We start from the raw sequence: 100,894 nt of genomic DNA on the forward strand, positions 1-100,894 counted from the left end.
GCGAGCAAAGACCGGCGGGACGAGATACATCCGCTGGCGGCTCTCCTTGACTGAGGACTGTAAAAGGTCAAAAAAACCGCGCATGGTTTGCAGCAGCACCACGTTGTGCGACGCTTCGGCGATCGCCAGATGGAAGCGGACATCGGCCTGCGAGGCCAGGTCAGGGTCTTCGCTTTGGGTGGCTTCAAAGCAGAGGCGGATTTTCTCTTTTTCGGCATCGGTTGCCCGCATCGCCGCATGCCAGGCGGTACTGGCTTCGATGGCGTGACGGGCTTCGAGGATATCAAAGCTGTAATCGGGGTCGTCGGAGAGCAGCGTCTTCAGCGGTTGAACGATGTTTTGCTCCGACCACGCTTCGTGCTGCCAGCGCACGAAGGTGCCGCCGCCGCGACGGCTGAGCAGCACCCCTTCGTTGACCAGCATCGCCAGCGCTTCGCGCAGCGAATTGCGCGATACGCCCAGCTGCGCCGCCAGCTGGCGTTCGGCGGGCAATCGCATGCCCGCCTCCAGCTGTTGTTCTTCAATCAGCGCCCGCACGCGACGGGCGACGTCGTCGGCAAGGCGTTTTGGCATCACTATCACGGGATCATCCAGGTTAAGACATACGCCTGCAGCGTGGTGATAACGCCGACCATACAGGTGAAAATCAGGCTGTGTTTGACGGTAAAACGGAACAGATCGGACTCCTTACCTACCAGGCCGACCGCCGCACAGGCGATGGCGATAGACTGCGGAGAGATCATTTTCCCGGTTACGCCGCCGGTGGTGTTCGCTGCGACCAGCAGGATATCGGAGACGCCAATCTGCTGGGCCGCCGTGGCCTGCAGCGCGGCAAACAGCGCGTTAGACGAGGTATCCGAACCGGTCAGAAATACCCCCAGCCAGCCGAGGAACGGCGAGAAGAAGGTAAATGCATGACCGGTGTGTGCCAGCGCAAGCGCCAGCGTTGAGGATAGACCGGAATAGTTGGAAATAAAGGCGAACGCCAGCACCATGCCGATGGAGTAAATCGGCAGCGCCAGCTCTTTCAGCGTGCTGCCAAAGGTCGAGATCGCGTCTTTCGGCTTCATGCGTAGCCAGACGATGGAAAGCAGCGCGGCGAACAGGATGGCGGTGCCGGTGGCGGAGAGCCAGTCAAACTTATAGACCGCAGCGTACGGCGTGGCTTCGCTAACCACCGGCGGCATGCGGGCCACCATTTTGTCGAGGAACGGCACGGAAATATTAATCACAAAATCGTACATCGCGCCGCCGGGGGCGAAGAGCGCTTTGAACGGCGGCACGCTCCACAGGGTCACCGTCGCGGTCAGAAACAGGAACGGCGACCAGGCGCGAATCACCTGTCCCGGCGTGTAATGCGTGCGGGCCAGGTTCATATCGACCTGCGATGCGCCCATATCGCCGAAGCGGAAGATGCGTACCGGCTGCCAGCGTTTGAGGAACAGCGTCAGACAGACCAGCGATACCAGCGAAGAGATAATGTCCGGCAGCTCCGGGCCGAGGAAGTTAGAGCTGAGGTACTGAGCGATAGCAAAGGAGCCGCCGGCGACCATGACCGCAGGCCAGGTCTCTTTAATGCCGCGCCAGCCGTCCATAATCCCCATGATCCAGAACAGGACGATGATGGTCAGGAACGGCAGCTGACGGCCAACCATCTGGCCGATTTCGAAGCTGTCGAGGCCCGTCACCTGTCCGGCGACCAGAATCGGAATGCCCATCGCGCCAAATGCGACCGGCGCGGTGTTAACGATCAGACACAGGCCCGCCGCATACAGCGGGTTAAAGCCGAGCCCCACCAGCAGCGCTGCGGTGATGGCGACCGGCGCGCCAAAACCGGCGGCCCCTTCGAGGAACGCGCCGAAGGAGAAACCGACAATCAGCATTTGCAGACGCTGATCCGGGGTAATCGACAAAATTGATGAGCGGATAATGTCGAACTGCCCGGTTTTCACCGAGATTTTATAGACGAAGACCGCGGCGATAATAATCCACGCGATTGGCCACAGGCCGTAGAAGAAGCCGTAGATGACGGAGGCCAGCGCGTGGTCAACCGGCATTTTGTAGAACAGCAGAGCGACCGAGAGCGCAATGAGCACGGTCCAGGTCGCGGCAACGTACCCTTTCAGCTTGAGCTTTATCAGGGCAAAAAAGAAAAACAGAATCGGTAGCGATGCGATAAGACTCGATAGCCAGATGTTGCCGGCCGGATCGTAATTTTGTTGCCAGAGGTTCATGCAGGTCTCCATCGGGCCGTTATGATGCCGTGCTGAGTCTTGCGCTCTTAGCAGGTCACATCATTTGTAAAACTGGCCCAGCCAAATTGCGATTGTAGGATTAACGACAACGAATGGTTAATCAAATGTTATTGATGAGCAATATGTCTGTGACGAAAAATGATGGATATGTGAACCATTGGACGATTTAAGAAAACATTGGTAGGGCCAATTAGTGGGGAATGACGTTTGAAACAGAGCCTGTCCCGGAGGCGATGCTGCGCATCTGTCCGGGCTACCGGTCCGCAGACGGCGGTGAACCCGTAGCCCGGCTAAGCGTAGCGCGAGCCGGGAGATTCACGGGATGAAGATATCAGAACGCGGTTTTGGCGAAGCCGGTCATCTCTTTGAGGCCCATTTCGCGGCCCAGCGCGGTCATCGGGTGGACAACAACCAGACCGCGTACGCTTTTCTTGAGCTTACCCATATCGGCCTGCTCTTTTTTGGTGATGGCGCGGCGATGCGGCATGCTCATCAGCTTTTGCGCTTCTTTGCTCAGCTTCTGGCCCTGAACCTCACGCAGGCGAACGAGTTCCGTCTCAATGGTGGCTTTCTCTTTTTCCAGCTCGGCGTATTTTTCTGCGGCGTCGACCAGGGACAGGTCGGCCTGCTGGTGGTGGATAGCGTCGAGACGATCGCTCAGACGTTTAATTTCGTTTTTTTCGACTTCTTTCATGGTGGCTTAATCTATTAAGAAAGGGGCGTTATCAGACTATAGTATGTGCTGTCGCTTGGGTTGTGGGTAGTTATTTATCAAAACGTCGCCGTTTTTTGCTCATAACAACCGCAGCGGCATATTATAACTTATTGAACATAAAAATCATTTTAACCCAGAGTTGGCGAATATTCATTTCTGTGAAGCCTGACGGCCATTCAGCACGTTTTCCTCATCTGAAACCCTGTTTTTGGCTAATCCTTAATAGGATCATTCCCCCAAAAGAGGAGAGCGTGATGGCGAAAATAGGCGACAGCGTACCGCGCATTATTGATAAAGCCGTAGATTTTATGGCTTCAAGTCAGGCTTTTATGGAATATCTAAAAAAATCTCCGCGTTTGCAGCATATACCGCCGGATATCCCGGCAGATAAAGAAGCGCTATTTCTGCGGCGTCTTGAGTATTATCGTCAGCTTTATCGGCCGACGTGCGACCAGCAAGAGCCAGAATCAGAGCGTTGATTTTTGAAAGGCTTTTTTTAAGCTGATTTTAGAAATCAGCTCGGTCAGAGATAGCATCATTGTGGAACGTACGACCTGCTGGTAGCGCAGCTTTTGCATTGCCAGCAGTTCAGCATCGCTCTCATCAAATTGCGGCGTGGGCGGCAGGGCGGCGACGCAGTGCAGCTCGCCAAACGGTCCGAGGATCTCATCGTCGGTAAAGCTATACTCATTACCGTCGTGATTCAGCTCTTCGCGCAGGGCCATCAGCAGTTCAGCGTCTTCATATTCGGCGCGGCTAATCACCCCAAGGCCGTAAATCAGCTTCAGGCGTACAGAAAGGTCGCCAAGCGGCCCGTCGCCGTCCAGCAACGGCTCCACTGCGTATTTCACCGCGTAGTCGTCTTTACGGAATACCTGAAGCACCAGAATATTGACCGCTTCCGTCAGCAGTTCAACGGTGGCGATCAGGAAGCTTCTTACGGTTTTGCCAGCATTCAGACGTTCAAGCACACGGTTTTCAAATGCCTGTGTTTCTTCCATTATTGCCTGCATATCTGACATGAGTAATGGGCGCGGTTCGGACCGCGCCAGGTCTTGCCTCATTTGGTGGCGTTATAGTCGTTAACGGCTTCCGCCACCACCTCGCTTGCTGCGTCCAGACCCGAAATCTGCGCCAGCGCGGCCTGTGGGCCTTTCTCGGCAATCAGCGCCGCCAGTTCCTGCGCCTGCGGGTCTTCTTCGCTGCGGAAGTGCATGGCAGCGGCGATCCCTTTCACCAGATTGCGGTGCGGCAGGCCGTATTCCAGCGTACCGAGCAGCGGCTTAATTAAGCGGTCGCCCGCGCTCAGTTTGCGCAGCGGCTGGCGGCCAACGCGCTCAACGTCATCCTTCAGATACGGGTTCTCAAAACGACCGATAATTTTCTGGATGTAAGCGGCGTGCTTTTGCGCATCAAAGGCATAGCGTTTGATCAGCACCGCGCCGCTTTCTTCCATGGCGCCTTTGACCACGGCGCGAATGTGCTCATCAAGAATCGCGTCGCGAATCGTCTGATGACCCGCCAGTTTTCCGAGGTAGGCGGTTATAGCATGTCCGGTGTTTAAGGTGAATAGCTTACGTTCGACAAATGCCATCAGGTTATCGGTTAATTCCATACCTGGGATGTTCGGCAGTTCGCCTTTGAACTGGGTCTTATCGACAATCCACTCGCTGAAGGTTTCCACGGTGACTTCCAGCGGATCGTGAGTGGCGGAAGCCGACGGCGGAACGATGCGGTCAACGGCGGAATCAACGAAGCCGACGTTGGCTTCAACCCAGGCTTTGTCTTCTTCGGCGAGGGCGTTAAAAACGTGACCCTTCAGCTGGGTGGTGCCGCGGACCATGTTCTCGCAGGCGATGATATTCAGCGGGGCGGTAATCCCCTGCGCCTTACGTTTGGCCAGGCCTTTGGCAATCGCCGGGGCGATGCGTTCCAGCACGACCGGGCCGACGGCGGTGGTCACCAGATCCACGCTGGCAATCAGCTCTACAACTTCGTCGCCGATGCTGCTGACGGCGTCAACGCCGGAAACGGTATCGACCTGCTCATTCTCGCCGACCACATGAACCTGGTAGCTATGACGGGCATTCAGGGCATCGAGCACGACCTGATTTACATCCGCAAACGTCAGCTGTATCCCCGCGTCCGCCAGCAGTTTGCCGATAAAGCCACGACCGATATTACCTGCGCCAAAATGTAATGCTTTCATAGTATTAACCTTCAATTAATGTTTTTACCTGAGAGGGCTGGGGTCAGGCGTTTCCCTCACCCCAACCCTCTCCCCACGCGTAAGGAGAGAGGGGGGCGTTGCCCGGCGTACCGCCGGGTGACGGATTACGCTTTCAGCAGCGTCAGAACTTCTTCAACGCTGGTGGTTTTTGCCAGACGCTCAATGACCGATTCATCGTCCAGCGCGTTGGTCAGGCTGGTAATCACCTGGATATGCTCGTTATTACGCGCGGCAATACCGATAACCAGGCGAGCCACCTCGTCCTCTTCTTCGCCGAAGCGTACGCCTTCCGGGTACTGGCAGAAGACGATGCCGGTTTTCAGAACGCGATCTTTGGCTTCGATAGTGCCGTGCGGGACCGCGATGGACTCACCCAGATAGGTGGAGGTCAGCTTTTCACGATCCAGCATCGCCTGGACGTATTCCGGCTCAACGTAGCCGCCTTTCACCAGCTGCTCGCCGGCAAACAGAATCGCTTCTTCTTTGGTCGCCGCTTTACGGCCGAGGAAGATGTTCTCCGCGCCGAGTTTGAACAGATTGGTGTCAGACGCGTCGAAGCTGTCTTTCAGGCTGTCGCGGACTTTCTCTTCGTTATCCGTGTGGCGCTGCGCCGAAACCAGACGTTCGGTCAGGCTGGTGTACAGGCCGCTGTCGAGGAAGTTGGTCAGCGAAATATGCTGCGCCTGCGGCACCTGACGCATCGCACGCTCGGTCAGGTCGCGGTGGGTGATGACCAGGTCAACATCCGGCGGCAGGTTGTTGATCGCACTGTTAGTCACGGAGATGTTGCTCAGCCCGGCATCCTGCACTTTTTTACGCAGCACGCCTGCGCCCATCGCGCTGGAGCCCATACCGGCGTCGCAGGCGACGATGATTTTACGCACGTGGCTCAGGTCGTTCGCGACATCGCCAGCGGCCAGCGGCGTGGCGCCGCCTTTGGACTGCGCTTTCATATCCTGCATGCGACGGGTCGCGGCTTCGATATCATCTTCTTCTTTAACTTTGCTGGTTTTCAGCAGCACGGCTGCGACCACAAAGGAGACGGCCATCGCCGCAATAATCGCCGCGATGTTAGCAAAGTAAGCGCCTTTCGGCGTCATCGCCAGCACGGCGAGGATAGAACCCGGAGAAGCCGGAGAGACCAGCCCGCCGTTGAGGATAGTCAGGGTGAATACGCCGGTCATCCCACCGAGGATAACGGCCAGAATCAGACGCGGGTTCATCAGCACGTACGGGAAGTAAATCTCGTGAATACCGCCGAGGAAGTGGATGATTGCCGCACCGCCTGCAGACTGTTTCGCGCTGCCGCGGCCGAAGAACATATACGCCAGCAGGACGCCCATCCCCGGACCCGGGTTAGCTTCAATCAGGAAGAAGATGGATTTGCCCAGCTCGTGGGATTGCTGAATACCCAGCGGCGAGAAAATGCCGTGGTTAATGGCGTTGTTGAGGAACAGGATTTTCGCCGGTTCAACAAAGATAGAGGCCAGCGGCAGCATCTCGTGCGCCACCATGAAGTTAACGCCTGCGGCCAGAATTTTCGACAGGACTTCAACCGCCGGGCCAATGCCGAGGAACGCCAGAATGGCGAGGATCATACCGATGATGCCCGCGGAGAAGTTATTCACCAGCATCTCAAAACCGGATTTGATCTTACCGTCTACCCAGACGTCGAATTTTTTAATTGCCCAGCCGCCCAGCGGACCGGCGATCATGGAGCCGAGGAACATCGGCATATCCGCGCCGACGATAACGCCCATGGTGGTAATCGCGCCGACCACGCCGCCGCGCTCGCCGCCAACCAGCTTACCGCCGGTATAACCGATCAGCAGCGGCAGCAGATAGGTGATCATCGGACCAACCAGCTTCGCCAGCGTTTCGTTCGGTAACCATCCTGTCGGAATGAATAGAGCGGTGATAATACCCCACGCGATAAACGCGCCGATATTTGGCATCACCATATTGCTGAGGAAACGACCAAAGCTTTGCACTTTGATCTTGATATCGGATGACATAAAACACCCCTTCTTCTGTTTTTGCTATCGGCAGGCTGAAAGCCCGAGGCTTGTTGTTAATAAGGCGGCAGAGGTAGCCGGGCCCTGAGTGATAGTGCGAAATCTGGCACTGAATCGTTAAGCTGTCCAGTCGGTGGATTTTTATGTGATTTGGATCACATGAATATAGGGCGATGATGGTCTTTTGTAGTGATCTCCATCACAAAATGGATGTGTAAAAAAACAACAGACCGGGTTTTAAGGGGGGATAATGCATTTTTATGTGATGAAAATCACAAATTTACTTTGACGTTTTGTTATTTGTTTGTGATGTTCGTCACAAAATATTTTCACCAGGATTTAGCCCGGTGTGATCTCGCGCAGGTTATGCCGCGTTCCGCTTGCTGATACGTCACTCAGCAACGCAATCGCTTAAAGAACATTTTAGTCGTCAATGGCGAAAATGATACGGGTGAATTATGCTCATTTTGTCGGCCCTTTTTTGATCCGGCCCGGCACACATCCTGAAAATAATTAGCGTAAATCCGAGGAAATTATGTTTCTCAATTATTTTGCGCTCGGCGTTCTGATCTTTGTATTTCTGGTGATTTTTTATGGAATCATCATTCTCCATGATATTCCTTACCTGATCGCGAAGAAACGTAATCACCCGCATGCCGATGCGATTCACGTCGCGGGCTGGGTGAGCCTTTTTACGCTGCACGTCATTTGGCCGTTTTTATGGATTTGGGCCACGCTTTACCGGCCAGAACGCGGCTGGGGCATGCAGCATCGGCGGGACGAGACGCCGTCTGAGGCGGCGGAAGAGGGGGACGACATCAGCGAACTGCGCCAGCGGGTTATCGCGCTCGAGCAGCAAATAACCGGTCTCAGACCGTCAGCTCAACCTCCTTCGGTGGAGAAATAACTCATGGATCTGCTGATTATTTTGACCTATGTGGCGATTGCCTGGTCGATATTTAAAATATTTAAGATCCCGGTAAATAAATGGACGGTTCCCACCGCGGCGCTGGGCGGCGTATTTATTGTTAGCGCGCTTATCTTATTAATGAACTACAACCATCCGTATACCTTTACCGCGCAAAAAGCGGTTATTTCTATTCCTATTACGCCGCAGGTTACCGGGGTGGTCAGCAGCGTCACGGATAAAGCAAATCAACGAGTTAAAAAGGGCGAGGTGCTGTTTACCATCGATCCGGTGCGTTATCAGGCGCGGGTGGACCGGCTACAGGCCGACCTTGTTACCGCGCTGCACAGTATCAATACCCTTAAAGCCCAGCTTTCTGAGGCTCAGGCCAACACCACGCGCGTTTCGGCGGAGCGCGACCGTCTGTATAAGGATTATCAGCGCTACCTGAAAGGAAGCCAGGCGCGGGTCAATCCGTTTTCGGAAAGCGATATCGATAATGCCCGGCAAAACTACCTCGCCCAGGATGCGATGGTGAAAGGATCGGTGGCGGAGCAGGCGCAAATTCAGAGCCAGCTCGACAGCATGATAAACGGCGAACAGTCGCAGGTGGTAAGCCTGCGCGCGCAGCTGGCGGAGGCGAAATATAACCTCGAGCAGACGACCGTACGCGCGCCCAGCGACGGGTATATCACCCAGGTGTTAATTCGTCCTGGGACCTATGCCGCCTCGCTGCCGCTGCGTCCGGTGATGGTCTTTATCCCCCAGCAAAAACGGCTGATTGTGGCGCAGTTCCGGCAAAATTCGCTGCTCAGGCTGGAGAAGGGCGACGATGCTGAAGCGGTGTTCAACGCGCTGCCGGGACAGGTCTTTCGCGGCAAGCTGGTGAGCATCCTGCCAGTCGTACCGGGGGGAACATACCAGGCGCAGGGCACGCTGCAGGCGCTGACGGTGACGCCGGGCACCGACGGCGTGCTGGCGACCATTGAGCTGGAGCCCGATGCCGCCGTAGACGCCCTGCCTGACGGCATTTACGCCCAGGTGGCGGTCTACTCCGATCATTTCACCCACGTTTCGGTGATGCGCAAGGTGCTGCTGCGGATGACCAGCTGGATGCACTATCTCTATCTGGACCATTAGCGGGGTCAGTCCGGCATGAGGTGATTTCTCTCTCTGCTATTTGCCTGCGCCTGCGCCATACTTACTACTTTGTTGGCGAAAGGAGCAGGCAATGAAACTGATCGGCAGCTACACCAGTCCCTTTGTGCGCAAAATTTCCGTCATACTGCTGGAAAAAGCGATTCCCTTCGAGTTCGTCAACGAATTCCCTTACCACGAGACCAACGGCGTGGCGCACTACAATCCGCTGGGAAAAGTCCCCGCGCTTGTCACCGACGACGGTGAATGCTGGTACGACTCGCCCATTATTGCGCAATATCTGGAGCTGCTCGGCATCGCGCCGGATATGCTGCCTGCGGCGCCGAAGGCTGCGCTGAAATTGCGTCAAATTGAAGCGCTGGCTGATGGCGTGATGGAGGCTGCGCAAACGCTGGTACGGGAGAAAACGCGCCCGGCGGCCCAGCAGTCGGAAAGCGAACTGCTGCGCCAGCGTGAAAAAATTGCGCGCGGGCTTGATGCGCTGGAAGGGTATGCCAGTGACGGGACATTACGTCCTGATGAGGTTAATCTGGCAACCATTTCCGCAGCCTGCGCCATTGCTTATCTCAATTTCCGCCGCGTCGCTCCGGGCTGGTGCGCCACCCGACCGAAGCTGGTGCGCCTGGTGGATTCCCTCTTTCAGCGCGCCAGCTTTGCGCGCACTGAACCGCCGGTGAGTTGACCCAGACAGGTAACAGTTTTTGCGCGGAGGCATTACAATTGCTGCTCATTTGTTGACTCCCTCTCCCGTCGGGAGGGGGGAAAATAGGTTCATTCATGACTAGCGAAATTCGTGCGCTTTATACCCGGCTTCCGGCCATCGACCGTTTACTCCGCGACCCCGCATTTTCACCGCTGTTGATGCAATACGGTCACGCCCAGACGGTAGCGCAGCTGCGTCAGATGCTGGACGAGGCGCGGGAATACATCCGTCTGAACCAGACGCTGCCGGACTGGTGCGAAGCATGGCTAATGGAGACCTCGCGTCGTTTGACGCAGCGACAGCAGAGCGCGCTGCGCCCGGTGTTCAACCTGACCGGTACCGTGCTGCACACCAACCTTGGGCGGGCGATTCAGGCGGAAGCGGCGGTAGAGGCGGTGACCCAGGCGATGCGCGCGCCGGTGACGCTGGAATACGATCTTGACGATGCCGGACGCGGCCACCGCGATCGCGCGCTGGCCGACCTGCTTTGCCAGATCACCGGCGCGGAAGACGCCTGTATCGTCAACAATAACGCGGCGGCGGTGCTGCTGATGCTGGCGGCAACCGCCGGCGGCCGTGAGGTGGTGGTGTCGCGCGGCGAGCTGGTGGAGATCGGCGGCGCGTTTCGTATTCCCGACGTGATGCGCCAGGCGGGCTGCGTTCTGCATGAAGTCGGGACCACTAACCGCACCCACGCGAAAGATTATCGTCAGGCGGTGAATGACAATACCGGCCTGCTGATGAAGGTGCACACCAGCAACTACAGTATTGAGGGCTTTACTAAAGCGGTCGATGAAGCGGCGCTGGCGGAGATTGGCCGCGAACTCAATATCCCGGTGGTGGCCGATCTCGGCAGCGGCTCGCTGGTGGATTTAAGCCAGTACGGCCTGCCGAAAGAGCCGATGCCGCAGGAGATGATTGCCGCCGGCGTCAGCCTGGTAAGCTTCTCCGGCGATAAACTGCTGGGCGGCCCGCAGGCGGGAATTATCGTCGGTAAAAAAGCGCTGATCGCGCGTTTGCAGAGCCATCCGCTTAAGCGCGCCCTGCGGGCGGATAAAATGACCCTCGCGGCGCTGGAGGCCACGCTGCGCCTCTATCTGCATCCGGAAAAGCTGGCCGCTGAACTGCCGACCCTGCGTCTGCTGACTCGCCAGGCGGACGAGATCCGCCTGCAGGGCGAGCGCATGCGGGCCGCGCTGGCTGCACATTATGCTGATTTTGACCTGCGGGTCGAGCCATGCCTGTCGCAGATCGGCAGCGGCTCGCTGCCGGTGGACCGCTTGCCCAGCGCGGCGTTGACGTTGACTCCGCGCGATGGGCGCGGCAGTCGGCTGGAAGCTCTGGCGGCACGCTGGCGTCAGTTGCCCGTGCCGGTTATTGGCAGGATCTACGATGGCCGCCTGTGGCTGGACCTGCGCTGTCTTGAGGATGAATCCCGGTTTATGGAGATGTTATTGAGATGATTATTGCCACCGCCGGACACGTTGACCACGGCAAAACCACGCTGCTGCAGGCGATTACCGGTATCAACGCCGATCGCCTGCCGGAAGAGAAAGCGCGCGGGATGACTATCGACCTCGGCTACGCCTACTGGCCGCAGCCCGATGGGCGGGTGCTGGGTTTTATCGACGTTCCCGGCCACGAAAAGTTTTTGTCCAATATGCTGGCCGGCGTCGGCGGTATCGATCACGCGCTGCTGGTGGTGGCCTGCGATGATGGCGTGATGGCGCAAACCCGCGAACATCTGGCGATCCTCCAGCTTACCGGGCAGCCAACGCTAACCGTGGCGCTGACCAAAGCGGACCGCGTAGAAGCGGCGCGGATTGAGGAGGTGGAGGCGGAAATCGACGCGGTGCTGGCGGAGTTCGGCTTTACCGGCGCGACCCTGTTTGCCGTCGCGGCGACGGAAGGACGGGGCATCGCCGAGCTGCGCGAGCATCTCCTGCAGCTCTCCGCGCGCCCGCGCCCGCAGCATCAGCGCTTTCGCCTGGCCATCGACCGGGCATTTACCGTCAAAGGCGCGGGGCTGGTGGTTACCGGGACCGCGTTATCCGGCGAGGTCAACGTTGGCGATACGCTGTGGCTGACCGGCGTGGATAAACCGATGCGCGTGCGCGGTTTGCACGCGCAGAATCAGCCGGTTGAGCAGGCCTGGGCCGGCCAGCGCATTGCCCTGAATATTGCCGGCGATGCGCAAAAAGAGGAGCTCAACCGCGGCGACTGGCTGCTGGCGGTACCGCCGCCGGAAGCCTCTGAGCGGGTCATCGTTGAACTGCAGTGCCATACGCCGCTTAGCCAGTGGCAGCCGCTGCATATCCACCACGCCGCCAGCCATATTACCGGCCGCGTGTCGCTGCTCGAAGGCGCGCTGGCGGAGCTGGTTCTCGATACGCCGCTGCGGCTGGCGGATAACGACCGTCTGGTGCTGCGCGATATTTCCGCGCGCCTGACGCTGGCCGGTGCGCGAGTGGTGACCCTCAATCCGCCGCGCCGGGGCAAGCGTAAGCCGGAGTATTTACAGTGGCTGCACGCGCTGGCCGCCGCGCAGGGCGATGACGTCCAGGCGCTGGATATTCACCTTCAGCGCGATGCGGTGCGCCTCGATGATTTCGCCTGGGCGCGTCAGCTCAGCCGCGATGGCCTCAACGCGCTGATTCACCGCCCTGACTATCTGCAGGCGGGAAATAGCCTGCTGAGCGCCCCGCTCGCCGCGCGCTGGCAGCGGAAGCTGCTCGATGCCCTGGCGCGCTATCACGATCAGCATCGCGATGAGCCAGGACCGGGCCGCGAACGTCTGCGGCGTATTGCGCTGCCGATGGAAGATGAAGCGCTGGTGCTGCTGTTGATTGAGCAGATGCGCGAAAGCGGCATTGTTCACAGCCACCACGGCTGGCTGCATCTGCCGGAGCATAAAGCGGGCTTTACCGACGAGCAGCAGGCCATCTGGCAGCGGGTTGCCGGGCTGTTTGCCGATGAGCCATGGTGGGTACGCGATCTGGCGCGTGAAGCCAACGTAGAAGAGTCGTTAATGCGGGCGGTATTACGCCAGGCGGCGCAGCAGGGGATGATTACCGCGATCGTGAAAGATCGCTACTATCGCAACGATCGGATTGTGGCGTTTGCCAAAATGATCCGCGATCTGGATCTGGAAAGGGGCTCAACCTGCGCGGCGGATTTCCGCGATACGCTGAACGTCGGGCGCAAGCTGGCGATTCAGATCCTCGAATATTTCGACCGCATCGGTTTTACCCGCCGTCGCGGCAACGATCATATTCTGCGCGATAAGGCATTGTTCCTTTAGCATAAGCAGGTAGTCCCGGGTCGCGGCGTGAACGCCTTACCCGGGCTACGATAACCGTTACCCATGTATCCGGTCTAAAGTGTTACCCATGTTTCCGGTTCATACCGCAGCGCCACCGGGGAATGCTCACACTCACATTTACGCTTCCGCTTCGTTCACCCAGATGCGCATCTCGCCTTCGCCGCGGTTGGCCCAGCTAAACCACGGAATAAAGGTTAATACTTGCGGCTGACGGGAGGACGGCGCGCGGTCATAGTGCCATAGGGCCTGGTTTTCGGCATCTTCCGCCGTTTGCTTATAGCCCGGCGCCTGGAGAAGTATCTTGCGGGCAAAAATCCCTTTGCCTTCGACAGTGCTAAACCGGGCGTCGCGCGGCAGCTGCAGGTTATGCAATTGCTCGCCGTTATCCGCCTGCTCCAGGCAGTAAACCAGCGGACCGCGCTGGACGGCGACCTGGCCTGCCTGGTGGCGCACCAGCGGGTTACCGTAAATGCGGCGCACCGGCATCGGCAGGGTTAACTGTAGCGTGTCGCCCTCCTGCCAGAGATGGCTGATGTGCAGATACCCTTTGCGCACGTCCTGCGTAACCGGCGCGCCGTTGAGCGTGACCTGCGACTTATCGCACCAGTCCGGCAGACGCAGCGCCAGGGTATGACTAACCGGTGAAGATGAATCGATGACTATCTTCACCTGTTCCTGCCACGGATAGTTGCCGCTGATGCGCAGGCGTAGCGCCTCATTGCCCACCGGGATCTCCACGCTGTTGCCGACATACAGGTTGATGTACAGGACGTCGCCGTGCGGCGTGTAGATATAGTGCCCCAGCGAGGTGAGCACCCGTGCGATATTCGGCGGGCAGCAGGCGCAGCCGAACCAGCGCTGACGGACGGGCTTAACGTGATCGTAAATATGGTTGAATTTTAAGGATTTTGGATGCACTTCCAGCGGATTGACGTAGAAGAAGTGCTTGCCGTCGAGCGCTATTCCACCCAGCACGGTGTTATACAGCGCGCGCTCCATCACATCGGCATATTGGCTGTCGGCTTCCATCTCCAGCATCCGGCGGGCAAACATCATCAGGCCAATGGAAGCACAGCTTTCGGCATAGACCGTGTCGTTTGGCAGGTCATAGTCGCTGCTGAAGGCCTCCCCGCTGCTCTGCGAACCGATTCCGCCGGTGATATACAGCTGACGCCGGGCCATATTTTTCCACAGGCGCAGGCAATCCCGGCGCTTGCCCTCGTCCTGACTTAAACGGGCGAGGTGGGCAACGCCGGTCATCAGATAGACGAAACGCACCGCGTGGCCGATGGCGACCGGCTGTTCGGAAATCGGCTGATGCGCCTGGCTGTAGGGTTTATCCATCACCATCCACGCCGGACCGTAGGTGTTCCAGTAAGAGGTTTTGCCGCGCTTCTCATATTCGATATCGTAAAAATGCGGCTGCGTTCCGCGCGCCTCAACGAAGTACTTCACCAGCGCGATATAGCGCGGCTCCTGAGTGACGTCATACAGGCGCATTAACGCCAGCTCGATTTCCGGATGGCCAGGGTAGCCGTGCAGCTGGTTATCTCCGGGGCCAAACACGCTATCGATGTGGTCGGCGAGGCGGCAGACGACATCCAGCAGACGACGTTTGCCGGTGGCCTGGAAGAAGGCGACACCCGCTTCAATCATGTGCCCGGCGCAGTACAGTTCGTGGCATTCGGCGAGGTTGGTCCAGCGCTCCTCTGGCGCTTTGACCGTGAAATATGTATTCAGATAGCCATCTTCACACTGGGCGGCCGCGACCAGTTCAATCACCTCATCGGCGGTTTTTTCCAGCCCGGCGTCCGGCTTCTGACACAGCGACCAGGCCACCGCCTCCAGCCATTTCGCCACGTCGCTGTCCTGAAAGACCATGCCGTAGAATTCGCCCTCCTGTCGCCCGGCGGCGATGCGGAAGTTCTCTATCGCATGGCTCGGGTCCGCCTCCTCGATACGGTCGTTAAGCGCATCCCACTGATAAGGGATCACCACATCGCGCACCAGCTGCTGGTACTGGCCGAGGAACGGGTCGTTGATTTTCAGTTTGTGCAGATCGACTTCCATAACAGACATGGCGGACTCCTTAAGGCTGAACATGACGCGTACGCAGATCGCTGGCGATGCGCGCCATCATCGGATTGTTGAGCTTGCAGGCGCGAATGGAAAAGGCCAGCAGCAGATGGAACAGGGCGGGCAGCAGGGTCTCCATGGAGGCGATACCCGCCAGTGATGATGCCGTTTGGTTTTCCACGCCCGGCTGATAGGCCACGTAGATAAACACGAGGCTGATAATGCCGGCGCTGGAGGCCCACGCCAGCTTGATAAAGAACAGGTTAAAGGCGAAGTTCATCCCGGAAGAACGCACGCCGGTTTTCCATTCGCCGTAGTCGTCGGAGAAGGCCATCAGCGAAAAGTGCAGCGGCAGGGTAAAGCCGAGAATAATGCCGTTGCCGAGGATGACGACCAGCCACAGGGTCTGGTACGCCTGCCCGGTTGGCAAAAACCACATCGCCACGGCCAGCGCGGCCAGCACCAGGTTGGTGTAGTAGTAAAGTTTGACGGTATCAAAGCGGCGCGAGAGCAGGTTGATGATGACGGAGCCCGCAATCGAGGCGAAGGTTACCATGGTGAAGAATAGCGAGGTGTAGCCGGTGGAGCCGCCCAGCACGTAGGTGATGAAGTACATGTAGCCGCCGCCGCGGATATTGAAGACGTTGATGAGCAGAAATGACATCACCAGCATCAGCAGCAGCTGGTCGTTTTTACGCAGCCCGGCGATGTGCTCGCGCAGGGTAAATTTCCCCATGACATCCAGCGAGACGCGTTCGCGAACCCAGAAGAAGCAGCACAGGAACATCGCCACCGCGATGGCGCAGAGTACGCCGACACCGTACTGATACCCCTGTGCGGTATCGCCCTGGCCGAGCGCTTTTACCATCCACGGCAGCCCAACGGAGACTAAGAATCCCGCCACGCCGCACAGGACAAAGCGCCATGCCTGGCACGAGATAACCTCGCTATGACGCGTAGTCATCGTGTTGATCAGCGCGCAGTAGGGGACGTTTATCGCGGTGTAGCTCACCGACAGCAGCAGATAGGTGCCGAACGCCCAGGCGATTTTTACCCCCATGCTGGCGTCGGGCACGGTAAACGTCAGGACGCCGATAACGCCGATCGGCACGGCAATCCACAGCTGCCAGGGACGAAAGCGTCCCCAGCGGCTCTGGGTACGGTCGGCCAGCACGCCCATAATCGGGTCGGAAACGGCGTCGAAAACGCGCAGGGCCAGAAACAGGGTCCCGACCAGCGCGGGCGTCAGGCCGAAGACATCGGTATAGAAAAAAGTTAAAAAGTTCATGATCAGGCAGGTAATCACCGTCCCGCCCGCGTCGCCCAATCCGTAGCCTATTTTTTCCCGAAGGGATAATTTGTCGTCCTGGGCACGCTGTGCCAAATCAGTTGTGGTAATCGGAGCCGAAGTCATAAATAACTCCCGGAGATGATGTGCGAATAATATCCCGCTGAAGTGCGGGCTTTAATTGTGTTATTTGCAAATTACGTTATTTATTCTGCACTAAATGTTGGGGGCAACAAGGGAAGGAAAAAGTATAAAAAGAGGACGATTCCGACCTGATGGTAAAAATGTGATTTTGATCCAGCAGACGGCTATTTTATCGTGAATAATCAAAGGTAACAGGAGTTATTAATGCTATTAAAAGCGGAATATTGAATGTCTATGCTTGAATTGTCCATGTCACTTCCGATTAAGGTGCAAAATGGTGGATTGTTTATTTCCCGAGGCATCGGCAGCCATCCGGCTCGTCAGCTTCACTCCTGGGAAATAATCTTTGTGGAAAAAGGAACATTAACGATCCGCGAAAACAACGAGATTTTTAGCGTCAACGCCGGGGAAAGTTTATTGCTCTGGCCGCGGCGTTTACACGTCGGAATCGGGCAATTTCCGGCAGATTTAAAATTCTACTGGCTGCATTTTGAAGTGACCTCAGGTGAAAACGTTTCGCTGCCTGAGGCGCTGCTGTCGATTCCGCAGCACACGCGCGTCAGCGAGCCGCAGTATATTATTTCGTTGTTCCGCCAATTCTTACGCGAGCAGGAAAATATTCATCGTAGCGTGGCGCTGGAGCTGATCCTGCTGCTGATTCTGCAGCAAGTTTCGGCGGCAGCGGGCGAACAGCCCGCCGACAGCCCCGGCAACGCGCTGGCGTGGAGAGCGCAGCAAATCATTCGTACCCGGTTTCATTTGCCCCTTTCCGCATCCACGCTGGCGCAGGAGCTGCACTGCAACGCCGATTATCTGGGGCGGATTTATCGCCATGTTTTCCGGCTGACCTTAACCGAAGCGCTGCACCGTCAGCGGGTGAGGGCGGCGGAAAAGCTGCTTATCAGCGATTCCCTGTCGCTCACCGAGGTGGCGATGAAATGCGGATTTAACGATGTTGGCTATTTTCGCAAGATTTTCCGTAAGCATACCAGCCTGACGCCCGCGGCGTGGAAGCGTCGTTACTGCAAGGAACATATTAATTCGGCGTAGGGTTGATGGGTTTTCCCGCCGGGGACGAGCAGCCCGGACAGATGCGCAGCATCGCCTCCGGGAAAATTCTGCAACATCCTGCACGCTTCCCCCGGGGGCGGCGCAAAGCGCCTGCCCGGGCTACGGGACCGCAGACCGCCGGGGATGCGCAGCATCGCCCCCGGGAAAATTCTGCAACATCCTGCACGCTTCCCCCGAGGGCGGCGCAAAGCGCCTGCCCGGGCTACGGGACCGCAGACCGCCGGTAGCCCGGATAAGGCGTTAGCCGCCATCCGGGAGTCCCGCGGTGTTAGTTTTGCCCGTAATAGGCATTCGCGCCGTGTTTACGCAGGTAGTGTTTATCGAGCAGTTCAGACTGCATATCCGGCAGCTGTGGCGCCAGCTGGCGCGAGAACAGGCCCATATAGGCGCACTCTTCAAGTACCACGGCGTTATGTACGGCGTCGGCCGCATCTTTACCCCAGGCAAACGGGCCGTGCGAATGGACTAATACCGCCGGGATTTGCGCCGGATCCAGACCGCGCTGTTCAAAGGTTTTGATAATCACTTCGCCGGTCTGATACTCATACTCCCCGTTAATCTCCTCAACGGTCATCGGCCGGGTGCAGGGGATGGCGCCATAAAAATAGTCGGCGTGGGTGGTGCCCCAGGCAGGGAGATCGAGACCGGCCTGCGACCAGATCGTCGCATGGCGGGAGTGGGTATGCACGATCCCGCCGATCTGCGGATAGCGACGATAAAGGGCCAGATGCGTTGGCGTATCCGAAGAGGGTTTTTTAGCGCCTTCAACGATCTTACCGCTGGCGATCTCTACGACCACCATATCGTCGGCGGTCATCACCTCATATTCGACGCCGGAGGGCTTAATGACCATCAGACGGCGCGTTTCATCCACCGCGCTGACGTTGCCCCAGGTAAAGGTGACCAGCCGGTGCGCCGGGAGCGCCAGGTTTGCCGCCAGCACCTCGGCTTTCAGTTGCTCTAACATGTGAAACCTCCTTCCTGCATCCGTGATTCAATCCAGCGCCGGGCCTGGATAATCTCCAGCACCGGTTCGCTGGCCTTCTCCGTCCACATCTCAATCAGAAACGAACCGCGGTAGTTCAGCTCATGCAGCGTCTTAAAGATGCCGACAAAATCAACGCATCCTTCGCCGAACGGCACGTCGCGGAACTGGCCCGGGCTATCGTCGGTGACGGGCAGCGTGTCTTTCAGGTGGATGGCGGCGATACGATCGATACCCAGTTTCAGCTCGGCGGTGACGTCGTTCCCCCAGGCGCTGAGGTTGCCGACGTCCGGATAGACGGTAAACCACGGTGACGAAAGCCTCTCGTCCCACTTTTTCCATTTGCTGATGGAGTTCATAAAGGCGGTGTCCATGATCTCCACCGCCAGCATCACCTGCGCGGCGGCGGCCTGTTCTACCGCCCAGGCCAGTCCTTCGGCAAAACGCTGCCGGGTGCCTTCATCGTGCTCTTCGTAATAGACGTCGTAACCCGCCAGCTGAATAGTACGAATCCCCAGATCGCGCGCCAGGCGGATGGCTTTGGTCATAATCTCCCGCGCCCGCTTGCGTACCGCCTCGTCGCGGCTGCCAAAGGGGAAACGGCGATGGGCGGACAGGCACATTGAGGGAATAGCGACGCCGGTTTCCAGCATCGCGCTCACCAGCGATGCCCGCTGGGCCGATGTCCACTCCAGGCGCGAAAGGCGTTCGTCGGTCTCGTCCACCGACATTTCGACAAAATCAAAACCGCAGCTTTTGGCCAGCACCAGCCGCTCAGGCCAGCTGAGATCCTTCGCCAGCGCTTTTTCATAAATACCTAACGGGTGGTTACGCATGCTGTTCTCCCCAGATAGCGTCGATTTGCGCGTGGAATTCGGCGGCAACCCGTGCCGGATGGGCAGCGCCTGCCAGCGCGCGCCCGGCAATAAACGCTTTGACGTTGATATCCTTGAACAGCGGCAGATCGGCCGGGGTAATCCCGCCGGTGATCGATAGCTCAAGGCCAATGTCGGAGAGCGCTTTCATGCGCGCCAGATCCGCCTCCCCCCACTGCTGCCCGCTGGCCTGGGCATCGCGCCCGTGATGGTAAATTGCCTGATGGACGCCGGTACGGTACCAGGCGCGGGCGTCATCCAGCGTCCAGTTGCCGAACAGCTCCATCTGAATTTCACCGCCGCAGGCCTGGGCCACGGCGTGGCCTTTCTCGACCGTGGCGAGCGGCGCGGCGCAGATGATGGTCATCCAGTTGGCGCCAGCGCCAAAGGCCTGCTGCGCCAGGGTTTCACCGGCGTCGGCGACTTTCCAGTCGGCGACGATGATCTTCTGCGGACACTGGGCGCGCAGGGCTGTAACTGCGTTAAGCCCCTCGGTCAAACAGAGGATGGTCCCCGCCTCCACGATATCAACGTGATCCTGTAGCAGGGCGACATCGCGCTGCGCAGCCTGAAGGCTGGTGTGGTCGAGCGCCAGCTGCAGTAATGGTCGGCTCATAATGCGTGCTCCTTAATACGGGCGTGGTAGCCCTGTAGTGCTTCAATCAAATCCTGGTAGTGGCGGTATTTGCGCTGATAGCGCGCGTGGGCGGTCATATCGGGCAGCAGCGTGCGTACCGGGTGCTGCCGGGCGCGCCGGGCTTCGCTAAAGCTGCGGTATACGCCAGTGCCGACGCGCGCCGCGAGGGCAGCGCCAAAGCAGCCGGTCTCTTCCACCTGCGGCAGTTCAACGCGTAAGCCGCTGACGTCCGCCAGCATTTGCATCCAGACGTCGGAGTGCGCCGGGCCGCCGGTGACGCGCAGGGCCTGAACGCTTGTAAAGCGTTCGCGCATACGGTTGAGATGGGTCATATGGCTGAATACCACGCCTTCATAAACCGCCTGCAGCAGGTGCGCGCGGGTATGCAGCGCCTGCATGCCGTAAAAGCCGCAGGTCATCTCCAGCCCGGCGTTGCTGCCGTAGAGAAACGGCAGAAAAAACAGCTCGCTCCCGGCTTTCGGCAAACTGGCTACGGCCTGATTGATCTCATCAAACGAGAGATCGCCCCACTGGGCGGTAAACCATTCGAGGTTGCCGGATGAGGTCGGGCTGGCTTCGTGAACGATATACTGGCCGTCATTGACGTAGCGGCCATAGACGTAAGGGTGAGCCTCATGTTCGCGCAGACCGTGAGCGATACCGCTGGTGACGGCCCAGGTTCCCATCACCGCATTGAGGGTCGACTCATCCTCAATCCCGGCACAAAGGGCGGTGGAGACCACGTCAAACAGGCCGCCAACGACGGGAGTACCCGCCGCCAGACCGGTTAAAGCGGCTGCCTGAGCGGTGATCTCCCCGCATATTTCGGCTGACCCTACAACGGGGGGCAGCGCGCTATCCACTTCGCCGATCCCCAGCCATTGGGTCAGACACGGGTCGTACTGGCCCGTGGACATGTTGTAGAGGTTGGACTCGGAGATGTTGCTCTCCTCGCAGCCTTTCACGCCGGTTAAGCACCAGCGCAGATAGTCATGCCCCATCATCACGCAGCCAATTTGCGCGTAGCGCTGGGGGTCATTCTCTTTGACCCAGCGCAGCAGAGAAGCCGGATGCCCGGTCCATAGCGTCTGGCGGGTAACGGGATAGAGCCGTTCGGGAATACGGTCCCGCTGCCAGCGCTGAACGATATTCAGCGCCCGACGATCGGACGAGAGGATGGCGTTACCCAGCGGCCGATCCTGCTTATCGAGGAGGAAGAGGCCCTTACCCTGAGCGGAGATGCCCACGCCTTTAATCTGTTCGCCGGATACACCTGCCCGTTGTAATAGTCCGGCAATGGTTGCCGCGCAGTGTTGCCAGAGCTGATGCATGTCGCGTTCGGCGTAACCCGGCAGGGGCGACATCGTCTGTAGCGCTTGCCGCACAATGCCATGTTCATGACCTTCGGCATCATATAAACCGGCTTTCAGATACGTGCCGCCACAATCAATACCCAGCCAGAAGGCCTGTTTCTTGCTCATCTTTCGCATCTCATTCTTGCCGGGAGGACCCGGCATATTTCGCAGACCCGGCAGGCGCAGCGCCGCCGGGCTCGATTTTACGCAGTGCGTTTATGTGGGTTTATCGTCTTTACCGGCGCAGCACCGGCATCGCATTTCGCCGGCAGCAGTAGCGCCATCAGCGCGGCCAGCGCCAGGGAGATCGCCAGGCAATAAACGCCGGCGTCTTTGCTGTACAGCGTGATCAGAACCCCGACCGCATAAGGGCCACAAAATCCGCCGAGGTTGCCAAGCGCGTTGATAACCCCGCGCGCGCCGCCTGCCATTTCAGCGCTGAACAGACGTGCCGGGATGGTCCAGAACACGCCAGCCGCCGATTGCAGGAAGAATCCGCAGCCGACCAGCGCGGCATAGGAGAGCCATATTTGATTTTTCAGCGCCACCGACAGGAACATGCACAGAGCGAAGCCAATCAGCGGCAGGCAGACGAACAGCTTGCGTTTACCGGTTCGATCTGAAAGAGAAGAGAACAGGAACATCCCGGCAATGGCGCCGACGTACGGCAGAATGGCGAGCATCCCGACCTGCCCCATGCTGCTGTGGGTTAATTCTTTCAGAATGGTGGGCAGCCACAGGGTGTAGCCGTAAATGCCGGTCTGGTAGAAGAAGTTCAGGGCGATAAGCTGCCACATGGTTTTGTCGGAGAGAACGGCGCTCAGAGAGGCGTTTTTCACCTCGGTGCCGGCAATGGCCCTTTGCTCTGCGGCCAGCGTCTCGACCAGATAGTTCTGCTCTGCTTTAGAGATCCAGCGCGCTTCCTGCGGACGGTCATAGATGGTGTAGGTCCACAGAACTAAAACAACCAGCGAGAGCAAACCTTCGATAATAAACAGCCAGCGCCAGTCGAGAACCGTGATGATCCAGCCTGAAAGCGGGGCGGTGATAATCCCGGCAATCGGCACGAACATAATGACAATCGCGTTGGCGCGACCGCGTTCCGCATCAGGGAACCAGTTACTGATCATGGTGAGAACAACCGGCAGCATGCCGCCTTCCGCCACGCCTAGTAAGAAGCGCAGAGCCAGCAGCTGGTACTGATTGGTAATTAACCCCGTCAGCACGGAGATAACCGCCCAGGCGACCAGCGACCAGCCGATAAATTTCTTACCGCTGCCGTGAACGGCAATTTTCCCGCCGGGAACCTGTAAAAATAGATAACCGATAAAGAAAATACCGCCCGCCAGCCCCGCCATAGTGGCGGAAATACCTAAGTCGGCGTCCATGCCGCCGGGCATGGCAAAGGCAATATTGACCCGGTCCATATAAGAAATAATACAGGTGATCAGTATTGGGGGAATAATTCTTAACCAGCGCTGGCGCGGTATATCTTTGGGTGTAGAGTTAGAGGTTATATTCATCTTTATAGTCTCGTAATATTAAAAAATATTCTGGCGATGAAGGTGGTTATTATTATTGTGCTTGTTTTAGCGCTGAGATGCCGTCGCGTAATATCGCGATGCGATGGTCAACGTTTGCGCTGGCAGTGATTTCCAGTAATTTGATACCAGAGAATTGCAGGGGATCGGCTCCTGCGCAGGCAAATAATTCACGGGCGTGGTCGGTGGTCATCAGGCTCTGCGGGCAGAAAGGCGCGAACGGCGCGTGTAAATCCTGCCATTCGCCGTACTCGCCGGTTTGCGTCGTGCCGGAAAACATCAGCGCGCCGAGCTTCCCTGCCCGTTTTGCCTGCTGCGTATGGGTGAGCGGTAGAACGGTATTCCGCCCTTCAATAGCAGAGCGCGCCCAGTTGATACAGATGCTGATGTCGTAGTCGGCAATGGCTTCCAGCACGTTTTCTAACGGCAAAAATCCTTTGCGCGGCACGGTGCCGGTCATCGCGTCGCAGTGCTCCAGAACCAGCTCGCAGGACCAGTCCCAGCGGGTAATCTCTTTTAATGAACGAGCAAAGGCGTCGGTAGCCTGCTCCACGTTGGCATTGCCCGCCAGCGGGGCGGCGTGAAGCTCAAGGGCAATGACCTTTCCGGCGGTCTTACCATTGATTTTAGCGATCTTCTGCTGCAGGTGACGATAGTACTCCACGCAGGCTTTGCGCTGCTCTTCGTCGCTGGATGCCAGCCCAAAGCCGCCGTTTTCACCGCGGCGGCGCATGGTTTCCATGATGGCGGTAACGACAATCTGCCAGTGTCCCGGGGTATGGCGCAATAACCATTCGTCGCCGAGCGGATGAAGATGTTCAAGGCAGGGTTGCTCCAGCCCGCGAATATCCGGGGTGTCGGAGAGCTGCCGCCAGAATTCCGTCTCTTCCTCTTCACTCTTTTGGTGAAATGAGGGTGCACAGGGGTACGCACCGATAATGTAACCGGTATTATTCGAATTCATTTTGTGCTCCTTATTATAAAACTGAGATAGCGACCTTAACGACTATTTTGCGGATCGGGGTGGCTACAGTTTTATTACATCCAGGACGATGCACATCTTGCGGGAAAAATATCGCATAGTTGCCTGGCGTCATTTCAAAGAACGATTCATGTTGGCTGTCGTGATAGAAAATAATATCGCGCTGTTCTAACAACGATTCGCTGATTTGATTATTGCCGGTATCAATGGCGATACCGATTTTTTCTTCACCCCACGCCAGAAACTGGATATCCAGATAGCGACGGTGAACCTCCGGACGATTGTCAGCGGCATCGCGGGTGGTTAAGTCAATAACCTGCGCGAAGATGTTCTTGCCGTCGATTTCCACGACGCCGGGTTCCAGCGCGTGAAAATCCGTCGTGCGCAGGAAATCAAGCGCCTGTTCAATGGCCGCGGGCAGACGACACGGATTCGGTTGAGCAATATGGCCAAAAATCATGGGTGAGCTCCTTACAGCGCCTGAATTTTGGCCCATACGCTGTCATCGACGGTGATACCGTTGCGGCGGTTTTCATCCAGCAGTCGGGTAAATTCATGGCCGGGCAGGCGGACCGCCACATTTTCATCGGCGCGTTCGGCGGTGGTGATGAAATCCATAATCCGCTGCAGTTTGGCGTCGCGGGTTGCGCCATCGATCAGCTTATCCACTTCTATGGCGATGAAGATCTGCGAAACGCCATATTCATCGCTGTTTTCCTGAGTCACTTCGGCAACGGAAGAGCCGTTGGAAAGCAGGGTGGCAATCATATCCAGCACAATCGACAGGCCGGAACCTTTCCAGTAGCCCATCGGCAAAATACGGCGGTTTTTCTCGATAACCCCCGGTTCTTTGGTCAAATGACCTTCATCGTCGAATCCGCCGTCCACGGGCAGCTCGCGGCCGGCAAGGCGGTTAACTTCCAGCATGCCGTAGGAGAACATCGACATCGACATATCCACCATGGTGATCGGCGTTGACGGAATGGCGACGATCAGCGGATTGGTACCGATACGGCATTCCTTAGCGCCCCACGGCGGCATAACGGCGATGGAGTTGGTCCAGCAGATGCCGATGTAGCCTTTTTCCGCCGCCTGCCAGCCATAGCTGCCGCCGCGCATCCAGTGGTTGGCGTTACGTAACGCCACCAGGCCGATACCGTGATCGGAAGCCAGTTCGATGGCCCGGTCCATCATCTTTTTCGCCGTCAGGTTGCCGATGGAGCGCTGGGCATCCCACTGCTCGATGGCGCCGAGGCTGGTTACCCGCTGCGGTTTAGCCTCGGGGATGATGTCGCCGTTGTCCAGCTGCTGGATGAAGCGAGGAAAGCGGTTCACGCCGTGAGAATAGACGCCGGATTCGGTGGTGCGGGCAAACATTTCTGCGCAGGCATCGGCGGTTTCTGCGGTGATACCCCGCGCCAGCAGTACTCGATTGAATGCCTCTTTTAACTGCTCAAACGTTACTTTCATTCCTGTTTCCCTGGTCAGAGTTGATCGCTTTTTTATCTCTAAATTTCACTATGCGAAATCTGATTTCAAATATAGCGATCAATTTTTATCAGATCAACGGGCAGCGTTATTTTTAAAAATCATAAAAATCATAAAGTTGTGTTTTTTCGGTTCAGATCGTGAACTGAAACACACTTTGCGCTACCATCTGAACGCGACAAAAACGGGGAGCGGAAACGATGGGCACAAAAGAGAGCGATGTAACGCAAGACAAGGAGAGGCCTGCCGGAAGCCAGAGCCTTTTTCGTGGGTTGATGCTGATTGAGATCCTGAGTAATTACCCAAACGGATGCCCGCTGGCGCATCTGTCGGAACTGGCGGGCCTGAACAAAAGCACCGTTCATCGCTTATTGCAGGGGCTGCAATCCTGCGGCTACGTGACGCCAGCCCCGGCGGCGGGGAGCTATCGTCTGACGACAAAGTTTATCGCCGTTGGCCAAAAGGCTTTGTCGTCGCTCAATATCATCCACGTCGCGGCGCCGCATCTTGAGGCGCTCAACCTGGCCACCGGCGAGACGGTGAACTTCTCCAGCCGTGAAGATGACCACGCTATCCTGATTTATAAGCTGGAGCCGACCACCGGCATGCTGCGTACGCGCGCCTATATTGGCCAGCATATGCCGCTGTACTGCTCGGCAATGGGCAAGATTTATATGGCGTTTGGCCATCCTGACTACGTTGAGAGCTACTGGAATTCACACCAGGATATTATTCAGCCGCTGACCCGGAATACCATTACCGGCTTACCTGCGATGCATGATGAGCTGGCGCAGATCCGCGAGCGTAATATGGCGATGGACAGGGAAGAGAACGAGTTGGGCGTGTCCTGCCTGGCGGTCCCGGTTTTCGATATTCATGGACGCGTGCCTTATGCCATTTCTATCTCCTTATCAACATCGCGCCTCAAGCAGGTAGGGGAGAAGAATTTACTCAAGCCGCTGCGCGATACGGCAGAGGCGATTTCCCGCGAACTGGGCTTTTCCGTGCGGGAAGGGTAAGGCAGATGACCAAATTGTCCCGGGCATCTGAGAGAAAACGCCGCTGACTCCATTCAGGATCAAGGCGCGGAAGCGGTTTTTTCTGGCACTCTGCGTTTTTATCCCCAGTGGAGCAAGGATGAACCGGTTTATTATCGCGGATGCGCAAAAGTGCATCGGCTGCCGTACCTGTGAAGTCGCCTGCGTGGTATCCCATCAGCGGGACCAGGACTGTTCTGGCGTTTCCGCCATGCGCTTTGCGCCGCGGATCCGCGTGGTGAAAAATGACGAACTCTCGACAGCGACGCTTTGCCGCCAGTGTGAAGATGCGCCCTGCGCCAACGTCTGCCCCGAGGGCGCTATCCGCCGGGAAAATTCGGTCTGGCGCGTTGATCAGCGCCGCTGCATCGGCTGCAAAAGCTGCATGGTGGCGTGCCCCTATGGCGCGATGACGGTGATGCGGGTGGAGGAGGGCGTACAGGCGCTGAAGTGCGATTTGTGCGGCCATCGTGAAGAAGGCCCGGCCTGCGTGGCGGCATGCCCGACGCAGGCGCTGCGCTGCATGGAACCGATGGAGCTGGAGAGAATAGCAGCTGAACGTCGCCAGCGGATGGCGCTGGCGATGTAGCGATGATGCCTTCTTACGGCGTGTTCCCGGAGGCGGCGCTGGCGCGCCTTGTTCGAGCTGCCTGTCCGCAGATCGCTGGAAGCCTGTAGCCCGGCTGAGCGCAGCGCGAGCCGGGAATATATCTGGATTATTCAGGATCCTGGCGCTCGTTTACGCGTCCTGTTCACCCCATGCGCGTTCAACTTCTTCGGCGAGAATCTTCACGCCTGCTTCAATCTTCTCCGGGTCCGGCACATAGTTCATGCGCATGCACTGATGCGTGTGCGGCCACGGCTTATCCAGGCCAGGGAAGAAATAGTCGCCCGGCACCATCAGAACGCCGCGCTTTTTCAGGCGCTGGTACAGCAGCTCGGTAGAAATCGGCAGATCCTTAAACCATAGCCAGAGAAAAATCGCGCCTTCCGGTTTATGAATCAGGCAGCGATCTTCCGGCAAATAGCGACGAATAATGGCGATAGTCTCCTGAACGCGCTGGTAGTAGAACGGCTTAATCACCGTTTCCGACAGGCGCAGAAGATCGTTGCGTTTAATCATCTCGCACATCATGGCCGGCCCCATTCCGCCGGGGGCGAGGCTGATAATGCCGTTCATATTGCTGATGGCGGTGATGATTTTTTCGTTAGCGATGATAATCCCGCAGCGACTACCCGGCAGGCCCAGCTTGGAGAGGCTCATGCACAGCACGATATTCGGATTCCACAGCGGCCTGGCGTCGCTGAAAATAATCCCCGGGAACGGAACGCCGTAGGCGTTATCAATCACCAACGGGATGCCGTGCTGGTTGGCCAGCGCATCCAGCTTGATCAGCTCATCGTCGGTGATCACGTTGCCCGTTGGGTTGGTGGGGCGGGAAACGCAGATCATTCCCGTCTCGTCCGTGACCTGCAAATGTTCGAAATCCACGTGGTATTTAAACTGGCCTTCCGGCAGCAGTTCAATGTTTGGGCGAGTGGCGACAAACAGATCTTCTTCAAGGCCGGCATCGGCGTAGCCGATGTACTCGGGCGTCAACGGAAACAGCACTTTACGGGTGGTTCCATCCGCGCGACGGCCTGCGAAGAGGTTAAACAAGTAGAAAAACGCGCTCTGACTGCCATTTGTCAGTGCAATATTCTGTGGTTCGATCTCCCAACCCAGTTCATCACGCAGCATCTGCGCCAGCAGGGCCAGCAGCTCGCTTTTACCCTGCGGACCGTCATAATTACAAAGCGCATCAAGGGCTTTGCCGCTGTTCAGCATGTCGGCCAGCAGGCTATGGAAGTAATCATTCATTTCCGGAATCTGCGCGGGATTGCCGCCGCCCAGCATGATGGCGCCCGGGGTACGCAGGCCGTCATTGAGGTCTTCCATCAAGCGGGTGATGCCCGAATGACGGGTAAATTTGTCGCCAAAAAGTGAAAATGTCATCGCGATTAGTCTGTCGGTATTCCAGGAAAGTGGGTAACCATAACGCCAGCGCAGACAGGGTGCAAATCGAGGTATCAGTGAGATATTTTGTTTTTATGCTGCTAAATTAAGATATTTTGGATTTTTGTTCTGAAGTGGCTCCCCCGAGTGTCAGGGGAGCCTTGGGTCAGAAGGCTACTGCTGACCAGCCCATACCACCATCACTTTGTCATCGCCATTCTCGCGAATAAAGCCGTAGCCTTTCGCCATCGATAGGGTGGTTTGTTTACCCATGCCAATCGCCGGATGACGGGCGCGGAACTGGCCCAGTTTCTCCCAGTGGGTCACGCTGCGCGCGGCTTTGCCGCTGACGTCCTGCCAGTTCATATCTGAGCGCGTCCCCTGAAGCGGATCGGAGCCGGTCGGGCCGAACGGCCGCGAGGATTCATCGCCGTAGAAGATCTGCACTGCGCCAGGTGCGAGCAGCAGCAATTCCGCCGCCGTGCTGCCGCCTTCGCGGAACAGGCTGGTATCGTGCGAGGAGAGATAGCTTAACACATTGAAATCCTGAAGCTTCTCCGCCATATGTTGCCAGGTCAGGTCGATATTCGCCAGGCAGCTGGTCGCTTTCGCCGCCTGATCCTGATAATCAAAATTCAGCATTGCGTCAAAACCGTGGCGATAGTAGTCGCTCTGCATCACGCCGTGGCCCCAGGCCTCGCCGGTCATCCAGAACGGCGCGTTATCCAGCGCTTTATCCGGATTGGTTTTTTTCCATTCCGCCAGCGCTTCAGTGGCCTGGGTTTTTAACTGCAGCCAGGCGGCCTGCTCGACGTGCTTGGCGGTATCGACGCGGAAGCCGTCGATGCCGTAGTCGCGCACCCATTGGCTCAGCCAGTGGGTCAGATAATCGCGCGGCGTATAGCCGGGGATTGCTTTGGCCGCGGTATCCGGCTTATGGCGATAGAAGTTTGGCAGGCCGGATGGCGCCGTGGATTCGGTTTTCAGATCCGGCAGGAAGGCCAGCGACATCGTCAGGTCATCAAATCCGGGGTTGTCGTAATCGCCAATATCGGTGCGGATCCACTTTTTACCCCACCATTTTTCCCAACCGGCTTTGTCGCTGAAGTTAATGTAGTCGTTAAAGCTGTGCCAGCTTTGTCCCGCGCGGGGCTTCCAGTCGGTCCAGCGCTCTCCGAGGGTCTTTTTCAGCTCATCGCCCTGGATGTACAGCGAGCCAAACTGAAACTCCTGCATATCGGCCAGGGTCGCGTAGCCGGTATGGTTCATCACCACGTCGAACAGAATGCGGATCCCGCGCTTGTGGGCCTCATCGACGAGGCGGCGCAGATCGTCTTCCGTTCCCATATTGGCATCCAGCTTCGTCCAGTCCTGGGTGTAATAGCCGTGATAGGCGTAGTGCGGGAAATCGCCTTTCGTACCGCCGCCGACCCAGCCGTGGATTTGTTCCAGCGGTGAACTGATCCAGAGCGCGTTAACGCCGAGCTGCTGGATGTAATCCAGTTTGCTGGTCAGGCCCTGCAGGTCGCCGCCGTGGAAGGTGCCAATTTCCTGCATGCCGTCTTTGTGGCGGCCATAGCTATTGTCGTTGGCCGGGTTGCCGTTGACAAAGCGATCGGTCAGCACGAAATAGACGGTGGCGTTATGCCAGTTGAACGGCGCGGCGGCTTCCGTCTCCGCGCGTTCAAGCAGCAGCAGACCATTGCTGTTAAACGCCGGCTGGAGGGTAACTTTACCGCCGCTGACGGTCGCGATATTACCGCTATAGAAATCGCGAACTTTACTGCCTTCGGCGAAGGATTTGCTGACGTCAATGGTAAGCGGCTTGCCATCCCATTTCGGACACTGCTTCATCTGCGGCGCGGCGGCGGCGGTCTGTTTCTCCTCCAGAGAGACCATCATGGTTGGCGTACCTGAACGGGTATCGACTTCCAGGGTATAGCGGCCATCGCGGAATACGCGCCACTGCGGCGCCGGATCGCGGCAAGGTTCCATAGACAGCATCTGGTTGAGCTTGATCGCACCGGCAGGCTGCCAGCACTGTTGGTCAAAATTAATCCGCAGAGGGCGCGTACCCTTTGCTACCTCGTTTTGACTGATAAATCTGCCGGTGCCTTCTTCGGTAAAGGCGGGGAAATCTGCGGTAGTCCAGGCGGCGAAGGCCATCCCAGGCAACAGCAGCGACGCAAGCGCAGCGAGTTTCATTCCGGAGTCCTGTGTGCGGTTTTTTGTTCAGTTTGCGCGTCTGGCTGTCTAATGAACTCATCCCACCGGCGCTTTTCCAGGGAGGATGAAAAAGGGTGAGTGATCGCGTTCAAAAAACAAGCAAAAAATGCGAGGGTTGTCGCATTTTTGTACTGTTGTCATGGGGCGGAAACCGATTTCAGATGACAGCTTTTCGGAATTGGACTATTTCTGTGGGTGCGTCATCTGGGTATTTTTGATACTATTCGCGATTCAACTATCGATTTTTTGTGAAAAACAAGGCGTTGGAATGATTGCATCCGACCAGGAGACCTAATGATATCGACTCCCATTCGACGATATGGGGCCGCGATACTCATGTTACTTACCTGCATATTTTCAGGTAGTGTGCTGGCAACAACACACACAGCAACAACGAGTCATAAAGCCCCAATAGTTAAGAAGAAAAGCACCGTTAAAGTAAGCAAGGTAAGCAGTAAACAAGAGTATTCTCGCAATAGTGTAAAGAGCAGTTCACTTCCTGATTTGCGAAAATACCCTTCCGGGACACCAAGGAAAAAAGCGTTTCTCCGGACGGTAATGCCTTACATTACGAAACAGAATCAGGTGATTACCGCCGATCGTAACTGGCTTGTTTCCAAGCAGTACGATGCGCGCTGGTCGCCGAGCGAGCGTACGCGGCTGAAAGAGATCGCCTCTCGTTATAAAGTGAAGTGGTCCGGCAATACTCGCCATATTCCATGGAACTCGCTGCTTGAGCGCGTCGACATTATCCCGAATAGCATGGTCGCTACCATGGCAGCGGCGGAAAGCGGCTGGGGAACGTCAAAGCTGGCGCGGGTGAACAACAATTTATTTGGTATGAAGTGTGGCGGTGGAAACTGCCGCGGTGCGGTGAAGGGCTACTCCCAGTTTGATTCGGTGGAAGAGTCCGTTCAGGCCTATGTCCGAAATCTGAATACGCATCCGGCCTACTCGTCGTTCCGTAAATCGCGTGCGCAGCTGCGTAAAGCCGATCAGGAAGTGACCGCCAGCACGATGATTCATAAGCTGAAGGGCTATTCGACCAAAGGGTCGAGCTATAACAACTATCTCTTCGCGATGTATCAGGATAACCAGCGGTTGATAGCCGCGCACATGTAATTGCTCTTACATGTCATCATTGATGCCCGGTGCGTAAGCCCGGGCATTTTTCTTTGCGCGCTACATCATGACTTCGCTGTGCCGGTCGCGGTACTCCTTCGGCGTCACGTCGTACTCTTTCTTAAACACCGAATAGAAATACTGCAGCGATGGATAGCCGCACATCTGGGAGATTTCGTTAATCGATAGGGTGGTTGATACCAGCAGACTGCGCGCTTTTTCCAGCTTCTCGCTGTGGATCACCGTATGAATGGTTTCGCCGACTTCCTCTTTGAAGCGCTTTTCCAGATTCGAGCGGGAAATCCCTACGGCGTCCAGCACCTGCTCAACTTTAATCCCTTTACAGGCGTGGTTACGGATATAGTGCATCGCCTGAATGACCGAAGGGTCGGTGAGCGAACGGTAGTCGGTGGAGCGGCGTTCTACCACGCGCATCGGCGGGATAAGCTGACGCTGAAGCGGCAGCTCTTCATTCTCCAGCAGGCGATGCAGCAGCTTTGCCGCCTGGTAGCCCATCTGACGGGTGCCCTGCGCAACGGAGGAGAGCGCCACGCGCGACAGGTAGCGGGTAAGCTCTTCGTTATCTATGCCGATAACGCACAGCTTTTCCGGGACGGGGATATGCAGCCGCTCGCAGGCCTGTAATACGTGGCGCGCGCGGGCGTCGGTAACGGCGATGATGCCGGTTTGCGGCGGTAGGGTTTGCAGCCAGTCGGCGAGGCGGTTTTGCGCGTGCTGCCAGTTTTCCGGCGCCGTCTCGAGCCCCTGATAGACCACGCCGCGATATTTCTCTCTGGCGACCAGCTGGCAAAACGCGTGTTCGCGCTCGGCGGCCCAGCCTTTACAGCTGGAAGCGGGCAGGCCGTAAAAGGCGAAGCGGTTAATGCCTTTTTCCTTCAGATGCAGGAAGGCGCTCTCAACCAGCGCGGCGTTGTCGGTGGCGATATAGTGAACCGGCGGATAGCACTCCGGGCGGTGGAAGGAGCCGCCGACGCCGACAATCGGAACATTCACGTCGATCAGCAGGTTTTCAATTTCCGGGTCGTCGTAATCGGCAATAACGCCGTCGCCTAACCACTCTTTGATGTTTTCAATTCGTGCCCGAAAATCTTCCTCAATGAAGATATCCCATTCCAGTTGCGATGCTTGTAAATATTCGCCGACGCCCTCAACGACCTGGCGATCGTAGGCTTTGTTGGCATTGAATAACAGCGTAATACGGTGACGCTTTTCAAACATAGTGTTGTTCCTGGTCTCTCTTGCAGGCCATACAATACCGGCCAATGCCCGGATTTTTTCAAGCTACTTGTGCCTAAGTTTGGCGGTAGCGCAAATAATTCGGGCATTTTTTTTCACAGCCCTCAGCTTCGGCGTTTCGTGGCGGAATCCATCCATACAGCGAGCAATAAAATGACCCCTTTAACGATGTACTGCCAGAAGGTGGCGACGTCCATCATGCTCATGCCGTTGTCCAGCGCGGACATGATAAAAGCGCCCATGACCGCGCCCGCGACGCTGCCGACGCCGCCGGCGAGGCTGGTACCGCCGATCACGCAGGCGGCGATGGCGTCCAGTTCGGCGATGTTGCCGGCGGAAGGGGAACCGGCGCCAAGACGCGAGCTGAGAATCAACCCGGCAATCGCCACCATCAGGCCATTAATAGCGAACACCGCCAGCTTGGTGCGTTCCACGCTGATGCCGGATAGACGCGCGGCCTCCAGGTTGCCGCCGATGGCGTAGATGCGGCGCCCAAACGCGGTACGGGTGGCCATAAACATGCCCGCCAGCAGCAGCGCGGCGAGAATCAGTACCGGCGTCGGGACGCCGCGATAGTCGTTTAACAGCCAGATGGCGCCCAGTACAATAACGGCGGTAATCGTCTGGCGGCCAACGGCTGAAGCGGAGGCGGGCGTGGAGAGGCCGAGAGCCTGACGTCGCATACGGCCGCGCCACTGCCAGATGATAAAGGCCGCCATGCCCGCCACGCCGATACCAAAGCCAATGCCATCAGGCAGATAGCTCTGGCCGATTTGCGACATCGCCGGGCTGGTGGGAGAGACGGTGGTCCCGTTGGTAATGCCTATCAAAATACCGCGAAATGCCAGCATGCCGGCGAGCGTCACGATAAACGAGGGGACTTTACGATAGGCAACCCACCAACCGTTCCAGGCCCCCAGCAGCAGGCCAAGCGCCAGGGTGACCACAATGGTCAGCGGTAGCGGCCAGCCCAGCCAGACATCAAATATTGCCGCTGCGCCGCCGAGCAGCCCCATCATTGAGCCGACGGAGAGATCGATCTCGGCGGAAATAATCACAAACACCATGCCGACCGCGAGAATGCCGGTAATGGCGGTCTGGCGCAGCAGGTTGGAGATATTACGCGCGCTCAGATAAGCGCCTTCGGTGGTCCAGGTGAAAAACAGCATAATGGCCACGATAGCGGCGATCATCACGAATACCTGGAGGTTCATCCCCTTCAGCCCCGATAGCGCGCCAGCGGCAGGTGGGGTGAGTTTCATTTCAGACGACGTGTTCTTCGACATGGCGTTCGCTCCTCAGTGCGGCTTCCATCACCTGTTCCTGGGTCAGGCCCTGGTTGATCAAATTAGCCTTCAATTTACCTTCATGCATCACCAGCACCCGGTCGCTTAGTCCCAGCACTTCGGGTAGTTCGGATGAAATGACAATGACGGCGATCCCCTGCTGCACCAGCTGATTAATCAGCTTGTAGATTTCGTACTTGGCGCCGATGTCGATGCCGCGGGTGGGCTCATCGAGTATCAGAATGCGCGGGTTCAGCAGCAGGCAGCGGGCGAGGATCGCCTTTTGCTGATTGCCGCCGCTCAGGCGACCGATCGCCAGCTCCGGCGATGAGGTTTTGATCTTCAAACGCTGGATGGATTGCTGAATACAGTGCTGCTCTCCGGCATCGTCAAGGCTGCTCAGCGGACCGGTAAACTGGTTTAACGCGGCGAGGGTGATGTTTTTACCCACCGCCATGACCGGCACAATACCGTCTTTCTTTCTGTCTTCCGGTACCATGGCGATGCCCTGCGCAATAGCCTGCTGACAGCTGTGAATCGTCACCTGCTGGCCATCAATAAAGATTTTTCCCTGCCAGCGGCCCGGCCAGACGCCGAACAGGCACTGGACCGCTTCGGTACGGCCCGCGCCGACCAGCCCGGCGATCCCCAGTATTTCACCGCGCCGCAGCGAAAAGGAGACGTCATTGACCCGCTTAATATGGCGATTCACCGGGTGCCAGGCCGTCAGGTTTTCCACCCGCAGGATTTCCTCGCCGCAGCTGTGGGCTTCGCTCGGATAGAGGGCGGTAAGCTCGCGGCCGACCATCATGGTGATAATGTCATCTTCGTTCATGCCGTCAGCGTTACGGGTACCGATATGCTGCCCATCGCGGATCACGCAGATGGTGTCGGAGATGGCTTTGACTTCATTGAGCTTGTGGGAAATGTAAATACAGGCAATACCGTGATTTTGCAGATCGCGAATAATATTCAGCAGAACTGCCGTCTCCTGTTCCGTTAACGAGGCGGTGGGTTCGTCGAGAATTAACAACCGTACCTGTTTATTCAGCGCTTTTGCTATTTCGACCAGCTGCTGCTGGCCAAGGCCCAAATCGCCGACGCGGGTATCGGGTGATATGGCTAAATTGACCTGGGCCAGCAGCTTTTCGCAGCGTAAGGTCATGGTTTCGTAATCCAGCAGACCGTGGCGGGAGATCTCCGCGCCGAGAAAAATATTCTCCAGAACGGTCAGATGTTTTACCAGCGCCAGCTCCTGATGAATGATGGCAATCCCTTTGCGCTCGGTATCGCGTATATGGCCCGGCCGCAACGTTTCCCCGGAAAAAATAATCTCTCCCTCATAGCTACCGTGCGGATATATTCCGCAAAGGACCTTCATGAGCGTGGATTTACCGGAGCCGTTTTCGCCGCACAGCGAGACCACTTCTCCGGCGTTAAGCCGCAGACTGACATTATCAATCGCCTTCACCGTACCGAAGGTTTTAGTAATGTTTTTCATTTCGAGTAACCAGGACATAGAGACTCCACATAAGCGATATCCGGCTGGATGGGGCAACGCCCCCGGGAGAGGGCGTCAGAGATTACAGCTCGCTTTTTTTGTGGAAACCGTCTTTGATCACCGTCTGGTCAATGTTGTCTTTATTGACCTCAATGGGCGTCAGCAGCCGGGACGGCACATCTTTGAGGCCGTTGTTGAGCGTGGCGTCGGCCTTCGGCTGTTTATCGTTGCCCAGTTCGACGGCGATCTCTGCTGCGGTGGTGGCAAGGTCAGCGATCGGTTTGTAAACGGTCATCGTCTGAGTGCCAGCGATAATGCGCTTCACGCCGGCGAGGTCGGCATCCTGGCCGGAAATCGCCACTTTGCCTGCGAGCCCCTGGGCGCTTAACGCCTGAATGGCGCCGCCGGCGGTGGCATCGTTAGAGGCGACGACCGCATCAATTTTGTTATTGTTGGCGGTCAGGGCGTTTTCCATAATCTTCAACGCATTTTCTGGCAGCCATCCGTCGACCCACTGATCGCCGACGACCTTAATTTTTCCTTCATCAATATAGGGTTTAAGAACTTTCATTTGGCCGGCGCGGAAAAGCTTGGCGTTATTGTCTACCGGTGAGCCGCCCATTAAGAAATAGTTGCCCTGAGGCACTTTATTGACCAGGCTTTGCGCCTGCATTTCGCCAACTTTCTCATTATTAAACGAAATATAGAAATCAATGTCGGCGTTATTGATGAGACGATCGTAGGCGAGAACTTTTATTCCCTCCTGTTTAGCCTCTTTTATCACATTACTCAGCACCTGACCGTTATAGGGAATTATAACCAGAACGTCGACGCCGCGATTAATCATATTTTCGATTTGCGACATTTGCGTTTCTTCGTTGCCATTGGCTGACTGGACGAATACTTTTGCGCCTAATGATTCAGCTTTATTGACAAAAATATCGCGATCTTTTTGCCAGCGCTCAAGGCGCAGATCGTCAATCGCCATGCCAATTTTGACTTCTTTCGCAATGCCCGACAGGCTGGTGAGGAGGAGTGAAGCACAGAGCGTTAGGCAAAGGTTCTTTATCTTCATAATAATAACACCTTTTTTGTAAAGTGCAGGATAAGACGAACGATAAAAATAAACGGCCTGATACGTAGCAGATTTTTAACGCGGAAAGGAGCGCTGGCAATTATCTATGCTTATTTTGCCGTTATGAAATTTTGTTTATTTGTTAATTTATGACCGCGATCGTACTTTAATAATTAGTTCTCATCGTATTTCATTGATCTCTCGTGGCGTAAGCAGCGAAGTGAGGGCGTTGTTCTATTGTTTTTGCGACCTGGCGCACGTTTGTGGATTCTCTCAATCACAGTGTGAAATAACGTAATTGAGGAAACTAAAAAGAGAATTCTATATTGGCTTATGACTTATTACTCGCCGCATCCCTGAATATGGAGTTCATTATGCAGACCTATTTTGATCAGCTCGATCGCGTTCGTTATGAAGGCCCGAAATCCGCTAACCCACTGGCTTTCCGTCATTACAATCCGGATGAGCTGGTCCTGGGCAAACGGATGGAAGAGCACCTGCGCTTTGCGGCCTGCTACTGGCACACCTTCTGCTGGAACGGCGCTGATATGTTCGGCGTGGGCTCCTTTAACCGCCCGTGGCAGCAGCCGGGCGAAGCGCTGGAAATGGCGAAACGCAAAGCCGATGTCGCGTTTGAGTTTTTCCACAAACTGAACGTACCGTACTACTGCTTCCACGACGTTGACGTTTCTCCGGAAGGGGCGTCGTTGAAAGAGTATGCCAATAACTTCGCGCAGATGGTGGATGTGCTGGCGGAAAAACAGCAGCAGAGCGGCGTCAAGCTGCTGTGGGGTACGGCAAACTGCTTTACGAACCCGCGTTACGGTGCCGGTGCGGCAACCAACCCGGATCCGGAAGTGTTCAGTTGGGCGGCCACTCAGGTGGTGACCGCGATGGATGCGACCCACAAACTGGGCGGGGAAAACTACGTCCTGTGGGGCGGCCGCGAAGGCTATGAAACTCTGCTCAATACCGACCTGCGCCAGGAGCGCGAGCAGATTGGCCGCTTTATGCAGCTGGTCGTGGAGCATAAACATAAAATCGGCTTCCAGGGCACGCTGCTGATTGAACCTAAACCGCAGGAGCCAACCAAGCATCAGTACGATTACGACGCGTCTACCGTCTATGGCTTCCTGAAACAGTTCGGCCTGGAAAAAGAGATCAAACTGAACATCGAAGCGAACCACGCGACGCTGGCCGGCCACACTTTCCACCACGAAATTGCGACCGCCATTGCTCTGGGTCTGTTTGGCTCCGTTGATGCTAACCGCGGCGACCCGCAGCTGGGCTGGGATACCGACCAGTTCCCGAACAGCGTTGAAGAGAATGCGCTGGTGATGTACGAAATCCTGAAAGCGGGAGGCTTCACCACCGGCGGCCTGAACTTTGATGCTAAAGTGCGTCGTCAGAGCACCGACAAATACGACCTGTTCTACGGCCACATTGGCGCGATGGACACCATGGCGCTGGCGTTAAAAGTCGCTGCTCGTATGATTGAAGACGGCGAGCTGGATAAACGCGTCGCCAGGCGCTATGCCGGCTGGAACGGTGAGCTGGGTCAGCAGATCCTGAAAGGCCAGATGAACCTTGCGGACATTGCCCAGTATGCCACTCAGCATAACCTGGCGCCGGAGCACCAGAGCGGCCATCAGGAACTGCTGGAAAACGTGGTTAACCGTTACCTCTTTGATCGCTAATGAGGGCGATGATGCCCGGCGAGCCCGGGCATTGGCGATAACCGATGCTTTATTCGCGCCACGCTTAGCCGTGGCGCGTCAGTAAGGAGAGGCTGTATGTATATCGGGATTGATCTGGGCACCTCGGGCGTTAAGGCTATTCTGCTCAACGAGCAGGGCGAGGTCGTGGCTTCGCATACCGAAAAGCTCAACGTGTCGCGTCCGCACCCTTTATGGTCTGAACAAGATCCTGAGCACTGGTGGCTGGCGACGGACCGCGCGATGAAAGCGCTGGGCGCGCAGCACTCGCTGCGCGAAGTTAAAGCGTTAGGTATTGCGGGTCAGATGCACGGCGCGACGCTGCTGGATAAGCAACAGCGCGTCCTGCGCCCGGCGATTTTATGGAATGATGGCCGCTGCGGTGAAGAGTGCGCGCTGCTGGAAGAGAACGTCAACCGTTCGCGGCAGATAACCGGCAACCTGATGATGCCGGGATTTACCGCGCCGAAGCTGCTGTGGGTACAACGTCACGAGCCTGAGATCTTCAAACAGGTCGATAAAGTCCTGCTGCCAAAAGATTATTTACGTTTGCGCATGACCGGTGAGTTTGCCAGCGATATGTCCGATGCCGCCGGAACGATGTGGATGGACGTGGCGCGCCGCGACTGGAGCGATGAGATGCTCGCCGCCTGCGGTCTGAGCCGCGATAACATGCCGGCGCTGTTCGAAGGATGTGAAGTGACGGGTTCGCTGCGCCCGGCCGTCGCGCAGTCGTGGAATATACCGGAAGCGCTGGTGGTGGCCGGCGGCGGCGACAACGCGGCGGGGGCGGTGGGTGTTGGCATGGCGGATGCGGGCCAGGCGATGCTGTCGCTGGGGACCTCCGGCGTCTACTTTGCCGTCAGCGACGGCTTTCTGAGCAAGCCGGAAAGCGCCGTACACAGTTTCTGCCACGCGCTGCCCGGGCGCTGGCATCTGATGTCGGTCATGCTGAGCGCGGCTTCCTGCCTCGATTGGGCGGCGACATTAACCGGCCTCGGCACGGTTCCGGCGCTGATTGCGGCGGCGGAAGCGGCGAATGACGATGCCGATCCGGTCTGGTTCCTGCCCTACCTCTCCGGTGAACGTACGCCGCACAATAATCCGCAGGCCAAAGGCGTCTTTTTCGGCCTGACTCATCAACATGGTCCGGCGGAACTGGCGCGGGCGGTGCTGGAGGGCGTCGGTTATGCGCTGGCGGACGGTATGGATGTGGTTCACGCCTGCGGCGTGAAGCCGGAGAGCGTCACGCTTATCGGCGGCGGCGCGCGCAGCGCCTACTGGCGGCAAATGCTGGCGGATATTAGCGGCCAGCAGCTGGATTTCCGCACCGGCGGTGACGTCGGCCCGGCGCTTGGCGCGGCGCGGCTGGCCCAGCTGGCGTTGCATCAAAATATCGCCTTTTCCGATCTACTTCCTCAGCTCCCGCTGGAACAGGCTCATCGTCCCGATGCCGAGCGCTTTGCTCGTTACGCTCCTCGCCGGGAAACCTTCCGCCAGATTTATCAGCAGCTTTTACCGCTGATGTCCTGATTCTTTCGCCCCTGTCGATGGGGCGAGTTCATCTCTTGAATGTTTTTAGATTCATGTAGTTATCGAGTGTATTTATATATTCCGAATTTGTCGTTTCAGGGACGAAAAGTACGGATAAACGCATCCTGCCAGTCCACAATGGGGCCTGTCTTATGCCAGGGAGGCACCATGAAAAACAATCTTATTCCAAGGCTGTTGATGTCTATTGGCGCACTGGTTTATCTGGTGGGAATCTGGCGAACCTGCCCATTATTTAGTGGTAAAGGCTATTTTCTGGGCGTTCTGGTCATGGGGATGTTTGCTGTGCTCACGCATCAGCGAACGGCGCAGGAAGCACAGCGAGACGGCGATTTTATCTCCCTGTGCCGGCTGGTGGTGCTGCTGTCGGCGGGATTGCTGCTGGTCGGCGCCTGGTTTGTCCCGGCTCCGTGGCGTGAAAAAAGTATTTACGTGATGGCGTGGTTTGTCTGTATGTACGGCGCGTCGGCAACGCCTTATCCCGCTAAAGTCACGGATAAAGCTCGCAATAACTCAGTGGAATAAGCTGTCAGCGGACAGCGAAGAGAGGTAGTTACAAATGGAAACGAAAGCGACGACATATTCACCCGCGTTTCATCTGATCTCATGGATTGCGCTGGTTGGCGGCATCCTGACGTATCTGATTGGCCTGTGGAACGCGCAGATGGAGCTCAATGAAAAGGGCTACTATTTTGCCGTACTGGTTCTGGGGCTTTTTTCCGCCGCCTCTTATCAAAAGACGGTGCGTGATAAATACGAAAAGATCCCAACCACTACGATGTATTACTTGTCCTGCCTGATCGCCTTTGCGATTGCTGTGGGTCTGCTGGCGGTGGGATTGTGGAACGCAACGCTGATGCTCAGTGAGAAAGGCTTTTATGGTCTGGCGTTCTTTTTAAGCCTTTTCGGCGCCGTGGCGGTGCAGAAGAATATACGTGATGTCTGGGATCGTTCTTCTCTAAGCGAGGTCGGCGCAGTCACGGAAGAGCCCGCTGAGTAAACGACGGCGCCGGCGTTGAACCGCAGGCGCCGTTTTTCAGCTCACCAGCCGGCGGCTGTCAATGCGCTGTACCAACATTGATAGCGCCAGGCTGCCCAGCAGCGCAGCGCTGAATATCCAGGCAATATCCAACATTGGCCAGCGGGTCAGCTCCAGTCCGCTGGCGCGCAGCGCGTGAATAATCAGCGCATGAAATCCGTAAATGCCTAACGAATGGCGCGCAATAAGCGCAATAAACGGCAGCTGACGCGTATTGAGCGTATTTTTTACCAGCGTCAGCAGGGCGAGCGCGCAGACAAAAACCGCGGGGCCGCAGTATAAATACCAGGTATCACCAAAATCGCCGCGCCAGCGCAGTTCGTGCAGCGTGCCGCGTGATATTACCCATACTCCCGTGATGAATAGCCCAGCGCAGAGCGCAGTCAGCCATTTTTTATCGGTATCCAGCGTGCCGATTGCCCGCCCTAATACGCCGTACATCACGTAGTAGAACGTATCGCCGTTGATATAGAGATTGAGCGGCAGCCATTCAACGCCTGCGGCTTTCACCGGGACCATATTGGGGTTTGCCAGAATACCCAGCACCAGCATCAGCGCCAGCAGCATCCTGCCGCTCACCTGCTTAACCTGCACCAGCGGAGAAAGCAGGTAAATGACCACGATAGCGAAGAAGAACCACAGATGGTAGAACACCGGTTTCTGCAGCAAATTTCTCAGCGACAGTTCAACGTTGATGAGGGTAAACAAGGTGATATAAAGCAGCGACAGCGCACTATAAAAGAGAATGCACAGCGCGATACGCCGAAAATGGCGGGGCTGGGCGCTGCGCTCGCCGAAAAACAGATAGCCTGAAATCATGAAAAACAGGGGGACGCTGACGCGAGATGCCGAGTTGAGGATATTGGCGAGATCCCACTCCAGCAGGCTGATGGTATGCGGATGCGTGATATACCAGGTGGTACTATGAATCATGACCACCATCATGCAGGCAATGCCGCGCAAATGGGTAATCCAGTGAATTTTTTCCTGCATCAGTGCCTCTGTTTCTCCTTCTCAGAAAGGGTCTGACCGCCCTTATACGCTGGTATCGCAGTGGAATAATCCGAGTTTTTCGGCATAGACTTGTCGAGGTGTGGCCCAATTCGCACAATGTGCCGATTATTTAACGTAACCTGCACGATAACAATTTACTAACAAGGCGGTCGAGAAAAAATGGTGATGAAATATGTGTTTTCTGGACTACTGCTGTGCCTGCTGGCGGGCTGTAGCGCGACGCCGTCTCCGCCAGTGCAGAAGGCGCAGAAAGCACGGATAACGCCGCAGGCTACCCTCAATATGGCGCAGCTTTGCAAGGATAATGCCGCCGTTCGTTATAGTACAGGCGTGCGCCAGGTTGACATCAGCCATTTCGAGCAGTTTCAGGGGAGCTACGAGCTTTCGGGCAAGACTGCGCGGAATGAACGTTTTATCTGTTCTTTTGACCCGGACGGACAGTTTTTGCATCTTTCCATGCGCTAAACGCGCCCACGGTGGCGCTTATTTCCGCAATTTTCCCTAAACAATCCCGTTTCATACTGTATATCTCGCAGCCAGCGGGTATACTGGCTCCTTCCTTTAAATCCACACGTATCCAGCACGAAATCATATGCAAAAGTTTGATACCAGGACCTTCCAGGGCCTGATCCTGACCTTACAGGATTACTGGGCTCGCCAGGGCTGCACCATTGTTCAACCACTGGACATGGAAGTCGGCGCAGGCACCTCTCACCCGATGACCTGCTTACGCGCATTGGGTCCCGAGCCGATGGCGACCGCCTACGTGCAGCCTTCCCGCCGTCCGACCGATGGTCGCTACGGTGAAAACCCGAACCGTTTACAGCACTACTATCAGTTCCAGGTGGTGATAAAACCCTCTCCGGATAATATCCAGGAGCTGTACCTTGGGTCTCTGAAAGAGCTGGGTATGGATCCGACCATCCACGACATTCGCTTCGTCGAAGACAACTGGGAAAACCCGACGCTGGGCGCCTGGGGTCTGGGTTGGGAAGTGTGGCTGAACGGTATGGAAGTCACGCAGTTCACCTACTTCCAGCAGGTTGGCGGTCTGGAGTGTAAGCCGGTCACCGGCGAGATCACCTACGGTCTGGAACGTCTGGCGATGTATATCCAGGGTGTCGACAGCGTTTACGATCTGGTCTGGAGCGATGGCCCGCTGGGTAAAACGACCTACGGCGACGTGTTCCATCAGAACGAAGTGGAGCAATCCACCTATAACTTCGAATATGCCGATGTGGACTTCCTGTTCTCCTGCTTCGAGCAGTATGAGAAAGAAGCCCAGCAGCTGCTGGCGCTGGAAAACCCGCTGCCGCTGCCTGCCTACGAGCGCATTCTGAAAGCCGCCCATAGCTTTAACCTGCTGGACGCGCGTAAAGCCATCTCCGTCACCGAGCGTCAGCGCTATATCCTGCGCATTCGCACCCTGACCAAAGCAGTGGCTGAAGCTTACTATGCTTCCCGTGAAGCCCTGGGCTTCCCGATGTGCAACAAGAATAAATAAGAGGCGGCCATGTCTGAGAAAACTTTCCTGGTGGAAATCGGCACTGAAGAGCTGCCACCAAAAGCACTGCGCAGCCTGGCTGAATCCTTTGCTGCGAACGTGACCGCAGAGCTGGATAACGCTGGCCTCGCGCACGGTAAAGTTGAATGGTTTGCCGCACCGCGCCGTCTGGCGCTGAAAGTGGCGAATCTGGCGGCTGCGCAGGCAGACCGTGAAGTTGAAAAACGCGGCCCGGCGATTGCCCAGGCGTTTGACGCCAGCGGCCACCCGAGCAAAGCGGCCGAAGGCTGGGCGCGCGGCTGCGGTATCACCGTCGATCAGGCTGAACGTCTGACGACCGATAAAGGCGAATGGCTGCTGTATCGTGCCCACGTGAAAGGCGAGAGCACCGAAGCGCTGCTGCCGAACATGATCGCGACCTCGCTGGCGAAGCTGCCGATCCCGAAACTGATGCGCTGGGGCGCGTCCGACGTCCACTTCGTGCGTCCGGTTCATACCGTGACCCTGCTGCTGGGCGACAAAGTGATCCCGGCCACCATTCTGGGCGTGCAGTCCGATCGCGTTATTCGCGGCCACCGCTTTATGGGTGAGGCGGAGTTCACTATCGACAATGCCGATCAGTATCCGCAGATCCTGCTGGAGCGCGGTAAAGTCATCGCCGATTACGAACAGCGTAAAGCCAAAATTAAAGCCGATGCGGAAGAAGCGGCACGTAAAATTGGCGGCAACGCCGATCTGAGCGAAAGCCTGCTGGAAGAGGTGACTTCACTGGTTGAATGGCCGGTGGTCCTCACCGCGAAGTTCGAAGAAAAATTCCTTGCGGTGCCTGCCGAAGCGCTGGTTTACACCATGAAAGGGGACCAGAAGTACTTCCCGGTTTACGACAACGCGGGCAAGCTGCTGCCGAATTTTATCTTCGTCGCCAACATCGAATCGAAAGATCCGACCCAGATTATTTCCGGTAACGAAAAAGTGGTGCGTCCGCGTCTGGCGGACGCTGAGTTCTTCTTCAATACCGACCGTAAAAAACGTCTGGAAGATAACCTTCCGCGTCTGCAAACCGTGCTGTTCCAGCAGCAGCTGGGTACGCTGCGCGATAAGACCGATCGTATTCAGGCGCTGGCCGGCTGGATCGCTGAGCAGATTGGCGCGGACGTCAATCACGCTACCCGCGCGGGCCTGCTCTCCAAGTGCGATCTGATGACCAACATGGTCTTCGAGTTCACCGACACGCAGGGCGTGATGGGGATGCACTACGCGCGCCATGATGGCGAAGCGGAAGACGTTGCCGTTGCCCTGAACGAGCAGTATCAGCCGCGTTTTGCCGGCGATGACCTACCGTCTAACCCTGTGGCCTGCGCCGTGGCGATTGCCGATAAGATGGACACCCTGGCGGGTATCTTCGGTATCGGCCAGCACCCGAAAGGCGATAAAGACCCGTTTGCGCTGCGTCGTGCCGCGCTGGGCGTGCTGCGTATCATCGTTGAGAAGAACCTGAATCTGGATCTGCAAACGCTGACTGAAGAAGCGGTGCATCTGTACGGCGACAAGCTGACGAACGGCAACGTGGTTGACGATGTTATCGACTTCATGCTGGGGCGCTTCCGCGCCTGGTATCAGGATGAAGGCTATACCGTCGACACGATTCAGGCGGTGCTGGCGCGTCGTCCAACCCGTCCGGCAGACTTCGATGCGCGTATGAAGGCGGTTTCCCACTTCCGTACCCTCGAAGAGTCCTCCGCCCTGGCGGCGGCGAACAAGCGTGTATCCAACATTCTGGCGAAATCAGACGTGACGCTGAACGATATCGTTCACGCCTCCGTACTGAAAGAAGCGGCTGAAATCAAGCTGGCAGGCAATTTAGTCGTGCTGCGCGATAAGCTGCAGCCGTACTTCGCCGAAGGGCGTTACCAGGACGCGCTGATTGAGCTGGCGTCCCTGCGCGAGCCGGTGGATGAGTTCTTCGAGAACGTGATGGTGAACGCAGAAGACCAGGATGTGCGCGTAAACCGACTGACGCTGCTGTCCAAGCTGCGCGATCTGTTCCTGCAGGTAGCGGATATTTCCCTGCTGCAGTAAGTGAATGGGTAATAATAAAAAACCTGCCTGCGGGCAGGTTTTTTTATACTAAAAATATAAGTAAGTGAACCATTAATAATTCGCTGATTGATATTTTCTTTATTTTCATTGATTGCCGGGAATTATTTTAGGAATATGCTAACGTAGTCTGGTCAGATATTTACGGTAGAATGCTGACGGGTGCTTGAGACTGTTTGTCTCAGGCGTTCAGCGGGAGACAAACAGAGAAAAGCCCCACCTGATGATAAATCAAAGTGAGGCTCCCCTATGCATCAACACCATAAGAGTAGCCTCTTACCTGTTGAAAATCAACACCGGAGGCGAGGAATGCCGCAAAAGTATCTGTTGTTTAGCTTAATAGTGATTTGCTTCACTATTTTATTATTTACCTGGATGGTGCGTGATTCGCTGTGTGAATTACAGCTCAGGCAGGGGAATATTGAGCTGGTGGCGTTCTTAGCCTGTGGGATTAAAACGTAAGAGACGGTGGCGGAGAGCGATCTCCGCCATTCTTACGGCGTTAAGCATTCTTATAGCACCCTGTTTTTTTCATGAAATCATTATTTCGCCTCCTGAAACCAGGAGGCTTTTTTTCCGGATTCACGGCCTGTCGAAAAAACAGGCTTGAAATGTATACCGGGGTATGGCTATCCTATGGCCCGACGAATCCCTCGTCTCACCGGAGAGCACGCGCCAAATGAACAAACACGACTGATGAATTTCACGCCTTGCTTCGCGCTATTTGCGAGCAGGGGAGGTATTGATTTCATTCAGGAGTGCTTATGGCTCATTGTGCCCGGTCCCCCTCTTTTCTTTTGCATCAGGTCACCTGTCAGTTAGCGACGGGAGATACGCTTTTTGGTCCGCTGAATTTATCGCTGGAAGGCACCCTCTGCGGGCTTGTCGGGCGCAATGGCGTCGGTAAAACCCGATTATTGCGTTTGCTGGCGGGCCTGGACTCGCCGTCGAGCGGCCATATCGAACGTGTGGCTTCGGTGAGCTACGTTGCTCAGCAGCATGTCATGTTTCCTGATACGACGCTGGCGGAATGGCTTGGCGTCGAATTCGTTTTTTCTGCTCTGGCTCGTCTTGAACGGGGCGAAGGGCGAGCCGACGATCTTGAACGTCTTGATGGCTTTTGGGATCTCCCGGAGCGCCTGAATGCAGGATTCCAGGCCGCTGGCTTAGGAGAATTTTCCCCCGGACGGCTCGCCTCTTCGCTGAGCGGCGGGGAAAGAGTGAAGGCGCAGCTGTGCGGAGCGTTCCTGTCCGACGCGGATTTCCTCCTGCTTGACGAACCCACCAACCATCTCGACCGACAAGGCCGCGCGTGGCTATATCAGCAGCTTGAGCAATGGCGCGGAGGGGCGTTGATCGCCAGCCACGATCGGGAGCTACTGACCCAAATGCCGCGCATCCTCGAGCTGGCATCCGCGGCTTTGCGCAGCTACGGCGGCAATTATGCGGATTATCAGCAGCAGCGTGAGCTGGAGCAGCAGGCGGCTCGCGCCGCGCTGGAGCATGCGGTTACTGAAAGGCGACGAACCCGGGCGCGGATGCAAAAAGAGCACGATGCCTGCCGGCGCCGCTCGGCGCAGACGTTGCGCACTATCGACACGCTCAATATCGCTTCATTTGAGCGTGTTGCCTGGAAAGGGGCGGCAAAAGAGCGTCCCGGCACCCTTAAGCGCCAGCATCGTGAACAAAGCAGCATTCTCAACGATGCGATAGAGCAGGCGCGTGAGCGGGTAGAGGAAGACAACCCGGTGATGTTTACTCTGCCCGGTAGCCAGGTCGCTGCGGGAAAGCAGGTGCTGGAGCTGGACGCGCTGCGGCTGACCCATTCACCGATGGCAGCGCTGGACTGGCGTATAGATGGGCCGATGCGCGTGGCGCTGCGCGGCCCTAACGGCTGCGGTAAAACAACGTTGCTTAAAACGCTGCTGGGCCTACAGCCGCCGCTCTCAGGAAGCTGCCGCTTATCGGTTAACGCGGCGTATCTGGATCAGCATCTGAGCCAGCTGGACCTGTCATTGTCCATCATGGCGCACCTGAATCTCGGTGATACGCCCTTAGAAGAAGGTGTGCTGCGCAGCCAGCTGGCGCAGCTACAGCTGGGGGCGGACAAAGTCCATCTACCGCTATCGGTTCTGAGCGGAGGCGAAAGATTAAAAGCGGCGCTGGCCTGCGTGCTCTGGCGACGGGAGGCTACGCAGCTGCTGCTGTTGGATGAGCCCACTAACCATCTGGACCTGGCGTCCACTCTGGCGATTGAAAAAGCGCTGGCACAGTTTCCCGGCGCGATGCTGGTGGTGTCGCATGATGAAGCTTTTTTACGGGCGCTGAAGCTGACCCATTGCCTGGCATGGCGGGAAGAGGGCTGGAGCGTTGAGAGGCTATAAATGCAAAAAACCGCCATCGATGGATGGCGGTGACTTAAGGCGCAAATAAAAAAATCCCCGCCGTTTGGCAGGGACTTAATAATTTTGAGCTTTTTAAGCTTACAGGCTGGTTACGTTGCCAGCTGCCGGGCCTTTAGCGCCGCTTTCGATGGTGAAGGAAACTTTCTGACCTTCGTCCAGAGATTTGTAGCCTTCGTTCTGGATAGCAGAGAAGTGTACGAACACGTCTTTAGAACCATCGTCAGGAGTGATGAAGCCAAAGCCTTTGTCAGCGTTGAACCATTTTACGATACCAGTCATTTTACCGGACATAGTGAATTACCTTTAAAAAAATAAATGAGCCTTGCGGCGTTACGGTCTGGACTACAGATTTAAAGCGATAAAGGGAAAGTTCACTACCGGGGTATCAACGGATAACCTTTGAAGGACTGCTCTATTCGAATGCTCTGTGGTCTTTACTTCAAACCTGCGAGCATTAACGCATGTTCACGTTGTGATAGCAAACTTTTTTTTCGTTGGCATGAAAACGGTCCTTTGGCAGGACCGCTAGCCGAAACCCATAAACGCTAAAATTATGAATCAATAAGCTGTCTTGAAAGCTGCGGATTCGCCTGGATCAGGCGCATCAGCTTAAGCTCTGTGGGAGAAGGCCTTACGCGTCTCGATTCCCACTCTTGTACCATTGCTACGCTGACGCCCATGGCGTTGGCAAAATCATCTATTTTCAGCCCGGTGCCTTTGCGTAGCTGGTCAAATTCAATGCATGCGGCAGGCTTACGCGTCAGCGAGGCCGCCTGAGCCTGATCTTTAAAAATAATTTGTTCAAGGTTGCTCAGCAGTTCAAATGCAGGATCTTTATATTCCATTGAGAACTCCTCTCTTTCATACGGCGGAGGGTGAATTATGTAGAGCCTCTTAAGAATAGTCGGAAAAAAAGGCCAGGAATGCTTACCCTGGTAATTATTTATCACCCGAGGTTCTTTCGCGCCGCGTCGGGCTATATAACATGCTGAAAAGTAATAGAGAGAGCCGATAAGCAAATTATTGTAAACAGATAAGAAGAAAAGCGGAAAAGGCCAGCGCGCGCCCGCTGGCCGGTGTATTACGCCTTCTGGAGCTTCTCCACTTCACCCTGGGCCGCCGGAGGTTGCCGTTGGCCAAGCTTATATTTGACCAGCAGCGCGGTGGCCGACAGGAAGGCCGGGATTGCCAGCAAGGAGAAAATTGTTTCGAAAGAGAGCTGGGCCTGCATCAGGAACGCGCCGCTAAAGGCGCCGAGAATGCCGCCAAAGCGGCCAATCCCTAACATCCAGGCCACGCCGGTCGCGCGTCCCTGGGTGGGATAGAAACCGGCGGCCAGCGCAGGCATTGATGATTGCGCGCCGTTCATAATGCTGCCGGCGATAAATACCATTATCCCCATCAGCAGCAGGTTATGGGTCGAGAAACCAACCAGACAAACGAACACGCCGGTCAGCAGCCAGCCCACGGCAACCACTTTGTTTGGGTTGAGCTTATCCATCAGCGCGCCGAGGATAAGCACGCCAATCCCGCCACCCAGCGGGAACAGCGCGGTGATAATAGAGGCCTGGCTCATCGTCGCGCCGGTTTCGCGGATGAGCAGCGGCAGCCAGCTGGTCAGCAAATAGAAGATCAGCAGGCCCATAAAGTAGGTCAGGCACAGCATGACGGTGCCGACGGCGTAGCGCGGTGAGAAAATCACGCCGATGGACGATTTCTCCTTTACCTGGCCCGCTTCGCGTAGTTCAAATTCCGCCTGCTCGGGAACAGGCGCGATGCGGCGCAGGATCGCGGCGATACGCTGGGCAGGCTGGCGTTTGACCACCATATAGCGCGCGGATTCCGGCAGAAGAAAGATCAGCACTACCGCCAGCAGCAGCGGCATCACGCCGCCAAGCACCAGCACGCTTTGCCAGCCGTAATGGGGGATCATCCAGGCGGAGAGGAAGCCACCCAGCGAGGAGCCCATCGGAAAGCCGACGAACATCAGGTTAACCATCAGCGCCCTACGCCGCTCTGGGGCGTATTCGCTCATCAGCGTCGCGGCGTTCGGCATGGCGGCGCCCAGCCCAAGGCCGGTAAGAAAACGCAGCAGCGTCAGCTGGTTAAGGCTGGTAGCAAAGGCGGTCAGCAGGCTGAAGCCACCGAAAACCACGATGGACATAATCAGAACTTTTTTCCGCCCAACGCGGTCGGCGAGCGGTCCGGCGGTCAGCGCACCGACCGCGAGCCCGACTAAGGCGGCGCTCATGACCGGGCCTAACGCCGATTTTTCGACGCCCCATTCCTGCACCAGGTCAGAGGCGATAAAGCCGATTATCGCGGTATCGAATCCGTCCATCGCGACGGTGATAAAACATAAGGCCAGAATCATCCACTGGTATTTCGTGAAGGGATGTTCATTGATAAAAGCCTGAATATCGATGGTTGTTTTCTTCATGCGGCATTCCTGGCAGGCAGAGCGGGGGACAGAGATAGATTATTGTTATCTCCCTCGCGGTCGTTGATGTTGTTTGTGCGATTATCGAACAAAAAGCCGTTAATCGCTCATTTAATAAAATCATCGAACGGCGGTTCAGGCAATGCAGGGGAAAAGGGAAGCGTGCGATTATCGTCCACTTTGCGCCCGGTGCAGAAGAGAGAACAGATTAATAATAATAAAATCAATTTGTTAAGCGTTTCAGCCGAATACCGGATGATAGCGGTAATTGTGATGAACTTAACAGCCGACGCGACTGGCCGCTAAAACGCTAAAAAACCGGCTTTCAGGGAGGAAGATTGTCAGGAAAAGGTATCCTGCAAGGCCGACCTGGACTATCCTTGTCAGCGTCTGGCACGTGTGTGTCTGTTTGCGCTTTTTTTGGCTGAAAGGAGTAAAAAAATGGCGACAGGAAAGTCCTGCTCTCGCTGGTTTGCGGCTATTGCGGCCCTGTTAATGGTGGTTAGCCTGAGTGGGTGTTTTGATAAAGAAGGCGATCAGCGCAAAGCGTTTATCGACTTCCTGCAAAATACGGCAATGCGTAGCGGCGAACGTCTGCCGACGCTGACCGCCGATCAGAAAAAACAGTTCGGGCCTTTCGTTTCCGATTACGCGGTGATTTACGGCTATTCACAGCAGGTAAGCCAGGCGATGGATGCGGGTTTACGTCCGGTGGTTGATAGCGTGAACGCGATCCGCGTACCGCAGGATTATGTTACCCAGCGCGAGCCGCTGCGTCAGGCAAACGGCGCTTTGGGCGTACTGAGCCAGCAGCTGGAGAACGCAAAAATACAGGCGGATGCCGCCCACGGCGCGCTGAAACAGGGCGACGATCTCAAGCCGGTCTTCGACCAGGTCTATAACAAAGTCGTGACGGCGCCGGCGAATGCGCTACAGCCGTTAATTCCGGCAGCGCAGGTATTTACCCAACAGCTGGTGCAGGTGGGTGATTTTATCGCTCAGCAAGAAACCCAGGTCAGCTTCGTGGCGAACGGTATTCAGTTCCCGACTTCGCAGCAGGCCAGCCAGTACAATACGCTGATTGGGCCGCTGGCCGCTCAGCACCAGGCCTTTAATCAGGCGTGGACCGCGGCAGTTAACGCGACGCGTTAACGGCTCTGACAGCCCGGGCAAGGCTTCACCTTAGCCCGGGTTTTCTTTTTTCACTTCTCACTTCACCTGCGGATTCACGCAGTTCTTCTCAACGTTGCCGTTCAGGGCATCAATCAGATTATCCACCGCGCAGGCCGCCATGTTATAGCGGGTTTCATGCGTGGCCGAGCCAATATGCGGCACGGCGACCACGTTCGGCATATTCAGCAGCGGGGAGTCTTTCGCCAGCGGCTCTTGTTCGAAAACGTCGAGGCCGGCGGCATGAATTTCACCTTCCTGCAGTGCGGCAATCAGCGCTTTCTCATCCACCACCGGGCCGCGCCCGGCGTTAATAAAGATGGCGGAGGGCTTCATTTTGGCAAACTGCGCTTTGCCGAACAGATGATGAGTCTCGTCGGTCAGCGGCAGGATCAGGCAGACAAAATCCGCTTCCTCCAGCAGGGTATCGAGATCGCAGTAGCGGGCGTTAAAGCGCTCCTCTGCCTGAGGGTGCTGGCGGCGGGCGTTGTAGAGGATCGGCATACCAAAGCCCGCGTGGGCGCGCTGGGCAAGCGCCATCCCGATACGCCCCATACCGACGATACCGAGGGTTTTATGGTGCACATCGTTGCCAAACCAGTCCGGACCGATGCTTTTGGTCCACTCGCCGGCCTTCACGCGGTTAGCCACCTCAACCACCCGACGCGCGGTGCTCAATACCAGCGCCATCACGGTATCGGCGACGGTCTCGGTCAGTACCGTCGGGGTGTGCATCAGCAGCACTTTACGTGCATTCAGCGCATCGACGTCGAAGTTGTCATAGCCGACGGAGATGGTCGAGGTCGCACGAAGCTTGGGCATTTTCTCCAGTAACGCGGTATCGACTTTTTCGCTGGAACCCAGCAGACCTACCGCTTCAGCGAACGCGTCGGCGTGCTGTGAAACGGTCTCCGGACGCAGGTTTTTCACCTGGGTGACGGTAAAGTGTTGTTCCAGACGCTGTTGCAGGTCGTCGGGAAGCGTTTTGTAGAGAATGACTGACGGCTTCATGCGGTTCTCCGTTGCGTTAAGGTTTCAGGCGTGACGTGCGCCGAGCGGAAGTTTTTGATTATTAGCAGGCTTAACAATCAAAGTAAGCCATACCGAGACGAAAAGCGCCACTCCCATGAAAATGTACGAGGCTGCGGGGCTGCCGGTGGTGCCGTTCAGGTAACCGACAAACCATGAGCCGAAGAACGAACCCAGCGCGCCCATGCTGTTAATCAGGGCCATGGCGCCTCCGGCGACGTTGCGCGGCAGCATCTCAGGAATGATGGCGAAGAACGGTCCGTAGGGGGCGTACATCGCCGCGCCGGCAATCACCAGCAGGGTATAAGAGACCCAGAAATGGTTGGCGCCAACGGCCCAGGAACCAATAAAGGCGAAGGCGGCAATCAGCAGCAGCGGCCAGACAAACAGCTTGCGGTTCTGCATTTTATCGGAGGCCCAGGAGACCACGATCATCGCGATGGTCGCCGCCAGATAGGGGACGGATGAGAGCCAGCCGACCTCGACCATGCCCATATTCTCGCCGCCGCTGCGGATAATTGACGGCAGCCACAGAACGAAACCGTAAACCCCGATGCTCCAGGCGAAATACTGCATGCACAGCAGGACAACGTTGCGCGAGCGGAAGGCTTCGCCGTAGTTGCGCACCGGTTTGATTCCCTGCTGTTCACGCTCCAGCTGCTCCTGCAACGCGGCTTTTTCGCTTTCCGCCAGCCAGTTGACCTGCGAAGGTTTGTCTTTTACCAGCACCCACCAGCAGAAGGCCCAAATCACCGCCGGAACGCCTTCGATAATAAACATTTCCCGCCAGCCGAAGGCCTGAATCAGGTAACCGGACACCACCGACATCCACAGCACCGTCACCGGGTTGCCGAGGATCAGGAAGGTATTGGCGCGAGAGCGTTCAGATTTAGTAAACCAGTTGCTGATGTAAATCAGCATCGCCGGCATGACCGCGGCCTCGACGACGCCGAGAATAAAGCGAATCGCCGCCAGCGCGGGAATATTGTGCACCATCCCGGTCAGCGAGGCGCAGGCGCCCCACAGGATCAGGCAGATAAAAATGAGTTTGCGTACGCTGCGGCGTTCGGCGTAAATCGCGCCGGGGATCTGAAAGAAGAAGTAGCCGAGGAAGAACAGCGCCCCCAGCAGGGAGGAGATACCTTTGGTGATCCCCAGATCTTCAGTAATACCGGCCGCCGAAGCGAAGCTGAAGTTAGCGCGGTCGAGATATGCCAGGCTATACGTGATAAACACGATAGGCATGATGTACCACCAGCGTTTTGTTGCATTCGTCGAACTATTCATAGGTTTGCCTCTGTGAGTGAGGTGACGCTCATCATAGAAAAGATCCGTTACGCCGCGCTGCATGTAGGGTACAGAACGGCCTGACGTTGTGCTGAATCTGCTTACTCGCCCAGCGCCTCACGCGTGGGTAAGCCTTCGCTATCGCCCTGGACCTGAATGGCCAGTGAGCCGATTTTGTTTCCGCGTTTCACCGCCTGCGGCAGCGGTTTTCCTTCCAGCAGGGCGCTAATCACCCCGACGGCAAAGCCATCGCCGGCGCCAACGGTATCGACGACGTTATCCACTTTTATCGCCGCAACGGCCCCCTGTTCGCCATCGGCGGTTTTATACCAGGCGCCGTCGGAGCCGGTTTTTATGATGACCGCGCGAACGCCGTGGCTGAGATAAAAGTCCGCAATGGCTTCCGGCGTTTGCTGGCCGGTCAGAATCATGCCTTCTTTCAACCCCGGCAGAACCCAGTCGGCCTGAAACGCAAGGCGGTTAAGCTTCTCGACCATCTCGGCTTCGCTTTTCCACAGCGTGGGCCGCAGGTTGGGGTCGAACGAAATCGTTTTTCCCTGCGCTTTCATGGTGCGCGCCGCGCGGTCCAGCAGGGCGTATGAGCTTTCCGACAGCGCGGCGGCCACGCCGCTTAAGTGCAGGTGACGGGCGCTGGCGAAGTATGATTCGTTAAAATCATCCGGCGACAGATGGCTGGCGGCAGAGCCTTTGCGAAAATATTCCACGATGGGATCGGTTCCATTTTCAACTTTAGATTTCAGCTGAAAGCCGGTAGCGTAGCGGCCATCGGTGCTCACGCCGCGGGCGTCAATCCCCTCTTTCGCCAGCGCGGTGAGGACGAAGCGGCCAAAGCTGTCCGCGCCGACGCGGCTTACCCAGCCGACGCTTAAGCCGAGGCGGGCCAGCCCGGTCGCGACGTTCACTTCCGCGCCCGCCACGCGCTTCATAAAATGTTCTACTTCAGCCAGTTCGCCGGTTTCGGTGGCGACAAACATCGCCATGGCTTCGCCTATCGTGATGACATCTAACGCTTTTTGCATAACTTAATCCTCGCGTAACAGGTTGACGTAGCGGCGGGTCACGGCCGTCAGGTCATGGCCAGTCAGCGGAAATTCGATCCCGCGCGGGGCGTCTGCGGGCAGATTGTCGAGCAGCGCCAGCCAGCGCCCGGACGCTTCATCCGGCGGTACGGCGCGAAACTGCGAATGGTGCGGCTCAGCCGCCTTTACATGAATATAGCTGACGGCAGGCGCCAGGTGGCGCGCGGCCTCTTCCGGCGAGTCGCCAACCCACAGCCAGTTGCCCATATCAAAGGTGAGGGTGATCGGCAGCTGGTTAACCCGACAGGCGGCCTTGAAGCGCTGCATCGGCGCCAGCTGGCCGCAGTCGGTTTGATCGTTTTCCACCACCAGCGCCATGCCGCTCTCGCGCAGGATATCGCGCAGGGTGTCCAGATCGTTTTGGTGGGTAAAGCGGCCCAGCGAGAGCTTCAGCCACAGCGCGTTAAGGGTTTGCGCTTCCTGCAAAAAGTCGGCGAGGCGCGGGTTGAGCGAGCCGTCTGCGGTAAACAGGGCTTCCGGTGCGGAATAGCAAACCAGCAGGCCGCGGCGCTCAATATCGGCGGCCAGTTCCGGCAGGTGGTTCAGCTCATCCGCGCTGAACAGTTCCCGGCGGATCTCTACGCCGTCGGCGCCGGAGCCGGCGATAAACGGCAGGACGGCGGACTGCCCGCCCAGCGCTTTAACATGGTCATTCCCGTACGCGGCGGTAACGACAATAATCTTTCTGGCCATCCCAATACTCCCGACGATAATCTGATGCGTTGTTTATTACGCTAGATGGTATCGGTTCCAAAGCAAAGGCCAGGATGTCTAATTTATGATCGCCATCACGAAGGATCGTTAGCGGGAGGTGGAGCCTCTGACGATCAGCTCGCCGGAAAAAACCCGTTCGCAGACCGGGTCGTTGCTGCCTTCAATCCGACGCACCACCTGCTCGACGGCGGCGAAGCCAATCTGCCAGGTCGGCTGTTTGAGCGTGGTGATCCCCACGCCCGCCAGCTCGGCCCACTCCAGTTCATCGAAGCCCAGCAGGCCGATATCGCTGCCCCAAATCAGGCCAACGCGTTTAAGGGAGCGTGCCACTTGCAGGGTCAGCGCGCCGTTGGCGGAAATCACCGCCTTGCGCATGCCGCGATGGTGGGAGTGGAAGTGACGCAGGACGTTATCCAGCATCGCGCCATCGTTCAACGGTACTTCGGCGTTTTCCGCGACAATACCGGTATGGCGCAGGAGGGTCTGGCGAAACGCGCTCAGGCGCTCGCGGCGGGTATTGACCGAGCCGAGGGGTTCGCTAAGGAACAGCAGGGCTTCGAAGCCCTTTTCCACCAGGTGTTCGGTGGCGGTGGTGGCGGCCTGGGTATTATCGAGGCCGACGACATCGCAGGCGAATTCCGGAATTTTGCGGTCGATAAGCACCATCGGCAGCGCCGACTGCTGCAGGCGGTTGAGGCCGTCCTCGCGCATCCCGACCGCGTTGACCACGATCCCCTCCACCTGATAGCTGCGCAGCAGGTCGAGATAGTGCAGCTCCTGGTCCAGCTCATTGTTGGTATTACATACCAGCAGGGTAAATCCTTTTTCGCGACAGGCGGCTTCAATGCCGCTGAGCACGTTGACGGAGTAGGGGTTGGTGATATCGGCGATGATCAGGCCGATCAGCCGGGTGCGGCCATGCTTCAGGCCGCGGGCCATCAGGCTGGGACGATAATCGAGCTCGGCAATGGCTTTTTCAATGCGCCCCAGCAGATCGTCGGAAAGCAGATGCTTCTCGCCGTTCAGATAGCGTGAAATGCTGGTTTTGCCGGTCTTTGCGGCTTTCGCCACATCGCTAATGGTTGCTCGCGCCGCTTTCGCCATGGTGGCTTCCTTTGCTGAAATCTGCACACACCTTAGCGCGAAAATTCGCTATATCAAGCATTTTGCCCGGCGAGTCGCCGGGCAAAGAGGGCATTACTGCAGCGGGCTGAGGGTAATTTCAACGCGGCGGTTCTGCGCTTTGCCTTCCGCCGTGCTGTTGCTGGCGATCGGGTTCGCCGGACCCATACCGGTTGTGCGGATGCGATTAGCCGCCACGCCCTGGGTAATAAGCGCGCTGGCGACGCTCTCCGCGCGCTGCTGAGAGAGGCGCATGTTCAGATCCTGGCTGCCGGTGCTGTCGGTATAACCCACTACGTTAACGGCGGTTTTCTCATACTCTTTCAGCACCATCGCCACGCCGGTGAGGGTATTGGCGCCCGCGGGTTTCAGGTTGGCGCTGCTGCTGTCGAAGGTCACATTGTTCGGCATGTTCAGCACGATATTGTCGCCGTTTCGCGTCACGCTTACGCCGGTTCCCTGCATTTTCTCGCGCAGCTTCGCTTCCTGCACGTCCATATAGTAACCGATGCCGCCGCCCAGCGCCGCGCCGGCCGCTGCGCCGATCAGCGCGCCTTTGCCGCGGTCATGTTTGGAAGAGGAGAGCGCCCCAACGCCTGCGCCGACTAACGAACCAATGCCCGCGCCGATCCCGGATTTACCCGCTTCGCGCTCCCCGGTATAGGGATTGGTGGTACAGCCAGAAATGGCCAGTGCGCCGCTAACGACAGCCGCAATCATGAGTACGCGTTTTTTCATCTTATTTCCTTAATCCTTTTTATTCTTTGCCACAGCGACCGTGACGGTTGATTATGACGCCCGAAACCGGAGAAAATTCCGCAGAGAGCATCTCAATTTGTAAATAACATTGAACGGCTGAATAACGTGCCGTCACCATACCTGCTATCGCTGACCAGGAGCCCGCATTGCCAACCTCATCTGCTACCAAAACTGTCCTGACCGCAGCCCATTGGGGGCCAATGCTGGTCGAAACCGATGGCGAGAACGTCATCTCTTCGCGCGGGGCGCTTGATACCCCTTTCCCCAACTCGCTGCAAACCGCAGTGCGCGATCAGGTGCATAGCAAAACCCGCGTACGTTATCCGATGGTGCGTAAGGGATTTCTCGCCTCGCCAGAAAGCCCACAAGGCGTGCGCGGGCAGGATGAGTTTGTGCGGGTGAGCTGGGAGCAGGCGCTGGATCTGATTCACGCCCAGCACCGGCGCATTCGCGAAAGCTACGGCCCGGCGTCGATTTTTGCGGGCTCCTACGGCTGGCGCTCAAATGGCGTGCTGCACAAAGCGGCGACGCTGCTCCAGCGCTATATGAGCCTGGCGGGCGGCTATACCGGGCATCTGGGCGATTATTCCACCGGCGCGGCCCAGGCGATCATGCCATACGTGGTTGGCGGTAATGAGGTTTATCAGCAGCAGACCAGCTGGCCAATGGTGTTGGAACATAGCGATGTCGTGGTGCTGTGGAGCGCTAACCCATTAAATACGCTAAAAATTGCCTGGAACGCTTCCGATGAGCAGGGCATCCCGTGGTTCGATCGTCTGCGTCAGAGCGGGAAGCGGGTGATCTGCATCGATCCCATGCGATCGGAAACGGCGGAATTCTTTGGCGACGCGGCGGAGTGGATCGCCCCGCATATGGGCACCGACGTGGCGCTGATGCTCGGTATCGCCCATACGCTGGTGGAAAACGGCTGGCAGGATGACGCGTTTTTGGCCCGCTGCACCAGCGGCTATGACGTTTTCGCCCGCTATCTGACCGGGGAGAGCGACGGAACGGCAAAAACGGCGGAATGGGCGGCGGCGATCTGCGGCATTAGCGCGTAGAAAATTCGCGAACTGGCACAACTTTTCCACGAAAACACCACCATGTTGATGTCCGGCTGGGGAATGCAGCGCCAGCAGTTTGGCGAACAAAAACACTGGATGCTGGTGACCCTTGCCGCCATGCTCGGCCAGATAGGCACCCAGGGCGGGGGCTTTGGCCTTTCCTATCACTTTGCCAACGGCGGCAACCCTACGCGCCGCGCGGCGGTGCTGGCCTCAATGCAGGGCAGCGTGGCGGGCGGGACCGATGCAGTGGAAAAAATCCCGGTCGCGCGTATCGTTGAAGCGCTGGAAAACCCCGGAGCGTCTTATCAACATAACGGTATGGAACGCCGCTTCCCGGATATCCGCTTTATCTGGTGGGCGGGCGGCGCCAACTTTACCCACCATCAGGATACCAACCGGCTGATCCGCGCCTGGCAAAAACCGGAGCTTATCGTCATTTCCGAATGCTTCTGGACCGCCGCGGCGCGCCATGCCGATATCGTGCTGCCCGCGACGACCTCATTTGAACGCAACGATATGACCATGACCGGCGACTACAGCAACCAGCATCTGGTGCCGATGAAGCGGGTGGTCGCGCCGCGCGATGAAGCGCGCGATGATTTCGAGGTCTTCGCCGACCTCAGCGAACGCTGGGAAGCGGGCGGGCGGGAGCGCTTCACCGAGGGTAAAAACGATCTGCAGTGGCTGGAGACGTTTTACCAGATTGCCGCCCAGCGCGGGGCGGTGCAGCAGGTTACGCTGCCGCCGTTCGCCCAGTTCTGGCAGGATAATCAGCTGATTGAAATGCCGGAGAACCCTGAAAACGCGCGCTTCGCCCGCTTTGCCGCCTTCAGGGCCGATCCGCAGGCGAATCCGCTGAAAACCGCCAGCGGTAAAATTGAAATTCACTCGCCGACCATCGCCGGGTTTGCTTATCCGGATTGCCCGCCGCACCCTATGTGGCTGGAGCCGGACGAATGGCACGGCAATGCGCAGGAAGGCCAGCTCCAGGTGCTGTCAGCGCATCCGGCGCACCGCCTCCACAGCCAGCTCAACCATACGCCGCTGCGCGAACAGTACGCGGTGGCGGGTCGTGAACCGTTAACCCTTCATCCGCGCGATGCGCAGGCGCGCAATATCGCCGATGGCGATCTGGTGCGGGTATGGAATTCACGCGGCCAGGTGCTGGCCGGCGCGGTAGTGACCGACGGCATTCGTCCCGGGGTTATCTGCTTGCACGAAGGAGCATGGCCCGATCTCGACCCTCAGGCGGGGATCTGCAAAAACGGTGCGGTGAACGTGCTGACCAAAGATATTCCGACATCGCGGCTGGGTAACGGCTGCGCCGGAAATACGGCGCTGGCCTGGCTGGAAAAGTATACCGGGCCCGAGCTTACGCTGACGGCATTTGATCCGCCGACCAATGCATAATCCAGGTCGGATGCTGGGTTTCATCCTGCCATGCGCAGTCTTCAATGCGGAAGCCCTGCGCATGGTAGAAATTCACCGCCTGAACGTTTTTCTGGTATACCTCAAGGGTTAGCCAACCGTAGTGTTTTTTGACTTCGCCGATCAGCGCGCTGCCGATACCCTGCCTGGCGGCATCCGGCGCGACGAACAGCGCGCCGATGAAGCGGGAATCCATCACGCTGATAAAACCCTTCAGCACGCCGTCCTGCTCCCATACCCAGGTTTGCGCGGAGGGCAGGTAAACGTCGCGCACTATCGCCAGGCTGTCATGCCAGTAGCTTTCGGCGATAAACGGATGCGCGTGGATCGTACTCTCAAGCCACAGCTCGAGCAGCGGGCCGGTTTCGTTAGCGTCCCAGTTACGAATCATCCTGGCCTCCTGAGCGACAGAAACAGTCGATGACGTGGTCGTTGACCAGACCGCAGGCCTGCATAAAGGAGTAGCAGATAGTGGAGCCGACAAACTTAAAGCCCCGTTTTTTCAGCGCTTTCGACAATGCGTCAGAAGCCGGGGTGGTTGTCGGGATCTCCGCCAGCGTGGCGGCGGCCGTCACCTGGGGGTGATTATCGACGAATGACCAGACGAAATCTGCGAAAGGTTCGCCATTTTTTTCCATCGCCAGGAAGGCGCGGGCGTTGCCGATGATGGCCTGAATTTTACCGCGATGGCGAATAATACCGGCGTCGAGAACCAGACGTTCAATGTCTTCTTCGTCCATTGCCGCGACGCGAACCGGATCAAACTGGTGAAAAGCGCGGCGGTAGTTTTCACGCTTTTTCAGCACGGTGATCCACGACAGTCCGGCCTGCTGGCCTTCGAGACAAATCATCTCAAACAGCTTGCGGGGATTCTTTTCAGCAACGCCCCACTCCTTATCGTGGTACTCAATGTATAAAGGATCCTGACTGACCCATCCGCAACGTTGCATCTGTCTCTCCCTTTTGTGATAAAAACTCAGTCGTTCAACTTGACGGCTGAAAGATAAAGATAATAGTTAATACAGGGTTATTATTCCCCAAGCAGGGATAGGACACCCATAAAAAAAACACAGCAACCTTGCCGTTTCGGCTCTTTTTGGAGTCGCATTAATGATAATAAAGAAATGCAATGGCCTCCGGGTATTCCTGGTCCCGGCGTGCGTATCCGTCTGGGCGTCGTGTGTTGCCGGGGCGAATGCCTGGCAACAGGAATATATCGCTATCGATACAAAAAGTAATACTGCGGAACGCTATACATGGGACAGCGATCACCAACCGCGCTATGAAGATATTCTCGCGGAGCGGATAAATGCGTCCGACGATCCTTCCGGACTGGCGTTTAATCAGGCGGTCTCTCCGGTGGATAGCGCACGCGGTATGAGCGTCGGCTGGAATTTCTCTCTGACCGAGGGGGTGACGTCCGGCCCGGTCGCCAGTTTACATTCCGATCTGACGTCGCCGCCGCTTACCCGCAATGCGGCCGGAACCGGCTATGTGAATACGCTGGGCTGGCGGGTTGATTATCAGAAGCTATGGGGCGTACATCCGTGGGCTCAGGTGAGCTATAACCAGGAGTTGACGACGGATTTCGGCGGGGCGAACCGCGCTCAGGACGGAGCCTGGCGGGACGTGACGCTGGGCGCAGATATGTCGCTCAACTCTCATCTTGCCGCCTGGGCGGCGCTGTCCCAGGCGGACAATTTACCCACCGGGGCAAACTATCTCTATTTAATGGGCGTGAGCGCCAATTTTTAATTTATTGCGGATACGCTGGCGGCGCTTGTGATTCGGCTCATCCCTGAGCCTCACCCGGATGGGGCTGCGGCATGCTGCCACTCGAGTTATTCAGGCTAAATATGTAGCATAGTTGATACGTTTAATTTACTTTATCATTACAGTAATGACGCATATTCCAGCGGTAGCGGTCACTAACTTTTCGATAAATCGTTAAGGCGTGAATGTTTTGCAATGCCATTCATTCCGCCTTTAATGCATTTCATTCCGCGGTAGCGGCAGCTCATGCCTTTTTTCCCCAGACTTACAGGGGACTTCGTTATGGTGGCGGCAGTTAATTATTCAGGACAACTGCTATGAACGCTGCAAACCGTCAATACACCCGCTGGCTTACGCTGCTCGGCACTATCATTACGCAATTTGCGCTGGGATCGGTTTATACATGGAGTTTGTTCAATAGTTCGCTTTCCGCCAAGCTGGACGAACCGGTAAGCCAGGTGGCGTTTTCATTCGGCCTGTTAAGCCTCGGCCTGGCGCTCTCTTCATCCGTGGCAGGTAAATTACAGGAACGTTTCGGCGTTAAACGCGTCACCATGGCTTCCGGCGTCCTGCTGGGCCTCGGATTCTTCCTTACCGCGCATTCAAACAGCCTGATGATGCTGTGGCTGAGCGCGGGTCTGCTGGTGGGGCTGGCCGACGGTGCTGGCTATTTGCTGACGCTGTCGAACTGCGTCAAATGGTTCCCGGAACGTAAGGGACTGATTTCGGCTTTTTCCATCGGTGCTTACGGGCTTGGCAGCCTGGGTTTTAAATTTATTGACTCCCATCTGCTGGCGACGGTCGGCCTGGAAAAAACCTTTATTATCTGGGGCGCTATTGTGCTGGTGATGATCGTTTTTGGCGCGACGCTGATGACAGACGCCCCGAACCACACCGCTACCGCCAACAACGGCGTCGTCGAAAATGACTTCACCCTCGCCGAATCGATGCGTAAACCTCAGTACTGGATGCTGGCGGTGATGTTCCTGACCGCCTGCATGAGCGGCCTGTACGTGATTGGCGTGGCGAAAGACATCGCCCAGGGGATGGTGCACCTCGATGTTGCGACGGCCGCCAACGCGGTGACGGTGATCTCTATCGCTAACCTGAGCGGGCGCCTGGTTCTGGGCATTCTGTCCGATAAAATGTCCCGCATCCGGGTGATTACCATCGGACAGGTTGTCTCGCTTATCGGTATGGCGGCGCTGCTGTTCGCTCCGCTGAACGCCATGACGTTCTTCGCCGCTATCGCCTGCGTGGCCTTTAACTTCGGCGGTACGATTACCGTCTTCCCGTCGCTGGTCAGCGAGTTCTTTGGCCTCAATAATCTGGCGAAAAACTACGGCGTGATTTATCTCGGCTTTGGTATCGGCAGCATCTGCGGTTCGCTGATTGCTTCCCTGTTCGGCGGTTTCTACGTGACCTTCTGCGTCATCTTTGCGCTGCTGATTCTCTCTCTGGCGCTTTCGACAACGATTCGCCAGCCGAAAAGTGAAATTTACCACCAGGCTCACGCCTGAAACCGGGTGTTATCCCGGCCCCGATGATTAATTCCCTAAGCTAATAGTGCCAATCCAACCAAATGTTTTGTAAATGTTTGGTTGGATCACATTCCCTCCTGATACTTTTTCCTTCCGCTGTGGTCTACTTATCGCGCTTTGTAGAGGTTTCTTATAACCAAGCTAAACGCACTTTATTAACCTGCTTACTTATATCGCTTAAGTCGGGCGGTTTTATCTCTTCGTTTTCCAGGTTTTTTGCATGAAATACATTAAAACGATGACGCAGCTGAAGCTCAGTATCTGGCTGGCGCTGTACATCGGCTGGTTTATGAACGCCGCCGTATTCTTCCGCCGCTTCGAGGGGTACGCTCAGGAGTTTACCATCTGGAAAGGACTCTCAGGTGCAGTTGAGCTGATAGGGACCTTTCTGGTCACCTTCTTTCTGCTGCGTATTTTGTCGCTGTTTGGCCGCCGGGTCTGGCGTATTCTCGCGACCATCGTCGTACTCTTCTCCGCCGCCGCCAGCTATTACATGACCTTCCTGAATGTGGTGATCGGCTACGGGATTATTGCCTCGGTGATGACCACTGACATCGACTTGTCCAGAGAGGTTATCGGCTGGCACCTGATTCTCTGGCTGGTGCTGATGAGTGCGCTGCCGCTGGTGCTTATCTGGAGCAACCGCTGTCGCTTCACCCTGCTGCGTCAAATTCGTACGCCCGGCCAGCGGATGAAGAATATTACTATCGTGCTGCTGGCTGGCCTGATGGTCTGGGGGCCTATTCGCTTGCTGGAGGTTCGTCAGAAGAACTTTGAGCGCAGTTCCGAAGTCGATCTGCCAAGCTATGGCGGGGTGGTGGCTAACTCCTATCTGCCGTCTAACTGGCTATCAGCGCTGGGGCTTTACGCGTGGGCGCAGGTGGACGAGTCTTCCGATAATAAATCCCTGATCAATCCGGCGAAAAAATTCACCTACGTTGAGCCGCAAGGGCTGGATGATACTTACGTGGTGTTTATCATCGGCGAAACCACCCGCTGGGACCATATGGGCATCCTGGGCTATAGCCGCAATACCACGCCTAAGCTGGCGCAGGAGAAAAACCTGGTCGCTTTCCGCGGATACTCCTGCGATACCGCTACTAAGCTGTCGCTGCGCTGTATGTTCGTTCGTCAGGGCGGGGCGGATGATAACCCGCAGCGGACGCTGAAAGAACAGAACGTCTTTGCCGTCCTGCACCAGCTCGGCTTTACCGGCAACCTGTACGCCATGCAGAGCGAGATGTGGTTCTACAGCAACACGATGGCGAACAATATCGCCTATCGCGAGCAGATTGGCGCTGAGCCGAGTAACCGCGGCAAGAGCGTTGACGATATGCTGCTGGTGGATGAGATGAAGCGCGGTCTGGCGAAGAATCCCAATGGTAAGCACCTGATTATTCTGCATACCAAAGGATCGCACTTTAACTATACCCAGCGCTATCCGCGCAGCTTTGCGCAGTGGAAGCCGGAGTGCGTCGGCGTCGATAATAAATGCTCGAAGGCTGAGCTGATTAACTCGTACGATAACAGCGTGACCTACGTCGATCACTTTATCGTCAGCGTGCTGGATCAGCTGCGGGACAAGAAGGCGATTGTTTTCTATGCGGCCGACCACGGCGAGTCTATCAACGAGCGCGAACACCTGCACGGTACGCCGCGCAAGATGGCGCCGCCGGAGCAGTTCCGCGTGCCGATGCTGGTGTGGATGTCGGATAAGTATCTGGCGTCGCCCGACCACGCAGCTTCTTTTGCGCACCTGAAGCAGCAGGCGGCCATGAAGGTACCGCGTCGTCACGTAGAGCTGTATGACACTATTATGGGCTGTCTTGGCTATACTTCGCCGGACGGCGGGATTAACCAATATAACAACTGGTGCCACGTTCCTGACGCTGCGGCGAAGAAGGAGTAGCAGAGTGGCGAGTTTCTCGCCGCTTGAGCGACTTTTTCATAATAAGGCATTGACGGGTGTGTATCGCAGCAGTAAGATGCGCCCGCATTCGGTGATTGGCGCAGCCTGGTAGCGCACTTCGTTCGGGACGAAGGGGTCGGAGGTTCGAATCCTCTATCACCGACCAAATTCGAAAAGCCTGCTCAATGAGCAGGCTTTTTTGTTTTTGTCGTCCTTACTGATATGCAGCATCGTTTTGGGAAATCCAGCCGTACTGCACACCGCTCCCGGGGGCGGCGCAAAGCACCTTGCCCGGGCTACGGGGTCAGCGTTGTCTGCGGGCCGGTAGCCCGGACAGATGCGCAGCATCGCCTCCGGGAAATCCAGCCGCACCGCACACCGCTCCCGGGGGCGGCGCAAAGCGCCTTGCCCGGGCAGATGCGCCAGCATCGCCTCCGGGAAATCCAGCCGCACCGCACACCGCTCCCGGGGGCGGCGCAAAGCGCCTTGCCCGGGCTACGGGTTCACCGCCGTCTGCGGGCCGTGTAGCCCGGACAGATGCGCCAGCATCGCCTCCGGGAAAATACGCAGCTTGCTAAGAGTGTAAGAAAACGCCTCCACCCTCATTTCCTGGCGCCAATTCCCTATTTTGTGACATCTTCCATTGTATTTTTTTATATATACTCCGATCTTTTTTCGCGAAGCTTATGGATAACTTCAGCATTTTCCGCTGTGCGTTTTAACGTTCACGCTATTTATCGCTCACATATTGGTCACATCGCAAGAAATTTTTACCATTTACCATAATTGCTTATCACTGGCTGCTGGAAAATATTAAGGCGTTTATTCTGTCTATTGGCCGCTAGCATAAATTTCTCTGCTGGAAATAGCGCTTTGCACTTTTTTTAATCTTTGCCCGCCAATTCTCACACCGGATGTAAAACCAGGTTGGCTGTATTGACGTTTCCCCATTCTGTTGACAGATTGTAGGGCATGAGGGGCATTTCATGGAGAATCCGTACTGCAACTCAGTCGTTTTTGTGAAAGGAATCCCCATCTCTCTCAACGCTTTCGGGCACCACCGACCGGACCGGGTATATTCTAAATAGTTCGAGCTGCGGGAAGGCGGCAAGCGTGAGAATCTCCGGGAGCATAGATGTCTATGTGACCGGGGTTATCGAGCGCAGCCAACGCATCCGTAGTTCGCAATATGACGAATAAAAATAAATAAAGGTCTGGCGGATATATGCAAACAACATCACATTGGAGCAGAATAATGAGTATTTCCTTGAAGAAATCAGGGATGCTGAAGCTTGGTCTGAGCCTGGTTGCCATGACCGTCGCAGCAAGCGTACAAGCGAAGACCCTGGTTTATTGTTCAGAAGGTTCGCCGGAAGGCTTTAACCCGCAGCTCTTCACCTCTGGTACCACCTATGACGCCAGCTCAGTGCCGATTTATAACCGCCTGGTGGAATTCAAAACCGGCACCACGGAAGTCATTCCGGGCCTGGCTGAAAAATGGGAAGTTAGCGAAGACGGGAAAACCTATACCTTCCATCTGCGTAAAGACGTGAAGTGGCAGGATAATAAAGATTTTAAACCGACCCGCACGCTGAACGCCGATGACGTTGTCTTCTCCTTCGACAGACAAAAAAATACCAATAACCCGTACCATAAAGTGTCTGGCGGCAGCTATGAATACTTTGAAGGGATGGGATTACCTGACCTGATTAGCGAAGTGAAGAAAGTGGACGATAACACCGTCCAGTTCGTGCTGACCCGTCCGGAATCGCCGTTCCTTGCCGATCTCGCCATGGACTTCGCCTCTATTCTGTCAAAAGAGTATGCCGACAACATGCTGAAAGCCGGTACGCCGGAGAAAGTGGACCTCAACCCAATCGGTACCGGCCCGTTCCAGCTGCTGCAGTACCAGAAAGACTCCCGTATTCTCTATAAAGCCTTCCCGGGCTACTGGGGCACCAAGCCGAAAATCGATCGCCTGGTCTTCTCCATTACCCCTGATGCTTCCGTGCGCTACGCTAAGCTGCAGAAAAACGAATGCCAGATTATGCCGTACCCGAACCCGGCAGATATCGCGCGCATGAAGGAAGACAAAAACATCACGCTGCTGGAACAGCCGGGCCTGAACGTCGGCTACCTCTCTTTCAACACCGAGAAGAAGCCGCTGGATGATGTCAAAGTTCGCCAGGCGCTGACCTACGCGGTCAACAAAGAAGCGATTATCAAAGCCGTTTACCAGGGCGCAGGCCAGGCCGCGAAGAACCTGATCCCGCCGACCATGTGGGGCTATAACGACGACGTTAAAGACTACACCTACGATCCAGAGAAAGCGAAAGCGCTGCTGAAAGAAGCAGGCCTGGAAAAAGGCTTCACCATCGACCTGTGGGCGATGCCGGTACAGCGTCCGTATAACCCGAACGCGCGCCGTATGGCTGAGATGATTCAGGCCGACTGGGCGAAAGTCGGCGTCCAGGCCAAGATCGTGACCTACGAGTGGGGTGAATACCTCAAGCGCGCGAAAGCGGGCGAGCATCAGACCGTCATGATGGGCTGGACCGGCGACAACGGGGATCCGGATAACTTCTTCGCCACCCTGTTCAGCTGCGCGGCGGCAAAAGACGGTTCTAACTACTCCCGCTGGTGCTACAAGCCGTTTGAAGACCTGATTCAGCCGGCTCGCGCCACCGATGACCACAACAAACGCATTGAGCTGTATAAGCAGGCTCAGGTCGTGATGCACGATCAGGCTCCGGCGCTGATCGTCGCCCACTCCACCGTCTATGAGCCGGTGCGTAAAGAGGTCAAAGGCTACGTGGTCGATCCATTAGGTAAACACCACTTCGATAACGTCTCTATCGAATAATAACAGCGTGTTTCCCCTCTCCCCGCCTTGGGGAGAGGGAATTGACATTTGTGAGCAATACAGACGTCCTGTCACCAGGCGGGCCGTCTCCAGAGAGAATCCGGGTTATGTTGCAGTTCATTCTCCGACGTTTGGGACTTGTCATCCCAACATTTATCGGTATTACCCTTCTCACTTTTGCCTTCGTTCATATGATCCCCGGCGACCCGGTGATGATTATGGCGGGCGAACGTGGTATTTCCCCTGAACGTCACGCGCAGCTGCTGGCCGAAATGGGCCTCGATAAACCGATGTGGCAGCAGTACGTCAACTATATTTGGGGCGTGATGCACGGCGATTTGGGCATCTCGCTGAAAAGCCGTATTCCCGTTTGGCAAGAGTTTGTGCCGCGCTTTAAGGCCACGATGGAGCTGGGCGTCTGCGCGATGATTTTTGCCGTCATCGTCGGGATCCCGGTGGGCGTTCTGGCGGCGGTTAAACGCGGCTCTATCTTCGACCACACCTCCGTGGGCCTCGCGCTGACAGGCTACTCTATGCCCATCTTCTGGTGGGGCATGATGCTGATCATGCTGGTGTCGGTACAGCTTAACCTGACGCCGGTTTCCGGACGCATCAGCGATACCGTCTTCCTTGACGATACCCTGCCGCTGACCGGATTTATGCTGATCGATACCGCGATTTGGGGCGAGCCGGGCGACTTTATTGATGCGGTAATGCATATGATCCTGCCCGCCGTGGTGCTGGGGACGATTCCCCTGGCGGTGATCGTGCGTATGACCCGTTCATCAATGCTGGAAGTGCTGGGCGAGGATTATATCCGTACCGCGCGCGCGAAAGGCCTGACGCGGATGCGGGTGATCATCGTTCATGCGTTGCGTAACGCGATGCTGCCGGTGGTCACGGTGATCGGTCTGCAGGTCGGTACGCTGCTGGCGGGGGCCATCCTGACCGAAACCATCTTCTCCTGGCCGGGCCTTGGCCGCTGGCTGATTGACGCGCTGCAGCGCCGCGACTATCCGGTGGTGCAGGGCGGGGTGCTGCTGGTGGCGACGATGATTATTCTCGTCAACCTGCTGGTCGACCTGTTGTACGGCGTGGTGAACCCGCGTATCCGGCATAAGAAGTAAGGGGCCATCATGTCACAAATTACTGAAAATAAAGTTGTTGCCGCGCCGGTGCCAATGACCCCTCTGCAGGAGTTCTGGCACTATTTTAAACGCAACAAAGGCGCCGTCGTGGGGCTGGCCTATGTCGTGGTGATGATTATCATCGCCGTCTTCGCCAACTTCCTCGCGCCCTATAATCCGGCGGATCAGTTCCGCGATGCGCTGCTGGCTCCGCCGTTCTGGCAGGAGGGAGGCAGCGTGAGCCACCTGCTCGGCACCGATGACGTCGGCCGCGATATCCTGTCTCGCCTGATGTACGGCGCGCGCCTGTCGCTGCTGGTCGGCTGTCTGGTGGTGGTACTGTCGCTGATCCTCGGCGTGGTGCTCGGTCTTGTCTCGGGCTACTTTGGCGGCGTGGTTGACTCGGTCATTATGCGCGTTGTCGATATTATGCTGGCGCTGCCGAGCCTGCTGCTGGCGCTGGTGCTGGTAGCCATCTTCGGTCCGTCGATCGTCAATGCCTCAATAGCGCTGACCTTTGTCGCCCTGCCGCACTACGTGCGTCTGACCCGAGCGGCGGTGCTGGTAGAGGTAAACCGCGACTACGTAACTGCTTCCCGCGTGGCGGGGGCAGGCGCGATGCGTCAGATGTTCATCAACATTCTTCCTAACTGTCTTGCGCCACTGATTGTTCAGGCGTCGCTGGGCTTCTCTAACGCCATTCTCGATATGGCCGCTCTTGGCTTCCTTGGCATGGGTGCGCAGCCGCCGACACCGGAGTGGGGCACGATGCTCTCCGACGTGCTGCAGTTCGCGCAGAGCGCCTGGTGGGTCGTCACCTTTCCGGGTGTCGCTATCCTGCTGACGGTGCTGGCATTTAACCTGATGGGTGACGGTCTGCGTGACGCGCTCGATCCCAAACTGAAGCAGTAAGAGGTTCGAGATGGCGTTATTAAATGTAGATAAACTCTCGGTGCACTTCGGCGACGAAGGGACGCCGTTCCGCGCCGTAGATCGCGTAAGCTACAGCGTAAATCAGGGCGAAGTGGTCGGTATCGTCGGCGAGTCCGGCTCGGGGAAATCGGTCAGCTCGCTGGCGATTATGGGGCTGATTGACTATCCCGGCCGGGTGATGGCTGAAAAGCTGGAGTTTAACGGTCGCGACCTGAAGCGCATTTCCGAAAAAGAGCGCCGCCAGCTGGTGGGCGCGGAAGTGGCGATGATCTTCCAGGACCCGATGACCAGCCTGAATCCGTGCTATACCGTCGGTTACCAGATTATGGAAGCCATTAAGGTGCACCAGGGCGGCAACAAGAAAACCCGCGTGCAGCGGGCGATTGACCTGCTGACGCTGGTGGGGATCCCCGATCCGGCTTCGCGTCTTGACGTCTATCCGCACCAGCTTTCCGGCGGTATGAGCCAGCGCGTGATGATCGCGATGGCCATCGCCTGTCGGCCAAAGCTGCTGATTGCCGATGAGCCCACGACGGCGCTGGATGTGACCATCCAGGCGCAGATCATCGAGCTGCTGCTGGAGCTGCAGCAGAAAGAGAATATGGCGCTGATCCTGATTACCCACGATCTGGCGCTGGTGGCCGAAGCGGCGCACAAAATCATCGTCATGTACGCGGGGCAGGTGGTGGAAACCGGCGATGCGGAGGATATCTTCCGCGCGCCTCGCCACCCCTATACGCAGGCGCTGCTGCGCGCGCTGCCGGAGTTCGCTCAGGATAAAGCGCGTCTTGCCTCGCTGCCGGGCGTGGTGCCGGGCAAATACGACCGTCCGAGCGGCTGTCTGCTCAACCCGCGCTGCCCCTATGCGACCGACAAATGCCGCAGCGAAGAACCTGAGCTGAACCTGCTTAACGGCGGTCGCCAGTCGAAATGTCATTACCCACTTGATGATGCCGGGAGGCCTGGGCTATGAGTACGCATGAGGCCACCACGCAACAGCCTCTGTTGCTGGCCACCGATTTGAAAAAATACTATCCGGTGAAGAAGGGGCTCTTCACGCCGGAACGCCTGGTCAAGGCGCTGGACGGCGTCTCGTTTACCCTTGAACGCGGTAAAACGCTGGCGGTAGTGGGGGAGTCCGGCTGCGGTAAATCCACGCTCGGTCGTCTGCTGACGATGATTGAAATCCCCACCGGCGGCGAGCTCTATTACCAGGGACAGGACCTGCTTAAGCACGATCCGCAGGCGCAGAAGCTGCGCCGGCAGAAAATCCAGATTGTGTTCCAGAACCCCTACGGTTCGCTGAACCCGCGTAAAAAGGTGGGGCAGATTCTGGAAGAGCCGCTGCAGATCAACACCAGCTTGAGCAAAGAGCAGCGCCGGGAGAAGGCGCTGGCGATGATGGCCAAAGTGGGCCTGAAAACCGAGCACTATGACCGCTATCCGCATATGTTCTCCGGCGGCCAGCGTCAGCGTATCGCCATTGCCCGCGGTCTGATGCTTGACCCGGACGTGGTGATCGCCGACGAACCGGTTTCCGCGCTGGACGTTTCGGTGCGCGCGCAGGTGCTGAACCTGATGATGGATTTACAGCAGGATCTGGGGCTTTCTTACGTCTTTATCTCCCACGATCTGTCGGTCGTGGAGCATATCGCTGATGAAGTGATGGTGATGTATTTAGGCCGCTGCGTGGAGAAAGGGACGAAAGATCAAATCTTCAACAACCCGCAGCATCCGTACACGCAGGCGCTGCTGTCGGCAACGCCGCGTCTGAATCCGGATGACCGCCGCGAGCGCATCAAGCTCACCGGCGAGCTGCCGAGCCCGCTGAATCCGCCGCCGGGCTGCGCGTTTAACGCCCGCTGCCGTCGCCGTTTCGGCCCGTGCACCCAGCTTCAGCCGCAGCTGAAGGACTACGGTGGCCAGCTGGTAGCCTGCTTTGCGGTCGACCAGGATCAGAACGGCGAGAAGCCCCTGAGCTGATTCAGGCAATCGATAATCAAAGCCGAAGCCTGTGCTTCGGCTTTTTTTTAACCATAACTCAGCACTGTTGGAACAACCGACAACGAACAATACCGGCATTTTACGCCACAACCATTGCTATCTCGGGAGTCCGGGATAACTACATGAATGTATTTTACTTTATCTTGATTGTTTCTTTAGCCGGAGCAAATTAACAGCAAAAGCGATGCATAAAACTGTTCCTTGTTGTTCGGTCAACGCTTTATATTCCTGGTTTTTAGCTAACATCCTGAGCTATTTATTTTGGACGGGAACACTATTTTATTATTTTAATTAAGCGCGGTAAGTGATTTCTAAACGCCTTAAAAAATATTAAAATGTATTCTCTTTAGCCTTCCCCTGGCGTGTATTACGCCATTTTTTAAAATTCAGACAGTATAAAAAACTACGATCTGCTAATAGCCTGGCAGGCTGCGGGGGGATTGACGGCGCAGCCGCCCAAAAAATGGGGCTATCATTTTGAAAAAGAACTGTTAGTGTAACCGCACTACCACTATGGAATTACACCAGCCTGACCTATCCAAAATAATCAAATCGCGACTAAAGTTAGCGTATTGTGACGGCCGTAACGCCGGGTAAATGCCCAAAAAACAACAAATTAAACTACGCTTTAGTGGCGTGGGATGACAATTAAAACAGATTAAATATGACGTATTTAAATCATGAGGTTATCTATGAACCATTATGATGATTTGCAGCGCTTCAAGGAAAAGACGCGGACACACAGTCTAAAATTCAAGGACCTCTCATCAGAAGCCGCCGCCGGTGAAAAAGGGGATTGGGTTATTCTCAATCAACTTATTCCGGCGGAGGAAGCGTCTTCTTTGGCCATGGGTGGGTCAGTTTCCTTACCTCTGCCGCAGCGGGTTCCTGCCGATATGTTTCACAAGGTGGAGCCTGCGGCCGTTCAGGCTCCCCCGGGGCCCTCTTTGGCTGCACCGTCCCTGATTATCCCGCCCTCCGCGCCGCAGCCCGCCCCCCTGACGGACATTGCTGCTGCGGCGGCCGTAGAGCCTGCGCTGCCGCAAAGCCTGGCAGCGGCTGCGCCCGCCCCCCAGCCGGCAGTTTCTCAGGCTGCTGCGCAGCCGGTACCGGTCAGCGTCCCTGCTCCGGCAGTCAGGCCTCGTCCGGCGGCCGCGCCGACGACGGAGGGTTTTGCCCATCTTTTTGCGGCCAAAACCGCGGAGCCGGTAGCAAAAGATAAAGATCAGTCACTGAAATCACTCCTGGAGAGGATTGCGACATGCCGTTGATCTGCGTGTGTTCACCGAAAGGCGGCGTAGGAAAAACGACCCTGGCGGCAAATCTGGCCTGGGCGCTGGCCCGCGCAGGTAGCAAAGTTCTGGCCCTCGATTTTGATGTGCAGAACGCCCTGCGCCTGCATTTTGGCGTCCCCCTCAGCGACGAGCGCGGCTATGTCGCGAAAGCGCTGGAGCTCCATGACTGGAGCCAGTGCGTATTAAGCGCCGGCAGCAATATCTTCGTCTTGCCCTACGGCGACGTGAGCGACGCGCAGCGGCAGGCCTTCGATGAACGCCTGAGCCATGACGAGCATTTCCTGACCCGTGGCCTGGCGGCATTACTCAATTATCCGGGGCTGATTACGATTGCCGACTTGCCGCCGGGCCCTTCGCCCGCGCTAAAGGCGCTCACTTCGCTTGCCGATATGCATCTGGTACCGCTGCTGGCGGATACCGCCTCGATGTCCGCGCTGGCGCCCGTGGAAAAGCTGCGTCTGACCGGGGGCGAACTCAACCATAAACTCGGACACTATTTTGTGATCAACCAGAGCGATAACCGTCGCCAGGTCAGTCGCGATGTTACGGCGTTAATGGAAGAAAAGCTGGGCGATCGTCTGCTGGGCATCATCCATCGTGATGAAAGCGTGGTGGAAGCGAATGCTTCCCAGAAGTCGATCCTGGACTTTAACTCCTCCTCCGCAGCCGCCTTTGATATTGAAATTATTGCCAAAAAAATCTCTGCGCAGTTGGGTATCAATATTGGTGACGGCAAGGTGCATAGCCAGCCTCGCAGGTCAGGGCTTTAATTTAATTGCAGGGCTGCTGAATGAAAAAGACGCTTTTCTGGTTGCTGGTACTGGTACTTTCGCCCATTGCCGTGCTGGTGGTGATCACGCCGATGGACAGCCAAAAGCAGTATATTTTTGGCCTCCTGAGCATCGGTATTCTCTTTGTGATGGGGTTCAGTAAAAACCGCAGCGTTTCCGTCATCATGGTGGTGACATCGCTGCTGATGTCGACCCGTTATATGTATTTCCGTTTAACGCAGACCCTGCATTTTAACTCCACCATCGAAGCGATTCTGGGGATGGGGCTGTTTCTGGCGGAAGTCTATATCTGGGTGATGCTGCTGCTTAACTACCTGCAAACGGTCTGGCCGCTAAAGCGTGAAATTGTCCCGCTGCCGGATGATATGAGCAAGTGGCCGACGGTGGATATCTATATTCCCAGCTATAACGAACCGCTTGAGGTGGTGCGTGATACGGTGCTGGCTGCGCAGTGTATTGATTATCCAAAAGATAAATTAAAAATCTATTTGCTGGATGACGGTAAGCGCAATGAATTCGCGGTATTCGCCGCCGACGTTGGGGTTGGGTATATCACCCGTAACGATAACAAACACGCCAAGGCGGGCAACCTCAACCACGCGATGACGCTGACCCACGGCGAGCTGATCTGCGTTTTTGATTGCGATCACGTGGCAACCCGCGTCTTTTTGCAGGCGACGGTGGGCGGATTCCTCAACGATCCGATGCTGGCGCTGGTGCAGACGCCGCACTACTTCTATTCGCCGGATCCCTTTGAGCGCAACCTCTCCGTGGGCCGCAATATTCCCAACGAAGGGATGCTGTTTTATGGCCCGATTCAGCAGGGGAACGACAACTGGAACGCGACCTTTTTCTGCGGCTCCTGCGCCGTCATTCGCCGCGCCGCGCTGGAGCAGATCGGCGGCTTTGCGGTAGAGACCGTGACCGAAGATGCCCATACCGCGCTGAAGTTCCAGCGCCTGGGCTGGAAGTCGGCGTTTCTTGATATACCTCTGGCGGCCGGCTTAGCCACCGAACGTCTGGTGGTGCACGTGATTCAGCGTACCCGCTGGGCGCGCGGGATGACGCAAATATTCCGTCTGGATAACCCGCTACTGGGCCGTGGGCTGACATTCCAGCAGCGCCTGTGCTATCTCAGCGCCATGCTCTATTATCAGTTCGCCCTGCCGCGGGTGGTCTTTGTCACCGCACCGCTGGCCTACCTGCTGTTCAACCTGAATATCATCTACTCCTCGGCCAGCCTGATTGTCTCCTACGCGCTGCCGCATCTGTTCCTCGCGATCTATGTCGGCTCGCGCATGAACGGCCGCTATCGTTACAGCTTCTGGGGCGAAATTTACGATATCGTGCTGGCGTTCCACCTGGTGCTGCCGACGCTGGTGACCATGATTTTCCCCAAACGCGGGAAATTCAACGTGACCGATAAAGGCGGCCTGCTGGACGTGGGCTACTTCGACTTTACCGTCGTCAGACCGCACCTGGTCGTCGCCTGTCTGCTGGGCCTGGGGGTGGTGGTCGGTATCGTCCGCGCCATCGGTCACGACTACTTTGGCTCAGACCCGAACGTTATCGCGCTGAACGTCGGCTGGGGGATTTACAGCCTGATCTTCCTGCTGGCCGCCATTGCCGTGGCGCGCGAAACCCGTCAGGTGCGAAAAACGATTCGTATTGATGTCGATATTCCGGTGCTGATCCACTACACCAGCGGCATTGTCTCCCGCAGCCACACCGCGGACCTGTCCATGGGCGGCTGCCGCGTAAGCGCGCCGGATAAGCGTCACCTGCAGGATGAAATCGAAGAGATTGAGCTGATTCTCCAGTCCGGCGCGATTTCGATCCCGGTGCGCCAGGTCACCGCTGACGACCAGTTTATTCGTCTGCAATTTGATGAAAATATTCAGCTCTCCCGCCGCCGCGAGCTGGTGCGCGTGGTGCTGGCCCGCGCCGATGCGTGGATTAACCCGCCGCGCCCGCAGGACAACCCGTTCCGCTCTTTTGCCACCATTTTGCGCTGCGTATTCGAACTGTTCTGGCTGACGTGGAAGACGCGCCGTAGCCAGCGTCGTCAGCCGCCTGCGGTGAATCCAGCGCAGGAGGATGGCAGCCTATGAAACGTTTAACGACGCTTGCGCTGCTGGCCGGTATGCTCTCTGCGCCAGCGCTGCATAGCGAGGAAACGCCCCCGGACGCATTGCCGCCGCTTAATTTTCCGCTACCTGATGCGCAAGCCAGCGGCGCGTCGGCGCCTGCCAGCGAGTCGAATTCGCCCGCCACGACGGAGCCCGCGCCGGCAAACGTCCCTCAGCCGGCTTCGCTACCCGCGATGCCGTCGCCGGTTGCCTCTGGGGTCGCTGATACGGTGCCGCTAACGCCGATTGTCGGCGGAGACCTGAACCTCATGCAGATGGGCATGCCGGACGGCATCATCCTTAGCGGTGGACAAAACCAGGGCGGAGCCAGCTTTACGCTGCCCTCCGATCAGGTGGTCACCCACGCCCAACTGATGCTGGATGTTAAGGTCTCGCCGGAGATGGCGTCCCGCAACGCCACGCTGCAGTTAATGCTCAACGGCCAGCCGCTCGGCACGCTACCGCTGGGCGCGGACGGCGAGGAGATCTCGCACTATCAGCTGGATATCCCGGCGGCGCTGATGGTCTCCAGCAACAACCTGAGCTTTAAGATTAACGACGGCGATGCAATGCAGTGCCGGCTCGATATTCACGACACCTCGCGGGTGACCATTTTGCCCGCCTCCCACTTTAGCTGGGAGAGCCAGCAGCTTAATATCAGCAACGATTTAGGCCATTTCCCGCGCCCGTTTTTCGACAGCATGCAGATGACGCCGGCGGATATCGCTATCGCGTATCCGGAGAAACCAACGGCGGATATTTTCAGCGCTGCGGCGCTGGTGTCGTCATGGCTGGGTATTCAGGCCGATTATCGCGGTATCGCTTTTGACGCGCTGCGCGATCGCCTGCCCGAGAAGCACGGGATTATCATTGGCCACCCCGGCGATCGGGTGGGCGGCCTGACGCTGCCGCAAACCGACAGGCCGCTGCTGCGGATCGTTGAGAACCCCGGCAATCCGGCCTATAAGCTGCTGCTCATCGTCGGCCAGAACGACGCGGCGCTGCGGATGGCCGCCTGGCGACTGACCCGCGGCGATTTCGCCCCGCAGACGGCCAGCATGGATGTTGATCCGCAGACGATAGCCGTCAGCAAGCCGTACGACGCCCCGCGCTGGATCGCCACCGATCGGCCGGTAAAAATCAGCGAGCTGATCCGCCAGGATCAAAGTATGACCGTCAGCGGCGTATGGCATGAACCGCTACGCGTGGCCTTCCGCGCTGCGCCGGACCTCTACCTGTGGGATGGCGAAACCATACCCCTGCAGATCGGCTACCGTTTCCCGTCGGAGAGCTGGATTAACGAGGATAGGTCGCTGCTGAGCGTGACGCTCAACAACACCTTCCTCAACAACCTGCCGATGAATAAACAGGGTCCGCTGGAGAAGCTCTGGCGTCACCTGGGCGGCGACGCGCGTCAGGAGCGTTTCACTATCCCGCTGGCGCCGTATCTGATTTACGGCGATAACCAGCTCTCGCTCTATTTCAATCTGGTGCCGAAGGACAGCGCGCCCTGTTCGGTCCTGCTGAACAGCACGATTAAAAGCCGCATCACCGACGACTCGTGGATCGATTTGAGCGGTACGCGGCACTTCTCGCTGTTGCCGAATCTTTCCTATTTTGTCGGCGCGTCGTTCCCGTTCTCCCGGTTGGCGGATTATTCGCAAACCACGCTGCTGCTGCCGGAACAGCCTTCGGAAACGCAGGTCGCGACGATGCTGAATCTGGCCGCCCGTTCGGGTAATTCGACCGGTAAAGCGCTGGCCAATAACCGCGTGATGCTGGGCGTTCCTGACGACGGCGCGAATGCGCTGTTCCTGCGCGATCGCGATGTCCTGGCGGTGAGCGCCCTCGATCAGAAAGCGTTTAATCAGCGCCTGCTGGCCGATTCTCCCTATCAACCGGTCGATAACCTGCTGAGCGTACGTGAACCGGCGCTATGGACAAAAATTCAGCGCAGGCTGAGCGGCGACTGGGCCTCCGACGGCGTGGATGCCGATCGCTATTTCTCTTCCAGCAGCGCCTGGCGTGGGTTTATTAGCTATCGCTCGCCGTGGAACCCGCAGCGGGTGGTCGTGGTGGCGATGGCCAGCAGCGACGATCAGCTGGCGAAACTGGAAGACGATCTTAATTCACCGCGCATCAATGCCGGTATTCGCGGCGATACGGCGGTGATTACCAGCGATAACGGCGTGCGTAGCTTCCAGGTCAGTACGCCGTTCCCCAGCGGCCAGATGCCGTGGTACATGATGGCGGTGTGGTATGCCAACCAGCACTCCGGCCTGCTGGCGGTGCTGGGGTTAATCGCCACGTCCATTCTGGGTCTGGCGCTGACCGCCATGTTCAAACGTCATGCCCGCAAGCGCCTGGAGTCGGGAGATAGCCAATGAAAAGAGTCAGTAAAATGAATACTAAGGCGGCCCGTCAATTTTCCACGCTGTGCCTGTCCGGCGCGCTGACGCTTGGCGCCTTCGGCGAGGCGCTGGCGGCGGGTAACGATGCGGCGCTGCAGGCGCTGTTTGCGCAGGCCAACTACTGGCACGAAAAATCGCACGACGAGCTGGCGATGGAATCGCTGCAAAAAGTGTTATCGGTGGATGCCAACAACGCTCAGGCGCTGTACCTGATGGCGCTGTGGGCGCAGCAGGGGGGCAACCTGCAGGCCGCGGCCCAGTGGCGGGCGCGACTGGAGAAAGCGGCGCCCAACAGTCCCGGCTTGCAGGATCTGGATAGCGCCAAAAAAATGGCGCAGGTCCCGCAGGGGCAGCTCAATCTGGCCAGACAGCAGGCGCGCAGCGGCAACGTGCCTGCCGCGCTGGCGACCTGGCGGAGTATGTTCAACGGCAGCGTTCCGCCTTCCGGACTGGCGGCGGAATACTACATGACGATGGCCAGCGACAAATCGCTCTATCCGCAGGCGTTGAGCGAACTGCGTCAGTACGTCGCTCAGCATCCGCAGGAAAACGGGCCGCGCGTGGCCCTGGGCAAGGCGCTGACCTGGCGCGAAGAGACCCGCCGGGAAGGGATCGCCATGCTGGAGCCGATGGCCAGCGGCAGCAAAGAAGCCGATGCGGGACTGCGTCAGGCGCTGCTGTGGATGGGGCCGCAGCCGGGAGATGAGCCGTTTTACGATACCTGGATGCAGCGCCACCCGCAGGATAGCGAAGTGCAGAACTACTTCCGCGAACGGCGCAGCGGCCAGGCGCGCGGTCAGGGTTACGCTGACCTGAACAGCGGCAATACCGCCGCGGCGAAGCAGCAGTTTGAACAGGTCCTGCAAACCAATCCGCAGGATGCTGACGCGCTTGCCGGGATGGGCTATATCGCCCAGCGCAGCGGCGATTTTCAGGCGGCCTCTCAGTATTTGGGCCGGGCGGCGGATCTCGGCGGCGAGGGCTCTGAAACCCGGCGTCAGCAGGCAGGGGATGCGCTGTTTTACGGCCAGCTTGCTCAGGCGCAGCAGGCCTATAAGCAAGGCAACATTAGCCAGGCGCTGGCGCTCTCCGCGCCGCTGGCGCAGCAGAGCGGGACGCAGGGCTCGGCGGCGAAGCTGTTCCGCGCCGACGTTCTGCGCCACAACAAAGACCTGCCCCAGGCCGAACAAACGCTGCGGGCGCTGCTCAACGAGCAGCCGCAAAATGGCCCCGCCCGGGAGAATCTCTATTACGTTCTGCGTGAACAGAATAAAACCGCAGAAGCCCAGTCGTTGCTGCGAACGCTGCCGGAAAGCCTGCAGCAAAAGCTGCAGCCGCGCGTGGTCACCGGGACGCCGGGAGACTCCCTGCGTCGACAGGCCCAGGAGCAGGCCAGCGGCGGTAACGTGTCCGGGGCGATCGCCACGCTGCGCCAGGGCGTTTCTCGCTATCCGGACGATGCGTGGATGCGCCTCGATCTGGCCCGACTGCTGCAAAAATCCGGCAACGACGGCGAGGCGAATGCGATTATGGGCGCCGCGTATCGTCCCGGCGCCAGCAGCAGCTCGCTGTACGCCGCCGCCCTTTTCGCCAGCGAGAACGGCGGCTGGCAGCAGGCGCAAACGCTGCTGGCAAGAATTCCCCCCGCCAGCCAGACCAGCCAGATGCGCGATTTGCACCAGCGGGTGAACTACAACCTGCAGCTGGCGACGGCCGAGGGGTATCTGGCGCAGGGTAATTCCGTCGCGGCGTCCAATACGCTGAGGGCGATGGCCGCGACGCCGCCAAAAGCCCCGGCGGATGTCGGTAAACTGGCGCGCCTGCTGGCCCAGAGCGGCGATGTCACTACCGCGGTATCGCTGGTGCGTAACAATATTAACGGCGGTATCTCCGGCAACGCCGGGGATTACGCCGATCAGGTGACGGTGCTTAACCAGGCTGGCCTGACCAACGAAGCGCAGAGGCTGCTCACTAATCCGCAGCTGCAGGCAAGCAGTACGCCGACGCAGCTGGCCAGCATTCGCAACGGCTATGTGATTAACGACGCGGATCGCCTGCGCGAGCAGGGTAACTACGCGGCGGCGTATGACAAGCTGATGGGCGCCATGCAGAGCGACCCGCAAAATACCGACCTGATGTTCGCCATGGCGCGTCTCTATCAGAGCGGCAAAATGAATAAAGAGGCCGGGGTCGTCTATGACTATCTGATGACCCGCGATACGCCGACCCAGGACGCGCGCAGCGGGGCTATTGATGTCGCGCTGTCGGCGGGCGATAACGACCGGGCGGCGCAGCTGGCAGGCGGGCTGCGCCCGGATAATTCGCCGGACCGTTTGCTGCTGCTGGCGCGCGTGGCCGAATCGCAGGGCCATCATCAGCAGGCGATGACCTATCTGCGCAGCGCTCGCGGCAGGCTGCTGGGGTTACAGAGCAGCAACGGTACGCAAACGCCGACCGTAGGCGGCGTGCTGGCGGCGGATAATCCGTTCGTCGGCGTCTCGCGCACGCCGGCGGCGACGCGTACCGCTTCCACCTACGGGCAATATATGCCGTGGCAGGTTTCTCAGGTATCGACGGGCGATGGCAGCACGCTGCCGGGGATCCAGCGCACCGATCTGCCGGTCGAAACCGCGCAGACCCGGATGCTGCGCCAGGTGGATACCATGATGGAGACGTTGCAGGAAAAAACCGGGACCTGGCTGCAGGGGGGCATGGAGGTTCGCGGCCGCGATGGCGAATCCGGCACCAGTAAGCTGACCGAAATCAAAACCCCGCTGACCTGGTCCTCTTCGCCGTTCGGTGATTCGCGTTTCGACTTTACCGTGACGCCGATTACGTTGAACGCAGGGACGGCAACCGGTGACGCCTGGCGGCGCTATGGCGCGAATCCGCTATCAAACTCGGTCTCCAATATGATCTCCACCGCCACCAGCGAGCAGGCGGCGATTGCGGCGATGACCGATACCGAGCGCACGACGTACTTTGCCAACAATCCGGGGGCGGAGACCTTGAGCGGTCTCGGCACGCTGAATGCTTCAGACTTTAACGCCACCACCAGCAGCGGCATGGAAAACCTGGCGAAGCTGGGCGCTTACGATTCCGGGCAGGTCGCCAGCTATCTGGCTTCTTCAAATCTGAAACCTAACGTTGATCGGGCCAGCGGCTCAACCGATTCGCAAAAAGCCAACGGCGTGGCGCTGGCGCTGGCGCTGAGCGGCGACGAATATCGCGTCGATATCGGCAGCACGCCGCTGGGTCAGGATCTGAATACCGTGGTGGGCGGCGTGAAGTGGTCGCCGAAGCTGACTAACTATCTGTCGCTGATTTTTACCGGCGAGCGTCGTTCGCTGACCGACAGCCTGCTCTCCTGGGTGGGGCTGAAGGATTCCTACTCCGGCAAAACCTGGGGGCAGGTGACCAAAAACGGCGGTACCCTGCAGCTCAGCTACGACGACGGCGATGCCGGTTTCTACGTCGGCGGCGGGGGCTATAGCTACCTGGGACAAAACGTCGCCAGCAATACCAGCATCAACGCCAACGCCGGGGTTTATCTGCGGCCTTACCACGATGAGTATCGTCAGCTGCAGACCGGGCTGAGTATGAGCTACATGGATTACTCGAAAAACCTGAGCTACTTCACCTACGGGCAAGGGGGCTACTTCAGCCCGCAGAACTACGTCAGCGTGTCGCTGCCGGTGAGCCTGACGGAGAAATATGATAACTGGACGATGAAGCTTGGCGGTTCGGTGGGGTATCAATCTTACAGCCAGGATAAGAGCGCCTATTTCCCGACCAACGCCGAGTGGCAGCAAACGCTCGAGACCGCTGTGAGCAACGGTTTTGCCAAAGAGGCCTACTATTCAGCCACCTCGAAGAGCGGCATCGGCTATACCCTGCGCGCCGGCGCGGATTACAAAGTCAATAAACAGATGACGCTCGGCGGCCAGGTGGGCTATGACACCTTCGGCGATTACAACGAGAGCACCGCCGGCCTCTATATCCGCTACATGCTGGGAGATCGCTGATCGTGACGGACAATAATAATGCGCTGGTAATGGCCTGGTTTCAGCAGCAGCAAACCCCTGCCGGGTGGTTCGATCTGCTGCTGATTATGGTTGATGGCATGGTCAATAACGCGGGCGAGCTGGAGAGCCAGCCCTTTCTGCGGCAAATGGGCGAGGCGCTGGCCGATGAGCATCCGCTACCGGAGTCGGAAACGCTCGGTGAGCTGGAAGCCAATATGAATGCGCAGCTAAGCCGGTTTCAGTGGGGCGTAGTGAGCGTTGAGGTTAGCGATGACGGCCTGCGGTTACGCCATCAGGCGCTGCCGGTGAGCCGCGATGAAGCGCGCCGCGTCCGCTGGTGTAATGCGTTTTGTGCCATACTCGAGGGGCTTTATTCCCGCTGGCTACAGGGACAGGGCGGCGCGGCGCACGTGGTGTTACAGCGCGAGCGGCTGTTTTCGGTCTCTGACGTTCAGTTTCTTTACTTCCATCCCTGAAGGGTGAATTTATGTCCTTGCGTGCTTTAGCGACAGTCGTGGTGACGACGGTGATGATGCTTCCCCACGCGTGGGCCGATACGGCGTGGGAAAGCTATAAATCGCGTTTTATGATGCCGGACGGACGCATTATTGATACCGGCAACGGCAACGTCTCCCATACCGAAGGGCAAGGTTTTGCCATGCTGTTAGCGGTGGCTAATAACGATCGCCCCGCCTTTGACAAGCTATGGCAGTGGACCGATAAAACCCTACGCAACAAAGATAACGGGTTGTTTTACTGGCGCTATAATCCGGTGGCGCCCAATCCGGTGGCGGACAAAAACGATGCCACCGATGGTGATACCCTGATTGCCTGGGCGCTGCTGCGCGCGCAGCAGCAGTGGCATGAAAAATCCTACGGCAGCGCGTCGGATGTGATAACCGCTTCGCTCCTGAAGTCTACGGTGGTCACGTTTGCCGGTCGTCAGGTGATGCTTCCGGGCGCAAAGGGATTCTATCTCAACGACCACCTGAATCTTAACCCCTCCTACTTTATCTTTCCGGCGTGGCAGGCCTTCGCCGCGCGTACGCATCTAACCGCCTGGAGAAAGCTGCAGAGCGATGGCCAGGCGCTGCTGGGAAACATGGCGTGGGGGAAATCGCAGCTTCCCAGCGACTGGGTGGCCTTAAGAGCGGACGGTAAGATGGAGCCGGCAAAAGAGTGGCCGACGCGAATGAGCTTCGATGCGATCCGTATTCCGCTGTATGTCTACTGGAGTGACCCGAAAAGCAGCCTGCTGACGCCGTGGAAAAACTGGTTCCAGCGCTATCCGCGTCTGCAGACGCCGGCGTGGATAAACGTGAATACCGATGAAGTGGCGCCGTGGTTTATGACCGGCGGGCTGCTGGCGGTACGCGATTTAACCCTTGGCGAAGCGCAGGCCGATCCGCAGATTACGCCCCAGGACGACTATTACTCCGCCAGCCTGAAGCTGCTGGTATGGCTGGCAAATAAAGACCAGGCGTAAACTATGGAATGCGCCTCGAATAACGCAGTCGAGCCGGGTGCTGAAATCTGAAGGGCGCCGTAGAATCGTCGGCAAGCCGGGCTTGCCCGGTGAGGCGCAATGTTGCGGGGGCTTGAACCCCGGCGGCAGAGATGAATTGGTTGCTGGAAAGAGAAAACCCCCGCACGTTGTTTGGTATCAACCTGGCAACGTATCGGGGGCTACTCTCAAACCTGAACAATTTGAGGATAGCCGCGAACGGTTGCCCTTGCAACAAGGCGGCTGTATGACGCTCGCTCAGTTGGGCCTGGTGCTGTGGGACGATCTGGCGGCTCCGGTGATTGCTGGCATTCTGGTCAGCATTATCGTGAGCCGGATGGATAACCGGAAGTAGCCGGCCGGTGGGTATCTGCCTGCCTTAGTGGCAGCATGCGCCCGAACGGGGCCGCAGGGGTAACAACCTGCGGCCTTTTTCGTTGTATTGCTGCAACAAAAAAGTTTCCTGGAATGCGTCTCGCACCGCGCGTAATGGCGGAGTGCGGGTACCCGATCGGGCCAGTAGAATCGTCAGCAAGCCGGGCTCGCCCGGTGAGGCGCAATGTTGCGGGGGCTTGAACCCCGGCGGCATAGAGAGATGGTTGCTGGAAAGAGAAAACCCCCGCACGTTGTTGGTATAAACCTGGCAACGTATCGGGGGCTAACCTCGCATCTAGACCATTCGAGGATAGCCGCGAACGGTTGCCATTGCAACAAGGCGGCTGTATGACGCTCGCTCAGTTGGGCCTGCTGCTGTGGGACGATCTGGCGGCTCCGGTGATTGCTGGCATTCTGGTCAGCATTATCGTGAGCCGGATGGATAACCGGAAGTAGCCGGCCGGTGGGTATCTGCCTGCCTTAGTGGCAGCATGCGCCCGAACGGGGCCGCAGGGGTAACAACCTGCGGCCTTTTTCGTTGTATTGCTGCAACAAAAAAGTTTCCTGGAATGCGTCTCGCACCGCGCGTAATGGCGGAGTGCGGGTACCCGATCGGGCCAGTAGAATCGTCAGCAAGCCGGGCTCGCCCGGTGAGGCGCAATGTTGCGGGGGCTTGAACCCCGGCGGCATCGATGGATGGGTTGCTGGAAAGAGAAATCCCCCGCACGTTGTTTGGTATCAACCTGGCAACGTATCGGGGGCTAATCTCGAACCTCAACAATTCGAGAATAGCCGCGAATGGTTGCCATTGCAACAAGGCGGCTGTATGACGCTCGCTCAGTTGGGCCTGGTGCTGTGGGACGATCTGGCGGCTCCGGTGATTGCTGGCATTCTGGTTAGCATTATCGTGAGCCGGATGGATAACCGGAAGTAGCCGGCCGGTGGGGATCTGCCTGCCTTAGTGGCAGCATGCGCCCGAACGGGGCCGCAGGGGTAACATCCTGCGGCCTTTTTCGTTTATTGCGGATAAGGGACCCAACTGCCGCCGTTCAGCTGAACATACGGTTTCCCCTGGTATTGAATGACGATGGCGTTGGAGTTTTCCGACACCGCCGCGCTCTGCGGCAGGTTGGCAATATACTGCTGCCAGTTGATGTCGTTTTCGTCAAACATCTTGCCGTCGAGGGCGCGGACCACCAGCTCAGAAATCGCCAGGTAGCTGCTTGGCTGGTTGATGATAATCGGCGCATCGGGGTGTCTTGCCTTAATGCCGAAAAATTTCACCGCCGCCGGTACGTTAGTAATGGATGGGCTGGGAATATCGCGCAGGCCGGAAACCTGCATTTTGTCGCCTTTCAATGCCGCACCGTGTTCCGGTACGACGATGACCAGCACCTTACGCCCCGATCTCTCCAGTTCGGTGAAGAAATTATCCAGCTCATCGAAGAACTTCTGCGCACGGGCTTTATAGTCCGCGGTTTTGCTCTGGCCCGGATAGTGGTTACCGTCATGCAGCGGCAGCGTGTTGTAGAAGGTCGCCGTGCGCGGCGTATTCAGCTTATCCAGCGACTGCAGCCAGCGGTTCAGCGTCGCCTGGTCGTCATAGACCGGAGAGCCGTCAAAGCCCTGCAGAATGACCGGCAGGCCGCTTTGATCCATCAGCGGGCTCTGGATCCCGCCCAGCGAGCGAAGCTCCTTCAGGAAGTCGCCGAAGATACCGTTGTGGCCGAGCATCAGCTGCTGGGTGAAGCCCAGCTTCGCCAGGTTTTCAAACAGATAGCATTCGCTGCCCGATGGCTGATAAAGGTTCGCATGAGAGAGCTGGCCGCAGCTGGCGCGCAGCAGACGCGCCGCCGCCGGCCCGCTGTAAGAGGTCGCCGAGTTAAAGTTTTTGAACAGCAGGTCGAAATGCTTCCACAGCGGATGATCCATCAGCCCGGCCGCTTCAATATCCGACCATGAGAGCGAGCAGATGTTGATTATCAGCACATCAAACGGCTGGGCATCGGCCGGAAGCGCATCCGGGAAAGTGGTTTTACGTTTTTGCTCAGAAGCGTAAAAGGCATTCAGCCAGTTGGTGAGATTGGCCGACGTCGGCGGCTCGGTCTGCGGCGGAATATCGTTATTCGCCGGCGCAGTATTGGTCGCGATGGCCGTTCCGCCAGCCGTATTAACGGCGGTGTTCGCCGCCGCGGTCGTCGGCTGACCTGCCGGCCAAAGGCTGAAAGAGGGCAGCAGCGGACTGACCACCAGCCAGACCACGATCGCCGAGACGAAAACCGTCACTCGTAGCCACTGGCTGATAAACAGCCACAGGACCAGCAGCACGAAGAACGCGCCGACCATATTCCAGTTAATAAAGCGGGTCACCAGATCCCAGATATAGTCGGCGCTGAAGCCGGCAATCTGCGAGCCCTGGCTGGCAATGCTTTCCGGGCCGGGCAGCCAGGTGTCGTGCCAGAACAACATAAAACCCAGCGGGATTGCTATCCAGTGGCGGATACGGTGCAGCTTATACTGCGGAATTGGCACCAGCAGGAAGGCCAGAAACACCAGGTTTAACATGGGATGAAAATTGAGGTATCCGCCCCATAGCAATGCGAACTTCACCAGAAAGTAGAAGTTCCAGCCAGATAAGCCTCGCCAGTACCGCCAGAGCGGAAGCGACGCGGTGGGTGTTTTGGGTTTGGTCATTTCGTTGATTTGCCTTGCCTGGATGTCGCTTCCCGGCGCAGCACGCCAGCCGGTTTGACATAACGGGGTTTAAAGAACATCAGTCTTAATGTGGTGCGAATACGCCGCTGGTAGTGGCGCGTCAGGTATCCCAGCGGGAAGAACAGCAGGGCGCACAGGACGACCAGCTGAATAATATCGGCGATAGACATCATAAGGTTGGCTCCCCATCAATGGACAGACGGTGCGCCTCGGGGTTGCGCCGCCAGCTTCGCCCGTCATGGGTGGCGTTGATGGTTTCATTTTTGCCAAGCGAAATGGGCAGCGGCGTGTTCCAGTTCTCCGGCAGAATCCCGCGCATCTGCATGATTTCAGCCGTTATTTGCTTATCTTCAAACCAAATCATACGGTTAGAAAAAATATCGCCGGTTGGTAAAGGGAAAATATGGTTTAACGCGGTATCCAGGTCGTTCACCCGGCAAAATGACAGAAACAGCACCAGGCGGTTGTTGCCGATGGTCATAATGTCGCCCATACGGTTGGGTTTACACAGCGTCAGCGCCTGCTCTACGCGCAGGCCGGGCGCCGGGCGCAGCGCCACCATTACGCCTTTGCCATCGGCGGGCAGCATGGTGTTGGCCATAATATTGTGCACCGCTTCGCAGAAGTCCCCCCATTTCTGGTAGCCGCGCAGTTTTAGCGGCTGGCTCCAGGTCAGCAGAGTATTAAAATCTTCCGGGATATGGCGAGTAAACTGCTGTTTTTGAACGCTTTCTATAAGCGTGAGGCAGCGGGATAACGGCGCGCCGCTGGGAATAACCATATTGGCGCCGCTGCTCAGCAGCAGGCGTTCATCGGTGGCGCGCAGGCTCGGCGTTTGCTCGCGGACGACGATTTTTAACGCGCTGCCGCGCTGGCGGCGCAGGGTATGGATATAGCGTCCCAGCTGTTCAATCTGTTCGTTCTGGGTAATGGAGAAGATCAGCGTTGCCGCCTGCGCCATCCTCCCGGCGTTGAAAACGGCGTCGTTGGTATCGAACAGCGTCCAGTATTCGGATAGCGCGGGGGCACCTTCCAGTACGCGCAGATTGCTAAGAATGACTTTTTCGTCGCTGCGCGGTTGCACCACCGTTTCTTCATCCTGTGCCAGCCGCCAGCCGTTTTCATCCTGAAGAACAATGAGCTGCTGCCGGGCGCTGATGCCTTTTTCACTCCCCCACCAGGCGATATCGAACAGGTGGTTATCCCCCTGGTAACGAATACTTGCCAGGCCGGAAAGCGAACGGTACTCGCGTAATAAAGGGGAGAGTTGCTTATCGATATCGTGCCCGGAATTAAGTACTAGTAATGAACAACGATGATAATTAGTCCATCGATACGATTTCTCAACCCAATTGCATAAATCATCGCTTTTTATATTCTGCCAGGCATTTTCAGCGCATAGCAGAATAAACAAATAATTGCCAGGTTCGAGGGAACAAACTAAATCGCGGTGCATTTCTTGCAGCCCCTCAGCACGGTTCGGCATGCTAAATAACGCCACCTTTTCTGGCCCGCAATTTTTCTCTAGTTCAATGATTTTATTTGGGTTATCACCCATGACTATCGCCGCAACCTGGCTCTGTTTATCCTGGGCCGCCAGCGTATGGTTGAGCAGGCTTACCGCGTCGGCATAGCGGTCGACATTCAGCCACCATACTCCACCCACGGGCATATGGCGTACTTCGTCCCATAATGATGAAATACCCAAAGAATATACGATATCCACGGCGTCCCTCGTGAGACTTGATTTACACTTGATTAGTTTACTAGCGAAAGCGTCAGAGTAAACCTAACATTGAAATTAAAGGACATCAGTTTTAGCATGTAAACATATTTTAAGGATGATCTTACGCCTCTCGGTTTAATTTATTGTATTTTCCAACGGACAGAGAAATGCCAGCAAAAGAGCCTGCTGTACCCACCGATGCGACTTTGGGCTACACGTTTCAAAATGATTTCCTGGCGTTAAGCCGGGCATTTTCCCTGCCTGATATTCACTACCACGATATTTCCCGACGCGAGCAGTTAACCGCGGCGCTAAAACGCTGGCCATTACTGGCTGAATTAGCAGAGAAAAAGTAAGGAAGCCGTCGATGGCGATTCTGGGATTACAGGGCGTGCGCGGCGGTACCGGCACCACGTCGATTACCGCTGCGCTGGCCTGGGCGCTGCAATTACTCGGTGAAACCGTACTGGTGGTGGACGCCAGCCCGGACAACATGTTGCGCTTTTTTTTCAACGTCGATTTCAGCCACAAAGCGGGCTGGGCGCGCGCCACGATCGACGGCAGCGACTGGCGCGACGCCGGTCTGCGCTACACCTCGCATATCGATCTTTTGCCCTTTGGTCAGCTGACGCCGGGCGAGCGCGCGAACATTGACCAGCTTCAGCCGACGCTGGCGCCGATGGCCGGGATGGTGCAGAAGCTCCATCAGCAGGGCGATCACCGCTGGCTGCTGATTGACCTGCCGGACGGTTACTCGCCGCTGACCCGCTCCCTCATTGACGTCTGCGACCGCACGCTGGTCATTGTGCATCCGGACGGCAACAGCCATATTCGCCTGCATCAGCAGGCGCTGCCGGTCAATAGCGATATTTTGATTAACGATCTGCGCGTCGGCAGCCAGCTGCAGGAGGATTTGTATCAGCTGTGGCTGGAGAGCCAGCGCCGCATTCTGCCGGTGACTATCCATCGTGATGAGGCGATGGCGGAGTGTCTGGCGGCGAAGCAGCCGCTCGGCGAGTACCGGCAGGACTCTCTGGCGGCGGAGGAGATACTGACGCTGGCCAACTGGTGTCTGCTGCACTACGCCGGGAAGGGGGCGGAATGATTCGCCTGAGCACCCTACTGCTGGCGCCGCCGGTCGGGAAACGGCTGAACGAGCGCTATCGCGACTATCGCCAGCACGGCGCGTCGTGGCTGTCGGCCGCGCTGGGCTGCCTGTGGGCATCTCTGGCATGGGCGTTTATGCCGCTGGAAACGCCGCGCTGGCAGGCTATTCGCGAACGTCACGGCGAGTTTTTCCCGCATATTAATCCGCATCGGCCGCGCCCGCTGGACCCGATTCGCTACCTGCTGCAGTGCGTGTGGCTGCTGGCGACGCGGGTGCCGGAGCCGGATAAAAAGATCAACTGGCGTTCGCTGGCGGCGCTGGAAGGCGTCCAGGGGCGCTATGCCCAGTGGCTGGAAAAGCTGCCGGAAAAGGTTAACGCCCGCACCGGTCACCTGGATAAACATAAAGAGCTGGCTCACCTGTCGCCAAAGCTGCGGCGGCTTATTCTGGGCACGATAACCTTTTTCTCGCTAATCCTCGCGCTGCTCTGTATTACCCAGCCGTTTAATCCGCTCTCGCAGTTTATTTTCCTGCTGCTGCTGTGGGGCGTGGCGCTGCTGGTGCGCCGCATTCCGGGACGCTTTTCGGCCCTGATGCTGATCGTGCTGTCGCTGACCGTCTCCTGCCGCTACATCTGGTGGCGCTACACCTCGACGCTCAACTGGGATGATCCCGTGAGCCTCGTGTGCGGGATAATTCTGCTGTTCGCCGAAACCTACGCCTGGGTGGTGCTGGTGCTGGGGTATTTCCAGGTCGTCTGGCCGCTGAACCGTCAGCCGGTCCCGCTGCCGGAGGATATGGCGCAGTGGCCGACGGTCGATATTTTCGTGCCGACCTACAACGAAGACCTCAACGTGGTGAAAAACACCATTTACGCTTCCCAGGGGATCGACTGGCCGAAGGACAAGCTCAATATCTGGATCCTCGACGACGGCGGGCGCGAAGAGTTCCGCCAGTTCGCCAAAGACGTCGGGGTGCACTACATCGCCCGCACCACCCACGAACACGCGAAAGCCGGGAATATCAACAACGCCCTGAAGTACGCCAAGGGCGAGTTCGTGTCGATTTTTGACTGCGACCACGTGCCGACCCGCTCGTTCCTGCAGATGACCATGGGCTGGTTCCTGAAAGAGAAAGAGTTAGCGATGATGCAGACGCCGCACCACTTCTTCTCCCCGGACCCGTTTGAGCGCAACCTGGGACGATTCCGCAAAACGCCGAACGAAGGCACGCTGTTTTATGGCCTGGTGCAGGATGGGAACGACATGTGGGACGCGACCTTCTTCTGCGGCTCCTGCGCGGTGATCCGCCGCGGCCCGCTGGATGAAATCGGCGGCATTGCCGTGGAAACGGTGACTGAAGACGCCCACACTTCTCTGCGCCTGCACCGTCGCGGGCACACTTCAGCCTACATGCGTATCCCGCAGGCGGCCGGTCTGGCGACGGAGAGCCTGTCGGCGCATATTGGCCAGCGCATCCGCTGGGCCCGCGGGATGGTACAAATTTTCCGCCTTGATAACCCCTTGTTTGGCAAAGGGCTGAAGCTGGCGCAGCGCATCTGCTACGTCAACGCGATGCTGCACTTTCTATCCGGTATTCCGCGGCTGATCTTCCTGACCGCGCCGCTGGCGTTTCTGCTGCTGCACGCCTATATCATCTATGCGCCAGCGCTGATGATCGCCCTGTTCGTGCTACCGCATATGATTCACGCCAGCCTGACCAACTCGAAGATTCAGGGCAAATACCGCCACTCTTTCTGGAGCGAGATCTATGAAACGGTGCTGGCGTGGTATATCGCGCCGCCGACCTTTGTCGCGTTGATTAACCCGCATAAGGGCAAATTCAACGTGACGGCAAAAGGCGGACTGGTGGAGGACGAGTACGTCGACTGGGTGATCTCTCGTCCCTATATCTACCTCGTGCTGCTGAACCTGGTCGGCGTCGGGGTGGGGATCTGGCGCTTTATGTACGGCCCGGAAAACGAAATTCTGACCGTCTGGGTGAGCATTATCTGGGTGTTCTATAACCTGATTATTCTCGGCGGCGCGGTGGCGGTCTCGGTTGAAAGCAAGCAGGTGCGGCGATCGCACCGCGTGGAGATGTCGATGCCGGCGGCGATTGCCCGCGATGACGGGCACCTGTTCTCCTGTACCGTCCATGATTACTCAGACGGGGGCCTTGGGGTCAAGATTCACGGCGAGGCGCAGGTGCTGGAAAGCCAGCACGTCAAGCTGTTGCTGAAACGCGGGCAGCAGGAGTACGCCTTCCCGGTGCGGGTCGCGCGGGTCAACGGCAGCGAGGTCGGGCTACAGCTGCTGCCGTTAAGCAATCAACAGCATATTGATTTTGTACAGTGTACGTTTGCCCGCGCAGATACGTGGGCGCTTTGGCAGGATAGCTTCCCGGAAGATAAGCCGATGGAAAGCCTGCTGGATATCCTGAAGCTGGGGTTCCGTGGATATCGTCACCTGGCGGAGTTTTCTCCGCCGTCGGTGAAGGTTATTTTCCGCTCGCTCACCATGCTGGTGGCCTGGTTTGTCTCGTTTATTCCGCGCCGTCCGGAACGCGCAGCGGCGACACTCTCGGCAGAACCGGCGATGGCTCAACAATGATGATAATGCGATGAACAGAAAACTCTCTTTGATTTGTGCAGTAGCGGTGGGTATTAGCGGATGGTCTCCCTTCGCTTCGTATGCGGAACCGACGGCGGCGGCGACTCAGGCCGCGCCGACGACGACGGTCCCCGGTATCGCTGGTACGGTGGCGGACAGCCAGCCCACGGCGACGCTTGCCGATCCGGCAGCGCCGGTGGTGGTGCTGGATAACGCTCCGACCCGCGACGTGAAGCTGACCTTCGCCAAAATCGCCCCGCCTCCGGGCAGCATGGTGCTGCGCGGCGCGCGCCCTGAGGGGTCGGTAGAGTTCGGTATGCGCAGCGATGAAGTGGTGGCAAAAGCGCTGCTGAATCTCGACTACACGCCCTCTCCGTCGCTGCTGCCGGTGCAGTCGCAGCTGAAGGTGTATCTTAACGATGAGCTGATGGGCGTGCTGCCGGTCACCAAAGAGCAGTTGGGTAAAAAAGTCAGCGCGCAGATCCCTATCGATCCGCTCTATATCACCGACTTTAACCGCGTGCGCCTTGAGTTTGTCGGCCACTATCGCGATGTCTGTGAAAACCCGGCCAGCAGCACCTTGTGGCTGGACGTCGGTCGCGAAAGCTATCTGGATTTAACCTACCAGTCGCTGAACGTGCGCAACGATCTTTCGCATTTCCCGATACCGTTCTACGATTCGCGCGATAACCGCCAGCTGACGCTGCCGATGGTCTTCGCCTCCGCGCCGGGTGTCCTGCAGCAGCAGGCAGCGGCCATCGTCGCCTCCTGGTTCGGCAGCAAGGCGGGCTGGCGCGGCCAGCAGTTCCCGGTGCAGTTCAACGCGCTGCCGGACCGTAACGCCATTGTGTTTGCGACCAACGATAAGCGCCCTGACTTCCTGCGCGAGCATCCGCCGGTTAAGGCGCCGACGATTGAAATGATCGACCACCCGGATAATCCGTACGTCAAGCTGCTGGTGGTCTTCGGGCGGGATGACAACGACCTGCTGCAGGCAGCGAAGGGGATAGCCCAGGGCAATATTCTGTTCCGCGGCAGCAGCGTGACGGTTGACGATGTCAAACAGCTGCAGGCGCGTAAACCCTACGATGCGCCGAACTGGGTGCGTACCGATCGGGCGGTGACCTTTGCCGAGCTGAAAACCTACGAACAGCAGCTGCAATCCAGCGGCCTGGTGCCGGACTCCATCAACGTAGCGCTGAACCTGCCGCCGGACCTCTACCTGCTGCGCGCCAACGGCATCGATATGAACCTGAACTATCGCTACACCATGCCGCCTATCAAGGACAGCTCGCGCATGGATATCAGCCTGAACGATCGGTTCTTACAGTCCTTCAGCCTCAACAGCTCGCAGGATGTGAATAAGCTGATACTACGCCTGCCGGTGCTGCAGGGGCTGCTGGACGGCAAAACGGAAGTGACGATCCCGGCATTGCGCCTCGGCGCCATGAATCAGCTGCGCTTCGACTTCCAGTATATGAACCCGATGCCGGGCGGTTCTATCGATAACTGTATTACCTTCCAGCCGGTGCAGAACCACGTGGTGATAGGCGATGACTCGACCATCGACTTCTCGAAGTACTATCACTTTATGGCGATGCCGGATCTGCGCGTATTTGCTAACGCGGGCTTCCCGTACAGCCGGATGGCCGATCTCGCCGATACCCTGGTCGTGGTGCCCAAATCGCCGACCGAGGGCCAGGTTGCCACGCTGTTGGAGACGGCCGGCGGCATTGGCGCGCAAACCGGCCTGGCGGCCATTAACCTGCGCATGACCGACGACGGCAGCCAGATTAAGGACAAAGACGCCGATCTGCTGCTGATTGGCTCCATTCCGCAGGCGCTGAAGGACGACACGAAAATCAACCTGCTGGTTGAAGCGACCAAAAGCTGGGTGAAAACGCCGATGCGCCACTACGATCTGGCCAGCATCTATCCCGATACCGAGGCCAGAACGCCGAATACCCGCACCGACGTCACGTCGACCGGGCCGATGGCGGCGATTATTGGCTTCCAGTCGCCGTACAACGATCAGCGCAGCGTCGTGGCGCTGCTGGCCGACAGCCCGCGCGGCAACGAACTGCTGACCCAGGCGCTTAACGACAGCGGTAAACGCGCGGCGATGTTTGGTTCCGTTGCGGTGATTCGTGAGTCGGGCGTCAACAGCCTGAGGGTGGGCGATATTTACTATATCGGGCACCTGCCGTGGTTCGAACGTATCTGGTTTGCGCTCTCCAGCCATCCGGTGCTGCTGGCTATTCTGGCCGCGGTCAGCATCGTCCTGCTGGCATGGGTGCTATGGCGCATGCTGCGCATTATCAGCCGTCGCCGCCTCGACCTTGATGATGAGTAATTGATGATGAACGCGGTGCGCGGTGTGGTGTTATCGGTATTGATGCTGGCGGCGGCGCAGGTGAGCGCCGCCTGCCAGTGGCCGGCCTGGGAGCAGTTTAAAAAAGAGTACGTCAGCGCCGAAGGGCGGGTTATCGACCCCAGCGATGCGCGAAAAATCACCACTTCGGAAGGACAAAGCTACGGGCTGTTCTTTGCTCTGGCGGCTAACGATCGCGACGGCTTCCGCAAGCTGTTCGAGTGGACGCAAAACAACCTTGCCGAGGGCGATTTGCGTGCGCATCTCCCGGGCTGGCTGTGGGGGAAAAAGAGCGATGACGAGTGGACGGTACTGGACAACAATTCAGCTTCGGACTCCGATTTGTGGATAGCCTGGGTGCTGCTGGAGGCCGGACGTCTGTGGGACACGCCTCAGTACACCGAGGTGGGCAAGGCGCTGCTGGCGCGCATTGCCGACGAAGAGGTCGCCACCGTACCGGGGCTGGGGCCGATGATTCTGCCGGGGAGAGTCGGCTTCGTCGATGACCGCGGCTGGCGTTTTAATCCCAGCTATCTGCCGCCGCAGCTGGCGACCTATTTTGCCGCGTTTGGCGCTCCCTGGCCGAAGATACGCGACGGCAATCTGCGTCTGCTGCTGGAAACCGCGCCGAAAGGTTTTTCGCCTGACTGGGTGCGTTACGAAAAAAGCAAAGGCTGGCAGCTGAAAGCGGATAAACCCATTATCGGCAGCTATGACGCCATTCGCGTCTATCTGTGGGTCGGTATGCTCGATGACGGCGATAAGCAAAAAGCTCGCCTGCTGGCGCGTTTTAAACCGATGGCGACCCAGACGATTGACCAGGGCGTGCCGCCGGAAAAAACCAACATCGCGACCGGTAAAACTACCGGCAACGGTCCGGTTGGCTTCTCCGCTGCGCTACTGCCTTTCTTGCAGAAGGAAGATGCACGCGCCATTCAGCGCCAGCGCGTCGCCGATAACTATCCCGGCGCGGATGCTTACTACAGCGCGGTCCTGACCCTTTTCGGCCAGGGATGGGATCAACACCGTTTTCGCTTCACCGCCGGTGGCGAATTACGGCCTGACTGGAACCAGGAATGCACAAGTTCTCACTAAGCTTATTCACCCTCTCCTTAGGCGTCGCGCTGATGCCGCTGGCGCACGCCGCGACTACGCCTGTTCAGGAGCATCTACTGGAGCAGGTCCGCCTCGGCGAGGCCAGCAAACGTGAGGATTTGGTGCGCCAGTCGCTCTATCGCCTGGAGTTGATCGACCCGAATAACCCGGACGTTGTTGCCGCGCGGATGCGCTATCTTCTCCGCCAGGGCGATACCGCCGGCGCGAAGCAGCAGCTGGAGCGTCTGGCGAAGCTGGCGCCGGAATCGCCCGAGCTGAAAGCCTCGCGCGACGAAATGAAAAGCAGCACCGGCGACGGTCGCCAGGAGCTGCAGCAGGCTCGTCTGCTGGGCGTGGCCGGGAAGGTTGATGAGGCCATCGCCGCTTACGAGAAGCTGTTTAACGGCGTTCCTGATGATGATGACGCGGCGATTGAGTACTGGACGCTGGTGGCGCGGCTGCCCGCCCGTCACAACGAAGGTATCAATCAGCTGAAAAAACTCAACGCCCGCTTGCCGGGCAACGTCCCGCTGCAAACGGCGCTGGCGAAACAGATGTTTGGCGATAATAAGCCGGAAGAGGGATTTGCTTATCTGGAGCAGATGTCCCGCTCGGCGGCGGGGCGCGGTATCGCGGCGGACATCTGGTTTAACGAAGTGAAAAGTATGCCGGTCAGCCGGGCCAGCGTGCAGGCGCTGCAGCGCTTTCTCATGCAGTTTCCCACCGGTTCCACCTCGGCGAATGCCCGCGTCCTGCTCGCTCAGCAGCAGACGCAGCTAAAAGACCCGACGTTCCGCGATCGCGCGGAGGGGCTGGCGGCGGTGAAGGCCGGGAAAGGTTCGGTGGCCGTGGCCGATTTGCAGCAGGCTGTGCGGGCGGATGCCAAAGACAGCGACGCGGTTGGCGCATTGGGGCAGGCGTACTCCCAGCGCGGCGATCGGGCGCGGGCGGTTGCCCAGTTGAGTAAAGCCATCAAAATGGACCCGGATAGCCCGAGCCGCGATAAGTGGGACAGCCTGCTCAAGACTAACCGCTACTGGCTGCTGATTAAGCAGGGCGATAGCGCCCTCAAAAGCGGCCAGCTGGCGCAGGCGCAAAATCATTACGCCCAGGCGCAGCGCATAGACAATACCGACAGCTATGCGGTGCTGGGGCTGGGGGACGTGGCGGCGGCGCGTAAAGAAAACGCGGCGGCGGAGCGCTACTACCAGCGCGCGCTGCGAATGGATCGCGGCAACAGCCTGGCGGTGCGCGGTCTGGCGAATCTGTATCGCGCCGAATCGCCGGAAAAAGCCAGCGCGTACATCGCCAGCCTGTCGCCGGGCCAGCGGCGCAGCATTGATGATATCGAACGCAGCCTGACGAACGATCGGCTGGAGAAACAGGCCGAAGCGCTGGAGAGCCAGGGCAACTGGGCGCAGGCGGCGGAAGTGCAGCGCAGACGGCTGGCGCTGGATCCGGATAGCGTGTGGATCGCCTACCGCCTGTCGCGGGATCTGGTCAGCGCGGGCAGCCGCAGCGAAGCCGATGCCATCATGCGCGCGATGGTCAACCGCCAGCCCGGCGATGCCGACCGGGTTTACGCCTACGGCCTCTATCTATCCGGGAATAATCAGGATGAGATGGCGCTGGCGCAGATTAACGCCCTGCCGCGCGGGCAGTGGACGGACAATATTCGCGAGCTGGAGGCGCGCCTGCAAAGCGATAACGTGTTGCGCCAGGCCAATCAGCTGCGCGATAGCGGCCAGGAAGCCAGGGCGATCGCCCTGATTAACCAGCAGCCGACGTCGGTGCGCTACGCGCTCACGCTGGCGGACTGGGCGCAGCAGCGCGGCGACAGCCAGACGGCAATTGCTGAATATCAGCGGGTGCTGGGGCAGCAGCCTGACAACGGCGATGCGCGTCTGGGCCTGGCGGAAGTGTATCTTGCCGATGGCGATAAAAACGCCGCCCGCGCCCAGGTGGCGCAGCTCAAGGGCGAAGATATCGATTCTATCAATATGCAGCGGCGTATCGCCCAGGCGCAGGCCGGGTTGGGCGATCGCGCTCAGGCGCAGCAAACCTTCGCCCGCATCGTTCCGCAGGCGAAAGCGCAGCCGCCGTCGATGGAAAGCGCGCTGGTGCTGCGCGACGCCGCGCGTTTCCAGGCGCAGAACGGCGAGCCGCAGCAGGCGCTGGAAGGCTATAAAGATGCAATGGTGGCCTCCGGCGTCGCCCGCGAACGCCCGCAGGATAACGACACCTTTACGCGGCTGACACGTAACGACAGCAGCGATGACTGGCTGAAGCGCGGGATCCGCAGCGACGCCGCCGATCTTTATCGTCAGCAGGATCTTAACGTCACCCTCGAACATGATTACTGGGGCTCCAGCGGTACCGGCGGCTATTCCGACCTGAAAGCCCATACCACGATGCTGCATGTGGATGCGCCGCTGGCCGACGGGCGAATGTTCTTCCGTACCGATCTGGTTAATATGGATGCCGGGAGTTTTTCGACGAACAGCGACGGCAGCTATTCGCCGAGCTGGGGCACCTGCGGTGAAATCGCCTGTAGCGGCGGCAGCAAACATCAGAGCGATAGCGGCGCCAGCGTCGCGGTGGGCTGGAAGAACGATACCTGGAGCGGCGATATCGGCACCACGCCGATGGGCTTTAACGTCGTTGATGTGGTGGGCGGCCTGAGCTACAGCAGCGACGTTGGCCCGCTGGGCTACACCGTGAACCTCCACCGACGCCCCATTTCCAGCTCGCTGCTGGCCTTTGGCGGGCAGAAGGATAACCCTAACGACGGCCATACCGGCAAGACCTGGGGCGGGGTGCGCGCCGACGGCGGCGGTTTGAGTCTGAGCTACGATAAAGGCGAGGCCAACGGCGTCTGGTCTTCGCTGGGCGTCGACCAGTTGACCGGGAAAAACGTCGCCGACAACTGGCGCGTGCGCTGGATGACCGGCTACTACTATAAAGTGGTTAACGAAGATAACCGCCGGGTCACCGTCGGTCTGAACAATATGCTCTGGCACTACGATAAGGATCTCAGCGGCTATACGCTGGGTCAGGGCGGTTACTACAGTCCGCAGGAATATGTCTCCTTCTCGGTGCCGGTCACCTGGCGTCAGCGGACGGCGAACTGGTCATGGGAGCTGGGGGGATCGGTGTCGTGGTCCCACTCGCGCACCAAAACCGAGGCGCGCTATCCGCTGCTCAATTTGATTCCTTCGCAGTATCGTCATGATGCCAGCCAGCTCACGGAAGAAGGCAGCAGCAGTTCTGGCGTCGGCTATACCGCGCGGGCGCTGGTTGAACGACGGGTGACCAGCAACTGGTTTGTCGGGGCGGCGGTGGATATCCAGCAGGCGAAGGATTACACCCCGAGCCATGCGCTGCTGTACGTTCGCTATTCGGCTTCCGGCTGGCAGGGCGATATGGATATGCCGCCGCAGCCGTTGGTTCCTTATGCCGACTGGTAGCAGATTAGGCTGAATTATGCGACAGGGCGCCACTCCACGGCGCTCTTCGCGTATACTCGTTGCCTCCGGCCAGGCAGCCCGATTTCCCCTCCGGTGGCGCGGAAGCTGCATAGCGCGCTGCATCCCGGAGGCGGCGCCAGGGGCGCCTTGTCCGGGCTACCGGCCCGATGGTGGTTGTGAGCGTGTAGCCCGGGTAAGGCGTCAGCCGCCACCCGGGAATGTTCCCCGGTCGCGCTGTGCTTACCGGGGCTACCGGCCCGCGCCGCCTGCGGATTTTGTAGCCCGGACAGGCGCATTGCGCCGCCTCCGGGAAAGCGTCCCGATGGCGGCTGTGAACGTGTAGGCCGGGCAATTTTGTAGCCCGGGTAAGGCGTCAGCCGCCACCCGGGAATGTTCCCCGGTCGCGCTGTGCTTACCGGGGCTACCGGCCCG

81 protein-coding genes, 1 tRNA gene and 2 pseudogenes (1 of these 84 running past the window's edge) are annotated in these 100,894 nt (G+C 57.6%); 46 read left to right on the plus strand and 38 right to left on the minus strand.

All coding sequences use genetic code 11. The features are described 5' to 3' along the window. From lldR to ACESQ2_RS03465, 3 genes are all read right to left on the minus strand, one after another. Nucleotides 1-582 carry the 5' portion of a transcriptional regulator LldR gene (lldR, locus tag ACESQ2_RS03455; RefSeq protein ID WP_049069638.1) on the minus strand. 192 nt of this gene lie to the left of the window's left edge, so the window shows 582 of its 774 coding nt (coding positions 1-582); it begins with the start codon at nucleotides 580-582; the stop codon falls past the left edge of the window. Further along, nucleotides 579-2,234 carry an L-lactate permease gene (lldP, locus tag ACESQ2_RS03460; RefSeq protein WP_049069637.1) on the minus strand — a complete coding sequence of 552 codons (1,656 nt, stop codon included), beginning with the start codon at nucleotides 2,232-2,234 and terminating at the stop codon, nucleotides 579-581. The genes lldR and lldP overlap by 4 nt, the downstream gene beginning before the upstream one ends. Before the next feature lie 352 nt (nucleotides 2,235-2,586). Then, a complete protein-coding gene (locus tag ACESQ2_RS03465; protein ID WP_004855454.1) occupies nucleotides 2,587-2,949 on the minus strand; it encodes a YibL family ribosome-associated protein in 363 nt (120 codons plus the stop codon). 275 nt (nucleotides 2,950-3,224) lie between these two features. Between ACESQ2_RS03465 and ACESQ2_RS03470 the strand changes: the two genes are divergently transcribed. Further along, a complete protein-coding gene (locus tag ACESQ2_RS03470) occupies nucleotides 3,225-3,449 on the plus strand; it encodes a hypothetical protein (protein WP_004855451.1) in 225 nt (74 codons plus the stop codon). Here the strand turns inward: ACESQ2_RS03470 and mtlR are convergent. The 3 genes from mtlR to mtlA form a co-directional block, all read right to left on the minus strand. Continuing rightward, on the minus strand, nucleotides 3,438-4,034 hold the full coding sequence (mtlR, locus tag ACESQ2_RS03475) for a mannitol operon repressor MtlR (protein WP_014227228.1): 597 nt from the start codon (nucleotides 4,032-4,034) through the stop codon (nucleotides 3,438-3,440). The two genes, ACESQ2_RS03470 and mtlR, sit on opposite strands and share 12 nt — an antisense overlap. Beyond that, nucleotides 4,031-5,179, minus strand: coding sequence for a mannitol-1-phosphate 5-dehydrogenase (mtlD, locus tag ACESQ2_RS03480; protein WP_032751687.1), 1,149 nt, complete (start codon nucleotides 5,177-5,179; stop codon nucleotides 4,031-4,033). Before mtlD ends, mtlR begins: the two co-directional genes overlap by 4 nt. Before the next feature lie 125 nt (nucleotides 5,180-5,304). After that, the gene (gene mtlA, locus ACESQ2_RS03485; protein ID WP_004855446.1) at nucleotides 5,305-7,215 is read right to left on the minus strand and encodes a PTS mannitol transporter subunit IICBA; all 1,911 of its coding nucleotides are present in this window, start codon (nucleotides 7,213-7,215) and stop codon (nucleotides 5,305-5,307) included. Nucleotides 7,216-7,750: 535 nt separating this feature from the next. On the opposite strand from mtlA, the gene ACESQ2_RS03490 reads away from it, so the two are divergent. The 5 genes from ACESQ2_RS03490 (at nucleotide 7,751) to selB (ending at nucleotide 13,284) form a co-directional block, all read left to right on the plus strand. After that, nucleotides 7,751-8,122: a DUF3302 domain-containing protein gene (locus ACESQ2_RS03490; RefSeq protein WP_004855444.1), complete on the plus strand. Its 372-nt coding sequence runs from the start codon at nucleotides 7,751-7,753 to the stop codon at nucleotides 8,120-8,122. Between the two features lie 3 nt (nucleotides 8,123-8,125). After that, nucleotides 8,126-9,262 (plus strand): HlyD family secretion protein, encoded by a 1,137-nt coding sequence (locus tag ACESQ2_RS03495; protein ID WP_032692969.1) that lies wholly within the window; start codon nucleotides 8,126-8,128, stop codon nucleotides 9,260-9,262. A 91-nt stretch (nucleotides 9,263-9,353) separates the two neighbouring features. Further along, the gene (locus ACESQ2_RS03500; RefSeq protein WP_032718806.1) at nucleotides 9,354-9,962 is read left to right on the plus strand and encodes a glutathione S-transferase; all 609 of its coding nucleotides are present in this window, start codon (nucleotides 9,354-9,356) and stop codon (nucleotides 9,960-9,962) included. A gap of 95 nt (nucleotides 9,963-10,057) precedes the next feature. After that, on the plus strand, nucleotides 10,058-11,446 hold the full coding sequence (gene selA, locus ACESQ2_RS03505; RefSeq protein ID WP_032692968.1) for an L-seryl-tRNA(Sec) selenium transferase: 1,389 nt from the start codon (nucleotides 10,058-10,060) through the stop codon (nucleotides 11,444-11,446). Next, the gene (gene selB, locus ACESQ2_RS03510; RefSeq protein WP_046876794.1) at nucleotides 11,443-13,284 is read left to right on the plus strand and encodes a selenocysteine-specific translation elongation factor; all 1,842 of its coding nucleotides are present in this window, start codon (nucleotides 11,443-11,445) and stop codon (nucleotides 13,282-13,284) included. The genes selA and selB overlap by 4 nt, the downstream gene beginning before the upstream one ends. A gap of 138 nt (nucleotides 13,285-13,422) precedes the next feature. On the opposite strand, the gene ACESQ2_RS03515 is transcribed toward selB, so the two are convergent. Both ACESQ2_RS03515 and ACESQ2_RS03520 read right to left on the minus strand, forming a co-directional pair. Further along, nucleotides 13,423-15,384, minus strand: a complete 1,962-nt coding sequence (locus tag ACESQ2_RS03515) for a glycoside hydrolase family 127 protein (protein ID WP_373170159.1) — start codon at nucleotides 15,382-15,384, stop codon at nucleotides 13,423-13,425. 10 nt (nucleotides 15,385-15,394) lie between these two features. Beyond that, on the minus strand, nucleotides 15,395-16,795 hold the full coding sequence (locus ACESQ2_RS03520) for an MFS transporter (RefSeq protein ID WP_064374921.1): 1,401 nt from the start codon (nucleotides 16,793-16,795) through the stop codon (nucleotides 15,395-15,397). Nucleotides 16,796-17,047: 252 nt separating this feature from the next. Here ACESQ2_RS03520 and ACESQ2_RS03525 point away from each other — a divergent pair, with 252 nt between their 5' ends. Then, nucleotides 17,048-17,863 carry a helix-turn-helix domain-containing protein gene (locus ACESQ2_RS03525; protein ID WP_014227222.1) on the plus strand — a complete coding sequence of 272 codons (816 nt, stop codon included), beginning with the start codon at nucleotides 17,048-17,050 and terminating at the stop codon, nucleotides 17,861-17,863. A 289-nt stretch (nucleotides 17,864-18,152) separates the two neighbouring features. Here ACESQ2_RS03525 and araD read toward each other — a convergent pair whose 3' ends face one another. The 8 genes from araD to yiaK all read right to left on the minus strand — a co-directional run bounded on the left by araD (nucleotide 18,153) and on the right by yiaK (nucleotide 25,729). Continuing rightward, complete coding sequence (gene araD / locus ACESQ2_RS03530; RefSeq protein WP_014839773.1) at nucleotides 18,153-18,851, minus strand: L-ribulose-5-phosphate 4-epimerase; 699 nt, start codon at nucleotides 18,849-18,851, stop codon at nucleotides 18,153-18,155. Further along, on the minus strand, nucleotides 18,845-19,705 hold the full coding sequence (locus ACESQ2_RS03535; protein ID WP_148849788.1) for an L-ribulose-5-phosphate 3-epimerase: 861 nt from the start codon (nucleotides 19,703-19,705) through the stop codon (nucleotides 18,845-18,847). Before ACESQ2_RS03535 ends, araD begins: the two co-directional genes overlap by 7 nt. After that, complete coding sequence (gene ulaD / locus ACESQ2_RS03540) at nucleotides 19,698-20,360, minus strand: 3-keto-L-gulonate-6-phosphate decarboxylase UlaD (RefSeq protein WP_373170160.1); 663 nt, start codon at nucleotides 20,358-20,360, stop codon at nucleotides 19,698-19,700. Before ulaD ends, ACESQ2_RS03535 begins: the two co-directional genes overlap by 8 nt. Further along, nucleotides 20,357-21,862: an FGGY-family carbohydrate kinase gene (locus ACESQ2_RS03545; protein ID WP_032718800.1), complete on the minus strand. Its 1,506-nt coding sequence runs from the start codon at nucleotides 21,860-21,862 to the stop codon at nucleotides 20,357-20,359. The genes ulaD and ACESQ2_RS03545 overlap by 4 nt, the downstream gene beginning before the upstream one ends. A gap of 77 nt (nucleotides 21,863-21,939) precedes the next feature. After that, nucleotides 21,940-23,259 (minus strand): MFS transporter, encoded by a 1,320-nt coding sequence (locus tag ACESQ2_RS03550; RefSeq protein WP_014839769.1) that lies wholly within the window; start codon nucleotides 23,257-23,259, stop codon nucleotides 21,940-21,942. Nucleotides 23,260-23,311: 52 nt separating this feature from the next. Next, a complete protein-coding gene (locus ACESQ2_RS03555; RefSeq protein WP_373170161.1) occupies nucleotides 23,312-24,241 on the minus strand; it encodes a DUF4862 family protein in 930 nt (309 codons plus the stop codon). A gap of 13 nt (nucleotides 24,242-24,254) precedes the next feature. Then, nucleotides 24,255-24,719 (minus strand): YhcH/YjgK/YiaL family protein, encoded by a 465-nt coding sequence (locus tag ACESQ2_RS03560; protein ID WP_049069631.1) that lies wholly within the window; start codon nucleotides 24,717-24,719, stop codon nucleotides 24,255-24,257. A gap of 11 nt (nucleotides 24,720-24,730) precedes the next feature. Further along, nucleotides 24,731-25,729, minus strand: a complete 999-nt coding sequence (gene yiaK, locus ACESQ2_RS03565; RefSeq protein ID WP_014227214.1) for a 3-dehydro-L-gulonate 2-dehydrogenase — start codon at nucleotides 25,727-25,729, stop codon at nucleotides 24,731-24,733. Between the two features lie 218 nt (nucleotides 25,730-25,947). Here yiaK and yiaJ point away from each other — a divergent pair, with 218 nt between their 5' ends. Both yiaJ and ACESQ2_RS03575 read left to right on the plus strand, forming a co-directional pair. After that, nucleotides 25,948-26,766, plus strand: coding sequence for an IclR family transcriptional regulator YiaJ (gene yiaJ, locus ACESQ2_RS03570; RefSeq protein ID WP_014839765.1), 819 nt, complete (start codon nucleotides 25,948-25,950; stop codon nucleotides 26,764-26,766). Between the two features lie 118 nt (nucleotides 26,767-26,884). Continuing rightward, nucleotides 26,885-27,373, plus strand: coding sequence for a 4Fe-4S binding protein (locus ACESQ2_RS03575; protein WP_014839764.1), 489 nt, complete (start codon nucleotides 26,885-26,887; stop codon nucleotides 27,371-27,373). A 150-nt stretch (nucleotides 27,374-27,523) separates the two neighbouring features. Here the strand turns inward: ACESQ2_RS03575 and avtA are convergent, their stop codons facing one another. Further along, a complete protein-coding gene (avtA, locus tag ACESQ2_RS03580) occupies nucleotides 27,524-28,780 on the minus strand; it encodes a valine--pyruvate transaminase (RefSeq protein WP_014227211.1) in 1,257 nt (418 codons plus the stop codon). A gap of 174 nt (nucleotides 28,781-28,954) precedes the next feature. After that, nucleotides 28,955-30,985 carry an alpha-amylase gene (locus ACESQ2_RS03585; RefSeq protein WP_038423844.1) on the minus strand — a complete coding sequence of 677 codons (2,031 nt, stop codon included), beginning with the start codon at nucleotides 30,983-30,985 and terminating at the stop codon, nucleotides 28,955-28,957. A gap of 315 nt (nucleotides 30,986-31,300) precedes the next feature. On the opposite strand from ACESQ2_RS03585, the gene ACESQ2_RS03590 reads away from it, so the two are divergent. Then, nucleotides 31,301-32,128 (plus strand): protein bax, encoded by an 828-nt coding sequence (locus ACESQ2_RS03590; RefSeq protein ID WP_071530269.1) that lies wholly within the window; start codon nucleotides 31,301-31,303, stop codon nucleotides 32,126-32,128. Between the two features lie 60 nt (nucleotides 32,129-32,188). Here ACESQ2_RS03590 and xylR read toward each other — a convergent pair whose 3' ends face one another. From xylR to xylF, 4 genes are all read right to left on the minus strand, one after another. Then, nucleotides 32,189-33,367: a D-xylose utilization transcriptional activator XylR gene (gene xylR, locus ACESQ2_RS03595; RefSeq protein WP_004126484.1), complete on the minus strand. Its 1,179-nt coding sequence runs from the start codon at nucleotides 33,365-33,367 to the stop codon at nucleotides 32,189-32,191. Nucleotides 33,368-33,489: 122 nt separating this feature from the next. Then, nucleotides 33,490-34,671: a xylose ABC transporter permease XylH gene (gene xylH, locus ACESQ2_RS03600; protein WP_032751665.1), complete on the minus strand. Its 1,182-nt coding sequence runs from the start codon at nucleotides 34,669-34,671 to the stop codon at nucleotides 33,490-33,492. Beyond that, nucleotides 34,649-36,190, minus strand: coding sequence for a xylose ABC transporter ATP-binding protein (locus ACESQ2_RS03605; protein WP_046876786.1), 1,542 nt, complete (start codon nucleotides 36,188-36,190; stop codon nucleotides 34,649-34,651). The genes xylH and ACESQ2_RS03605 overlap by 23 nt, the downstream gene beginning before the upstream one ends. 64 nt (nucleotides 36,191-36,254) lie before the next feature. Continuing rightward, nucleotides 36,255-37,247: a D-xylose ABC transporter substrate-binding protein gene (xylF, locus tag ACESQ2_RS03610; protein WP_014227205.1), complete on the minus strand. Its 993-nt coding sequence runs from the start codon at nucleotides 37,245-37,247 to the stop codon at nucleotides 36,255-36,257. 374 nt (nucleotides 37,248-37,621) lie between these two features. On the opposite strand from xylF, the gene xylA reads away from it, so the two are divergent. The 4 genes from xylA (at nucleotide 37,622) to yiaA (ending at nucleotide 41,513) form a co-directional block, all read left to right on the plus strand. Then, on the plus strand, nucleotides 37,622-38,944 hold the full coding sequence (gene xylA, locus ACESQ2_RS03615) for a xylose isomerase (protein ID WP_025106783.1): 1,323 nt from the start codon (nucleotides 37,622-37,624) through the stop codon (nucleotides 38,942-38,944). A 96-nt stretch (nucleotides 38,945-39,040) separates the two neighbouring features. Continuing rightward, a complete protein-coding gene (xylB, locus tag ACESQ2_RS03620; RefSeq protein ID WP_038423837.1) occupies nucleotides 39,041-40,495 on the plus strand; it encodes a xylulokinase in 1,455 nt (484 codons plus the stop codon). Between the two features lie 168 nt (nucleotides 40,496-40,663). Next, nucleotides 40,664-41,038, plus strand: a complete 375-nt coding sequence (gene yiaB, locus ACESQ2_RS03625; protein WP_046876784.1) for an inner membrane protein YiaB — start codon at nucleotides 40,664-40,666, stop codon at nucleotides 41,036-41,038. Nucleotides 41,039-41,072: 34 nt separating this feature from the next. After that, nucleotides 41,073-41,513: an inner membrane protein YiaA gene (yiaA, locus tag ACESQ2_RS03630; protein WP_032751661.1), complete on the plus strand. Its 441-nt coding sequence runs from the start codon at nucleotides 41,073-41,075 to the stop codon at nucleotides 41,511-41,513. A gap of 36 nt (nucleotides 41,514-41,549) precedes the next feature. Here yiaA and ACESQ2_RS03635 read toward each other — a convergent pair whose 3' ends face one another. Next, entirely contained in the window at nucleotides 41,550-42,545 is a 996-nt protein-coding gene (locus ACESQ2_RS03635) for an acyltransferase (RefSeq protein WP_224259888.1), read from the minus strand. Nucleotides 42,546-42,725: 180 nt separating this feature from the next. On the opposite strand from ACESQ2_RS03635, the gene ACESQ2_RS03640 reads away from it, so the two are divergent. From ACESQ2_RS03640 to ACESQ2_RS03660, 5 genes are all read left to right on the plus strand, one after another. Then, a complete protein-coding gene (locus tag ACESQ2_RS03640; RefSeq protein ID WP_014227200.1) occupies nucleotides 42,726-43,031 on the plus strand; it encodes a YsaB family lipoprotein in 306 nt (101 codons plus the stop codon). A gap of 127 nt (nucleotides 43,032-43,158) precedes the next feature. Next, a complete protein-coding gene (gene glyQ / locus ACESQ2_RS03645) occupies nucleotides 43,159-44,070 on the plus strand; it encodes a glycine--tRNA ligase subunit alpha (RefSeq protein WP_004126458.1) in 912 nt (303 codons plus the stop codon). Between the two features lie 9 nt (nucleotides 44,071-44,079). Next, on the plus strand, nucleotides 44,080-46,149 hold the full coding sequence (gene glyS, locus ACESQ2_RS03650; RefSeq protein WP_373170162.1) for a glycine--tRNA ligase subunit beta: 2,070 nt from the start codon (nucleotides 44,080-44,082) through the stop codon (nucleotides 46,147-46,149). 327 nt (nucleotides 46,150-46,476) lie between these two features. Continuing rightward, nucleotides 46,477-46,629, plus strand: coding sequence for a type I toxin-antitoxin system toxin HokA (hokA, locus tag ACESQ2_RS03655; RefSeq protein WP_004106778.1), 153 nt, complete (start codon nucleotides 46,477-46,479; stop codon nucleotides 46,627-46,629). A 302-nt stretch (nucleotides 46,630-46,931) separates the two neighbouring features. Next, the gene (locus ACESQ2_RS03660; protein WP_014227198.1) at nucleotides 46,932-48,551 is read left to right on the plus strand and encodes an ATP-binding cassette domain-containing protein; all 1,620 of its coding nucleotides are present in this window, start codon (nucleotides 46,932-46,934) and stop codon (nucleotides 48,549-48,551) included. A gap of 99 nt (nucleotides 48,552-48,650) precedes the next feature. Here ACESQ2_RS03660 and cspA read toward each other — a convergent pair whose 3' ends face one another. The 3 genes from cspA to ACESQ2_RS03675 form a co-directional block, all read right to left on the minus strand. Then, nucleotides 48,651-48,863, minus strand: coding sequence for an RNA chaperone/antiterminator CspA (cspA, locus tag ACESQ2_RS03665; RefSeq protein ID WP_004126446.1), 213 nt, complete (start codon nucleotides 48,861-48,863; stop codon nucleotides 48,651-48,653). Nucleotides 48,864-49,123: 260 nt separating this feature from the next. Then, nucleotides 49,124-49,417, minus strand: a complete 294-nt coding sequence (locus ACESQ2_RS03670; protein ID WP_004106774.1) for an HTH-type transcriptional regulator — start codon at nucleotides 49,415-49,417, stop codon at nucleotides 49,124-49,126. A gap of 236 nt (nucleotides 49,418-49,653) precedes the next feature. After that, on the minus strand, nucleotides 49,654-51,012 hold the full coding sequence (locus ACESQ2_RS03675; protein WP_004855352.1) for an MFS transporter: 1,359 nt from the start codon (nucleotides 51,010-51,012) through the stop codon (nucleotides 49,654-49,656). A gap of 441 nt (nucleotides 51,013-51,453) precedes the next feature. Here ACESQ2_RS03675 and ACESQ2_RS03680 point away from each other — a divergent pair, with 441 nt between their 5' ends. Beyond that, the gene (locus ACESQ2_RS03680) at nucleotides 51,454-52,164 is read left to right on the plus strand and encodes a DUF3053 domain-containing protein (RefSeq protein WP_004126443.1); all 711 of its coding nucleotides are present in this window, start codon (nucleotides 51,454-51,456) and stop codon (nucleotides 52,162-52,164) included. Nucleotides 52,165-52,221: 57 nt separating this feature from the next. Here ACESQ2_RS03680 and ghrB read toward each other — a convergent pair whose 3' ends face one another. From ghrB to ACESQ2_RS03710, 6 genes are all read right to left on the minus strand, one after another. Further along, nucleotides 52,222-53,193 carry a glyoxylate/hydroxypyruvate reductase GhrB gene (gene ghrB, locus ACESQ2_RS03685; protein WP_009652700.1) on the minus strand — a complete coding sequence of 324 codons (972 nt, stop codon included), beginning with the start codon at nucleotides 53,191-53,193 and terminating at the stop codon, nucleotides 52,222-52,224. A gap of 24 nt (nucleotides 53,194-53,217) precedes the next feature. Next, nucleotides 53,218-54,498, minus strand: a complete 1,281-nt coding sequence (locus tag ACESQ2_RS03690) for an MFS transporter (RefSeq protein WP_004855346.1) — start codon at nucleotides 54,496-54,498, stop codon at nucleotides 53,218-53,220. A 101-nt stretch (nucleotides 54,499-54,599) separates the two neighbouring features. Then, nucleotides 54,600-55,538: a sugar kinase gene (locus tag ACESQ2_RS03695; RefSeq protein ID WP_373170163.1), complete on the minus strand. Its 939-nt coding sequence runs from the start codon at nucleotides 55,536-55,538 to the stop codon at nucleotides 54,600-54,602. Nucleotides 55,539-55,541: 3 nt separating this feature from the next. Then, nucleotides 55,542-56,291, minus strand: a complete 750-nt coding sequence (locus ACESQ2_RS03700) for a sugar phosphate isomerase/epimerase (protein ID WP_038423829.1) — start codon at nucleotides 56,289-56,291, stop codon at nucleotides 55,542-55,544. 108 nt (nucleotides 56,292-56,399) lie between these two features. Next, complete coding sequence (locus ACESQ2_RS03705; protein ID WP_004855337.1) at nucleotides 56,400-57,416, minus strand: LacI family DNA-binding transcriptional regulator; 1,017 nt, start codon at nucleotides 57,414-57,416, stop codon at nucleotides 56,400-56,402. Nucleotides 57,417-57,509: 93 nt separating this feature from the next. Further along, complete coding sequence (locus ACESQ2_RS03710; RefSeq protein WP_004855336.1) at nucleotides 57,510-58,172, minus strand: OmpA family lipoprotein; 663 nt, start codon at nucleotides 58,170-58,172, stop codon at nucleotides 57,510-57,512. A gap of 167 nt (nucleotides 58,173-58,339) precedes the next feature. Between ACESQ2_RS03710 and ACESQ2_RS03715 the strand changes: the two are divergent. Further along, nucleotides 58,340-60,670: pseudogene (locus tag ACESQ2_RS03715) on the plus strand (molybdopterin guanine dinucleotide-containing S/N-oxide reductase). Here the strand turns inward: ACESQ2_RS03715 and ACESQ2_RS03720 are convergent. Beyond that, nucleotides 60,633-61,079: an N-acetyltransferase gene (locus ACESQ2_RS03720; RefSeq protein WP_025106794.1), complete on the minus strand. Its 447-nt coding sequence runs from the start codon at nucleotides 61,077-61,079 to the stop codon at nucleotides 60,633-60,635. The pseudogene ACESQ2_RS03715 and the gene ACESQ2_RS03720 sit on opposite strands and share 38 nt — an antisense overlap. Continuing rightward, nucleotides 61,069-61,638: a DNA-3-methyladenine glycosylase I gene (tag, locus tag ACESQ2_RS03725; protein ID WP_025106795.1), complete on the minus strand. Its 570-nt coding sequence runs from the start codon at nucleotides 61,636-61,638 to the stop codon at nucleotides 61,069-61,071. The genes ACESQ2_RS03720 and tag overlap by 11 nt, the downstream gene beginning before the upstream one ends. 160 nt (nucleotides 61,639-61,798) lie before the next feature. On the opposite strand from tag, the gene ACESQ2_RS03730 reads away from it, so the two are divergent. From ACESQ2_RS03730 to ACESQ2_RS03820, 19 genes and pseudogenes are all read left to right on the plus strand, one after another. Then, nucleotides 61,799-62,443, plus strand: a complete 645-nt coding sequence (locus ACESQ2_RS03730; protein WP_373170164.1) for an autotransporter outer membrane beta-barrel domain-containing protein — start codon at nucleotides 61,799-61,801, stop codon at nucleotides 62,441-62,443. Between the two features lie 335 nt (nucleotides 62,444-62,778). Next, the gene (locus tag ACESQ2_RS03735; RefSeq protein WP_014227191.1) at nucleotides 62,779-63,981 is read left to right on the plus strand and encodes an MFS transporter; all 1,203 of its coding nucleotides are present in this window, start codon (nucleotides 62,779-62,781) and stop codon (nucleotides 63,979-63,981) included. A 241-nt stretch (nucleotides 63,982-64,222) separates the two neighbouring features. Further along, nucleotides 64,223-65,911, plus strand: a complete 1,689-nt coding sequence (gene eptB / locus ACESQ2_RS03740; RefSeq protein ID WP_032751647.1) for a kdo(2)-lipid A phosphoethanolamine 7''-transferase — start codon at nucleotides 64,223-64,225, stop codon at nucleotides 65,909-65,911. Between the two features lie 89 nt (nucleotides 65,912-66,000). Beyond that, a tRNA-Pro gene (locus ACESQ2_RS03745) sits at nucleotides 66,001-66,077 on the plus strand. A 1,089-nt stretch (nucleotides 66,078-67,166) separates the two neighbouring features. After that, nucleotides 67,167-68,774: a dipeptide ABC transporter periplasmic-binding protein DppA gene (gene dppA / locus ACESQ2_RS03750; protein WP_004855324.1), complete on the plus strand. Its 1,608-nt coding sequence runs from the start codon at nucleotides 67,167-67,169 to the stop codon at nucleotides 68,772-68,774. 107 nt (nucleotides 68,775-68,881) lie between these two features. Further along, nucleotides 68,882-69,901, plus strand: coding sequence for a dipeptide ABC transporter permease DppB (gene dppB / locus ACESQ2_RS03755; protein WP_014227188.1), 1,020 nt, complete (start codon nucleotides 68,882-68,884; stop codon nucleotides 69,899-69,901). Between the two features lie 9 nt (nucleotides 69,902-69,910). Further along, nucleotides 69,911-70,813: a dipeptide ABC transporter permease DppC gene (dppC, locus tag ACESQ2_RS03760; protein ID WP_014227187.1), complete on the plus strand. Its 903-nt coding sequence runs from the start codon at nucleotides 69,911-69,913 to the stop codon at nucleotides 70,811-70,813. A gap of 10 nt (nucleotides 70,814-70,823) precedes the next feature. Further along, nucleotides 70,824-71,807, plus strand: coding sequence for a dipeptide ABC transporter ATP-binding protein (dppD, locus tag ACESQ2_RS03765; RefSeq protein ID WP_014227186.1), 984 nt, complete (start codon nucleotides 70,824-70,826; stop codon nucleotides 71,805-71,807). After that, complete coding sequence (dppF, locus tag ACESQ2_RS03770) at nucleotides 71,804-72,817, plus strand: dipeptide ABC transporter ATP-binding subunit DppF (RefSeq protein ID WP_014227185.1); 1,014 nt, start codon at nucleotides 71,804-71,806, stop codon at nucleotides 72,815-72,817. The genes dppD and dppF overlap by 4 nt, the downstream gene beginning before the upstream one ends. A gap of 713 nt (nucleotides 72,818-73,530) precedes the next feature. Continuing rightward, the gene (gene bcsO, locus ACESQ2_RS03775) at nucleotides 73,531-74,109 is read left to right on the plus strand and encodes a cellulose biosynthesis protein BcsO (RefSeq protein WP_025106798.1); all 579 of its coding nucleotides are present in this window, start codon (nucleotides 73,531-73,533) and stop codon (nucleotides 74,107-74,109) included. A 1-nt stretch (nucleotide 74,110) separates the two neighbouring features. Then, a pseudogene (gene bcsQ / locus ACESQ2_RS03780) lies at nucleotides 74,111-74,903 on the plus strand (cellulose biosynthesis protein BcsQ). 20 nt (nucleotides 74,904-74,923) lie between these two features. Further along, entirely contained in the window at nucleotides 74,924-77,035 is a 2,112-nt protein-coding gene (gene bcsA, locus ACESQ2_RS03785) for a UDP-forming cellulose synthase catalytic subunit (RefSeq protein ID WP_052958990.1), read from the plus strand. Then, nucleotides 77,032-79,440 (plus strand): cellulose biosynthesis cyclic di-GMP-binding regulatory protein BcsB, encoded by a 2,409-nt coding sequence (bcsB, locus tag ACESQ2_RS03790; RefSeq protein ID WP_224259884.1) that lies wholly within the window; start codon nucleotides 77,032-77,034, stop codon nucleotides 79,438-79,440. Before bcsA (ACESQ2_RS03785) ends, bcsB (ACESQ2_RS03790) begins: the two co-directional genes overlap by 4 nt. Further along, nucleotides 79,437-83,489, plus strand: coding sequence for a cellulose synthase subunit BcsC-related outer membrane protein (locus tag ACESQ2_RS03795; RefSeq protein WP_373170166.1), 4,053 nt, complete (start codon nucleotides 79,437-79,439; stop codon nucleotides 83,487-83,489). Before bcsB (ACESQ2_RS03790) ends, ACESQ2_RS03795 begins: the two co-directional genes overlap by 4 nt. Further along, on the plus strand, nucleotides 83,489-83,965 hold the full coding sequence (gene bcsD, locus ACESQ2_RS03800) for a cellulose biosynthesis protein BcsD (protein WP_025106801.1): 477 nt from the start codon (nucleotides 83,489-83,491) through the stop codon (nucleotides 83,963-83,965). Before ACESQ2_RS03795 ends, bcsD begins: the two co-directional genes overlap by 1 nt. An 11-nt stretch (nucleotides 83,966-83,976) precedes the next feature. After that, the gene (locus ACESQ2_RS03805; RefSeq protein ID WP_186006243.1) at nucleotides 83,977-84,975 is read left to right on the plus strand and encodes a glycosyl hydrolase family 8; all 999 of its coding nucleotides are present in this window, start codon (nucleotides 83,977-83,979) and stop codon (nucleotides 84,973-84,975) included. 265 nt (nucleotides 84,976-85,240) lie between these two features. Then, complete coding sequence (locus ACESQ2_RS03810) at nucleotides 85,241-85,348, plus strand: type I toxin-antitoxin system toxin Ldr family protein (RefSeq protein ID WP_004855299.1); 108 nt, start codon at nucleotides 85,241-85,243, stop codon at nucleotides 85,346-85,348. Nucleotides 85,349-85,716: 368 nt separating this feature from the next. Then, nucleotides 85,717-85,824: a type I toxin-antitoxin system toxin Ldr family protein gene (locus ACESQ2_RS03815; RefSeq protein ID WP_014227177.1), complete on the plus strand. Its 108-nt coding sequence runs from the start codon at nucleotides 85,717-85,719 to the stop codon at nucleotides 85,822-85,824. Nucleotides 85,825-86,194: 370 nt separating this feature from the next. Beyond that, a complete protein-coding gene (locus ACESQ2_RS03820) occupies nucleotides 86,195-86,302 on the plus strand; it encodes a type I toxin-antitoxin system toxin Ldr family protein (protein WP_004855299.1) in 108 nt (35 codons plus the stop codon). An 83-nt stretch (nucleotides 86,303-86,385) separates the two neighbouring features. Here ACESQ2_RS03820 and bcsG read toward each other — a convergent pair whose 3' ends face one another. The 3 genes from bcsG to bcsE are packed head-to-tail and all read right to left on the minus strand — an operon-like array spanning nucleotide 86,386 to nucleotide 89,809. Then, on the minus strand, nucleotides 86,386-88,062 hold the full coding sequence (bcsG, locus tag ACESQ2_RS03825) for a cellulose biosynthesis protein BcsG (protein WP_025106803.1): 1,677 nt from the start codon (nucleotides 88,060-88,062) through the stop codon (nucleotides 86,386-86,388). After that, a complete protein-coding gene (gene bcsF / locus ACESQ2_RS03830; RefSeq protein ID WP_014227175.1) occupies nucleotides 88,059-88,256 on the minus strand; it encodes a cellulose biosynthesis protein BcsF in 198 nt (65 codons plus the stop codon). The genes bcsG and bcsF overlap by 4 nt, the downstream gene beginning before the upstream one ends. Further along, nucleotides 88,253-89,809 (minus strand): cellulose biosynthesis protein BcsE, encoded by a 1,557-nt coding sequence (gene bcsE / locus ACESQ2_RS03835; protein ID WP_025106804.1) that lies wholly within the window; start codon nucleotides 89,807-89,809, stop codon nucleotides 88,253-88,255. Before bcsE ends, bcsF begins: the two co-directional genes overlap by 4 nt. 167 nt (nucleotides 89,810-89,976) lie before the next feature. On the opposite strand from bcsE, the gene bcsR reads away from it, so the two are divergent. The 6 genes from bcsR to bcsC are packed head-to-tail and all read left to right on the plus strand — an operon-like array spanning nucleotide 89,977 to nucleotide 100,462. Next, nucleotides 89,977-90,165 (plus strand): cellulose biosynthesis protein BcsR, encoded by a 189-nt coding sequence (bcsR, locus tag ACESQ2_RS03840; protein WP_004855289.1) that lies wholly within the window; start codon nucleotides 89,977-89,979, stop codon nucleotides 90,163-90,165. 11 nt (nucleotides 90,166-90,176) lie between these two features. Beyond that, entirely contained in the window at nucleotides 90,177-90,914 is a 738-nt protein-coding gene (gene bcsQ / locus ACESQ2_RS03845; RefSeq protein ID WP_032694187.1) for a cellulose biosynthesis protein BcsQ, read from the plus strand. Continuing rightward, a complete protein-coding gene (bcsA, locus tag ACESQ2_RS03850; protein WP_046876778.1) occupies nucleotides 90,911-93,529 on the plus strand; it encodes a UDP-forming cellulose synthase catalytic subunit in 2,619 nt (872 codons plus the stop codon). Before bcsQ (ACESQ2_RS03845) ends, bcsA (ACESQ2_RS03850) begins: the two co-directional genes overlap by 4 nt. Before the next feature lie 10 nt (nucleotides 93,530-93,539). Continuing rightward, nucleotides 93,540-95,882, plus strand: a complete 2,343-nt coding sequence (gene bcsB / locus ACESQ2_RS03855; protein WP_049070380.1) for a cellulose biosynthesis cyclic di-GMP-binding regulatory protein BcsB — start codon at nucleotides 93,540-93,542, stop codon at nucleotides 95,880-95,882. A 3-nt stretch (nucleotides 95,883-95,885) separates the two neighbouring features. Further along, complete coding sequence (bcsZ, locus tag ACESQ2_RS03860; protein WP_373170169.1) at nucleotides 95,886-96,995, plus strand: cellulose synthase complex periplasmic endoglucanase BcsZ; 1,110 nt, start codon at nucleotides 95,886-95,888, stop codon at nucleotides 96,993-96,995. Then, a complete protein-coding gene (gene bcsC, locus ACESQ2_RS03865; RefSeq protein WP_373170170.1) occupies nucleotides 96,977-100,462 on the plus strand; it encodes a cellulose synthase complex outer membrane protein BcsC in 3,486 nt (1,161 codons plus the stop codon). Before bcsZ ends, bcsC begins: the two co-directional genes overlap by 19 nt. A gap of 14 nt (nucleotides 100,463-100,476) precedes the next feature. Here bcsC and ACESQ2_RS03870 read toward each other — a convergent pair. After that, nucleotides 100,477-100,894, minus strand: a 418-nt coding sequence (locus ACESQ2_RS03870) for a hypothetical protein (protein ID WP_373170171.1), incomplete at its 5' end; no start/stop codon positions are given.

The organism is Klebsiella sp. Q11 (assembly GCF_964241505.1).
Taxonomy (GTDB): Bacteria; Pseudomonadota; Gammaproteobacteria; order Enterobacterales; family Enterobacteriaceae; genus Klebsiella; species Klebsiella michiganensis.

Bases quoted from the DNA above. Each gene is read 5' to 3' on its own strand.
- dppB (WP_014227188.1), top strand. From the start codon at position 68,882: ATGTTGCAGTTCATTCTCCGACGTTTGGGACTTGTCATCCCAACATTT.
- ACESQ2_RS03735 (WP_014227191.1), top strand. From the start codon at position 62,779: ATGAACGCTGCAAACCGTCAATACACCCGCTGGCTTACGCTGCTCGGC.
- ACESQ2_RS03535 (WP_148849788.1), bottom strand. From the start codon at position 19,705: ATGCGTAACCACCCGTTAGGTATTTATGAAAAAGCGCTGGCGAAGGAT.
- lldP (WP_049069637.1), bottom strand. From the start codon at position 2,234: ATGAACCTCTGGCAACAAAATTACGATCCGGCCGGCAACATCTGGCTA.
- bcsF (WP_014227175.1), bottom strand. From the start codon at position 88,256: ATGATGTCTATCGCCGATATTATTCAGCTGGTCGTCCTGTGCGCCCTG.
- glyQ (WP_004126458.1), top strand. From the start codon at position 43,159: ATGCAAAAGTTTGATACCAGGACCTTCCAGGGCCTGATCCTGACCTTA.
- selA (WP_032692968.1), top strand. From the start codon at position 10,058: ATGACTAGCGAAATTCGTGCGCTTTATACCCGGCTTCCGGCCATCGAC.
- ACESQ2_RS03680 (WP_004126443.1), top strand. From the start codon at position 51,454: ATGGCGACAGGAAAGTCCTGCTCTCGCTGGTTTGCGGCTATTGCGGCC.
- ACESQ2_RS03525 (WP_014227222.1), top strand. From the start codon at position 17,048: ATGCTTGAATTGTCCATGTCACTTCCGATTAAGGTGCAAAATGGTGGA.
- ACESQ2_RS03640 (WP_014227200.1), top strand. From the start codon at position 42,726: ATGGTGATGAAATATGTGTTTTCTGGACTACTGCTGTGCCTGCTGGCG.
- ACESQ2_RS03700 (WP_038423829.1), bottom strand. From the start codon at position 56,291: ATGGCCAGAAAGATTATTGTCGTTACCGCCGCGTACGGGAATGACCAT.
- ACESQ2_RS03465 (WP_004855454.1), bottom strand. From the start codon at position 2,949: ATGAAAGAAGTCGAAAAAAACGAAATTAAACGTCTGAGCGATCGTCTC.
- ACESQ2_RS03520 (WP_064374921.1), bottom strand. From the start codon at position 16,795: ATGACTTCGGCTCCGATTACCACAACTGATTTGGCACAGCGTGCCCAG.
- dppA (WP_004855324.1), top strand. From the start codon at position 67,167: ATGAGTATTTCCTTGAAGAAATCAGGGATGCTGAAGCTTGGTCTGAGC.
- yiaJ (WP_014839765.1), top strand. From the start codon at position 25,948: ATGGGCACAAAAGAGAGCGATGTAACGCAAGACAAGGAGAGGCCTGCC.
- ACESQ2_RS03490 (WP_004855444.1), top strand. From the start codon at position 7,751: ATGTTTCTCAATTATTTTGCGCTCGGCGTTCTGATCTTTGTATTTCTG.
- cspA (WP_004126446.1), bottom strand. From the start codon at position 48,863: ATGTCCGGTAAAATGACTGGTATCGTAAAATGGTTCAACGCTGACAAA.
- mtlA (WP_004855446.1), bottom strand. From the start codon at position 7,215: ATGTCATCCGATATCAAGATCAAAGTGCAAAGCTTTGGTCGTTTCCTC.
- bcsA (WP_046876778.1), top strand. From the start codon at position 90,911: ATGATTCGCCTGAGCACCCTACTGCTGGCGCCGCCGGTCGGGAAACGG.
- xylB (WP_038423837.1), top strand. From the start codon at position 39,041: ATGTATATCGGGATTGATCTGGGCACCTCGGGCGTTAAGGCTATTCTG.
- ACESQ2_RS03550 (WP_014839769.1), bottom strand. From the start codon at position 23,259: ATGAATATAACCTCTAACTCTACACCCAAAGATATACCGCGCCAGCGC.
- bcsC (WP_373170170.1), top strand. From the start codon at position 96,977: ATGCACAAGTTCTCACTAAGCTTATTCACCCTCTCCTTAGGCGTCGCG.
- ACESQ2_RS03695 (WP_373170163.1), bottom strand. From the start codon at position 55,538: ATGCAAAAAGCGTTAGATGTCATCACGATAGGCGAAGCCATGGCGATG.
- dppF (WP_014227185.1), top strand. From the start codon at position 71,804: ATGAGTACGCATGAGGCCACCACGCAACAGCCTCTGTTGCTGGCCACC.
- mtlD (WP_032751687.1), bottom strand. From the start codon at position 5,179: ATGAAAGCATTACATTTTGGCGCAGGTAATATCGGTCGTGGCTTTATC.
- ACESQ2_RS03705 (WP_004855337.1), bottom strand. From the start codon at position 57,416: ATGGCGAAAGCGGCGCGAGCAACCATTAGCGATGTGGCGAAAGCCGCA.
- ACESQ2_RS03555 (WP_373170161.1), bottom strand. From the start codon at position 24,241: ATGAATTCGAATAATACCGGTTACATTATCGGTGCGTACCCCTGTGCA.
- ACESQ2_RS03810 (WP_004855299.1), top strand. From the start codon at position 85,241: ATGACGCTCGCTCAGTTGGGCCTGGTGCTGTGGGACGATCTGGCGGCT.
- xylH (WP_032751665.1), bottom strand. From the start codon at position 34,671: ATGTCGAAGAACACGTCGTCTGAAATGAAACTCACCCCACCTGCCGCT.
- hokA (WP_004106778.1), top strand. From the start codon at position 46,477: ATGCCGCAAAAGTATCTGTTGTTTAGCTTAATAGTGATTTGCTTCACT.
- yiaA (WP_032751661.1), top strand. From the start codon at position 41,073: ATGGAAACGAAAGCGACGACATATTCACCCGCGTTTCATCTGATCTCA.
- ACESQ2_RS03500 (WP_032718806.1), top strand. From the start codon at position 9,354: ATGAAACTGATCGGCAGCTACACCAGTCCCTTTGTGCGCAAAATTTCC.
- ACESQ2_RS03590 (WP_071530269.1), top strand. From the start codon at position 31,301: ATGATATCGACTCCCATTCGACGATATGGGGCCGCGATACTCATGTTA.
- ACESQ2_RS03670 (WP_004106774.1), bottom strand. From the start codon at position 49,417: ATGGAATATAAAGATCCTGCATTTGAACTGCTGAGCAACCTTGAACAA.
- bcsA (WP_052958990.1), top strand. From the start codon at position 74,924: ATGAAAAAGACGCTTTTCTGGTTGCTGGTACTGGTACTTTCGCCCATT.
- ACESQ2_RS03515 (WP_373170159.1), bottom strand. From the start codon at position 15,384: ATGTCTGTTATGGAAGTCGATCTGCACAAACTGAAAATCAACGACCCG.
- ACESQ2_RS03720 (WP_025106794.1), bottom strand. From the start codon at position 61,079: ATGATTCGTAACTGGGACGCTAACGAAACCGGCCCGCTGCTCGAGCTG.
- ACESQ2_RS03820 (WP_004855299.1), top strand. From the start codon at position 86,195: ATGACGCTCGCTCAGTTGGGCCTGGTGCTGTGGGACGATCTGGCGGCT.
- xylA (WP_025106783.1), top strand. From the start codon at position 37,622: ATGCAGACCTATTTTGATCAGCTCGATCGCGTTCGTTATGAAGGCCCG.
- ulaD (WP_373170160.1), bottom strand. From the start codon at position 20,360: ATGAGCCGACCATTACTGCAGCTGGCGCTCGACCACACCAGCCTTCAG.
- bcsZ (WP_373170169.1), top strand. From the start codon at position 95,886: ATGATGAACGCGGTGCGCGGTGTGGTGTTATCGGTATTGATGCTGGCG.
- avtA (WP_014227211.1), bottom strand. From the start codon at position 28,780: ATGACATTTTCACTTTTTGGCGACAAATTTACCCGTCATTCGGGCATC.
- ACESQ2_RS03635 (WP_224259888.1), bottom strand. From the start codon at position 42,545: ATGCAGGAAAAAATTCACTGGATTACCCATTTGCGCGGCATTGCCTGC.
- bcsQ (WP_032694187.1), top strand. From the start codon at position 90,177: ATGGCGATTCTGGGATTACAGGGCGTGCGCGGCGGTACCGGCACCACG.
- tag (WP_025106795.1), bottom strand. From the start codon at position 61,638: ATGCAACGTTGCGGATGGGTCAGTCAGGATCCTTTATACATTGAGTAC.
- ACESQ2_RS03730 (WP_373170164.1), top strand. From the start codon at position 61,799: ATGATAATAAAGAAATGCAATGGCCTCCGGGTATTCCTGGTCCCGGCG.
- ACESQ2_RS03605 (WP_046876786.1), bottom strand. From the start codon at position 36,190: ATGTCCTGGTTACTCGAAATGAAAAACATTACTAAAACCTTCGGTACG.
- ACESQ2_RS03575 (WP_014839764.1), top strand. From the start codon at position 26,885: ATGAACCGGTTTATTATCGCGGATGCGCAAAAGTGCATCGGCTGCCGT.
- ghrB (WP_009652700.1), bottom strand. From the start codon at position 53,193: ATGAAGCCGTCAGTCATTCTCTACAAAACGCTTCCCGACGACCTGCAA.
- ACESQ2_RS03805 (WP_186006243.1), top strand. From the start codon at position 83,977: ATGTCCTTGCGTGCTTTAGCGACAGTCGTGGTGACGACGGTGATGATG.
- ACESQ2_RS03710 (WP_004855336.1), bottom strand. From the start codon at position 58,172: ATGAAAAAACGCGTACTCATGATTGCGGCTGTCGTTAGCGGCGCACTG.
- bcsG (WP_025106803.1), bottom strand. From the start codon at position 88,062: ATGACCAAACCCAAAACACCCACCGCGTCGCTTCCGCTCTGGCGGTAC.
- selB (WP_046876794.1), top strand. From the start codon at position 11,443: ATGATTATTGCCACCGCCGGACACGTTGACCACGGCAAAACCACGCTG.
- ACESQ2_RS03690 (WP_004855346.1), bottom strand. From the start codon at position 54,498: ATGAATAGTTCGACGAATGCAACAAAACGCTGGTGGTACATCATGCCT.
- eptB (WP_032751647.1), top strand. From the start codon at position 64,223: ATGAAATACATTAAAACGATGACGCAGCTGAAGCTCAGTATCTGGCTG.
- bcsB (WP_224259884.1), top strand. From the start codon at position 77,032: ATGAAACGTTTAACGACGCTTGCGCTGCTGGCCGGTATGCTCTCTGCG.
- xylF (WP_014227205.1), bottom strand. From the start codon at position 37,247: ATGAAGATAAAGAACCTTTGCCTAACGCTCTGTGCTTCACTCCTCCTC.
- ACESQ2_RS03795 (WP_373170166.1), top strand. From the start codon at position 79,437: ATGAAAAGAGTCAGTAAAATGAATACTAAGGCGGCCCGTCAATTTTCC.
- bcsB (WP_049070380.1), top strand. From the start codon at position 93,540: ATGAACAGAAAACTCTCTTTGATTTGTGCAGTAGCGGTGGGTATTAGC.
- mtlR (WP_014227228.1), bottom strand. From the start codon at position 4,034: ATGAGGCAAGACCTGGCGCGGTCCGAACCGCGCCCATTACTCATGTCA.
- ACESQ2_RS03675 (WP_004855352.1), bottom strand. From the start codon at position 51,012: ATGAAGAAAACAACCATCGATATTCAGGCTTTTATCAATGAACATCCC.
- yiaB (WP_046876784.1), top strand. From the start codon at position 40,664: ATGAAAAACAATCTTATTCCAAGGCTGTTGATGTCTATTGGCGCACTG.
- glyS (WP_373170162.1), top strand. From the start codon at position 44,080: ATGTCTGAGAAAACTTTCCTGGTGGAAATCGGCACTGAAGAGCTGCCA.
- ACESQ2_RS03560 (WP_049069631.1), bottom strand. From the start codon at position 24,719: ATGATTTTTGGCCATATTGCTCAACCGAATCCGTGTCGTCTGCCCGCG.
- yiaK (WP_014227214.1), bottom strand. From the start codon at position 25,729: ATGAAAGTAACGTTTGAGCAGTTAAAAGAGGCATTCAATCGAGTACTG.
- ACESQ2_RS03585 (WP_038423844.1), bottom strand. From the start codon at position 30,985: ATGAAACTCGCTGCGCTTGCGTCGCTGCTGTTGCCTGGGATGGCCTTC.
- dppD (WP_014227186.1), top strand. From the start codon at position 70,824: ATGGCGTTATTAAATGTAGATAAACTCTCGGTGCACTTCGGCGACGAA.
- ACESQ2_RS03815 (WP_014227177.1), top strand. From the start codon at position 85,717: ATGACGCTCGCTCAGTTGGGCCTGCTGCTGTGGGACGATCTGGCGGCT.
- ACESQ2_RS03660 (WP_014227198.1), top strand. From the start codon at position 46,932: ATGGCTCATTGTGCCCGGTCCCCCTCTTTTCTTTTGCATCAGGTCACC.
- xylR (WP_004126484.1), bottom strand. From the start codon at position 33,367: ATGTTTGAAAAGCGTCACCGTATTACGCTGTTATTCAATGCCAACAAA.
- ACESQ2_RS03470 (WP_004855451.1), top strand. From the start codon at position 3,225: ATGGCGAAAATAGGCGACAGCGTACCGCGCATTATTGATAAAGCCGTA.
- ACESQ2_RS03495 (WP_032692969.1), top strand. From the start codon at position 8,126: ATGGATCTGCTGATTATTTTGACCTATGTGGCGATTGCCTGGTCGATA.
- bcsR (WP_004855289.1), top strand. From the start codon at position 89,977: ATGCCAGCAAAAGAGCCTGCTGTACCCACCGATGCGACTTTGGGCTAC.
- ACESQ2_RS03545 (WP_032718800.1), bottom strand. From the start codon at position 21,862: ATGAGCAAGAAACAGGCCTTCTGGCTGGGTATTGATTGTGGCGGCACG.
- bcsO (WP_025106798.1), top strand. From the start codon at position 73,531: ATGAACCATTATGATGATTTGCAGCGCTTCAAGGAAAAGACGCGGACA.
- dppC (WP_014227187.1), top strand. From the start codon at position 69,911: ATGTCACAAATTACTGAAAATAAAGTTGTTGCCGCGCCGGTGCCAATG.
- araD (WP_014839773.1), bottom strand. From the start codon at position 18,851: ATGTTAGAGCAACTGAAAGCCGAGGTGCTGGCGGCAAACCTGGCGCTC.